The organism is Paracoccus marinaquae (genome assembly GCF_018860165.1).
In the GTDB taxonomy this organism is placed as follows: Bacteria; Pseudomonadota; Alphaproteobacteria; order Rhodobacterales; family Rhodobacteraceae; genus Paracoccus; species Paracoccus marinaquae.
The window spans coordinates 1-101,159 of record NZ_JAHKNG010000012.1 but is presented as its reverse complement, the minus strand read 5'-3'; the positions used below and the strand labels follow the sequence as shown (position 1 = coordinate 101,159).

The following is a 101,159-nucleotide window of genomic DNA, read 5'->3' as shown; positions in this document are numbered from 1 at the left end:
TCCTTCGGGGAGAGGATCGCATCACGAGACCCTGACCGCCAGACCGCCGAAATCCACATCCGCATTGCCCTCATGAACCGCTTCAACGCTCTCGGCCAAGCGGAGATCGAACGCGTCGCCTAAGATCGCGGGGGAAAGGCGCAAGCTCGGCTCAAACCGGCGTTCTGCAACAACGCCGAGCCAATACGGCAACTATGGTGTTCAAAGACGGGAACCATGCTGCATCGCACAATTTCCAGCGCTCCCGACCGCCGCCGCTGGGGTGGGGCGCGGCTTTCCGGTCACAGAATTGTCATCGCCGATCTTGTAGGCTGTGGATAACCCTACCCAAACCCTGCCCGGCTGCCTATAGTGGCTGCGGATCGTAGGGCCGAGGGGACCACTGGATGCGCTGCCCGTTTTGCGGAAATGTCGATACGCAGGTCAAGGATTCACGCCCGGCCGAAGACAATGTCGCCATCCGGCGGCGGCGGTTCTGCCCGGCCTGCAGCGGCCGTTTCACCACCTATGAACGGGTGCAGCTGCGCGATCTGGTGGTGGTGAAATCGAACGGCAAGCGCGAGGATTTCGATCGCGACAAGATGGCCCGCTCGATCCGCATCGCCATGCAGAAGCGCCCGGTCGAGCCGGAACGGATCGAGCAGATGATCTCGGGCATCGTGCGGCGGCTGGAAAGCACCGGCGAGACCGATATTCCCTCGAAGATGATCGGCGAGATCGTGATGGAGGCACTGTCGCGCATCGACAATGTCGCCTATGTGCGTTTCGCAAGTGTTTACAAGAACTTCCAGGACGCCGACGATTTCGACAAATTCGTGTCGGAGCTGCGCCCCGGCGCCGCCGCCGATTGAGCCCTGCCGCCGGAGACGACGCCCGCCACATGGCCCATGCGCTGCGCCTGTCGCGGCGCGGTCTGGGCAATGTCTGGCCCAACCCGGCGGTCGGCTGCGTTCTGGTCCGCGAAGGCCGGGTGGTCGGGCGCGGCTGGACGCAACCCGGCGGCCGCCCCCATGCCGAGCGGGTGGCGCTGGATCAGGCGGGTCCGCTGGCGCGCGGGGCGACGGCCTATGTGACGCTGGAACCCTGCGCCCATCACGGCCGCACGCCGCCCTGCGCCGAGGCGCTGGTCTCGGCCGGCGTGGCGCGCGTGGTCAGCGCCCTGACCGATCCCGATCCGCGGGTGGCCGGGCGCGGCCATGCCATGCTGCGCGCGGCCGGGACCGCGGTGACCGAGCGCATGGGCGAGGCGCAGGCCCGCGCCGTGCAGGCGGGCTTTCTTGCCCGAGTCACCCGCGGGCGGCCCTTCGTGACGCTGAAGCTGGCGTCCAGTTTCGACGGCCGGATCGCCACCGCCTCGGGCGAAAGCCAGTGGATCACGGGCCCGGCGGCGCGGCGCCATGTCCATGCGCTGCGGCTGATCCATGACGCGATCATGGTCGGCGGCGGCACCGCCCGCGCCGACCGCCCGTCGCTGAACGTCCGCGGCTTCGGCCCGGTGCGGCAACCCGCAAGGGTGATCGTGACCACGCAGCCCCTGCCCGATCTGCCCGGGGAGGGCGGCGATTTCGGCCCGCTCTGGCAGGTTTCGGGCGATCTGGATGCGATCATGGCCGATCTGGCGCGGCGCGGCGTCACCCGGCTGTTCTGCGAAGGGGGCGGCGCGCTGGCCGCCGGGCTGCTGCGTGCCGGACTGGTCGATCAGCTTGTGGGCTACACGGCGGGGCTGGTGCTGGGACAGGAGGGGCGGGCCGCGATCGGGCCGCTGGCCCTGACGACGCTTGCCGATGCGCCGCGCTTTCGTCTGGTCGAGACGCGGCGCATGGGGGGCGATCTGTTCCACCGCTGGCTGGCCGGTTAGCGGCGCCAGATCCAGCTGTGACCCGATAGCATTCCCTGCGCCTTGGCCAGCAGGCGCAAGGCGGGCGGCGCGCGCCCCGTCGAGGGATCCGACAGGCGTTCCAGCGCGACCTCGGCCGGGCAGGGCAGGCCGGTACGCGGGTCGCGATAGCGCGGATAGGCGATCAGGCAGGCATGGGCCAATGCCGCCAGCGACGGGCGGGCGGTCCGGCGGCCGGGCACCGGACCCAGATCGCGGGTCAACCCCCAGCCGGCATAGAACGGCGCGCCCAGCGTCGTCACCGGCAGGCCGCGCAGCAGCGCCTCGAAGCCCAGGGTCGAGGTGATCGTCCAGACCTCATCCACCTGCCCGAACAGGGTCACGGCGTCCGCATGCCGCGCGACCTGATCGGCAAGCCGCGCCAGGTCATCTTCGGCGATGAGCCCCGGGCGCAGCCCCGCCTCGACATCCGGGTGCGGCTTGTAGATCAGCCAGGCATCCGGATTGTCGGCCCGGGTCCGCATCAGCAGATCCAGATTGCGCCGCTCGGGCCCCGCGCCCAGGCGGATCGAGGCGTCATCCTCGACCTGTCCGGGCACGAGGATGACCCGCCGCCCGGCGGGCCGCGGCGGCGGATCGCCGGCCCCGCCAAGATTGTATTTGGTCAGCCGCGCGGCCCGGATCGCCTCGATCAGCCGGTCGGCGCGGACCTCGCCGCCCGGCGGTGGCCCGGCCGCGATCAGCCGTTCCAGCCGGCTTTCGCGGCCCGGATCGTAATAGATGCCCAGATCGTCGGCCACCAGTGACAGCGGCGGGGTCAGGGCTGCGCCAAGACCGCGCGAGCGCAGGAAACCATCCTCGACCCGGGTGGCCCGCGGCGTCTCGGCGGCGCGCCCCGCCCAGACCAGCGTCACCGCGTCCGAGGGCTGTGCGGCAAAGCGGACCGGCCGGGCATCGCCGAAGGCGCGGGCGATGAAGGGCCGCTTCCACAGGCGCATCCCATAGGCCAGATGCCCCTTGCGGTCCTGGCGATAGGCCTGCATCTCGGCCTGCAACTGATCGACGGCGCCGTCGAAATCGGTCAGGCGGTCGCGGCAGGGATCGTACCAGACCGGGGCCAGCAGATGGCTGGCGGCGAACAGCGCCTCGCGGCTGGCAGGGCCGCGCCGGCCTGCAGGCATAGGAATTTCGTCGTCGCTGAGCCCCCAGCCGGCATAGAAGGGCTGTCCGAACAGGCGCGGGCGATGCCCGGCCAGCAGGGCTTCATAGCCCAGTTGCGAACTGACCGCATAGACGGCCGCCGCGCCCTCGACCAGCCGCCAGGGAGATATCGGCGCGTCGCAGACAAGTCCGGCTGCGGGCAGATCCTCGGGGTGGAAATGGCCCGGGCGCAGGCCCCGGGCGGTTTCCGGATGGGTGCGGATGACGATCCTCTTGCCCGGATGTTCGGCCCGGGCGCAGGCGAGCATCCGCAGGAACGTCTCGCGCCCGGCCCCCATCAGCGAGGCATCGCCGCAGGTCTGGTCGATGACCAGGATATAGCCGGGATCGGGGGCGGGCTCGTCGGGGTCATGGGCGTTGTATTTCGACAGATCCAGCGCCCGCAGCCGGGTAAGCCCCGCCGTGGCCGGTGCGGACAGCCGGTCGGCCGCGCCCCCAGCCACCAGCCTTTCGATGCGGGACGGGCGGGAGGGATCGAAATGCAGGCCGTCCGGGTCGATCAGCAGCCCGATCGGGCCGCGCCGGGCCAATGGCCCCGGTGCCCGGCCCGGCAGGATCGAGCGCAGGAAGGCGTCTTCGACCGTCACCAGTGATGTGCCGCGCCACGCGGCGATTCGACGTCCGCGCCAGGCGGTCGGGCTGGTGCCCCAGACACCCACGGCATCGTCCCGGCCCGGCAGGCCGGCCGCAAGCTGCCAGCCGGCAAGGCTCAGGATGCGGCGCAGGCGCGGCTTCGACCAGAAGCCGCCATTATAGACGCAAAGCCGCCGGGGAAACTCCCCGGCGGCCGGACTTCCGCGGTCGCGCATGGCGTGGTTCTAGTCGCCGAAGGTGGCTACCGTATCGGCCGAGGTCACGCTGCCGGTGATGGCGGCCAGCGACTTGTTCCAGCTGACATAGGGGGCCTCGGTGACATAGAGCGTGTCGCCATCGCGGATCAGGAAATCGCGGGCGAGGAACAGCCCGTTCGGCCGGGTCAGATCGAGGACATAGACCATGCGCTGGCTGCCATAGACCGGCTTGCCCAGGACCCTGCTGGCGACCGATTCAGGCTCGTCGCGCATCACGAAGACGCCGGTCGGATCGGCCAGTGCCGAACTGAGGCCGCCGACCATGGCGATGGCCTCGGTGGCATTGATGATCTCGTTGCCGAGTGGCACCCGGGTCTGGCCCATCAGCGCGCCAAGCGCGGTAAAGCTGCGCTGATCCTCCTCGACCAGGATGATGTCACCGGGACGCAATGCGATGTCGTTGGACTTGCTGCCATAGAGATCCGTCAGCCAGACCTTGCCCTGCTCGTTTCCGCGCTTGACGGTGATCACGGCGATCTCGGGTTCGATCGAGACGCCGCCGGCACCGGCCAGCATGGCCGAAAGCGTGCGGGTCGGCCGTTCGATCGGATAGACGCCCTGCGACATCACCTTGCCCATCACCGAGACCGTCGCGCCGTTGCCGGCAAGGCGGGTGACGCTGACCTGGGGGTCGGGGGTCTGGGCGCTGAGGCGTTCGGTGATGATCTGGCGCAGCTCGTCGGGGCTGTTGCCGGCGGCCCGGATCCGTCCCGCATAGGGCACGAAGATATAGCCGCCGCTGTCCACCTGGATTTCCTGCAACGAGGTCGAGCTGCTGCCAAGCGAGGTCAACAGCCCGTCATCGACGTTTTCCCAGATCGACAGCCCCAGCACGTCGCCCGGCCGGATTTCGTCGGCGCCGATCTGGCTGGCACCGAGGAAGCTGTTCGAGAAACCGTAGACCGGCGCAAAATTCGCCGTGCGCGTGACGTGGTCATTGACGTAGATGACCTGGGCGTTTCCGCCACGTTCGACCGCCCCGGCGAAGATTTCGGATTTGTTCGGCCCGGTCCGCGACAGGCCGCAGGCCGACAGAACCGTAAGCGCAAGCGCCATTGTCAGCCTCAGGGCTCCGGCTTGAGAATAGAAAACTGTCACCTCTGGCTCCTGCTTATTCTTGGTCCGGCTGCTCGCACGGTTTGGACATAATCTAACTTCTGCAACCCAAGGATGCCACACGTTTTGTGCCTCTTTATGCTTCGCGATCCGATATCTGGTGCCGATGTGCGACATGTCCCTTGGCCAGAGCGCGATAGGGGTCATCGGCTGACAGCATCATGTCGGCCACCAGCCGTAGCGCATGCGAGCGCGAGCGGCGCGAATAGAACCCGCCCGGCACCTGGCTGGTCTGCAGCAGGTAGTCGCGCAGCACGCGATAGGCCTTCGGATCGGGTGGCTGCGGATCGGCGAAGAAGGCCGCAAGTGGCTGGTTCGACACGATTCCGGGCTTGGCATAGATCGCCCGGCCAAGGGTCTTGACCGGAATTCCCCGCCACAGCGCCTGTTGCGCGGCGGTCGAATTGACCGTGACCACCGATCGGGCATGGGCCAGCAGTTCCGCCAGTTTGCCGCCGCGCAGGTAGTGGACGCGGCCCGCGACACCGTGGCGCCGCGCGGCGTCGCGGATCGAGCCCCGGTTTCCCGCGCGCCCGTCCTCCAGCGGATGGGCCTTGAACAGCAGGTGATGGTGGCGCGGCGCCGAGCGGGCGAATTCGGCGATGACCAGGTCGACAAACTGGCTGTTGCGGCGGAAATGCGAGTGGCCGAGGAAGTTCGAATCATGCTCAAGCTGCATCGGCACCAGCGTATAGGGCCAGCCGGACAGCCGGTATCGCCGCCATTGCAGTGCCGATTTGAAGTTATAGGCGGGCGACAGCAGGAAACGGCGCAGGTTCAGCCGGAATTCCTGCGCGACCGAAATCTGGCGATGCCCGCCATAGCGGCGATAGCGGCGATTCGCGGCCAGCACCAGGAAATGATAGAAGGCGCCATAGAACTTGTGGTGGCGCATGTCGCCCCATTGCGCGGGCGGGCGGTGAATTTCGTTGGTGGAATCGCGCAAAGCCGCGCGCATCTGCGACAGCGGAATCTGCAGCAGCGCCGAATGACCGTTCGAGCCGCCGCGCTCGTAGCTGATCCAGTAGGGGCGCAGATAGCCTTCCTCGAAGACGTGGAAATGCAACTCGTCCTCGCTGGCCGCGCTGCGGGCCATGGCGTGGATCGGGCGCACATCGCCGTAAAGGACGATGTCGGTGACGCCCTTCTCGACCAGGATCCGGTCCAGATGCTGGGGCCAGTCCTGCATGCTGCCGGCATGGCGGATGAAATGATCCTTGTCGGACCAGAAGAACTCGTCCCCCGCGTTGAAGCCGCAGCGCCAGACCGTGGCGCCCGCCTGACGCAGCAACTGGCCGAGCCGGTCGAAGAACGGTCCGTGCGGGCCCTGCAGCAGCAGGAAGACCCGATCCTCGGTATTCGGCTGCGGCTCTGCCTCGGGGGCATCATTGGCAAGGGTCTGGTGGAGCATCTTGTCCGGATCGGAAATGGCCAGCTTCGCGTGGGTCGTCCCTTCATGCATCGCATGCAAGGGTTAGCATTTCCATAATAATCCACCATTCCCCTGCGTTCCCGGCGCCCGGCCGGGCGGTGCAGGTGCTTGCGTGGCGCAGGGCGATGGCCTAGGTCAGTTGTAACGGCAAGGGGCACATCATGTTCACGGGGATCATCACCGATATCGGCCTCGTCCGCGCGGTCGAAATGCGCGGCGACATGCGCGCCCGCATCGGCTGCGGCTACGACATGGGCGGCGTCGATCTGGGCGCCTCGATCGCCTGCGACGGGGTCTGCCTGACGGTGGTCGGCAAGGGCGGCGACTGGTTCGATGTCGATATCTCGGCCGAAACCCTGTCCAAGACCAATATCGGTGCGAATGGCTGGGCGGTGGGCAAGCGGCTGAACCTGGAACGCGCCCTGAAGGTCGGGGACGAGCTTGGCGGCCATATCGTCAGCGGCCATGTCGATGGCGTGGCGCGGATCGTGCGGGCGCAGGACGAGGGCGACAGCCTGCGCCTGACCTTCGCGGCGCCGCCGGGGCTGGCCCGGTTCATCGCGCCCAAGGGGTCGGTGGCGCTGAACGGCACCTCGCTGACGGTGAACGAGGTCGAGGGCAACAGCTTTGGCATCAACCTGATCCCGCATACGCGGCAGGTGACCACCTGGGGCGATGTGCAGGAAGGCGACGCCGTCAATCTGGAAATCGACACGCTGGCCCGTTATGTCGCGCGGCTGGCCGAGGCGGGCGCCGCGGGATGAGCGCGGGCATCGGACATAACCGTGGCCCGTCCCTCGCTGGGACGGCCTGGCGCGCGCATTGCTGGCGGCAGGCCCGCGCCGCGCTGCTGCCGGTGCTGCCGGTCGAGGTGGTGCGGCTGCGGGTCCGCCGGGCGCAGGCCCTCGGGCTGGATTACCGGACCTATGCCGGCGTGCGCGCCACCACCGGGCGCGATCTGGTCGCCTTCCTGTTCTCCTCGAATGCGCTTGGCGTATTCCGCGACGGGGCGCCGCTGGCCGCCAATCGCGCGCAGGTCCTGGCCCGGTTGGCCGCTGCCCGCCATCTGGGCGCGGGGCCGGGTCTTGACGCGCAGGCGCTGGCCGGACGGATCGAGGCGACCTCGGCCATGGCCCTGCCGCCTTTCGGGCAGGGCTGGGCCGGCATGCGCGACACCATGAAGACCTGGCTGCGCGATCAGGGCCTGCCCGGCGACGCGGTGCTGATGATCGGCGAGACGGATCACGAACGCGAGGCGATGGCCGCCGGGGGACTGGCGGGATTCATCGACGGGACGCGGTATTTCGAAGGACAACACCATGCAATATGAACAGCCCGGCCCGGTCGAGGCGGATTACTCCGATGTGATCTCCTCGATCGAGGAGATCATCGAGGACGCGCGCAACGGCCGCATGTTCATCCTCGTCGATCACGAGGATCGCGAGAATGAGGGCGATCTGGTCATCCCGGCGCAGATGGCCACGCCCGATGCGATCAACTTCATGGCCACCCATGGCCGCGGGCTGATCTGCCTGTCGCTGACGGGGCAACGGATCGACGCCCTCGGGCTGACGCTGATGAGCCCCAAGAACTCGTCCCGCCACGAGACCGCCTTCACCATGTCGATCGAGGCGCGCGAAGGGGTGACGACCGGCATCAGCGCCCATGACCGCGCCCGCACGGTCAGCGTGGCCATCGACCCGGGCAAGGGCGCGGCCGATATCGCGACGCCGGGCCATGTCTTTCCGCTCCGCGCGCGCGAGGGGGGCGTGCTGGTCCGCGCCGGCCATACCGAGGCGGCGGTGGATATCTCGCGGCTGGCCGGGCTGAACCCCGCGGGCGTGATCTGCGAGATCATGAACGAGGATGGCAGCATGGCGCGGCTGCCCGACCTGATCGCCTTTGCGCAGAAGCACGGGCTGAAGATCGGGACGATCAGCGACCTGATCCGTTACCGCCGCCGCCACGACAACCTGATCGCCGAGCGCAGCCAGCGCCCCGTGCATTCGCTGCATGGCGGCGACTGGATGATGCGCATCTTCGCTGACGAGACGCATGGCGCCGAACATATCGTGCTGACCAAGGGAGATCTGACCGGGCCGGGGCCGGTGCTGGTGCGCATGCACGCGCTGGATCCGTTGCATGACGTGCTGGGCATCGGGCGCGAGGATGCCGGCAGCCTGCCCGCCGCCATGGAAGAGATCGCCCGCGAGGGCAGGGGCGTTGTGGTCCTGATCCGCGATCTGTCGAATGCCGTGCCGCAGCCGGGCGAGGTCGGCCCGCACACGCTGCGCCAATACGGGCTGGGCGCGCAGATCCTGTCGGCACTGGGGCTGTCCGAACTGATGCTGCTGACGAATTCGGCGCCGGTGAAGGTGGTGGGGCTTGACGCCTACGGTCTTTCGATCCATTCCACCCGGCCTATTCCGAAGGATTGAGATCATGGCCTCGCATACCCAGCATCACCAGCTTGACCTGCCGCGTTTCGACGCGCCCGTGCGCCTGCTGGCGGTGATCGCGCCCTATTACAAGGACATCGCCGAGGGGCTGCTGGCCGGCGCCCGCGCCGTGGCCGAGGGGGCCGGGGCCAGCCTCGACGTGGTCGAGGTTCCGGGCGCGCTGGAAATTCCCACCGCTGTCGGCATCGCGGCTCGGAAGGCGAATTACGATGGGTTCGTGGCGCTCGGTTGCGTGATCCGGGGCGAGACGACGCATTACGACACGGTCTGCAACGACAGTTCGCGGGCGCTGACGCTGCTGGGCCTGCAGGGCATCTGCATCGGCAATGGCATCCTGACGGTCGAGAATGCGGGGCAGGCCGAGGTGCGCGCCGACCCGCAGGGCCAGAACAAGGGCGGCGGTGCCGCGGCGGCGGCGCTGCATCTGGTGGCACTGACGCGGAAATGGGCGGGCCGGCGCGGACCGGACAGTCTTGGCGAGAACCATGACCTGATCCGGCTGGCCGGGCAGCTGGAAGGGCAGGACCGGGCATGAGCGGGGGCAAACCGGATCGCCGCGCGCTCAGCGCCGCGGCGCGGCTCTATGCGGTGCAGGCGCTGTTTCAGATGGAGGCGGCGGGCCAGTCGGCCGATCGCGTCCAGCGCGAATTCCAGACCTACCGGATCGGCGCCGAGGACGAGGACGGTCCGGCGCCAGAGGCCGACGAGGCCCTGTTCAGCCGGATCCTCGACGACGCGGTCACCTGGCAGTCGAAGATCGACCAGGCGACGGATCGCGGTCTTGTGGCGAAATGGCCCATCGACCGGATCGACCCGGTGCTGCGGGCGTTGTTCCGTGCCGCCGGCGCCGAACTGGTGACCCCGGCGACGCCGCCGAAAGTGGTCATCACCGAATATGTGCGTCTGGCCCAGGCCTTCTTCCCCGACGGGCGCGAGCCGAAATTCGTCAATGCGGTGCTGGACCATGTGGCGCGCGAGCTGCGCCCGGACGCCTTCGGCGCCGCGACAAGTTGATCGGTGCGCAAGGCACGGGAATCCTGTAGACTGGAACGGTAGTCGCCTTCCGGCGCCGGAGAACCGTCCATGACCAGACTTGTCCGCCTCTATCTCGTCAGCATCCTGATCGGCTTCGCGCTGGCGCTGGCCTTCACCGCGCTGCTTCTGCTGCTGGATGTCGCCGGGCTGCGCAATCTGGTGCTGGGCAGTTCCTCCGGCTGGCTGGGTGCGCTGATGCTGGTCTTCTTCAACACGATCCTGTTCGCGGGCGTGCAGTTCGGCATTGCCGTGATGCGCATGGCCGAACCGGAAGAGCCGCGCGGCGGCAGGCGCGTGCGCCGCCTGCCGATGATCCCGGCGCCGGTCACGGCCCCGGCGCGCGGACGCAGCAGGCCCTGAGGCGCCTCGGCGAGGTGGCGGGAACCGCAGCGACCGCGGCAGCACGAGATTTCCCGAAAGCCTGGAGTACCAGGTGGGCGCCGGATAACGAGACCAGGGTCACGCCAGAGCCAGCCCCCTCGGAGAAATTATAGGCCAGTGGAAAAATGGCCGCTCGCGAGAAGAGCAGAAACCCGCCAGCACCGAGACATAGGGCGCCGCCCGCAGGCTTTCAAGCATCTTGATCCTGCATCGTCGCGCGGCAGGATGCCTTGCGTTAAGTTTCTGGTTTGTTCTATTCTGTCGGCATGGATCAGGCCGCCTCATCCCGCGCCATCATGCCCGGCCAGCGCCTTGCCCGCGGCGTCGCCCGCCTGCTGCACAGCATGGACCATGCGGTCCTGACCGAATTCGTGCCGGTGCGCGGCTTGCGCGTCGATCTGATCAGCCTCGGCCCGAAGGGCGAGATCTGGATCGTCGAATGCAAAAGCTGCCGCGCCGATTTCATCGCCGACCGCAAATGGCAGGGCTATCTGGAATGGTGCGACCGTTATTTCTGGGCCGTGGACGAGGTTTTTCCGCTGGACCTGCTGCCCGACGGGACCGGGCTGATCATGGCCGATCCCTATGGCGCCGAGATCCGGCGCATGGCCCCGGAAACCAGGCTCGCCGGGGCGCGGCGCAGCCGGCTGATGCGCGATGTCGCGCGGGTGGCCTCGCAGCGGCTGCGGATGCTGACCGATCCCGAGGGCGTCAGCGGCGGGGCTTTTTAGGCTTGCCACCGGTGGCGCCGGACTGGCGCGCGGCCTCGGCTGCCGCCATCAGCTCCTCGGCGATCTCGACGGCTTCGTCGGGATCGAAATCCAGCGGCAGGTCGATCCCCTCGGCCTCGACATAGATCCGCACCATGCCCCGGTCGGTCGGCCCGATCTGAAGATTGGCGGCGATATCGCTTTCGCTGTTGATGCTCACGGGTTCATCCTTGTCTTGCTGGCGCTTTCTGTAGCGCGTGGCGGTTTTCGCGGCAAGTCGGGCTTGCAACCGGGGCGTGGCGGCGTTACAGAACGCATCCGTGCCGCCTTAGCTCAGTTGGTTAGAGCGCTGGATTGTGGATCCAGAGGTCCCCCGTTCAAGCCGGGGAGGCGGTACCACTTCCGGTCCGAAAAACACCCCTGTTGCGCCCCGCCCCGAGCCGGGACAATTGCCCCCGGAATGCCGCGGCCAGTGCTGATTTGCCGCAGGAAAACCGCCCGATTTCCATGATCTTGGCTTGAACGGCTGCGAAACTGCAACAATCTTGGAAGGGCGGGCATAACCGCGCGGCCAAGCGGCATATTCGGCGGGATCGCGGAACCATGCCGTCAGCGCCGGGTTGTGCCACAGCCGGCGAACCTACATCGAAAGGACATGAGATGGCAGAGCCCACCGATACCGCCCAGGAGATGAAGCGCGACACCGATGCCGCCCTGCGCAAGACCCGTGACGACCTGAAGGAGGGGGCACGCAAGATCGCCGAGGACGTGCGCGACACCGCAAGCCGGCTGGCCGACAACCCCTCGGTCGAACGCCTGCGCGAGCGTGGCGCGGAATTTGCCGAAAGCGCGCGCGAAAAGGGCGAAGAATATGCCAGCCGCGCGCGGGCCGAGGCCGAACGCCTCTATGCCGACGGGCAGCGTCGCGCCGATGACGTCGCCCATTACGCCGAGGCCCGATATGACGAACTGTCCGATGTGGTGCGCCGCCATCCCGCCCGGGCCCTGGGGGTCGCGGCCGGGATCGGCTTCCTCGTCGGTCTGATCCTCGCCCGCCGCTGAGACCGGCCGGATGTTCGACTATGCCCGCAAGATGCAGCTGGCGCTGGGCGATATCGCCCGGCGCTCGGCGCTGAAGGCCGTGGCCGGGGTGGTTCTGGCGCTTGGTGCGGGGTTTCTGCTGGCGGCGCTGTGGTCATGGCTGGCGAATGGCCTTGGCTGGGGGGCGATGCTGGCCTCGCTGGCCCTGGGGGCGGGATTGGTGGTGATCGGGCTGGTCATCCTCGCCGTCGCCTCGAAGACGCGCCATCCGATGCCCGACACCGACGAGTTGCGCCGCGAGGTCGAGGCGCGGGTCAGCCTGGCCGCGGATGCCGCCGTCGGTCGCGCTAAAACCGAAGCCATGCGCATGGCGTCCCGCGCCGAAACCAGGGTCGAAACCCTGATGGGGGATGCCGCACGCCGGGTCCGCGACACGGCCCGCAAGTCGGGGCTGGGCGACGACACCATCGACGCGGCGCGGCGTGGTGCCGGACAGGCCGCCCGGCGCGTCTCGCGCGCGGCGCGCAGCGATGCCGGGGGGCTGGCCGGGTTGATCGGCGCCTTTGCCCTTGGCGTCGCACTGGCCTCAAGGCTTGCCGGGGGCAGACCGCCCGATCCCGCCCCCGAGGACGAGGAGGACGATCTGTCCTGAAGGCGCCGGCTTTCGCTGAGCGGCTCAGGCGGCGGTCGGACGGCGGCCGAGATCGCTGGCCAGACCGGCCAGATCCTCCCAGGTGAAGGGCGAGGCGAGGCTGAGCCAGCCGCGCTCGGTCACGGCGGCCCGGGGATCCTCGCCCAGACGGACGACGATTTCGGCCCGCATCTGCTGCGCAAGCTGCGTCAAGCCGCTGCTGTCAAGCTGCGCGAGCGACAGTTTTGTCACGATGACGGTCCGTGGCGACCCGGCTTCGGCATCCGTGGTGACAAGCCCCGATGCGCCGTCAAGATCGGTCAGGTGATGGGTATCGCAACCGGGGACGGCGGCTTTCAGCCCCTCGCGCATGTCATGGGCGACGAAACTGTCCTTCTCGATGATAACAAAGCGGAATTTCTGCGACGACATGAAAGGACCCGTAAAATATGCTGCATCAAACACCAGACAGCATTGCACCGCACGGATCATAATACAATCGGGGCGTTCAGTCGCCGCGATCGCGGCGATTTCCTGCCGTCAGCCCGCCATCACGGGCAGGGACGCAGGCGGATCGGCGCCCCGCTGGCCCGGCCCAGTTCCCGGCACCCGCCCGCATCGCAGATCCGCCAGCCCCCACCCGTTGCACCGCTGGCGGCCAGAAGAAGCTCGGGCTGCGGCGGCAGATCGGGCGACCAGGCCCACCAGCCATCCTTCAGGACCGCGCCTTCGCCCGGCTCCATGCCGGCGCCGGAACCCTTGACGGCGGCGCGGCGCAGATGCAGCAGGCCGCCCTCGATCCGCCAGTCCTCGCGCCAGGCGACCCGTTCGACGGAATGGGTCCATTCCAGCCGGAAGCCGTTGCCCGAAAGCGCGATCATCATCGCCCCGGCCAGCAGGCAGCCGCTCACCGGCGGCGCCGCAGCCACAGCAGGGCGACGAAGGCCAGCGCCAGGGCAAAGCCGATCTCGTCGGTCATCGGCAGGGCGGCGATCAGGGTGAAGGCGCCGGTGGCGGCCAGAAGCCGCTCCCAGATCATCAGGCGGTGGTTCAGCCAGCCGATGACGGCCGCGCCCCACAGCCCGATCGCAAGGACGCACTTGACCACGATATAGGCCACGGCGGGCATGTAGCCGATGGATTGCGCCAGCGCGCCGCCATCCTGCAGCATCAGTGCCGGGGTATAGACCGCCATGTAGGGGATGACGAAACCGGCGGCGGCGACCTTCAGCGCCTCGAAGCTGATCTTCAGCCCGTTCTCCTTGGCGATGGGTGCCGCCGCGAAACAGGCCAGCGCCACCGGCGGGGTCAGGTCGGCGAGGATGCCGAAATAGAAGACGAACATGTGGCTGACGATCAGCGGCACGCCCAGTTGCAGCAGCGCGGGCGCGGCGATGGTCGAGGTGATGATGTAGTTCGGGATCGTCGGGATGCCCATGCCCAGCACGATGCAGGTGATCATGGTCAGGATCAGCGACAGCACCAGACTGTCCTCGCCCACCGACACTATATAAAGGCCGAAGGTATTGGCCGCGCCGGTCAGGGTCATGGTGCCGATGATGACGCCGACCAGCGCGCAGGCGACGCCGACGGGCAGGGCGGTCTTGGCGCCCTCGGCCAGACTGTCGATCACCTGCCAGATGGTCTTGCGACCGCCGGCATTGATCACGTTCCAGACCAGCAGCGCGCCGATCCCGGCCCAGAGCGCGTTATTGCCGAAACGCAGGAAACTGGCCGCGACCAGCCCCAGCCCGACCCAGAAGATCAGCCGCAGCACCCCCTCGGGCAGGCCCAGGGCGGCCGATGCGCCAAGGATCAGCATGATCGTCAGCGCCAGCCCGACGGTGCCCGCGAAAAGCGGCGTGTAGCCCGAGAACAGCAGATAGACCAGCACCGCCAGCGGCAGGATCAGATACCAGCCCTTGCGCAGCGCCTTGCGGGCCGAGGGCAGGTCTTCCACTGCCATGCCGCGCAGGTTACGGCGCCCGGCCTCCAAGTGGACCATCCAGAAGGCGCTGGCGAAATACAGGATCGCGGGGATGATGGCGGCGCGCACGACCTCGACATAGGCGACGCCCAGCGTCTCGGCCATGATGAAGGCGACCGCGCCCATCACCGGCGGCATGATCTGCCCGCCCATCGAGGCCGTCGCCTCGACCCCGCCGGCGAAGGCCGGGCGATAGCCGAAGCTTTTCATCAGCGGAATGGTGAACTGTCCGGTGGTCACGACATTGGCCACGCCCGAGCCCGAGATGGTGCCCATCAGCCCGGAACTGACCACCGAAACCTTGGCCGCGCCGCCCATCCTGTGGCCGACCATGCCCAGGCTGACATCGGTGAACAGCCGGATCATCCCGGCCTTTTCAAGGAAGGATCCGAACAGGATGAACAGGAAGATATAGGTCGCGCTGACATAAAGCGGCGTGCCGTAGATGCCTTCGGTGCCAAAGCTCATCTGCTCGATCACCTGGGCGAAGTCATAGCCGCGCGTGACCAGCGGGCCGGGCGCATAGTGCCCGAACAGCGAATAGGCAAGGAACAGCCCCGAGACGATGGGCAGGGCCGGACCCATCACCACCCAGGCGGCGGCGAAGGTGGTGACCAGCGCGATCACCCCGATCACCACATCGGCGCCGTTCAACGAGCCCGAGCGCAGCATCAGCGGCACATATTCCACCCATTGATAACCCGCGACCACCACCCCCAGCCCGGCCATCGCCCAGGAGATTGTCCTGGCCACAGGCCCGCGATGACGCAGGGCGGCCAGCAGCGGAAAGCACAGCAGCATCAGGAAGCCCAGATGGATCGCGCGCTGGATCTGGCTGGACAGGGTCACGATATGGGCGGCGATGGCGATCTGATAGAGCGAGAAGGCGACCGCGATCCAGTAGAGGGCGCGGCCCTCGCGCCCGGCCGGAAAGCTCTCGGCCAGCGGATCGTGCAGGCCAAGATCGGGATCGCCCGCGGGGGCAGGGTGCTGGGCTTCGGTCATGAGATCATCCGGCTGTTGTAAAGCGGGCCGGGGCAGGCCGCCCCGGCCCGCATGGTCCGGACCCTACTCGGCCGCGACGCCCACTTCGTCGTAATATTTCTGCGCGCCCGGATGCACCGGGATCGGCATCCCCTTCAGCGCGTTCTGCACGTCGATGCTGTTGGTCGCGGCATGCGCGGCCTTCAGCACGTCGAGGTTCTCATACATCAGCCTGGTCATCTGATAGGCCAGATCGTCGCTGACATTGCTGCTGGAGACGAGGAAGTTGATGACGGCGACGGTCGCCACATCCTCGGTCTGGCCCTCATAGGTATTGGCCGGGATGGTCTGGGCGATATAGGGCGCGCCCAGCTTGTCCGCCACCTCGGCCGGTACCGCGACGACGCTGATCGGGATCGAGACCGACAGATCCTTCAGCGAGGCCACCCCAAGGCCAGCCGATTGCAGCGTCGCATCAAGCTGGCGGTTCTTCATCAGTTCGACCGATTCCGCGAAGGGCAGGTATTCGACCTTGCCCAGATCCTCATAGCTCATGCCGGCGGCGGCGAGGATCGCGCGGGCGTTCAGTTCGGTCCCCGATTTCGGCGCCCCGACCGACAGCGCCTTGCCCTTCAGATCCTCCAATGTCCTGATGCCCGACTCCTCGCTGGCGACGATCTGGATGAAATTCGGATACATCGCCGTGATCCCGCGCAGGTTTTCCAGCGGGGCGGGGAAGCCGGCATCGGCATCGCCCTCGGCCGCCAGCTTGACGGAATCGCCAAGCGCCAGCCCGATCTCGCCCTTGCCCTGTTGCAGCAGGTTCAGGTTCTCGACGCTGGCCTTGGTCGACTGCACCTGGATCTTCGCGCCGGGAATGCCGTCGGTATAGATCTTCGACAGCGCGCCGCCGACCGGATAATAGACGCCCGAGGTGCCGCCGGTCAGGATATTGATGAATTCCTGCGTCGAGGCAGCCAGCGGCAGGGCCGACAGCGCCGCGCCTGCGGCAAGGCAGGCAAGCTTGCTGCGAATGGTCATGTTTTCCTCCCTGATTTTCTTGTCTTTCGGCAGGTTAGGAGGCTTTCCGGCGCAGGTCAAAGCCCAATCTCCCGCGCCGCTGATCACCTGCACATGACGAAAAGGCGCGGCTCTCCACCGGGGAGGCCGCGCCCGCATTGTGGTCCGTTTCGGTCGGAAGATCAGGCGTTTGCCTCGCGGATCTTCTCTGCCGCTTCCTTGTTGTAGGTCACGGATTTCTGGTCGAACAGCTGGTCCAGTTCGCCCGACAGCGTCATCTCGGTGATGATGTCGCAGCCGCCGACGAATTCGCCCTTCACATAAAGCTGCGGGATGGTCGGCCAGTCCGAGAATTCCTTGATGCCCTGGCGGATGGCGTCATCGGCCAGCACGTTCACGTCGCGATAATCGACGCCCATGTAGTTCAGCACGCCAGCGACGCGGCTGGAAAACCCGCATTGCGGCATTTCCTTGGTGCCCTTCATGAACAGCACCACGTCGCTGGCATCGACGATGCCTTGAATTTCGGTTTTCACATCGCTCATCGCGTCAGTCCTTCTTGGGTCTGAGGCCCGTCACCGGGCCGAAATCCTGGGTCGGGGCCGGGCAAGGCCCGATCAGTCCGGAACCTTGGTCGTCAATGCCAGCGCGTGCAACTCGCCGGCCGGGCCGTCCATCTTGCCCTGCAGGGCGGCATAGACGGCGCGTTGCTGCTGCACGCGGTTCTGGCCGCGGAAGCTCTCGTCGATCACCTCGGCGGCATAGTGGTTTCCGTCGCCGGCCAGATCCGTCACGGTGACCTGCGCGTCGGGAAACGCCGCACGGATGAGGGCCTCGATCTGATGAGCTTCCATCGCCATAGCGTTGTCCTTATTTTCCTTGGTCTCAGATGTAGGGGAACCATGATGGGGCCGCAAGGTCGGACGGTGGGGCGATCTGCCGCGATCGTGCCGATTCCGCCGTGGGATCACTGCCATCGGGGAAGTATGGGGCGCGTGTCGGGATGGCGGAGGAAAGCCGCTGTCGCGGCCCGCCGATCCGCTGCGTCACCGCCTCGGTGCCTGCCCGATCCCCCTCCGCGATCCGGTCGTCGTGGGGGGCGATGCCGCGTGGCCCGATCAGCGATAGGTCTGGTCGGCGGCGGGAAAGCTGCGGTCGCGGACGGCGGCGGCATAGGTGGCGATGGCCTCATCGGCGCGGGGGCCGAGATCGCCGAACTTCTTCACGAAGCGCGGCACCCGGCCCGACAGGCCCAGCATGTCGTCAAGCACCAGGATCTGCCCGTCGCAACGGGCCGAGGCGCCGATGCCGATGGTCGGCACGGCGACGGCCTCGGTGATCCGGTCGGCCAGCGCCTCCATCACGCCTTCGACCACGACGCTGAAGGCGCCGGCTTCGGCCACCGCGCGGGCGTCCTCGATATGCGCGGGCCAGCTGTCCTGATCGCGGCCCTGGGTCTTGAAGCCGCCCATGGTCAGGGTCGCTTGCGGGGTCAGCCCGACATGACCCATCACCGGGATGCCGCGGCTGGTCAGAAAGCGGATGGTCTCGGCCATGCGCGCGCCACCCTCCAGCTTGACGGCGCCGCAGCCGGTCTCGGTCATCACCCTGGCGGCGTTGCGGAAGGCCTGCTCGGGGCTTTCCTCATAGCTGCCGAAGGGCATGTCGATCACCACCATGGCCTGCCGGCTGCCGCGCATGACGGCCTGTCCGTGCAGGATCATCATTTCCAGCGTGACGCCGATGGTCGAGGTGAGGCCGTGGACCACCATGCCGAGGCTGTCGCCGACCAGGATCACCTCGGCATGGGCATCGACCAGCGCGGCCATCGGCGCGGTATAGGCGGTCAGGGCGACGATCGGGACATCGCCCTTGCGCGCGGCAATCTGCGGGACGGTGATACGCTTGACCGGGGCCTGGGCGGACATGGGCTGCTCCTTCAGGGATGGGCGACGCGCTGGTCGATCAGCAGCACGTCGCCAAAGCGGACGGCCAGCAGGATCACCACCGGCCGGGTGATGGCCGAGATGCGCGACAGGTTGGCGGCATCGCGGATGTCGACGGATTGCACCTGAGCCAGTGGCTCGGCGCCAAGGATGCGGCGGATCTCGGCCCGGGTGGCGGCAAGGCCGGCGCCGGCGGCGACCATCGCCTCGGCCCGGTCCAGCGACTGGCTCAGCACCGGCGCGGCGGCGCGATGTTCGGGCGTCAGCCGCTGGTTGCGCGAGGACATGGCCAGCCCGTCGGCCTCGCGCACGGTCGGCACGCCGACGATCCGGACCGGCATGTCCAGATCCGAAACCATCTGCCGGACCAGGGTCAGCTGCTGGTAATCCTTCTCGCCAAAGGCCGCCGCATCGGGCTGGACGATGTTGAACAGCTTGGTCACCACCGTCGCCACGCCGCGGAAATGGCCGGGCCGCAGCCGGCCCATCAGCACCCGCGACAGGCCGGTGACCTCGACGATGGTCTGCGCGCCGGGGCGATAGATATCCTCGACCGTGGGCAGGAAGACCGCATCGCAACCGGCGGCCTGCAGGCGCTTGAGATCGCCCGCCTCGTCGCGGGGATACTTGTCCAGATCCTCGTTCGGGCCGAACTGCGTCGGGTTGACGAAGATCGAGGTGACCAGCCTGCCGCCGCCATGCGCATCCAACCAGTCGCGGGCGCGGGCCACCAGCGTCATATGGCCGTCATGCAGCGCCCCCATGGTGGGCACCAGGGCGATGCGTTCCCCCCCGCTGCGCCACTCGGTCACGCGCTCGCGCATCGCCTGCCTGTCGCGGCAAATCTGCATCCTCGGACCCCTCCGCCCCCGTGGTTGGGGCGCAACCTACCGTCAGAGAACAGATTCGCACAAGTGCTGCGTCGCAGCATGTCGTTTTTCGCCGCCAAAGGTCGGGGCGATGGGACCGGAGGGTGATGGCTCTGGCAGTAACATGGAAGGACAGCAGGCCAGAGGAGACGCCGCGAATGAAGACGCAAGTGAAGGTTCTGGTCGTCGGAGGCGGCGCGGTCGGCTGCGGCATCGCCTATCATCTGGCCAAGGCCGGCTGGGAGACGCTGCTGGTCGAGCGTGACGAGTTGACCGCCGGTTCGACCTGGCATGCGGCGGGGCTGCTGCCGCTGTTCAACATGGGCTATGCGACCAGCCATATCCACGACTATTCGGTCAGGCTCTATGCATGGCTTGAGGCCGAGACCGGGCTGAACGCCGGTTTCACCCGCTGCGGCAACCTGCGCATGGCCCAGACCGACGCGCGGATGGACGAATACATGCTGTATTCCGCCACCGCCGAGACCATCGGGATCGAGCATGAATTCCTGACGCCCGCCCAGATCCGGGAGCGCTGGCCACTGGTCCGCACCGAAGATCTGAAAGGCGCGCTGTTCCACCCGACCGACGGCTATATCAATCCCGCCGACGTGACCCAGGCCTTGGCCAAGGGGGCGCGCATGGCCGGCTGTTCCATCGAGCGCAAGGTGCAGGTCAATGCCTATCGCTGGACCGGCAGCGAATGGGTCGTGACTTGCGAGAAGATGGTCGAGAAGGGCGGCAATCTGGTCCCCTCGGGCGAGGTGTTCGACATCCATGCCGAACATGTGGTGACCGCCACCGGCAACCACGCGCAGCGCACCGCGCGGCTTCTGGGCATCAGGATCCCGGCGATCCCGGTCGAGCATCAGTATATCGTCACCGAACCCGACCCGGCGCTGGCGAAATGGCGCGCCGAGGGCAATCCCGAGCATCCGGTGCTGCGCGATGCCGACGCGAAATGGTATGTGCGCGAGGAACGCGGCGGCTGGATCCTCGGCCCCTATGAACGGAACGCGCCGGCGCGTTTCCTCTATGACGTGCCGGGCAGTTTCCGCGCCGATCTGTTCCCGCTGGATCTGGAGCGGATCGAAGAGGAATACATGTCCATGATCCACCGGCTTCCGTCCTCGGAAGAGGTCGGGCTGAAGGACGACTTCAACGGCCCGATCTGCTATACCCCCGACGGCAACCCGCTGGTCGGCCCGGCGCCCGGGCTGCGCAACATGTGGCTGGCCGAGGGCTTCAGCTTCGGCATCACCGCCGCCGGCGGCACCGGCCATTACCTTGCGCAGATGATGGTCGAGGGCGAGGCCGAGATCGACATGGCGGCGCTGGACCCGCGCCGTTACGGCAGTTGGATGACCACCGAATATGCGGCGCGCAAGAACGAGGAATGCTATGAGCATGTCTTTGTCCTGCACCACCCGGATGAAGAGCGCGAGGCCTGCCGGCCGTTGCGCACCTCGCCCGCCTATGACCGGCAGAAGGCACGGGGCGCGCAGTTCGGGCAGGTCAATGGCTGGGAGCGGCCGAACTATTTCGGCCCCGTGGCGGCGCCGGCAGGTTTCGACCACGAGGCCCGCAGCTTTCGCCGCGGCGGCTGGTGGCAATATGCGAAGGCCGAGGCCGAGGCCATCCGCAACGCCGCCGGGCTGATCGACGCGACGGCCTTCGCCAAGCATATGGTCAGCGGGCCGGGCGCGACAGCCTTTCTCGACTGGTTCACCACCAACCGGCTGCCAAAGGTCGGTCGCATCAATCTGACCTATGCGCTGACCGAGGCGGGCACGACGCGGACCGAATACACCATCGTGCGGCTGGCCGAGAATGAATATTACCTTGTCTCGGCGGGCGCCTGGGCGGCCTATGACGGCGATCATCTGCGGCAGTCGGCCGAGGATTTCATGGCCTCGGGCGGCGCCTTCGTCTCGATCCACGAAGTGACCACGCAATGGGGCGTCTTCGCCATCGCCGGCCCCGCCTCGCGCGACATCCTGGGCCGGTTGATCGGCGATGCCCTGCCCGAGACGGCGCTGTCGAACAAGCGCTTCCCCTGGCTTTCGGCCCGGCGGATCGAGCTGAGCATGGTGCCGGTGAATGCCATCCGCGTGGCCTATACCGGCGAGTTGGGATGGGAGTTGCATCACCCGATCGAGATGCAGAACCACCTGTTCGACCGGCTGATGGAGGCGGGCGAGCCTTCGGGGCTGAAGCTGGTCGGCGCGCGGGCGCAGAACTGGTTGCGGCAGGAAAAAAGCTATCGCGCCTTCGGCACCGAACTGGGCCGTGACGCCACCCCGCTGGAGGCCGGGCTGGACCGTTTTGTCGATCTGGACAAGGAGTTCCGCGGCAAGGCGGCGATGCAGGCCAAGGGCATCCGCAGCCAATGCGTCACGCTGCTGATCGACGGGCCGGCCGATGCCGATCCCTGGGGGCGCGAGGCGCTGTTCCTGAATGGCGAAAAAGTCGGACGTTTGACCTCGGGCGGCTATTCGGTGGGTTTCGGCAAGTCGATCGGCATGGGCTATGTCCGCCCCGATCTGGCCGCGCCGGGAACAAGGCTGAAGCTGCGCATGTTCCGCGAATTGTGGGATGCCGAGGTGGCCGAGGACAGCCCCTATGATCCGCAGAACGCCCGTATCCGCGTGGACGGCTGAGCGGCGGTCACGAAGGGCCGGACGCTTCGCATGACGGCGGTCTGCCCGTCATGCGGGGCGCGCGCGCGAGATGCCCGCCGGCCGGCTCAGCCGGCCTGCGGTCAGCGAGGGAAATGCAAAAGGCCGGACCCGAGGGACCGGCCTTTTTGTATGTTGGAGCGGGCGATGAGATTCGAACTCACGACCCTAACCTTGGCAAGGTTATGCTCTACCCCTGAGCTACGCCCGCATCCTGTTCCCGATGGCGCTCTGCCTTCGGTGAGCGGTGATTTATGGGACTGCGCGGATGGGCGCAAGGGGAAAAGCCGCGCCAGCCGGATTTTTTCCTGATTGACTTGGCAGGTAGATCCGGGATCGTGGCCGCACTTGCGGAGGCGCGATGAGAGCGAACGACCAACTATCCGATTTCGTCCGTGACGGGCTGGCGGCGGGCGCCGACCGGCCGGCCTTGCGCGCGGCGCTGGCTGCCGCGGGCTGGACCGCGCCCGAGATCGACGAGGCGCTGGCCGGTTGGGCCGACACGCCCGGCCTGCCGCCGGTGCCGCGCCCCTCGGCCTATGTCTCGGCGCGCGAGGCGCTGCTTTACGGGCTGCTGTTCATCTCTCTGGGGATGGTTTCGTGGCATGTCGTGGTGCTGGGTTTCGGCATCATCGACAGCCTGATCCCCGATCCCTATGACCCCGGCTATGGCGGATTCGGCATGCGCTGGTCGACCTCGGCGCTGATCGCCTTCCTGCCGCTGTTCCTGTTTCTGAACCGGCGCCTGAACCGCGAGGGTGATGAGTCCGCGCGTCAGCGGTCCCTGGCGCGGCGCTGGGTGGCCTCGGTGACCATGCTGGTCGCGATACTGGTGCTGCTGGGTGATCTGGTGGCGGTGGTCTATGCCTTCCTCAGCGGCGACCTGACGCTGCGCTTTGCCGCCAAGGCCCTGCTGGTCGCGCTGATGGGCGGGCTGGTCTTCGCCTATTACAGGGACGAGATGGATGGCTAGGCGGGCGAAGGGCGGGGCGACGGTCTCGATCGCGGCGATGGGGATCGGCGCGATCCTGGGCGGGGTGCTGATCGGCGGCGGCCCGGGGCAGGGCAGGGCCGAGCGGCGCGACGAGATGCGCCGGTCCGATCTCTGGGCGCTGGAGGCGCAACTGGATTGTCTGGCGCGTAAACGCGGGTCGCTGGATGCGCGGATCGAGACCACCGCCGCCTGCCCGGATCAGCCGCAACTGACCGACCGCGAAACCGGCGAGCCCTACCGGATCGAGCAGATCGACGACGAAAACCTGCGGCTCTGCGCCAGCTTCGAGATCGCGCGGGGCGAGGGTGAAATCATCCGCGCGGGCGAGAATTTCGACGCCGAGGGATGCCGGGTGATGAACCTGCCCGGATCCAGCTATCGCCCCGAGGGCTGACGCCTATCGCGGGCCGATCCTGCCCAGATGCGTCTGCCGGAAACCCACGGGCGATTTCAGCCCATAGCCCAGGGCGCGGTCGATGCCGACATGGGCCAGCCAGATCGCGCCGGCGGCGATCAGATCGGGCCGGCCGGCCAGCAACCCCAGCAGCGCCAGGATCAGGCCGCAGGCATAGAGATGCGCGGCGTTATAGATCGCCGCGCCGATCCGCGGTCCGGCCAGATAGCCCAGCATCGCCAGATCCGGCGCCAACAGCGCCAGCGGCCAGAGCCACAGCGGCCAGCCCGGCTGCATCGCCCCGGTCAGCGCGATGGCGGTGGCGAAGACCAGCCCGCCCTCGATCCGTTGCCACAGGACCGGGCTCATTCGGCGGCCCGCACCCGGGCGGTCTTCAGCATCGGGGCAAGATAGCGGCCGGTATGGCTGGCCTCGATCAGCGCCACATCCTCGGGCGTGCCGGTGGCGATGATCCGGCCGCCGCCATCGCCGCCCTCGGGGCCGATATCGATGATGTGGTCGGCGGTCTTGATGACATCGAGGTTATGCTCGATCACCACCACGGTATTACCCTCTTCGACAAGGTGATGCAGCACCTCCAGAAGCTTGCGCACATCCTCGAAATGCAGGCCGGTCGTCGGCTCGTCGAGGATATAGAGCGTGCGCCCGGTGGACCGGCGCGACAGTTCCTTGCTGAGTTTCACCCGCTGCGCCTCGCCGCCCGACAGCGTCGTGGCCTGCTGGCCGACCTTGATATAGCCAAGCCCGACCTGCATCAGCGCATCCATCTTTTCGCGGATCGCCGGCACGGCGGAAAAGAACTGCTGCGCATCCTCGACCGTCATGTCAAGAACATCGGCTATGCTTTTGCCTTTGAAGTGAATTTCCAGCGTTTCGCGATTGTAGCGCTTGCCCTTGCAGGTCTCGCATTCGACATAGACATCGGGCAGGAAATGCATCTCGATCTTGATGACGCCATCGCCCTGACAGGCCTCGCAGCGGCCGCCCTTGACGTTGAAGCTGAAGCGTCCGGGCTTATAGCCGCGGGCCTTCGCCTCGGGCAGGCCGGCGAACCAGTCGCGGATCGGGGTGAAGGCGCCGGTATAGGTGGCGGGGTTCGACCTCGGCGTGCGGCCGATGGGGCGCTGGTCGATGTCGATGACCTTGTCCAGATGTTCCAGCCCCCTGATCGTCTCGCAGGGGGCGGGGGTCTGGCGCGCGCCGTTCAGTCGCAGGCTGGCGGTCTTGAACAGGGTCTCGATGGTCAGGGTCGATTTGCCGCCGCCCGAGACGCCGGTGACGCAGATGAACCTGCCCAGCGGGAATTCCGCGGTGACTTCCTTCAGGTTGTTGCCGGTCGCGCCGACCACCGTGACCGTCTTGCCATTGCCCTTGCGGCGTCCGTTCGGCACTGCGATCTCGCGCGCGCCGGACAGGTATTGCCCGGTCAGGCTGGCGGGATCGGCGGCAATCTCTTCGGGCCTGCCATGGCTGACCACGGTGCCGCCATGAACGCCCGCGCCCGGCCCCATGTCGAAGACGTAATCGGCATGGCGGATGGCGTCCTCGTCATGTTCGACGACGATCACCGAATTGCCCTGATCGCGCAGGTTCATCAGCGTTTTCAGCAGCCGGTCGTTGTCGCGCTGATGCAGCCCGATGCTGGGCTCGTCCAGCACATACAGCACCCCGGTCAGCCCGCTGCCGATCTGACTGGCCAGGCGGATCCGCTGGCTTTCGCCACCCGACAGGGTGCCGGCGGCGCGCGACAGCGTCAGGTAGTCGAGGCCGACATTCACAAGAAAACCAAGCCTTTCGCGGATTTCCTTCAGAATGGCGGCGGCGATTTCGTTCTTCTGCTTTGACAGGGTGTCGGGGGCGGCCTCGATCCAGGCCAGCGCCTCGCGGATCGACAGTTGCACCACCTCGCCGACATGATTGCCGGCGATCTTCACCGCCAGCGCCTCGGGCTTCAGCCGGTAGCCCCCGCAGGCGCCGCAGGGGCGGTTGTTCTGATAGCGCTCGAACTCCTCGCGCACCCATTGGCTGTCGGATTCGCGCAGCCGGCGTTCCATGTTGGGGATGACGCCCTCGAAGACGCGGCTGATCTCGTAGACCCGGCCGGCATCGTCGAAGCGGAACTTGATCTGTTCCTCGCCCGAGCCATGGAGGAACAGGCGCTGCACCGCCTCGGGCAGGTCCTTCCAGGCGGTTTTCTTGTCGAAGCCGTAATGTTTGGCCAGCGCGTTGATGGTCTGGGTCAGATAGGCCGATTTCGACTTGGCCCATGGCGCGATGGCGCCCTTGGCGATGGACAGCGCGGCATCGGGCACCACCAGCCGTTCATCGAAGAACAGTTCCACCCCCAGCCCGTCGCAGACCGGGCAGGCGCCGAAGGGGGCGTTAAAGGAAAACAGCCGCGGCTCGATCTCGGGGATGGTGAAGCCGCTGACGGGGCAGGCGAAATTCTCGCTGAAGGTGATCCGTTCGGGCTCGCCCTCGGCCGGCGCGGTTTCCAGCACAGCGATGCCATCGGCCAGATCCAGCGCGGTGCGCAGGCTGTCGGCCAGCCGCGTCTCCAGCCCCTCGCGCACGACCAGACGGTCCACCACCACGTCGATATTGTGGCGGAACTTCTTGTCGAGGGTCGGGGGTTCGTCCAGTTCATGGAAGGCGCCGTTCACCTTGACGCGCTGGAAGCCCTGTTTCCTGAGTTCGAGAAATTCCTTCCTATACTCGCCCTTGCGGTCGCGCACGATCGGGGCCAGCAGATAGGCGCGGGTGCCCTCGTCCATGGCCATGATCCGGTCGACCATGTCCTGCACCTGCTGCGCCTCGATCGGCAGGCCGGTGGCAGGCGAATAGGGGGTGCCGGCGCGGGCGAAGAGAAGCCGCAGATAGTCGTAGATCTCGGTCACCGTGCCGACGGTCGAGCGGGGGTTCTTGCTTGTCGTCTTCTGCTCGATGCTGATCGCGGGCGACAGGCCGCTGATATGGTCCACATCGGGCTTGCCCATCATGTCGAGGAACTGCCGCGCATAGGCCGACAGGCTTTCGACATAGCGCCGCTGGCCCTCGGCATAGATGGTGTCGAAGGCGAGCGAGGACTTGCCGCTGCCCGACAGGCCGGTGATCACCACCAGCCGGTCGCGCGGGATGTCCATGTCCACGCCTTTCAGATTATGCTCGCGCGCACCGCGCACTTCGATGAACTTCTGTTCCATGGGCATGCCTCGACCGATCAGGGCACAGATAGTCGCATGAGTGGAAAACGCAACAGGATAATCGGAACATAAAGAGAACGAAATTCCAATTGCGGACTGCCTGCGGGGCTATATGTTTATCAGTACATATCCAATCGGAGAGGCGATCATGCCCCGTTCTGTCACCGCTCTGGCCGCTGCCCTGTCCGTGATGCTGATCGGTCCGGCGCCCGTCGCCGCCCAGGTGATCCGGGCCGAACTGACGGGACCCGATCTTGTATCGGCCGAAATTACCCCGGAAACGCTTGCCGCGCTGCCGAGCCGGGAGGTGGAGACCAGCTTTGAAAGCAGCAAGGGGCCGCAGAGCGGTCGCTATGGCGGTGTGCTGTTGTGGGATATCATTGCCGCCCGGACCGCGCTTGATGACGACCTCAAGGCGGCGCTGCGGCGGGTGGTTCTGGTGACGGCCAGCGACGGGCATCAGGTCGCCTTTTCCATCGGCGAAATCGCGCCGGAATTCGGCAACCGCCCGATCATGGTCGGGCTGACGCTGGATGGCGCGCCGATCAGCGACGGGTTGCGCATGGTGTCGCCGGGCGATGCCCGCGGGGCGCGATATGTCAAGGGCGTGGTCTCCTTCGAGATCCGTTGACAGCACGCGCGCGTGACCTAGCCTTGTTCCCGTTCACGGGAGGGCAACATGGCCAAGCAACATTACACCGGCGGCTGCCAATGCGGCGCCATCACCTTCGAGGTCGAGGCCGATCTGGATCAGACCCTGACCTGCAACTGCTCGCGCTGCCAGCGGATGGGATTCGTGCTGACCTTCGTGCCGCGCGGCGATTTCCGGCTGGTGAAGGACGGGCCGGTGACCGAATTCCGCTTCAACAGGCAGCAGATCGCGCATCTGTTCTGCCCGGTCTGCGGGGTCGAATCCTATGCCTATGGCAGTCATCCGCAGATGGGCGAGGTGGCGGCGGTCAATGTCAATTGTCTGGACGGGGTGAACCCGCGGGCACTGGTGCCTCAGCATGTGGACGGTGCAAGCTTCTGAACCCGCCCCGTCCTGCGTGACGCCGAATCCTGTCGGAAAATCGTCTTCGCCCTTCGCAGTCCTGCTGTCATTTCAGCGATGATCCGGTAAGTTTGCCCGATCGTGGCCGGCGCTTCGGTCTGATTGCTAGCGCTATCGCTTGCGCTGCGGCGCAGCATCGCTAGGATGCCGCGATTCGTGAACGGGGGACGGTCATGTTCAACAAGATTCTGGTTGCCAATCGCGGCGAGATTGCGATCCGGGTAATGCGCGCCGCCAACGAGCTTGGCAAGAAGACGGTCGCGGTCTTCGCCGAAGAGGACAAGCTGGGCCTGCACCGCTTCAAGGCCGACGAGGCCTACCGGATCGGCGAGGGGCTGGGCCCGGTCGCGGCCTATCTATCGGTCCCCGAGATCATCCGGGTGGCCCGCGAAAGCGGCGCCGACGCGATCCATCCGGGCTATGGGCTGCTGTCCGAGAACCCGGATTTCGTCGATGCCTGCGTCGCGGCCGGGATCACCTTCATCGGCCCGAAAGCCGACACCATGCGCGCGCTTGGCGACAAGGCCAGTGCCCGGCGCGTGGCGATCAAGGCGGGCGTGCCGGTGATCCCCGCGACCGAGGTTCTGGGCGATGATTTCGACGCCATCAAGCAGGAGGCCGCCGGGATCGGCTATCCGCTGATGCTGAAGGCGTCTTGGGGCGGCGGCGGGCGCGGGATGCGCCCGATCAACGGCCCCGAGGAACTGGTCGAGAAGGTCCGCGAGGGCCGGCGCGAGGCCGAGGCCGCCTTCGGCAATGGCGAGGGCTATCTGGAAAAGATGATCCTGCGCGCCCGCCATGTCGAGGTGCAACTCTTGGGCGACACGCATGGCGGCCTTTATCACCTTTACGAACGCGACTGCACCGTGCAGCGCCGCAACCAGAAGGTCGTGGAGCGCGCCCCCGCCCCCTATCTGACTGAAGCACAGCGGGCCGAGGTCTGCGGCCTCGCGCTGCGGATCGGGCAGGCGGTCGGTTATCAGAATGCCGGCACGGTCGAGTTCCTGATGGATATGGACAGCAGCCGGTTCTACTTCATCGAGGTGAATCCGCGGGTGCAGGTCGAACATACCGTGACCGAGGAGGTCACCGGCATCGACATCGTGCAGGCCCAGATCCGCATCGCCGAGGGCGCGACCCTGGCCGAGGCGACCGGCGTCGCCGCGCAGGACAGGGTGGAACTGTCCGGCCATGCGCTGCAATGCCGGGTCACGACCGAGGATCCGCAGAACAACTTCATCCCCGATTACGGCCGGATCATGGCCTATCGCTCGGCGACCGGCATGGGCATCCGTCTGGACGGCGGCACCGCCTATTCGGGGGGCGTCATCACCCGCTATTACGATTCGCTGCTGGTCAAGGTCACCGCCTGGGCGCAGACCCCGCAGCAGGCGATCCGGCGGATGGACCGGGCCCTGCGCGAATTCCGCGTGCGCGGCGTCAGCACGAATATCGATTTCGTCATCAACCTGCTGAAACACCCGACCTTTCTGGACGACACCTACACGACCAAGTTCATCGACACGACGCCGGATCTGTTCCAGTTCCGCAAGCGCCGTGACCGGGCCACCAAGATCCTGACCTATCTTGCCGACATCACCGTGAACGGCCACCCCGAGACGGTGGGACGCGCCCTGCCGCCCGCCCAGCCGCGCCCGCCGGTGCCGCCGGCGCCGAAGGCCGACCCGATGCCCGGCACAAGACAGTTGCTGGAGGACAAGGGAGCCCAGGCCGTGGCGGACTGGATGGCGGCCCAGACACAGTTGCTGATCACCGACACGACCATGCGCGACGGGCATCAGTCGCTCTTGGCGACGCGGATGCGGTCGATCGACATGATCCGGGTCGCGCCCTCTTACGCCGCCAACCTGCCGCAGCTGTTCAGCGTCGAATGCTGGGGCGGCGCGACCTTCGACGTGGCCTACCGGTTCCTGCAGGAATGTCCGTGGCAGCGGCTGCGCGACATCCGGCAGGCGATGCCGAACCTGATGACGCAGATGCTGCTCAGGGCCTCGAACGGGGTGGGCTATACCAACTATCCCGACAATGTCGTGCAGGCCTTCGTGCGTCAGGCGGCGGCGACCGGCGTGGACGTGTTCCGCGTCTTCGACAGCCTGAACTGGGTCGAGAACATGCGCATCGCCATGGATGCGGTGATCGAGTCGGGCAAGATCTGCGAGGGCACGGTCTGCTATACTGGCGACATGCTGGACCCGGACCGGTCGAAATACGACCTGCACTATTATGTAAACACGGCGAAGGATCTGAAATCCGCCGGGGCGCATGTGCTGGGGCTGAAGGACATGGCCGGGCTTCTGAAGCCGCGCGCGGCCTCGGTGCTGATCCGGGCGCTGAAGGACGAGGTCGGGCTGCCGGTGCATTTCCACACCCATGACACCAGCGGCATGGGCGGGGCGACGATCCTTGCCGCCGCCGCCGCCGGCGTCGATGCGGTCGATTGCGCCATGGATGCGCTGTCCGGCAATACCAGCCAGCCGACCCTTGGCAGCGTCGTCGAGGCGCTGTCGGGCACGGATCGCGATACCGGCCTCGATATCGGCGCCATCCGCGCGATCAGCAACTACTGGGAACGGGTGCGCGAGAATTACGCCGCCTTCGAATCCGGCCTGCAGGCCCCGGCCTCCGAGGTCTATCTGCACGAGATGCCGGGCGGGCAGTTCACCAATCTCAAGGCGCAGGCCCGCTCGATGGGGCTGGAGGATCGCTGGCACGAGGTGGCGCAGGCCTATGCCGATGTGAACCGGATGTTCGGCGATATCGTCAAGGTCACGCCGTCCTCGAAGGTGGTGGGCGACATGGCGCTGATGATGGTGGCGCAGAACCTGACGCCGGCACAGGTCATGGACCCGGCAGTCGAGGTCAGCTTTCCCGATTCGGTCGTCGACATGATGCACGGCAATCTGGGCCAGCCCCCGGGCGGCTGGCCGGCGGCGCTGCAGGCCAAGGTGCTGAAGGGCGAGGCCCCGATCACCGACCGCCCCGGCGCGCATCTGGCGCCGGTCGATCTGGACGAGACGCGGGCGAAGCTCTCGGCGGATCTCGAGGGCAAGACGGTCGATGACGAGGACCTGAACGGATATCTGATGTATCCCAAGGTATTCCTCGACTATATGGGCCGGCACCGCATCTATGGCCCGGTCCGCACCCTGCCGACGCGCAACTTCTTCTACGGGATGGAGCCGGGGCAGGAGATCACGGCCGAGATCGACCCCGGCAAGATTCTGGAAATCCGCCTGCAGGCCATCGGCGAGACCGACGAGAATGGCGAGGTGAAGGTCTTCTTCGAGCTGAACGGCCAGCCGCGATCCATCCGGGTGCCGAACCGCAAGCTGGCGGGCAGCGCCGTGGTCCGGCCCAAGGCCGATCCGGCGAAGGACGGGCATATCGGCGCTCCGATGCCGGGCGTGGTCGCCTCGGTCGGTGTCTCGGCCGGGCAGAAGGTCAATGAGGGCGACCTGCTGCTGACCATCGAGGCGATGAAGATGGAAACCGGCCTTCATGCCGACCGCGACGGCACCATCACCGCGGTCCATGTCCATGCCGGCCAGCAGATCGACGCCAAGGACCTGCTGGTCGAGATCGAATAGGCATGACGCGCCTGCTGGACGGATTCAGACCTGCTCTGATCCGTCCAGCAGGCGCCGCAAGCGGCGCAGCGCCCGTGCCGAACGGGCCTCGCGCGCCTCTGCGCCGGGGGTCGGGATCAGTCCGATGGCCCGGCGGTTCTGCCGACCATGCTGGTCAACGTGCCGATGAATCAGGCGCTGGCGGCGGTCGGACTGCCGCTGCCGGCGGATGAGGCGGCGCGCGTCTGGAGCGACTATTCGTCGCGCTGGCAGGTCTGGAACATCCTGCGCTGCCTGGCTGCGGGTGGCGCGCTGCTGCTGACCGGCATCGCCCTTGCTGCTGCGGCCGCGACCCGGCCGGTCGCGATGGTCGCCACCTGTTGACGGCCGCCAGACCTGCGACCACCCTGCGAGTGGATGAAAAAGCTGCCCTTTCGCGGCCCCGCCACGGGCCGCCGCCCGTTGACCCGGCTGGCCGTCGCGTCTAAACCGGCCATAGCCAACCCGTCGCGGGGCAGCCAGGTTTCCCGCGGCCCACAAGGGGATCTTGCCCGTGGAAAATCTGTTGCAGGAATATCTGCCCATTCTGGTCTTTGCGGCAATGGCGTCGGCCCTTGCGCTGATCCTGATTCTGGCCGCCGTCGTGATCGCGGTCCGCAATCCGGATCCGGAGAAGGTCAGCGCCTATGAGTGCGGATTCAATGCCTTCGACGATGCGCGGATGAAATTCGACGTGCGCTTCTATCTGGTGTCGATCCTGTTCATCATCTTCGACCTCGAAGTGGCCTTCCTGTTCCCCTGGGCGACCAATTTCGCCGGGTTGTCCGAAGTGGCCTTCTGGTCGATGATGGTCTTCCTGGCCGTGCTGACCGTTGGCTTCGCCTATGAATGGAAGAAGGGGGCGCTGGAATGGGCGTGATGACCGGGGCGAATACCGCCGGACCCGACCGCGAATACGCGACCAAGGCGCTGAACGCCGAGTTGCAGGACAAGGGTTTCCTGCTGACCACGACCGAGGCGATCATCAACTGGGGCCGCAACGGCAGCCTGCACTGGATGACCTTCGGTCTTGCCTGCTGCGCGGTCGAGATGATGCAGGTCTCGATGCCGCGCTATGATCTGGAACGGTTCGGCACCGCGCCGCGGGCCTCGCCGCGCCAGTCCGACCTGATGATCGTCGCCGGCACCCTGACCAACAAGATGGCCCCGGCGCTGCGCAAGGTCTATGACCAGATGCCCGAGCCGCGCTATGTCATCAGCATGGGCTCCTGCGCCAATGGCGGCGGCTACTATCATTACAGCTATTCGGTGGTGCGCGGCTGCGACCGGATCGTGCCGGTCGACATCTATGTTCCCGGCTGCCCGCCGACCGCCGAGGCGCTGCTCTACGGCATCCTGCAACTTCAGCGCCGGATCCGGCGCACCGGCACGCTGGTGAGGTAACGGAATGGCAGCCTATCCCGATCTGGACGCGCTGGAACAACTGGGTGAGCATATCAGGCTGCGCCGCAGCGCCGATGTGCTGGATGCCGCGGTCGAGTTCGACGAGCTGACGGTCACCTCGACCATCAGCGGCATTGTCGATCTGGCCGAGTTCCTGCGCAGCGACAGCGCCTGCCGGTTCACCTCCCTGGTCGATATCACCGCCGTGGACTATCCCGAACGGCAGCAGCGTTTCGACATCGTCTGGCACTTCCTGTCGATGCACAACAACCTGCGGATCCGGGTGAAGGTGGCGATCCGCGAGGACGAGGTGGTGCCCTCGCTGATCCGGATCCATCCCTCCGCCAACTGGTTCGAGCGCGAGATCTTCGACATGTTCGGAATTCTCTTCTCGGGCCATCCCGACCTTCGCCGGCTGCTGACCGATTACGGCTTCCGCGGCCATCCCCTGCGCAAGGACTTCCCGACCACAGGCTATGTCGAGGTCCGCTATGACGAATCCGAGAAGCGCGTGATCTATGAACCGGTCAATCTGGTGCAGGAATACCGCCAGTTCGATTTCCTCTCGCCATGGGAGGGCGCGAAATACGTGCTGCCCGGCGACGAAAAGCAGGGGGCGCAGTGATGGACGGTGATATCCGCAACAATGTCTATGACGACGGCACGGCCGACACGCTGACGGGCGAGCAGCGCATCCGCAACTTCAACATCAACTTCGGCCCGCAACACCCTGCGGCGCATGGCGTTCTGCGCATGGTGCTGGAGCTTGACGGCGAGATTGTCGAACGGGCCGACCCGCATATCGGGCTGCTGCATCGCGGCACCGAGAAGCTGATGGAAAGCCGCACCTACCTGCAGAACCTGCCGTATTTCGATCGCCTCGACTATGTGGCGCCGATGAATCAGGAACATGCCTGGTGCCTCGCCATCGAGAAGCTGACCGGCACCGTGGTGCCGCGCCGCGCCAGCCTGATCCGGGTGCTGTATTCCGAGATCGGCCGGATCCTGAACCACCTGTTGAACATCACCACCGGCGCGCTGGACGTGGGCGCGCTGACCCCGCCGGTCTGGGGCTTCGAGGACCGCGAGAAGCTGATGATCTTCTACGAGCGGGCCTGCGGCGCGCGCCTGCATTCGGCCTATTTCCGGCCCGGCGGCGTGCATCAGGATCTGCCGCCCGATCTGCTGGACGACATCGATACCTGGATCGACGAATTCCCGCAGCATGTCGCCGACCTGCATACCCTGCTGACCGAGAACCGGATCTTCAAGCAACGCCTGGTGGATATCGGCATCGTCTCGGAACAGGAGGTGCTGGACTGGGGCTTTTCCGGGGTCATGGCGCGCGGTTCGGGGCTGGCCTGGGACCTGCGGCGCAGCCAGCCCTATGAATGCTATGACGAGTTCGAGTTCCAGATCCCCGTCGGCAAGAACGGCGACTGCTATGACCGCTATCTGATCCGGATGGAGGAGATGCTGCAATCGGCCGGCATCATGCGGCAGGCGATCGCCAAGCTGCGGGCCGAGCCCGCGGGCGACGTGCTGGCGCGCGGCAAGCTGACCCCGCCGCGCCGCGCCGAGATGAAGCGCGACATGGAAAGCCTGATCCACCACTTCAAGCTTTACACCGAAGGCTTCAAGGTTCCGGCGGGCGAGGTTTACGCCGCGGTCGAGGCGCCGAAGGGTGAATTCGGCGTCTATCTGGTCAGCGACGGCACCAACCGGCCCTATCGCGCCAAGATCCGGGCGCCGGGCTTCCTGCACCTTCAGGCGATGGATCACATGTCCAGGGGGCATATGCTGGCCGATGTCTGCGCCCTGATCGGCACCATGGATATCGTGTTCGGCGAGGTGGACCGATGATCGCGCGCCCCGAACATATGTGCCCCGGGGACCCGAGGTCGTGATGCAGACGCTGCTGACATGGATCGGCTGGATCGTGGCGCTGCTGCTGCTGGCCACCACGCTGCTGCTGGCCTTCAATAAGGAATCGGGGCTGAAGCTGATACAGCACCGGGTCGAGATGCTGCCGCAGGCCATGCTGGTGCGCTATGCCGGGCTGGCGGTGCTGGCGCTGATCGCGTCCTGGTTCGGGGCACCGCGGGTGCTGTTCGGGCTGCTGACCGCCATTGCCGTCATCGGCCTTGGCGATGCCTTCATCTATCGCCGGGCGGGGCATCCGTTCTGGCTTCATCTTGTCGTCGGCGGCGCTGCCGCCATCGCCGCCTTTCTGTCGCTCTTCGCGATGAACTGAGGGTCTCATGCTTCGCCGTCTTAGCCCCGAACAACCCGACAGCTTCGAATTCACCCCCGCCAATCTGGAATGGGCGCGGGCGCAGATGACCAAGTACCCCGAAGGTCGCCAGCAATCGGCGATCATTCCGGTCCTGTGGCGCGCGCAGGAGCAGGAGGGCTGGCTGTCGCGCCCGGCCATCGAATATTGCGCCGAATTTCTGGGCATGCCCTATATCCGGGTGCTGGAAGTCGCCACATTCTACTTCATGTTCCAGCTGCAACCGGTTGGTTCGGTGGCGAATATCCAGATTTGCGGCACCACGACCTGCATGATCTGCGGGGCCGAGGACCTGATCGAGGTCTGCAAGCGCAGGATCGCCGCCACGCCGCATACGGTGTCGGCCGACGGCAAGTTCAGCTGGGAAGAGGTCGAATGCCTCGGTGCCTGCTCAAACGCGCCGATGGCCCAGATCGGCAAGGATTTCTACGAGGATCTGACGCCCGCGCGGCTCGAGGCGCTGATCGACGCCTTTTCGGCCGGCGAGGTGCCGCTGCCGGGGCCGCAGAACGGCCGCTTTGCCTCGGAACCCGCGGGCGGGCTGACCAGCCTGACCGGGGTGACCGGCAATGACCTGAATGCCAGCGTGACCCTGGCCCGCGATATCGGCGAGACGGTCAAGCGCATCGACGGCAGCGAGGTTCCGATCCTGACGAAATGGCTGCGCGATGCGCGGCCGCAGGCGGCGGGCGATGACCGGGGCGGCAAGACCGGCGCGCCCAAGGCAGCAGCGCGCCCGGCCGAGGCGGCTGTCGCCACGGCAGAGGTTGCCGGCCGCCGGCCCGAGGGCCTTGATGCCCCGAGGGGGGGCACGGCCGACGACCTGAAGATGATCAAGGGGGTCGGGCCGAAACTCGAGGCCCTGCTGCACAGTCTGGGATTCTTTCACTTCGATCAGGTTGCCGGCTGGGGCGAGGCAGAGCTTGCCTGGGTCGATGCCAATCTGGAAGGGTTCAAGGGCCGGGCATCGAGGGACGAATGGGTGGCGCAGGCCAGGGTTCTTGCCGCCGGCGGCGAGACCGAGTTTTCGCGCCGCGCCGAGGAGGATGGCCGCTACGACGAGGAATAGGGCAACGCTTGCCTGAAAAGGGGACAGGGACATGCCGAATGCGAACTGTAACAGGAGCTGCTGGATCGCCGCGGCGGGGCTGGGGCTGCTGGTCTGGATCCTGGCCGGAACCGGCCCGCTGGCCTGGTTCGAGGCGCTGTTTCTGGCGCTGATCGCGACCGGCCTGTTCGGCGTCTTCCTGGTCTGGCTGGTCTGCGGCGGCGAGCCGGCGCATGACGCTTCCGCATGGCAGCCGGCGGCGCCCCTGGCGGCGGCGACGCCACGGGCAGAGCCGCAGGACGCGCAGCCCGTCTCGAAGCCGTCATCGCCGCCTCCGGCGGCGCACAAGCCCGAGCCGGCCCCGTCGGCCGCGCCCAAGGGCGATCCGGTCAAGCCGGCCGGGGCCGGGCGCCCCGAAACGCAGGCCGGGGCGGCAGCCGTCCCCGATGCGGCGGATGACCTGAAGAAGATCAAGGGCGTCGGTCCCAAGCTGGAAGAGTTGTTGCAGGCGAACGGAATCCGCCGTTTCGCGCAGATTGCGGCCTGGGACGAGGCCGAGATGGATCGCTTCGCCGAACTGATCGGCCGCATGGGCGGGCGCATCCGCAGCGACGACTGGGTCGGACAGGCGAGGCTTCTTGCCGCAGGTGGCGACACCGAGTTTTCTAAGCGTGTCGATGAAGGTAACGTTTACTGATGGCAGAGAACGGCGGCCAGGAGACGGGACAGATGCGGCTGGCGGCCGTGGTCATTGCCGTGACGATGGTTCTCTGGCTGGCGGTTCAATGGCTTGGCGGCCGTTATGGATGGGCGGCGAAATGGGCCTATCTGGCCGATCTTGCCGCAATCGGTGCTTTTGTCTGGTCGCTGCTGGTGACCTGGCGTATCTGGCGGCGCAGGAATGGCGTGTAACGCCCGGGTGATGAGGATTGATAGTTAGATGCTGAAAGACCAGGATCGCATTTTCACCAACCTCTACGGCATGGGCGACCGCAGTCTTGCCGGCGCGCGGAAGCGCGGCCATTGGGACGGCACCGCTGCCCTCATCCAGCGCGGGCGTGACAAGATCGTCGACGAGGTCAAGGCATCCGGTCTGCGCGGCCGCGGCGGGGCGGGCTTTCCCACCGGGCTGAAATGGTCCTTCATGCCCAAGGAAAGCGATGGTCGCCCGTCCTATCTGGTCATCAATGGCGACGAATCCGAACCGGCGACCTGCAAGGACCGCGAGATCATGCGCCACGATCCGCATACCCTGATCGAGGGCGCGCTGATCGCCAGTTTCGCCATGGGCGCCCATGCCGCCTATCTCTATATCCGGGGTGAGTTCATCCGCGAACGCGAGGCGCTGCAGGCAGCGGTCGACGAATGCTATGACGCGGGCCTTCTGGGCGCCAATGCCGCCGGCTCGGGCTGGGATTTCGATTTCTACATCCATCATGGCGCCGGCGCCTATATCTGCGGCGAGGAAACCGCGCTGCTGGAAAGCCTTGAAGGCAAGAAGGGCATGCCGCGGATGAAGCCGCCGTTTCCGGCGGGCGCGGGTCTCTATGGCTGCCCGACGACGGTGAACAATGTCGAATCCATCGCCGTGGTGCCGACCATCCTGCGTCGCGGCCCGGAATGGTTCGCGGGGTTCGGCCGGCCCAACAACGCGGGCGTCAAGCTGTATGGCCTGACCGGCCATCTGAACAACCCCTGCGTGGTCGAGGAATCCATGTCGATCAGCATGAAAGAGCTGATTGAAAAACATGGCGGCGGTGTGCGCGGCGGCTGGAAGAACCTCAAGGCGGTGATCCCCGGCGGCGCCTCCTGCCCGATCCTGACGGCGGAACAGTGCGAGACCGCGATCATGGATTACGACGGCATGCGCGAGCTGAGATCCAGTTTCGGCACCGCCTGCATGATCGTCATGGACAAGGATACCGATGTCATCAAAGCGGTCTGGCGGCTGTCGAAATTCTTCAAGCATGAAAGCTGCGGGCAGTGCACGCCCTGCCGCGAGGGCACCGGCTGGATGATGCGGGTGATGGAGCGGCTGGTGCGCGGCGACGCCGAGGTCGAGGAAATCGACATGCTGTATGATGTGACCAAACAGGTCGAGGGACACACGATCTGCGCCCTTGGCGACGCGGCGGCCTGGCCGATTCAGGGCCTGATCCGCAATTTCCGCGAAGAGATCGAGGACCGGATCAAGGCCAAGCGGACCGGACGCATGGGTGCAATGGCGGCGGAGTAGGCAGATGACGAATCCGATGTGGACAGCCATGACGAGCGAAGGCAGGGGGCGGGCCCTTGCCCGGTTGCCGGTCGTGCTGGCGGTACTGGGCCTTGCGGCCTGCGGCACTGCCGGCGGTGATCGCGTCCCCTACAGCATCGACGGCAAGACCTATGTGGTCGAGCCTGACCCGACGCGGGCGGGGGATCTGGCGGTGACGGGACCGGCTGGCGCCGCCCTGACCGCCGCCGAGGGGGCCGCGGCCGACCGGGCCGTCGATGCCTTCTGCCGGACGCAGGGCTATGAGGGCGGGACCGCGGGAACCTTCATGTCGGCGCTGACCGGCGGATACTGGTATTACGAGGCTTGCCGCTCATGAGCCTCACGGCCTTCTTACCTGCTGCTGCCGGGGCCATGCCCCGCATCCGTGCTACAGCGAGGCGCAGTAGCAGAACGGAGGCACGCGCCGTGAAGATTTTCCCCAACCGCCGTGGCCGGATCGCGGCCGCCCTTGCCGCGACCATCACCCTGACCGCCATGCCGGCGGCCGCGCTGGAACCGCTCAGCCAGGAAAGATACATCAACGACCGGCTGATCGCGGCGCGCATCGCCGACCGCATCCGGCGTGAATGTCCCTCGATCGACGGGCGTATCGTCTATGCCTACAGCCAGGCCCGCGCGCTGATGAAATATGCCAGAAAGCAGGGCTATACCCAGGCCCAGATCGAGGCGTTTCTCGACAGCAAGCCCGACCGGAAACGCATCTATGCCGTGGCCGACGATTACATGGCCCGCAACGGCGTGAAATCGGGTGATGCCGAAAGCTATTGCCGCCTCGGGCGGGAAGAAATCGCGAAGAAGACGGTCACGGGATCGCTTCTCAGCGCCAGGTAAGGAAAGCAGTGATGGCCGATTTGCGGACAATCAAGATCGATGACAGGCTGGTCGAGGTCGATCCCAACCTGACCCTGATCCAGGCCTGTGAACAGGCCGGGATCGAGATCCCGCGCTTCTGCTATCACGAACGCCTGTCGATTGCGGGCAACTGCCGGATGTGTCTGGTCGAGGTGGTGGGCGGCCCGCCCAAGCCCGCCGCCTCCTGCGCGATGCAGGTCAAGGACCTGCGTCCGGGGCCCGAGGGCGCCCCCTCCGAGATCCGCACGAATTCGCCCATGGTCCGCAAGGCCCGCGAGGGGGTGATGGAGTTCCTGCTGATCAACCATCCGCTGGATTGCCCGATCTGCGATCAGGGCGGCGAATGCGACCTGCAGGATCAGGCGATGGCTTACGGCGTCGATTTCTCGCGCTTCCGCGAACCCAAGCGCGCCAGCGAGGACCTGAATCTCGGCCCGCTGGTCGAGACGCATATGACCCGCTGCATCTCGTGCACCCGCTGCGTGCGCTTTACCACCGAGGTCGCGGGCATCACCCAGATGGGCCAGACCGGGCGCGGCGAGGACAGCGAGATCACCTCTTACCTGAACCAGACGCTCGATTCGAACATGCAGGGCAATATCATCGACCTCTGCCCGGTCGGTGCGCTGGTTTCCAAGCCCTATGCCTTCACTGCCCGGCCGTGGGAACTGACCAAGACCGAGACCATCGACGTGATGGACGCGCTTGGCAGTTCCATCCGCGTCGATACCAAGGGCCGCGAGGTCATGCGGATCCTGCCGCGCAACCATGACGGCGTGAACGAGGAATGGATCTCCGACAAGACCCGTTTCGTCTGGGACGGGCTGCGCCGCCAGCGGCTGGACAAGCCCTATCTCCGCGAGAACGGCAGGCTGCGCCCGGCGACATGGTCCGAGGCGCTGACCGCCGCCGCCCGCGCCATGAGCGGGAAGAAACTTGCCGGGCTGATCGGCGATCTGGCCCCGGTCGAGGCCGCCTTCAGCCTCAAGACGCTGATCGAGGGGCTGGGCGGCCGCGTCGAATGCCGTACCGACGGGGCCAAGCTGCCGATCGGCAACCGCTCGGCCTATGTCGGCACGGCGCGGATCGAGGATATCGACACGGCCGCGATGATCCAGCTGATCGGCACCAATCCGCGCGACGAGGCGCCGGTGCTGAACGCCCGCATCCGCAAGGCCTGGGCGCGTGGCGCGCAGATCGGGCTGGTGGGCGAGCCGGTCGATCTGACCTATGACTATGCCCATATCGGCAATGACCGCGCGGCGCTGGAAAGCCTGTCCTCGCGCGAGATCAGCCAGGAAACCCACGACAAGCCGACCCTGGTGATCGTCGGGCAGGGCGCGATCCGCGAAGCCGATGGCGAGGCCGTGCTGGCCCATGCGATGAAGCTGGCCGAGAATTCGAACTCGAAGCTTCTGATCCTGCACACGGCGGCCGGGCGGGTCGGCGCGATGGATGTGGGCGCGGTGACCGAGGGCGGGCTGACGGCCGCCATCGAGGGCGCCGAGGTGATCTATAACCTGGGCGCCGACGAGGTCGACGTGGCCGACGGCGCCTTCGTCATCTATCAGGGCAGCCATGGCGACCGCGGCGCGCATCGCGCCGACATCATCCTGCCCGCTGCCAGCTACACCGAAGAGAACGGCCTGTTCGTGAATACCGAGGGCCGTCCGCAACTGGCCATGCGCGCCAATTTCGCGCCCGGCGAGGCCAAGGAAAACTGGGCCATCCTGCGCGCGCTGTCGGCGGAACTGGGCCAGCAACTGCCCTGGGACAGCCTAGCGCAGCTGCGCCAGAAGCTGATCGCGGCGGTGCCGCATCTGTCGAGGATCGACAGCGTGCCGGAAAACGTCTGGCAGCCGCTGGAGCTGCGCGATCCGGGGCGCGCCAGCTTTGTCTATCCGGTGAAGGATTTCTATCTGACCAACCCGATCGCGCGCTCGTCGCCGCTGATGGGGGAACTGTCGCGGATGGCGATGGCGCGCCGGGCCTCTCCGGCCGTCGCGGCGGAGTGATCGCGATGCGGCCAGCCTTCCGCAAGCCACCGACCCTCATCGCCGCGCTGGCGGCGGCGGCGCTGCTGGCCGGCTGCGCGGCAGAGCCGAAGGATGGCCGTCCGCCCGCGAAGCCCGATCAGGTGACCGCCCGGATCGCCACGCCGAATCCCGGCAAGGGCGATGCGCCTCTGACGCTGGCCCGGATCTCGACCAAGTCCGGCGAGATCCTGATCCTCGAACCCGATGGCAGCGTGACTACCATGGATCTGGACACCCCCGCCGGTCGCGATGCCTTCGCGGTCAGCGAGGCCGACCTGATGGCGCTGAACACGAATCTCGACCTCGATCTGGGCGGGCTGGTCGCGCCGAACCGACCGTATCGCAAGACCGCGCAGGAAAAGGCGCTGGAGGAATTCGCCAAGCGGACCCAGCCGGCGCTGCCCGAGTGGCAGAAGGGTACCGTGGTCGCCCCCGAGGATTTCATCGGCTCGCGGGTGGTGGTGCTGAACGCCGGCAAGCAGGGCGATCTGGTCGAGGTGACGGCGAACCTGCGCGAGGGGGTGGACGCCGATATCGCCTTCTCGTATGCCACCTGCGCGCTGGCCGGCTGGGCGAAGGCGGAAGGGGCAGGCTATGGCCGCCATATCCGCACACTGCAGGATACGCGCAACGGCAAGCTGTTGATCGGGGCCGCTTTTACGATCTCGGATGACAAACCGCTGGGACTGCGGGTGATGGAAACGAATGAGACCTTGCGCGAATGCAAGGCACGCGGCATTCCCGCGGCGTAGCAAGGAAGAGGGACAGGCATCATGGATGGTTTTTGGGCATCTTCCTGGGGCATGGCGATCATCCTGCTGGCGCAGGGTCTGGCGATCATCGCCTTCGTGATGCTGTCGCTGATCTATCTGGTCTATGGCGACCGCAAGATCTGGGCCGCCGTGCAGCTGCGGCGCGGCCCGAACGTGGTCGGTCCCTGGGGCCTGCTGCAGACCTTCGCGGACGCGCTGAAATATGTCTGCAAGGAAATCGTGGTTCCGGCCGGGGCCGACAAGTTCGTCTTCTTCCTGGCGCCGTTCCTGTCGATGACCCTGGCGCTGCTGGCCTTCGTGGCCATCCCCTTCGCGCCCGGCTGGGTGATGTCCGACATCAACGTCGGCATCCTGTTCGTCATGGCCGTCTCCTCGCTCGAGGTTTACGGCGTGATCATGGGCGGCTGGGCCTCGAACTCGAAATATCCGTTCCTCGGCTCGTTGCGTTCGGCCGCGCAGATGATTTCCTACGAGGTCAGCCTTGGCCTCATCATCATCGGCATCATCATCTCGACCGGCTCGATGAACCTGTCGGCCATCGTCGAGGCGCAGGCCGGGGCGGGGCTGCTGAGCTGGTACTGGCTGCCGCATCTGCCGATGATGGTGCTGTTCTTCATCAGCGCCCTGGCCGAGACGAACCGCCCGCCCTTCGATCTGCCCGAGGCGGAATCCGAACTGGTCGCGGGCTTCATGGTCGAATATTCCTCGACCCCCTATCTGCTGTTCATGGCCGGCGAATACATCGCCATGTGGCTGATGTGCGCGCTGATCTCGGTGCTGTTCTTCGGCGGCTGGCTGTCGCCCATCCCGGGCATTCCGGACGGGGCGATGTGGATGTTCCTGAAGATGGTCTTCTGGTTCTTCATGTTCTCGATGGTGAAGGCGATCGTGCCGCGCTACCGCTATGACCAGCTGATGCGGATCGGCTGGAAGGTGTTCCTGCCGCTGTCGCTGGGCTGGGTGGTGATCGTGGCGTTCCTTGCGAAATACGAGGTCTTCGGGACCTTCTGGGCCCGCTGGGCAGGAGTGTAGCAGATGGCATTCGACGTCGCCCGCGCCACCAAATATTTCCTGATGGTGGACTTCATCAAAGGCTTCGCCCTGGGCATGCGCTATTTCTTCGCGCCCAAGCCGACGCTGAACTATCCGCATGAAAAGGGCGCGCTGTCGCCCCGGTTCCGCGGCGAACACGCCCTGCGCCGCTATCCCAATGGCGAGGAACGCTGTATCGCCTGCAAGCTGTGCGAGGCGATCTGCCCGGCGCAGGCCATCACCATCGATGCCGAGCCGCGCGAGGATGGCAGCAGGCGGACCACGCGCTATGACATCGACATGACCAAGTGCATCTATTGCGGCTTCTGTCAGGAGGCCTGCCCGGTCGATGCCATCGTCGAGGGGCCGAATTTCGAATTCGCCACCGAAACCCGCGAGGAACTGTTCTACGACAAGCAGAAGCTGCTGGATAACGGCGCCCGCTGGGAAGCCGAGATCGCCCGCAACCTCGCCATGGACGCGCCCTACAGATGACCGAAGCCTTCCAGAAGCTGTTCCAGCAGATGCTCCAGTCGGGGCAGGAGATGGCGCGGATGTTCAACCCGGCGCTTGAACAGGTCGATACCCGCGCCTTCGAGAAGCTGATCCCGACCATGTCGGCGGACATGCTGGAGATGTGGTTCGGCAAGACCTTCAACCGCGACGGGCTGGACGCGCGCACGCGGCTGCTGGTGACGATTGCCGCGATGACCGTGCAGGGCGCCCATGCCGAGCCGCAGCTGCGCCTGACCATCCGCCATGCGCTTGAGGCCGGCGCCACCGCGCGCGAGATCGCCGAGGTGATCTATCAGATGGGCATGTTCGGCGGCATCCCGGCGATGCAGAAGGCGCTGGAGATCGCCCAGAACGTCTTCACCGAACAAGAAGGGAAGGGGACGGAATGATCGCTTTTGCATTCTACCTGTTCGCAATTTCTGCCTGCGTCGCGGGCTTCATGGTGGTGCTGGCCAAGAACCCGGTCCATTCGGTGCTGTGGCTGATCCTGGCCTTCCTGTCGGCGGCCGGTCTGTTCGTGCTGCAGGGCGCCGAATTCGTGGCGATGCTGCTGGTCATCGTCTATGTCGGCGCCGTCGCGGTGCTGTTCCTGTTCGTCGTGATGATGCTGGATGTGGACTTCGCGGAACTGAAGGGCGAATTCGCCCGCTACCTGCCGCTTGGCCTGCTGATCGCGCTGGTTCTGCTGGCGCAGCTGGGCATCGGCTTCGGCGTCTGGCAGACGGCGGAACAGGCCGAGGCGCTGCGCATCGTGCCGATCACCGCCGAGGTGCAGAACACCAACGCCATCGGCGCCGTGCTCTATGACCGCTACTTCCTGGCCTTCCAGCTGGCCGGGCTGGTGCTGCTGGTCGCGATGATCGGGGCGATCACCCTGACCATGCGCCACCGCAAGAACGTCAAGCGTCAGGATGTGCTGGAACAGATGTATCGCGATCCGGCCAAGGCGATGGAACTGCGCGACGTGAAGCCGGGCCAGGGCCTCTGACCGACGCCTCCGCCCCGACAAGGGGCGGGCCGCGAACCGAACTGCAACGGGTGGGTAGCCCGGAGGGACAAGAGACGATGATAGGTTTGACACATTTCCTGGCCGTGGGGGCGATCCTGTTCGTCGCCGGGGTCTTCGGCATCTTCGTGAACCGCAAGAACGTCATCGTCATCCTGATGTCGATCGAGTTGATGCTGCTGGCGGTGAACGTCAATTTCGTCGCCTTCTCGGCCCATCTGGGCGATCTGGCGGGTCAGATCTTCACCATGTTCATCCTGACCGTCGCCGCCGCCGAGGCCGCGATCGGGCTGGCGATCCTGGTGGTGTTCTTCCGCAACCGCGGCACCATCGAGGTCGAAGACGTCAACGTGATGAAGGGCTAGGGAAACATGGTGCAGTTCATTCTCTTCGCCCCGCTTCTGGCCGCCATCATCGCCGGCTTCGGCTGGCGCGTGATCGGCGAGACGGCCGCGCAATACCTGACCACCGGCGTGCTGTTCGCGGCCTGCCTGTTCAGCTGGATCATCTTCCTCGGCTTTGACGGCGAGGTGCGGCAGATCCCCGTCCTCGACTGGGTGGTGTCGGGCGATTTCGTCAGCGAATGGGCGATCCGGCTGGACCGGCTGACCGCGATCATGCTGATCGTCGTCACCACCGTCTCGGCGCTGGTTCACCTCTATTCCGTCGGCTACATGGCCCATGACGACAACTGGACCCATGACGAGCATTACAAGGCCCGCTTCTTCGCCTATCTGAGCTTCTTCACCTTCGCCATGCTGGCGCTGGTGACCGCCGACAACCTGCTGCAGCTGTTCTTCGGCTGGGAGGGCGTGGGCGTCGCCTCCTACCTGCTGATCGGCTTCTACTACAAGAAACACTCGGCCAATGCCGCCGCGATCAAGGCCTTCGTGGTCAACCGGGTGGGCGATTTCGGCTTCCTGCTGGGGATTTTCGGGATCTGGTGGATGACCGGCTCGATCCAGTTCGACGCCATATTCGAACAGGTGCCCGATCTGGCCGAAGTGCAGATGCACTTCCTGTGGCGGGCCTGGAATGCCGCCGATCTGCTGGCCTTCCTGCTGTTCGTGGGCGCGATGGGCAAGTCGGCGCAGCTTCTGCTGCACACCTGGCTGCCCGACGCGATGGAGGGGCCGACGCCGGTCTCCGCGCTGATCCACGCCGCGACCATGGTGACGGCGGGCGTGTTCCTGGTCTGCCGGATGTCGCCCCTGTTCGAGTTCGCGCCCGAGGCAAAGCTGGTCGTGACCGTAGTCGGCGCAACCACCGCCTTCTTCGCCGCGACCGTGGGTCTGGTGCAGAACGACATCAAGCGCGTGATCGCCTATTCGACCTGTTCGCAGCTGGGCTACATGTTCGTGGCGGCGGGTGTCGGCGTCTATTCGGTCGCCATGTTCCACCTGATGACCCATGCCTTCTTCAAGGCGATGCTGTTCCTTGGCGCCGGCTCGGTCATCCATGCCATGCATCACGAGCAGGACATGCGCAATTACGGCGGGCTGCGGAAGAAGATCCCGCTGACCTTCTGGGCGATGCTGATCGGCACGCTGGCGATCACCGGTGTCGGCATTCCGCTGACCACCATCGGCTTTGCCGGCTTCCTGTCCAAGGACGCGGTGATCGAAAGCGCCTGGGCGGGCAATTCCTACGCCTTCTGGCTGCTGGTCGTGGCTGCCGCCTTCACCAGCTTCTACAGCTGGCGGCTGATGTTCCTGACCTTCTGGGGCAAGCCGCGCGGCGATCATCACGCGCATGACCATGCCCATGAAAGCCCGCCGGTGATGACTGTGCCGCTGGGCGTGCTGGCGGTCGGCGCGATCTTCTCGGGGATGGTCTGGTACGGCCCGTTCTTCGGCAGCCATGACAGCGTCAACGCGTTCTTCCATATCGGCGGGGCCGGCGAGACTGTCGTGGCCGAGGCGGCCGAAGGCGACCATGGCGCCCCCGAGGCCGCCCCGGCCGAGCCTGCGGCCGAGGGCCATGCCGAGGGGTTGAACACCGATGTTCCGGCACCGGTCGGCGGGGCGATCTACATGCACCCGGACAACCATGTGCTGACCGAGGCGCATGAATCCCCGACCTGGGTCAAGGTCTCGCCCTTCTTCGCCATGCTGGGCGGTCTTCTGCTGGCCTGGGTCTTCTACATCCGCAGCCCCGATACGCCGCGCAAGCTGGCCGAAAGCCAGCCCGCGCTGTATCGCTTCCTGCTGAACAAGTGGTATTTCGACGAGCTTTACGACGCGATTTTCGTGCGTCCCGCCAGATGGATCGGCCGCAAGCTGTGGACGGGCGGCGACGGGGCGGTTATCGACGGCGCCATCAACGGGCTGGCCATGGGAATCATTCCCCGGCTGACCCGCTTCGCCGGGCGACTCCAGTCGGGCTATCTGTTCCATTATGCCTTCGCGATGGTCCTGGGCATCGTGGGCTTGCTGATCTGGGTGATGATGCGGGGCACGTACTGACATGACGAACCTTCTTTCGATCATCACCTTTCTGCCGATCGTCGCGGCGGGCATCCTGGCGCTGTTCCTGCGCGGCGACGACGCCGCCTCGCAGAAGAACGCCAAGTACCTGGCGCTGATCGCGACCACGGCGACCTTCCTGATCTCGCTGTTCCTGCTGGCCGGATTCGACCCGGCCGATACCAACTTCCAGTTCGTCGAGGATCACCCCTGGATCATGGGGCTGCGCTACAAGATGGGCGTGGACGGCATCTCGATCCTGTTCGTGCTGCTGACCACGTTCCTGATGCCGCTGACCATCCTGTCGGCCTGGGACGTCAAGACCCGCGTCAAGGAATACATGATCGCCTTCCTGGTGCTGGAGGGGCTGATGATCGGCGTCTTCACGGCGCTGGACCTGATCCTGTTCTACCTGTTCTTCGAGGCCGGGCTGATCCCGATGTTCCTGATCATCGGCATCTGGGGCGGCAAGGATCGCATCTATGCGGCCTTCAAGTTCTTCCTCTACACCTTCCTCGGCTCGGTGCTGATGCTGGTCGCCATGATCGCCATGGCCTGGACTGCGGGCACCACCGATATCGCCGCGCTGCTGCGTTTCGATTTCCCGTCCGAGACCATGCGGGTCATGGGCCTGACCATCACCGGCGGCATGCAGACGCTGCTGTTCATCGCCTTCTTCGCCAGCTTCGCCGTCAAGCTGCCGATGTGGCCGGTGCATACCTGGCTGCCCGATGCCCACGTTCAGGCTCCGACCGCGGGTTCGGTCGTGCTGGCGGCGATCCTGCTGAAGATGGGCGGCTATGGCTTCCTGCGTTTCAGCCTGCCGATGTTCCCGGTCGCCTCGCAATATCTGCAGCCGTTCCTGTTCTGGCTGGGCGCGATCGCCATCGTCTATACCTCGCTGGTGGCGCTGGCCCAGACCGACATGAAGAAGCTGATCGCCTATTCCTCGGTCGCGCATATGGGCTATGTCACCCTGGGCGCCTTCGCCGCCAACCAGCAGGGGCTGGACGGGGCGATCTTCCAGATGCTGTCGCACGGCTTCATCTCGGGCGCGCTGTTCTTGTGCGTGGGCGTCATCTACGACCGCATGCACACGCGCGAGATCGATGCCTATGGCGGGCTGGTGAACCGGATGCCGGTCTATGCGCTGGTCTTCATGTTCTTCACCCTCGCCAATGTCGGCCTGCCCGGCACCTCGGGTTTTGTGGGTGAATTCCTGACACTGCTGGGCACGTTCAAGGTCAATACCTGGGTCGCGGTCATCGCCACGACCGGGGTGATCCTGTCGGCCTCCTATGCGCTCTGGCTCTATCGCCGGGTCACGCTGGGGCAGCTGATCAAGGAAAGCCTGAAGACCATCTCGGACATGAACGCGCGCGAGAAGTGGATCTTCGCGCCGCTGATCGCCATGACGCTGCTGCTGGGGGTCTATCCGCGACTGGCCACCGACATCACCGGCCCCGCCGTCGAGGCGCTGCTGGTGCGCCATCACAACGCGCTGCCGCAAGAGGCGCGGGACGGGCTTGCCGTCACCGCCGCCGCGGAAGCCGCCGAAGCCAGCCATTGAGGAACGCCAGATGACCGCGCTCGATTTCTCGACCATCCTGCCCGAGCTGCTGCTGGCCATCTACGCCATGGCGGCGCTGCTGGCCGGGGCCTGGTTCGGCAAGGACGCCATCGCCAAGCCGATCCTCTGGGCCTCCGTCGCGGCGCTGCTGCTGGCCGGTCTCTATACCGGCTTTGCCGACCGGCCCGAGCAGGCGGCGTTCTTCGGCATGTTCTATGACGATGCCTTCGCCCGCTTCGCCAAGGTGGTGGTGCTGATCTCGGCCGCCGCGGTCCTGGCGATGAGCGCCGATTACATGGGCCGCCACGGGCTGATGCGCTTTGAATATCCGATCCTGATCACGCTGGCCGCCGTCGGCATGATGATGATGGTTTCGGCCGGCGACCTGCTGTCGCTCTATATGGGGCTGGAACTGCAGTCGCTGTCGCTTTACGTCGTCGCCGCCATGCGCCGGGAAAGCGTCAAGTCCTCGGAAGCCGGCCTGAAATACTTCGTCCTCGGGGCGCTGAGCTCGGGGCTGCTGCTCTATGGTGCCTCGCTGGTCTACGGCTTCTCGGGCACCACGGATTTCGCCGGCATCTTCACGGCCGTCTCGGGCGGGCGGATGTCGCTGGGGCTGCTGTTCGGTCTGGTCTTCCTGCTGGTCGGTCTCGCGTTCAAGGTCTCGGCCGTGCCCTTCCACATGTGGACGCCCGATGTCTATGAGGGGGCGCCGACGCCAGTCACCGCCTTCTTCGCCACCGCGCCCAAGGTCGCGGCCATGGCGCTGATCGCGCGGCTGATGTTCGAAGCCTTCGGCAACGTGCCGGGCGACTGGGGCCAGATCATCGCGGCCCTGTCGGTCATGTCGATGTTCCTCGGCTCGATCGCCGGCATCGGGCAGCGCAACATCAAGCGGCTGATGGCCTATTCCTCGATCGCCCATATGGGCTTCGCCCTGGTCGGCCTGGCCGCCGGCACCGCCTATGGCGTGCAGGCGATGCTGCTTTACATGGCGATCTACACGGTGATGAACGTGGGCACCTTCGCCTTCATCCTGTCGATGGAGCGTGACGGCCAGCCGGTCACCGATCTCGACAGCCTGAACCGCTTTGCCACGGCGCAGCCGCTGAAGGCCTTCGCGGTGCTGTTCCTGATGTTCAGCCTTGCCGGCGTGCCGCCCTTCCTTGGCTTCTTCGCCAAGTTCGGGGTGCTGGCGGCGGCAGTGAATGCCGACATGGCATGGCTGGCGGTGCTGGGTGTGATCGCCTCGGTGATCGGCGCCTTCTACTACCTGCGGATCGTCTATTACATGTTCTTCGGGGCCGAGACCGACGGGGTCGAGAGCCATATGGGGCTGGTCCAGTCTCTGGCGCTTCTGGTGCCGGCGGCACTGCTGCTGCTGGGCGCCATCACCATGTTCGGGGTCGATGATGCGGCCGCGGTCGCCGCGCAATCGCTGGTCGGCACCGAGGCTGTGGCAACCGATGCCGCCGCCTCGGGGCAGGCCCCGACCGAGACCCCGGGTGAGTGAGGCCGGCGCAACCGGCTGGCCCGAGGGTGTGGCCCGCCACGTCCTCGAACGGGTGGACAGCACCAATGCCGAGGCGCTGCGGCTGGCCCCCCAGCTGAGCGGGCCGGCCTGGGTCATGGCGCGGCGGCAGGAGGCCGGGCGCGGCCGTCGCGGTCGGGCCTGGATCGATCCGCCGGGGAATTTCGCCGCCACGCTGGTCATGCGCCCCGAGGGTGGCCCCGCCGATGCCGCCCGGATGTCATTCGTGGCCGCGCTGGCCGTGCATGATGCGTTGCGCGATCTCTGCGGCGCCAGTCTGAATGTTGCACTGAAATGGCCCAATGACGTGTTGCTGAATGGCGGCAAGCTGTCGGGCATCTTGCTGGAAAGTGCCGGCTCGGGCAGCCATGTGACCGGGCTCGCCATCGGCATAGGCGTCAATCTGGCCGCCGCACCCGGAGCGGACGAGATCGAACCGGGGCCGGCGCGTCCGGTCAGCCTGAAGGGCGAGACCGGGCTGGTCGTCACCCCGGACGAGATGCTGGACGCGATCGCGCGATCCTTCGACCACTGGTCCCGGCAGATGCGCGATTACGGCTTCGGCCCGATCCGTGCCGCCTGGCTGGCGCGCGCGGCGCGGCTGGGCGAGACGATCACCGCCCGGACCGGCAGCGCCGAGATGACCGGCCGCTTTGACGGCATCGACGAGACCGGCGCGCTGCTGCTGACGACCGCGCAGGGCCGCGAGGTGGTGCCGGCGGCCGATATCTATTTCGGCAGTGGCTGACGGCCCATGCTGCTCTGCATCGACACCGGCAACACCAATACCGTGTTCTCGATCTGGGACGGCGCGAAGTTTCTGGCGCATTGGCGTATCTCGACCGATCACCGCCGCACCGCCGACGAATATTTCGTCTGGCTGTCGACGCTGATCGCGGTGCGCAAGTTCGAACTGCAGATCGACGCCTGCATCATCAGTGCCACGGCGCCGCGCGTGGTGTTCAACCTGCGCGTTCTCTGCAGCCGCTATTTCGATGTCCGGCCGCTGGTGGTCGGCAAGCCCGAATGCCTGCTGCCGGTGCCGCCGCGCGTCGATCCGGGGACCAAGGTCGGCCCCGACCGCCTTGCCAATGCCGTCGGCGCCTTTGACCGGCATGGCGGGCATACGGTGGTCGTGGATTTCGGCACCGCCACCAATTTCGACGTGGTGGACGAGGACGGCGCCTATGTCGGCGGGGTGATCGCGCCCGGCGTCAACCTGTCGCTCGAGGCGCTGCACATGGCCGCGGCGGCGCTGCCGCATGTCGATGTGACCATGCCCGACAGGGTGATCGGCACCAATACCGTCGCCTGCATCCAGTCGGGCATCTACTGGGGCTATCTCGGGCTGATCGAGGGCATCGTCCAGCGGATGCGGCAGGAACGGCATCACCCGGTGAGGGTAATCGCCACGGGGGGGCTTGCGCCGCTCTTCGATCAGGGGTTTGACCTCTTCGACGCGATCGAAGACGATCTGACGGTTCACGGGCTGCGGCTGATACACGATCACAACAAGGAGATGGGCAATGGCTGAACGCCTGATCTATCTGCCGCTGGGCGGCGCGGGCGAAATCGGCATGAATGCCTATGTCTATGGCTATGGCGCGCCGGGAAAAGAGCGGCTGATCCTCGTCGATCTGGGCGTGTCCTTCGGCGATATGGAAACCAGCCCGGGGATCGACCTGATCATGCCCGATATCACCTGGCTGGAACAGAACCGGGACCGGCTGGAGGGGATCTTCATCACCCATGGGCACGAGGATCATCTGGGCGCGCTTGGCCAGCTGTGGCCGCGCCTCGGGGTGCCGATCCACGCCCGTCAGTTCACCGGCGCGCTGTGCCGGCTGAAGCTTGAGGAACAGGGCCTTCCGGCCGATGTGGTGAAGATCACCGGCCCGCGCCCCGAGGTGACGCAGCTGGGCCCCTTCACCGTGCAGTTCGTGCCGATCAGCCACTCGATCCCCGAAAGTGCGGCGCTGATCATCGACACGCCGGCCGGCCGGATCGTCCATACGGGCGATTTCAAGCTGGACGGCACCCCGGTCGTGGGCGATCCGTTCGACCCGATCCTGTGGCACGACATTGCCGGCGAGGGCAGGGGCATCAAGGTGCTGACCTGCGATTCCACCAATATCTTCTCGACCCATCCGGGCCGGTCCGAGGCGCTGCTGGCCAATTCCATCCTCGAATGGGTGATGGCGCAGAAGAACATGGTGGTGGCGACGACCTTCGCCAGCAACATCGCCCGGCTGAAGACGCTGGCTGACGCCGCCGTGGCAGCGGACCGCAAGGTCTGCCTTCTGGGTCGCGCGATGCGCCGCATGGTCGGCGTCGGGCTGGAGACCGGCGTTCTGCCCGACTTTCCCGACACGATCGGGCCGGACGAGGCCGCCGGAATGCCGCGCAACAAGGTCATGCTGCTGGCCACCGGCAGCCAGGGCGAACGCCGCGCCGCCAGTGCCCAGCTTGCGCGCGGGCGCTATCTGGGGCTGGCCCTGAAGGAGGGCGACAGTTTCCTCTTCAGCTCGAAAACCATCCCCGGCAATGAGCGCGGCGTCATCCGCATCATGAACGCGCTGAGCGAACTGGGGGTCGATGTCTATGACGCCGATGACGGGCTCTATCATGTCTCGGGCCATGCCAACCGCCCCGATATCGAGGCCCTGCACGACCTGCTGAAGCCCGGCATCGTCATCCCCATGCATGGCGAACACCGGCACCTGCGCGAACATGTGATGCTGGCGCGGGACAAGGGCATGACCGCAGAGATCGCCACCAACGGAACCATGCTGGATCTGACCGGCGAGGCCCCCAAGGTGGTCGATCAGGTCGAGACCGGCCGGCTTTACCTGGACGGCAATGTCCTGATCGGCTCGATGGACGGGATCGCGCGCGACCGCATCCGCATGGCGCTGAACGGGCATGCGCTGGTCAGCGTGATCGTCGATGAAGAGGATAACGCGCTGCCCGATGCCTGGGTCGAACTGATGGGCCTCGCCGGGCGCACCCGCGGCGGCGACGATCTGGCCCGGCATATCGAGGGCGAACTGGCCGAGTTCCTGGAAAGCGCGGATGACCGCACGGTGCGCGACGACGCCAAGATGGACGAGGCGATCCGCCGGATCGCCCGTCAGGTCACCATGGAGGAGATCGGCAAGAAGCCCGAGGTGACGGTGATCATCAGCCGTCTGATGGCCGATTGAGCCGCGCGCCCGCGATCGCCCGAGGCATCGGGCGATCTGTTGGGCAGGGTCGGCCTCAGGTAGAGCGGAGTAGCTCGGCCGCCGGCAGGATCAGCGCCATGTAGTCGCGCGCGATGGCGACGAAATCCTCGCGATCGCCGCTGACCCATTCGGTCGTCGCGGCATTGGTGGCAGCGACGATCGCCGCCGCCAGAATTTCGATCATGCGGTTGTCGGTCCGGGGCATCCGGCGGTGCAGGAGTTCGCGCATCTGGACGCGGCGGGCGAGGATCGAGCTGCTGTAGAGGGCGCCCACCTTCGGGTCGGTCGAGGCCAGGCGGTGGATCTGCCCGAACATCTCGCGATCCGCCAGGAATCGGGACAGATGCGCCTCGATCAGTTGTTCGAGATCCCGGGCCAGGGTTCCCTTGCCGGCGACGAAACGCTCGGACGCGTCGGCCGGATAGTCCGGCGGCGGCCCCATGATCGCCGCTTCCTTGTAGGGATAGTAGTTGAAGAAGGTTCGCGTGCTGATCCCGGCCTCGCGGGCGATTTCCTCGGTGGTGACATTCGCAAGGCCATGCCGCGCCGCCAGGGCAACGGCCGTGGCCTGAATCTTGAGGGCGGTGCGAAAGCGTCGGGTATTAAGAGCGTTCATCAGTCAAATGCGTCCCGTCTGCGTCGGTTCTGGACCGAGATACAGCGTTCAGGAATGCGTCCCCCGGGTCAAGGGTTTGTGGCCGAACCGGTGAAGGCGACTATTGGGACCGATTGACGCATCCCGAACGCAGCCGACCCCAGCCGCGCAGGACAGGGCGGATGGGGCCGTATCGGGCAGAACGGGCGACAAGGGGCGGTCAGGCACCCCAGGAACGAACGGGTCCGCAATCCATGTGGACAAAGTTCGAGCGGGAATACTTGCCGACACCGCCCGCCTTGCAGGCCAGCGCGGCCTTGTACATCTGGCTGACCGAGCGCGATTTCAGCCGCAGATCGGCCGCCTTGCCGACCATGTGCAGCGAGTTCTTGGCCACCCCGCGAGAGCTGCGCCGCAGCATCGCGTTGGTCTGGGGCGAGCGATAGCCCGACAGCATCATGTAGGGTTCGTTCGTCTGCAGCAGGCGGTGCGAAGCCGCCGCGACATCGACCGCCCGCGGGTCGATGCCGATCGCCGTGCCGGTCCGCCAGTCGCGCATGAAGATGTTGATTTCGTTCAGCGCCTCGCGGACATATTTGCCGTCAACCCAGTAGACGGTATCGATGCTTTCGCCGGTGCGCCCGGAATACATGCGGATGCGGCGGATGTCGCCGGCGCCCCGCAGAAAGCCGAAGGCGTTGGCCATCACGGGTGCGGCGGCCACGCCGGTTGCCGCAAACACACCAAGGATGCCGCGGCGCGAGATAAGGTCGAGTGTCATGTTTGATCGCCTGTCCTGCTTCGTTCTGCTCGCCGCGTTCTTCGCGGCTTCGTCGAGGTTTACCCCCGACCTGCTAACAATATGTCAAAACTCTGTGCCTCCAGAAACAGATTCCTGACGGTCTATGCGTAATATTGCCACCATAGGCAGAATTTCGCCTATTTTGACAACCTCGGCGGATTGACCCGGATCTGTGACACGGATGCTGCAGCCGGATGAACGGATCGTGACGTTTTTCTGCGTCTGCTGGCGTGAATCGCCGGGTAATGGCACAATTGGCGCGTATATGTGAGGTTTCCATGTCTGGTATCGGTATTCTGTTTGTGATAGGCGCGCTGGCCGTTCTGGGGTTTCCGCAATCGTCCGGCGCCCAGACCATGACCGCGCCAGGGCGCGCGGCGGCGGTCGCAATGGCGCCACGGCTGACCTTTTCCGCGGATGAGATGGCCCTGGCCGAGGCGGTCGCGGGCGCGCCGCAGCTGGCGGCATTCTACGGCAGCAACGGTCTGAAGCCGATCTTTCAGGGGGAACAGGGAGAGGCGCGGCGCAAGGCCCTGCTTGAGGTGATCGCGCTGGCGCCGCGCCACGGCCTGCCGGCGGCGCGCTACCGGCCTGCGGAACTGGCGGCTGCGGGGCAGGGGCTGGCGGCCGAACGGCTGCATGCCCGGGTTCTTCTGCGGTATATCCGCGACATGACCGGGGGCGTGATCCGGCCTTCGGATGCCGATCAGCAGATTCATCGGCAGGTCCGCCGCCCGCCCGCGGATGATCTGATCCGCGACTTCGTGCGATCCGCCGATCCCGCCGGCTTTCTGGCCGGCCTTGCGCCGCGCCATCCGGCCTATCTTGCCCTGCAACGGGCGCTGGCAGGCAGCGAGGATCTGATGCCTCCACCCGACCTGCCACCCGTGCCCGAGGCGGTGTGGCGCATCGGGCAGCGGGGCGATGGGGTATTGCCGCTGCGCAGGCGGCTGGACAGCATCGGCTTTTCGGCGCCGACCGTCACCCCCCGTCTTTACGATGCCGCCCTGGCCGAGGCCGTCGCGCGGTACCAGTCGGCGGTGGGTCTGCCGTCGGATGGCATCGCCGGGCCGAAAACGATCCGCATGCTGAATGGCGACGGGGCCGGCGGGTCGGACCGGCGCCAGCGGATGATCGCGGTGGCATTGGAACGCATGCGCTGGATGGGCGGGGAAGACCTGCAGGCGCGTCACATCTGGGTGAACATCCCCGAATTCACCGCCCGGATCGTCGAGGACGGGCAGGAGGTGTTTCAGACCCGCGTCGTCGTCGGCAAGACGGACAGCGATCTGCGCACGCCGGAATTCTCGGACCAGATGGAATATCTGGTGGTCAACCCGCGCTGGAATGTGCCGCGCTCGATCACCGTCAAGGAATATCTGCCGCGGCTGAAACAGAATCGCTACGCGGTGTCGCATCTGGATGTGGTGGACAGCCGCGGGCGGATCGTTCCGCGCGACCGGATCGATTTCTCGCGCTACACGGCGGCAAGCTTTCCCTATCGGATGCAGCAGAAGCCAAGCGACGACAATGCCCTGGGGCTGGTCAAGTTCATCTTCCCCAATCCCTGGAACATCTATCTGCATGACACCCTGACCAAGCATCTGTTCCGCAACAATATCCGCGCCTATTCGCATGGCTGCATCCGGATCGGCGATCCGTTCGACCTGGCCTATCAGCTGCTGTCGCGCCAGACCGACGATCCGCGCGGGATGTTCCAGCGCGCGCTCTCGGGCGGGAAAGAGCGGTGGTTGCCGCTGACGCCGAACGTGCCGGTTCACCTGGTCTATTTCACGGCCTTCCCGGACGAGACCGGCAGGATGCGCTATTTCGACGATATCTACGGGCGCGATGCCGCCATCTGGGCACGTCTCGAAGCCGTCGGACTGGATTTAGACAGCGAAAGGGATTAAGTCGCGCCCAGAAAAGAGGGTGCTGATGAAATCTGTGACTGTCGGTGAACTGGCGCACTCGCTTGAGGCGCGCGGCTGGGGCGATCTGTCGCTGCGGGTGACCGGTGCGGCCGAGCCCGCTGCAACCGGCCCGGTCGGGCCCGAGGGCGGCGTGATGGCGCTGGCCATGGCGCCGAAATATGCCGAGACCCTGAAACCCGGCAGCATGGCGATTCTGGCCGAGGGCATGGACCCCGAAGCCTACGGGTTGAAGGCGGCGATTTTCGCGCCCCGCCCGCGGCTGCTCATGGCCGGGCTGACCCGCAGCTTTGATCCCGGCCCCGACATTCCCGAGGGGGTCCATCCGACGGCGGTCATCGATCCCACCGCGCAGATCGGCGAGGGTGCGGCGATCGCCCCGTTCGCCGTCATCGGCGCGGGCGTCCGGATCGGCGCCCAGGCGCGGATCGGGGCGCATGTCTCGATCGGGCGCGGAACGGTTCTGGGCGAGGGCGCGGTGCTGCATGCCGGGGCGCGGATCGCCCATGGGGTCCGGGCGGGCGACCGGCTGATCCTTCAGCAGGGCGCCTCGATCGGCGGCGACGGCTTTTCCTTCGTCACCCCCGAGGAATCCGGCATCGAGGAGATCCGCCGCACCCTGGGAACGCGCGCAGATATCAAGGCCCAGCACTGGACCCGCATCCATTCACTGGGCGGGGTCGAGATCGGCGACGATGTCGAGGTCGGATCCAATGCCACCATCGACCGCGGCACCATCCGGGCGACGCGGATCGGCTCGGGCACCAAGATCGATAATCTGGTCATGATCGGCCACAATGTCGTGATCGGCGAGGACTGCCTGCTGTGCTCGCAGGTGGGCGTTGCCGGTTCGGCGAAGATCGGCAACCGCGTGGTGCTGGCCGGAAAGGTCGGGGTCAACGACAATATCGAGGTCGGCGACGATGTGATTGCCGGCGGTGCGGCGAAACTGTTTACCCGCGTGCCTGCCGGCCGCGTGGTTCTGGGAAATCCCGCCGTCAAGATGGAGACGCAGCTGGAAATCCAGAAGGCGATACGACGCCTGCCGCGTTTCGCACAACAACTGGCAAAGCTTCAAGAAACCGTTACACGCCTGTTGGAAAAGGGCTGAGCAGGAGGCCACATGACCGACACCATCACCATCAAATCCCGCATCAGGGCCATCATCGCCGAGCAGGCAATGCTCGAGCCGGACCAGATCGCCGATGAGGCAACCCCCGAGGATCTGGGGATCGACAGTCTTGGACTGGTCGAATCGATCTTCGCGCTGGAGGAAGAGTTCGACATCTCGATCCCCTTCAACGCCAACGAGCCCGAGAAGTCGGATTTCGACATCTCGAACATGGGGACGATCATTGCGGCCGTCGAACGTCTGGTCGCGTTGAAGGCTGCATGAGCCCGAAGAAATCCGGCAGGAAAGCCGCCCGCGATTCCGAATCCGACGACCTGGCGGTCCCGGCCGTCGCCTCGGCGGCGAAGGCTACGCGTCCCGATGGCTCGCGCCGCGTGGTCATCACCGGCGCCGGCACGATCAATGCCCTCGGGCATGACGTCACCTCGACCCTCGAGGCCTTCCGCGAGGGGCGCTGCGGGATCACGCAGCTGAACTTTCGCGATGTCGACCGGCTGTCGATCCAGATCGGCGCGCAGATCCATGACTGGAAGCCCGAGGATCATTTCAACCGTCAGCAGATCCTGCTCTATGACAAATTCACCCAGTTCACGCTGCTGTCGGCCAAGCAGGCGGTGGCCCAGTCGGGGCTGAATTTCGCCGGCAAGCTGGGGCTGCGATCCGGTGTCATCCTGGGCACCGCCGGGGGCGGGCTGAATACCTGGGACGACAATTACCGCGCCGTCTATGAAGAGGGCAAGAACCGCGTCCATCCCTTCGTGGTGCCCAAGCTGATGAACAACGCCGCCGCCAGCCATGTCAGCATGGAATATGGCCTGCGCGGACCGTCCTTCACCGTCGCGACCGCCTGCGCCAGTTCCAACCACGCGATGGGGCTGGCCTTCCAGATGGTCCGCTCGGGTGCGGCGCAGGTGATGCTGACCGGCGGTTCCGAGGCGATGCTGTGCTTTGGCGGCGTCAAGGCATGGGAGGGGCTGCGGGTCATGTCCAAGGACGCCTGCCGCCCGTTCTCGGCCAACCGCAACGGCATGGTGCAGGGCGAGGGGGCCGGCGTCTTCGTCTTCGAGGATTACGACAGCGCCCGCAGCCGCGGCGCCGAGATCCTGGCCGAGGTGGTGGGATTCGCCATGTCCTCGGACGCGCAGGATATCGTCATGCCCTCGGCCCAGGGGGCCGAACGCGCGATCACCGGTGCCCTGCACGATGCCGGGCTGAACCCGGATCAGGTCGGCTATATCAACGCCCATGGCACCGGCACCGCCGCCAATGACAAGACCGAATGCGCCGCCGTCGCCCATGCCTTCGGCCATCATGCCGACCGGCTGATGATCTCCTCCACCAAGTCGATGCATGGCCATCTGATCGGCGGCACCGGCGCGGTCGAGCTGCTGGCCTGTGTCATGGCCCTGCGCGAGGGCGTGATTGCGCCGACCATCGGCTATCAGGAACCCGATCCCGAATGCGCGCTGGACGTGGTGCCGAACGAGGCGCGCGAGGCGCAGGTCGATGCGGCCCTGTCGAATGCCTTCGCCTTCGGTGGGCTGAACGCGGTGATCGCCCTGCGCCGGATCTGACCGCGGCCCGGCAGAACGAAAGAACCGCGCCCGATCAGAATTGGGCGCGGTTCCTGTTCAGGCAGTGTTTGGCGCGGGCCTATTCGCCGGCCGGGGCCTCGGCGGCAGCCGGCGCGGCGGCGGCGGCATAGGCCGTCAACTCGTCATAGGCCGCGGTAAAGCCGGCCAGCGACAGCGTCAGTTTCACCGGGTCCTTCGGATCCGCGCCGAAGGGCAGCAGGCTCACGGTCACCTTGCCGCCGTTCTTCAGGGCGCCGATCTCGGCCGCGGTAAAGCCCATCCGCGAGATGCAGCCGATGGGGGCGCAGAAGCTGAACGGATAGCCGCTGGCCTTGCCACTGTCGATCGCAAGGCTCAGGCCCTCGACCAGATCGGTTTCAAGCGGCGCGATCAGCGTGGCGCCGGCGGCAACCTGGCCGCTGTTCAGCGGGATCAGCGTCATTTCGGCCACGGAATTTCCGTTCGCATCCTTCATCAGCTGATACAGTTCACAGGGATCCTTGCCTTCGCCGGCCTTGATGCAGCGCAGGGTCCAGTCCTTCTGGGTCGACTTGATGTAATAGCTGCCGACTTGCGGTTCGTCGGAGGCGGGCGCCTCGGCGGCAGTGGCAGGCTCCCCGGCTGCGGGTGCGGTCTCGGCCGCTTGCGCCTCTGCTTCGGTCGCGGTGGCCTCGGCGGAAGGAGCCTCGGTCGTCGCGGCATCGGTGGCCTCTGCCGCGGGGGCTTCCGCCTCTGCGGATGGCGCGCTGTCCTGGGCAAAGGCCGGGACAGCGACAAGGGCCAGCGCCGCCAGCAGCGCCCGCGAGGATGTGATCGGCATGTATGTCTTCCCTTTTGCTCGATGCTTTGCCGCCGCCTAGCATGTCTGAAAGCTTTTGTCAGGCAGCAACCGCGCACGCGGCTTCACCAAGGCTTGACCCCTCGGGTCCGGGGGCGGTGGGGAATTCCGGACTTGCCGGACTGGCCCGCGCTGCCGATCCTTGACTGGCCCGTCGCGGGCGCAGGGTTGCGACGAATGTCGGGCTGGTCCCGGCTCCGGGCGGGTGAAACAATAGGGGCCGCAGCTTCCGCTACGACCCCGAACGCCTGAGGCGTTGTCTCCCTGCCGGACTGGCCGGTCATCATTGGCCGCACGCTAGTCGCGCTGTCGTGATCCGTCAACAGTTCAATCAACTGTGTTCGATCACAAAAAAAGCCGCGCCCGAGGGCGCGGCAGTCCAACAGGGAGGAAGATCCGGACCCACGGCAATGACCCCGGATGATTCGAATACTGGCAGAAACCGGTTAAGTTTGTATTGTCGCAGCGCGCGCAAGGCGATGCAGGCAACGGAAACAACGCGATCAGGGGCGGTGAACATGGCGAAAGTGCTGGATGACGGGGCGGGCACCATCTTCGTGGGAGGCGGCGGCAGCGACCGCGCCGAGCCGCAGTCCCTGCTGCTGAAGTACGCCAACCGGCACGGGATGATCGCCGGGGCGACCGGGACCGGCAAGACGGTGACGCTGCAGACCCTTGCCGAAAGCCTGTCGCTGGCGGGGGTGCCGGTGGTCCTGTCGGATGTGAAGGGCGACTTGGCCGGCTTGTCGCGCGGCGGATCGCCCGAGGCCAAGCTGCACGCTCCCTTCCAGAAACGCGCCGAGCAGATCGGGATCGACCTGGACTATCAGCCCTTCCCGGTCACCTTCTGGGATGTCTGGGGCGAACAGGGCCACCCGGTCCGCACCACCCCGGCCGAGATGGGGCCGCTGCTGCTGTCGCGCCTGCTGGACCTGACCGACGCACAGGAGGGGGTGATGAACATCGCCTTCCGCGTCGCCGACGAGCAGGGGCTGGCATTGCTGGATCTGAAGGATCTGCAGGCGCTGCTGGTCTGGGTCGGCCAGAATGCCACCGATCTGCCGCTGCAATACGGCAATGTCAGCACCGCCAGCGTCGGCGCGATCCAGCGCGCGTTGCTGGTGCTGGAAAATCAGGGCGGCGATCACCTGTTCGGCGAGCCCGCGCTGGAACTGTCGGACATGATGCGGCAGGACGTATCGGGCAAGGGCATGGTGAACATTCTGGCCGCCGACCGGCTGATGAACTCGCCCCGGCTTTACGCCACCTTCCTGCTGTGGCTCTTGTCCGAGCTGTTCGAGCAGCTGCCCGAGGTGGGCGATCCCGACCGGCCGCGCATCGCCTTCTTCTTCGACGAATCGCATCTGCTGTTCGACGACGCCCCCAAGGCGCTGATCGACAAGGTGGAACAGGTGGCACGGCTGATCCGCTCGAAAGGGGTCAGCGTCTGGTTCATCAGCCAGAACCCGGCCGATATTCCCGAGGATATTCTTGGCCAGCTTGGCAACCGGGTTCAGCACGCGCTGCGCGCCTTCACCGCCAAGGACCAGAAGGCGCTGCGGCTGGCGGCCGAGAATTATCGCCCGAACCCGGATTTCGACATCGCCGAGGCGATCCAGGGCGTCGGCACCGGCGAGGCGGTCACCTCGCTGCTCGAGGCCAAGGGTGTGCCCGGAATCGCGCAGCGCACGCTGATCCGGCCGCCCCTCAGCCGCCTTGGCCCGGTCAGCCCGGCCGAGCGCAGCGAGACCATGAATGCCTCGCCGATGGCGGCGAAATACAACACCCGGCTGGAACGGGAATCGGCGCATGAGCTTCTTGCGCGCCGCGCGGAAGAAGCGGCCCGTGCCAGCGCCGAAGCCGAAAAGCAGGCCGATGCCGACGAGGCGCTGTTCGACATGAGCCGCGATGAATACCGCCAGGCGCGGCGCTATCAGCCGCGGGCCGAGGCGGCACCCCGCAGCAGGTCGGGGGGCCGGTCGTCGCGCAGCGACAGCGTTGTCGAAACCTTCGGCAAGAGCCTCGCCCGGCAGCTGGGCACGAAGTCGGGGCAGGCGCTGGTCAGGGGTGTGCTGGGATCGCTGTTCCGGGGGCGCTGATCCGCGCGCTTGAAGCCCGACCCGGGCGGGTGGCCGCCGGCTGCGGTGCCATCGCCACCGCCGCGCGCATCTCGGCCAGGATCGCGATCATCAGCAGGACATGGCGGCGAATGTCGTAATCGGCTGCGCGCTCGATCCGGGCCTCGTTCACGATCGCCTCTTCGGCGCGCAGGCGCGGCAGCACGACCCCCGGCGCCGGGCAGCGCTCGGCGCGCAGCAGCCGCGGCAGGTCGCGCTCGCGTCTCCAGCCGGCCTGCCCCTCGCGGGCGGCGCGGATCAGCGCGCCCGGGCGGCGCAGGCCGGTCCGCGGCGGGCGAGAGCGGAAGACGATCACATTGGGTATCGCGGTCATGGCAGTCGGTCCTCTTGGCTGTCGATGCTGGCAGCTTCACACAACCTTAACGGGTGTTGCCGATGGCCCGATTGCAGCGCGCGGAGAGACAGGGATTCTTTAGGGTTTGTTAGCGAATGTTGTCCCTATGTGCAGAAATTGCCCTGTTATCCACAGGGCGAAAACCAACCCAGGGTAGTTTTCTGCCGGACTGCCCGAGGACGACAAGGGACCTGACATGACCATATTGACCGGTGATTTCGCTATCGGGGCGGACGGCGCGGACCACCGATCAGGGAGTCCTGTGCCGACGGTCGCAAGGGCGGACCTGCCGGAAGACGCCCGGCTGTATCTTCGCCATGTCGAGGACGGAGAGACCATTCGTGCCTTGGCCCGCGAGGCCGGCTGCCATGCCTCGACGATCCTGCGCCGCATCCGGCGTTTCGAGGCGCGGCGCGACGATCCGCTGGTGGATGGCGCGCTGTCGGGCAGTGCGGATGCCGGCCCCGGCATCGACGACCGCGCGGCTGCGCGCATCCTGCGGCGGCTGGCCGAACCGGGCGCGGTGATGGCCTCGGCCGAGGGCATGGACAAGGCCATCGTCACCCGTGACGACATCCGCACCGCCATTCTCGACCGGACATTGGCCGAGACGATGGCGCTTCGGGGCTGGGTGGTCCAGATCGGTCGGGGCGGGCGGATCCAGCGTTATGGGATCGCGCCGGCCGGGCGCGAGGCCCTGCGCGGTCTGATGGGGGCGCAGCGGCGGCGGGCCGGGGTGCCACGGCCGGGCGATTTCAGCGATGCCCGTCCCGTCGCGGTCGCCGCAGCCGGTGGCATGGCCGAGGCGCCCGCCGCATTTGATCACGCCGACCGGCACCGGATCTGGCGGTTCAGGGTGATCGAGGATCCCGAGGATGGAAAGCGCCGTTCGGCCCGCGTGAACATCGCCGAAAGCCCGCTTCTGATGCTGGCGCGGCGGCGCGACGGGAACGGTCAGCCCTTCCTGACGCCCGGCATGGTGGCCGCGGGCGAAAGGCTGCGCGAGGATTTCGAACTGGCCCAGATAGGGCCAAGGACGACCCAGAACTGGGATCGGTTCATGACCGCGGGCGTCGATATTTCGCGTGGCGGTGGCGGCCATCGCGGCGGCTCGGAATCCGCCCGCGACCGGGTTGGCACCGCCCTGCGCGAACTGGGCCCCGGCATGGGCGATCTGGTCCTGCGGGTCTGCTGCTTCCTCGAGGGGATCGAGATGACCGAGCGTCGGCTGGGCTGGTCGGCGCGCTCGGGCAAGATCGTCCTGCGTCTGGCCCTGATGCGGCTTGAGCGTCACTATCTGGAAACCTACGGCGGCGGTTCTCCGCTGATCGGATAGACGGGCCGTCCACCATGCAGCGCCTGCCGCGACCCGGTGCTGCGGCAGGCGTTTCCATGCCCGGCAGTCGTCCTTCGCATTGATCTCGGGGCTTCGGCGGCGATAATGGCCTATCCGGATGTTTCGTGGTTTCGATCAGGCGCCCTTATGAATATCTCGCTGCGCCAGTTGCGCTATTTTCTTGCCCTTGCCGAGCAGGGACATTTCACGCGCGCGGCCGAAACCATCCATGTGACCCAGCCGGCCCTGTCGATGCAGATCCGCGCCCTGGAAGAGGAAGCCGGCGCCCGCCTGGTCGAACGCACGCCCGCGGGCATCGTGCTGACCCCGCGCGGCCGGGCCCTGGCCGAGCAGGCGCGTCAGGTCATGGCGGCGATGGCCGGGCTGGAACAGGGGCTGCGCCAGCCGGGGCAGGGCGGGCGGCTGATGCTGGGCATGATCCCGACCGTCGCCCCCTACCTGCTGCCCGAAGTGCTGCCGGTCCTGCGCGCGCGCGATATCGGCCGCGACATGCATCTGCGCGAGGCGCAGACCGACCGGCTGCTGGAGGAACTGGAGGGCGGCCGTCTTGATGCCGCGGTGGTGGCCACGCCGCCCGATGACGCGCGCATGGTGGCGGTGCCGCTGTTCACCGATCAGTTCCTCTTGGCTGGCAGCGAGGGGCGCATTGCCCAGTTTGCCGGTCGCGCCGAGACGCTGCGGCCGCAGGCGCTGGATCCGGCGCAGCTGCTGCTGCTGGACGAGGGGCATTGCCTGGGCGATCAGGCTCTGGAGGTCTGCGGGCTCAGCCGCCGTGGCAGCCGGCTGGATCTGGGGGCGGCCTCGCTGACGACGCTGTGCCGGCTGGCGGCACAGGGCATGGGGCTGACCTTCCTGCCCGAGATCGCCCGCGCCCAGGAGACGGCGGCGGCGCCGGGGCTGGCGGCGATGCGCTTTCCCGATCCTCAGCCGGCGCGGCAGGTCCTGCTGATGCGCCGCGCCTCGACGGCGGCCGATGGCTGGTTCGAGGAACTGGCCGAAACGCTGCGCGAGGCCGGGCGGCGGCTGACCGCCACCTGATCGGCCGGAACGACAAGGGCCGCCCGAGGGCGGCCCGTTCATTCGTATCGGCTCGGCTCGGGTTCAGGCCGGTTCGGCGATCCGGGCGTTCTGAAGCCAGTTCAGCACGGCTTCGGGCGAGGTCTCGCCATAGGGATCCTCGGGGCAGTTGTCGCAGCGCCCCGGTTCCTCGAACCAGGCCTCGACCACGCCGTCATTGACCACTGCGGCATAGCGCCAACTGCGCGCGCCAAAGCCCAGATTGTCCTTGCGCACCAGCATCCCGGCCTTGGCGGTGAATTCGCCCGAACCGTCCGGAATCACCCGCACGTTCGTCAGCTGCTGGGCCTTGGCCCACTGGTTCATGACGAAGCTGTCATTGACCGACATGCAATAGATCGCATCGATGCCCAGTTCGCGCATGCGCGCAAAGGCGTTTTCGAAACCGGGCAGTTGATAGGTCGAACAGGTCGGGGTGAAGGCGCCGGGCAGCGAGAACAGCACCACGCGCTTGCCCTTGAAATAATCGTCGCTGGTCACCGCCTGCCAGCGGAAGGGGTTCGATCCGCCGATCGCCTCATCGCGCACACGGGTCTGGAAGGTCACCTGGGGAATATTGTCGCCGATCTTCATCTTGCTCGTCCTTTCATCTGCGGTTTTCCTCCCCGTCGTCCTGGCCCTCGCTGCGGTGCAGCAGGGGGCATGTGCATGCAGCATGTTACGCAGCGTTGATCAAGGCCCGCTTTCGGATTAATTAGGGACAAACCCATCGATGGATCGGACATGACCGAGATGACACCTCCGCAGCCACCGCGCCTGCGCCACCCGGAAAAGGCCCACCGGGCCGATCAGGCGCAGCCAAGGAAGCCCGACTGGATTCGCGTCAAGGCGCCGACATCGGAGGGATACAAGCAGACGCGCGACATCCTGCGCGAGAACCGGCTGTCCACGGTCTGCGAAGAGGCCGGCTGCCCCAATGTCGGCGAATGCTGGAGCCAGGGCCACGCCACCATGATGATCATGGGCGAGATCTGCACCCGCGGCTGTTCCTTCTGCAATGTCATCACCGGCAAGCCCAATGCGCTGGACGTGTTCGAGCCGGGCCGCGTCGCCCATGCCGTCCAGAAGCTGGGGCTGAACCATGTCGTCATCACCAGCGTCGACCGCGACGATCTGGACGATGGCGGGGCCGAGCATTTCGCCCAGACGATTCGCGCGATCCGCCACCGCTCGCCGCAATCCACGATCGAGGTGCTGACGCCGGATTTCTTGAAGTCGAAACCGGGCGCGCTGGAATGCGTGGTCGAGGCCCGGCCCGACGTGTTCAACCACAATCTGGAAACCGTGCCCGGCCTCTATCCGTCGGTCCGTCCGGGCGCGCGCTATTTCCACTCGCTGCGGCTCTTGCAGCGGGTGAAGGAACTGGACCCGGCGATGTTCACCAAATCCGGCATCATGGTCGGGCTGGGCGAGGATCGTCAGGGCGTGCTGCAGGTCATGGATGACATGCGCGCCGCCGATATCGACTTCATGACCATCGGCCAGTACCTGCAGCCGACGCCCAAGCATCACCGGGTCGACCGCTTCGTGACGCCCGAGGAATTCGCCAGCTACGAGAAGGCGGCCTTCGGCAAGGGCTTCCTGATGGTCTCGGCGACGCCGCTGACCCGGTCCTCCTATCATGCGGGCGACGATTTCGCGCGGCTGCGCGCGGCACGGCTGGAGAAGCTGGGGCGAGCCTGACCGGCCCTCCTCGGCGCCCCCTTGCAAATCGACGCCGGGCGGCTTACCCGATGCTGTGAGGCCCGAGTGGCGGAATGGTAGACGCAGCGGATTCAAAATCCGCCGCCGCAAGGCATGTCGGTTCGAGTCCGACCTCGGGTACCAGCCTCGCATTCACGAGATTGCAGACGGTTCTGCGGCCAGATTCAGGTCTGGCCGGCGAAAGGATTTCGGCCATTGACCGGCCGCACAACCGGGGCAGGCGGCATCAGGCTGCCTCGGTTTGCCTCGCGCGGGTGATCTCTTCCTCGGTCAGCGGGCCGGGGAAATGGCAGGCGGTCAGGTGATCCTCGCCCATCAGCGCCGGCACCTGCTCGGCGCAGGCGGGTTGCGCGCGCGGGCAGCGGGTGCGGAACACGCAGCCGGAGGGCGGCGCCAGCGGTGAAGGCAGGTCGCCGGCCAGCGGCACCACGCTTTCCGCCACGTCGAAATCGGGATCGGGCACCGGCACCGCCGACAGCAGCGCCTGCGTATAGGGGTGCTGGGGCGCGGCATAAAGATCGTCCGAGGATGCGATCTCCATCACCTTGCCCAGATACAGCACCATCACCCGGTCGCTGATATGCTTCACCACCGACAGATCATGCGCGATGAAGACCAGCGCCAGACCCAGTTCGCGCTGCAACCGGATCAGCAGGTTGATGACCTGCGCCTGGATCGAGACATCCAGCGCCGAAACGGGTTCGTCGCAGATGATCAGCTTCGGCTCGACGATCAGGGCGCGGGCGATGCCGATGCGCTGACACTGGCCGCCGCTGAATTCATGCGGATAGCGGTTGATCTGGTTCGGCAGCAGCCCGACCTTCTGCATCATCGCCTTGACGCGATCCTTCACCTCGGCGCGGCCAAGGCCCGGATGATGCGTGGTCAGCGGCTCGGCGATGATCTGGCCGACGGTCATGCGCGGGTTCAGGCTGGCCAGCGGGTCCTGAAACACCATCTGGATATCGGCGCGGTATTTCATCATCTGCCGCGGGGTCAGGGCCAGCAGGTCGCGGCCGTCGATCCATTCGGCCTGGCCAGTCGCCGGAACAAGGCCGATCAGCGCGCGCGCCAGCGTCGATTTCCCGCAGCCGGATTCGCCCACCACCCCCAGCGTCTCGCCGGGGTTGAGGGTGAAATCGACGCCGCCAACCGCATGCAGCTGTCGCGGCGGGGTCCAGGGCAGGTCGCCCTCGCGCCGGATTTGGAAGGTCACGCGCAGGTCGCGCACATCAAGCAGGGGCTTCGTCGTCATGGCTTGTCCACCGTGCTGGGGGTTCCGGCCACGCCCGCGCCGGCAATGGCGGCGGCGGGGATGGCCTCGTCCTGTTCATCGGGGCTGGCGATGGCGGCCTCGTCCTCGGCCAGATGCACGGTTTCGCGATGCGCCAGCACGTCCTGCAGCGGCGCGAAACAGGCCCGCGCCCGGCCCTCGTCAAAGCCGTCCAGCGCCGGTTCGCGGGTCGCGCACTCGGCGCGGCGATAGGGGCAGCGCGGCTCGAAGGCGCAGCCGGCCGGCGGGCGGGTCATGTTCGGTGGCGAGCCGGGGATCGCCGCCAGTTCGTCGCCCTGATGATCGACGCGCGGGATCGCGGCCAGAAGGCCCTGCGTATAGGGATGGGCCGGTGCGGAAAACAGCGGGCCGACCGGGGCGCGTTCGCGGATGCGGCCGCCATACATGACCACGACCCGCTCGCACGAGCCGGCGACGACGCCCATGTCATGGGTGATCAGGATCATCGCCATGCCGAATTCCCGTTGCAGATCGGCCAGAAGCTGCATGATCTGCGCCTGCACCGTCACATCCAGCGCCGTCGTCGGTTCGTCCGCGATCAAAAGCCGCGGCTTGCACAGCAGCGCCATGGCGATCATCACCCGCTGCCGCATCCCGCCGGAAAATTCGTGCGGATAAAGCCGCACCCGGCCCTGCGCATCGGGGATCTTGACCGCGTCCAGCATGCGCACCGCCTCGGCCACCGCCTCGCGCTTGGTCATGCCCTTGTGCAGGGTCAGGACCTCGGCCATCTGGTCGGCGACCCGCATATAGGGGTTGAGCGAGGTCATCGGGTCCTGAAAGATCATCGCGATCTTTTCGGCCCGGATGCGGTTCATCAGCTTCGGCGGCGCGTTCAGGATTTCCTGCCCGTCGAAGCGGACGCTGCCGCTGGCCCGGCCGTTCCGCGCCAGAAGCCCCATCAGCGCGAAGGACAGCTGCGACTTGCCGCTGCCGGATTCGCCGACCACGCCCAGCGTCTCGCCCGGATCGACGGTCAGGTTCACGTCGTTGACCGCCCGCACCTCGCCGTCATTGGTCTGGAAGCGGACGGACAGATCGTTGATCTCAAGCAATGCCATCTCAGCGATCCTTCGGGTCGAGGGCGTCACGCAGACCGTCGCCGACGAAGAAAAAGCCGAACAGCGTGATGCAGAAGAAGAACAGCGGGAAGGCCAGTTGCCACAGCGTGCCATAGGACATGGTGCGCGCCCCTTCCGAGATCAGCGCCCCCCACGAGGTCAGGGGCTCCTGCACGCCGAGGCCCAGAAAGCTGATGAAGCTTTCGGTCAGGATCATCAGCGGCACCAGCAGCGTCGCATAGACCGCGACCACGCCCAGAAGGTTCGGCACGATATGGCGCAGGATGATGCGCCATGCCGGCACCCCGGTCGCCCGCGCCGCCTCGATGAATTCGCGGTTCTTCAGGCTCAGGGTCTGACCGCGCACGATGCGGCTCATGTCCAGCCACGAGATCAGGCCGATGCCCAGAAACAGCATCGCGATCGAGCGGCCGAACATCACCAGCAGCAGGATCAGCACGAACATGTAGGGGATCGCCATCAGGATATCGACGGCGCGCATCATCAGCTGGTCGGTGCGCCCGCCGACATAGCCCGCCGTCGCGCCGTAAAGCGTGCCCGCGATCACCGCGATGGCGGCGCCGACGATGCCGACCATCAAGGATATCTGCGTGCCCTGCACGGTGCGGGCGAACAGGTCGCGGCCCAGATCGTCGGTGCCGAAATAATGCCCGTTCTCGACCGAGGGCATGCCCATGGTCGCGACCTGTCCCATGACGTTGAAATCCAGATCCTCGTTCGACCAGGCGGCAAAGCGGTTGCCGAACAGCGCGAACAGCGCCACGAGGATCAGGATCACCAGCCCCGCCATGGCCGCCCTGTTGCGCAGGAAACGCTTGCGCGCATCGGCCCAAGGACTGCGGCCCTTGACCTCGTCCTCGGCCATGCGGGCGGCCAGCGATTGCATCTTGTCCTGCTGGATGACCATGGCTCAGTACCTGATCTTGGGGTCGATCCACGCATAGAGGATATCGACGATGAGGTTGAACAGGATGGTCAGCGCGCCGACGAGGATGGTCACCCCCATCATCACCGCGTAATCGCGGTTCAGCGCCGAATCGACGAAGGCCTTGCCGATCCCGCCGGTCGAGAAATAGATGTCGATCACCACCGAGCCGGTGATCATCGACACGAAGACCGGGCCCAGATAGCTGATCACCGGCAGCATGGCGGGCTTCAGCGCGTGGCGGATGATGACGCGATGTTCGGGCATGCCCTTGGCGCGGGCGGTGCGGATATGGTTCGAGCCCAGCACCTCCAGCATCGAGGAGCGGGTGATCCGCGCGATCGAGGCCATGTAGCTGGTCGCCAGCGCGATCACCGGCATGATCCAGAAGGTGGGGTCGGTAAAGCTCCAACCGCCGCCGGGCAGCAGCCGGTACCACAGCGTGAAGACCAGAACGAGGATCGGCGCCATGACGAAATTCGGCAGCACCTGGGCGCCGATGGAAATGCCGACCGCCAGATAGTCCAGCCAGCTGTTATGCCAGATCGCCGCGATCACCCCCAGCGAGACACCGGCCAGAATGGCGACGATGAAACTCAGCGTGCCATAGGTCAGCGTCACCGGAAAACCGCTGGCGATCAGTTCGTTCACCGTGCGGTCGGGATAGACGAAGCTGGGGCCGAAATCGAAATGCAGCACGATCCCGGTCAGATAGTTCCAGATCTGTTTCCACAGCGGATCGTTCAGCCCGTATTTTTCATTCAGATTGGCCAGCACCTGTGCCGGCAACTCGCGCTCCTGCGAAAACGGCCCGCCCGGCGCCAGATGCATCAGGATGAACGAGAAGATTATCAGCAGCAGCAGCGTCGGTATCGCTACTGCCAGGCGTCGCATGACAAATGCGAACATCGGCACAGCCTCCCTGCGGGACGGATCCGGTCCGTCTTGAGGAACCCGGAAGGGGACGGATGCCCCCTTCCGTCATCACAAAGCAAAGCGCCGCGTCACTCGGCGACGCGATACATGTCCTTGGCGTACCAGGTGCTCATCACGTTCTCGAGCGGCACGCCGCGCAGATCGGCATTGATCATCTGGGCCTGCGCATAGTGATAGGCCGGGGCCAGCGCCATGTCGCCGACGAGGATCTGCTCGGCCTGCTTGTAGAGATCGGCCGGGTTCTCGGCGGTCGCGGCATCGGCCAAGAGCTTGTCATAGTCGGCGTTGGAATACTTGCCCTGATTGTAGCCGCCCGAGCGGAAGTAATCGAGGAAGGTCGAGGCTTCGTTGTAATCGCCGCACCAGGCATAGCGGGCGACCTCGAAATCCTGATTGTTCAGCCGGTCGATATGCACCTTCCATTCGTAGTTGTTCAGCGTCACGTTGACGCCGATCGCCTTCCAGAACTGCTGGACCGCGATGGCCAGCTTCTTGTGGTCCTCGGAGGTGTTGTACTGGATCGTCAGGGTCAGCGGATTGTCGGGGCCGTAACCCGCCTCGGCCAGCAGGGCCTTGGCCTTTTCCATCCGCTCGGCCTGGCTCCAGCCGGCCATCTCGATCTCGGGCGCCTCGAAGCCCTCGATGGCCCAATGGGTCCAGTAATAGGCCGGCTTCTGGCCGCCCTGCAGGATCTTGTCGACGATGATGTCGCGGTCGATGGCATAGGACAGCGCCTGCCGCACGCGCAGATCCTTCAGCGCCTCGGGGCCCTTGTCCGACAGGTTGAACAGGTAGGAATAGGAACAGGCCCAGGGGGTCGAGACCGCCTGATCGGGATATTCCCCCTGCAGGCGCGGGAACTGGCCGGCGGGCAGGGTGTTCATCCAGTCGATCTCGCCCGCCAGATAGCGGGTCAGGGCGATGTTCTGGTCGTTGACGGTGACGAAGGTCACCTTGTCCATGACAGTATTGGCGGCGTCCCAGTAATTCTCGTTCTTCACCGCCGTCGCCTGCACGCCCAGCTCGTGGCTTTCCAGCACATAGGCGCCATTGCCGACCATCTTGCCGGGCTGGGTCCAGGCGTCGCCCTCGGCCTCGATCACCTTCTGCGGGGTGGGGTAGGTGGTGGCGTGGGACAGGGTTTTCAGGAAATAGGGCGTGGGCTTGATCAGCGTCACTTCCAGCGTCTTGTCGTCGAGGGCCTTGGCGCCCAGTTCTTCGGGCGCCTTCTCGCCGGCCACGATCTCGGCCGCGTTGACGATGTTCATCAGCTCGATGAACCAGGCATATTCCGAGGCCGTCGCCGGATTGGCCGCGCGCTGCCAGGCATAGACGAAATCGCCCGCGGTGACCGGATCGCCGTTCGACCATTTGGCGTCGCGCAGATGGAACGTATAGGTCAGCCCGTCCTCGCTGACCTCCCAGCTTTCGGCCGCGCCGGGGATCATCGCGCCCTTCGCGTCCTCGTTCAGCAGTCCCTCGAACAGCTGGCGGATCATGTCGGAATCCGTGCGCGACGAGGTGATCTGCGGATCCAGCGACTTGATGGCGTCGAGGATCCAGAAACTAAGTTCCTGATTTTCCGCCAGGTTATCGCCTTCGGCAGGCGTCGCCCCATGGCTTGGCAATGCAAGCACGATGGCCAGTGCCGTGGCGGTGGCAAGTCTGGTCATGGATATCCCTCCAGGTTGGATGGCCGGCGTCTCTGCGCCGCAATAGCACAAGCTTATTCCAACCGGCGCCATCGGCAAGGCCGTTTGCCGCTTTTCACCGCAAGGCTCATGTGAGACAGATGCGCGCCATGACGGAAGGCAGACATATCACGCTGGTCACCGGCGGCGCCCGATCGGGCAAATCGGCGCTGGCCGAGCGGCTGGTGGGGCGCCATGGGCAGCCGCGCCTCTACATCGCCACGGCACGGGCCGGGGACGACGAAATGTCGCAGAGAATTGCGGAACATCAGCGCCGTCGCGGCGATGGCTGGGTCACGCTGGAAGAGCCGGTGGCCCTGGAACAGGCCCTGCGCGAGACCGACGGGCAGGGGGTGCGGCTGGTCGATTGCCTGACCCTGTGGCTGGCCAATTGCCTGCAATCGGCGGATATCCGCTCACTGACCAAGGTCCTGCTTCACCAGCGCTCGCCGGTCGTTCTGGTCACCAATGAACTGGGGCAGGGAATCGTTCCGGGCAATGCGCTGGCGCGCGAATTCCGCGACCGGCACGGCTGGATGAACCAGGCCGTGGCAGAGGTCGCGGACGAGGTCTGGATGGCGGTCAGTGGCCAGCCCCTGCGCCTGAAACCTTCACGGGAAACGCCCGATGACATGCTTTGACGAAACCGCCGCGCAGGCGGCGCGCGCGCGGCAGGACAGCCTGACCAAGCCGCCCGGATCCCTCGGGCGGCTGGAGGAACTGGCGGTGTTTCTGGCCGGCTGGCAGGGCGGCGCGCCGCGGCTGGATCGCGCCCAGGCACTGGTCTTTGCCGGCAATCACGGCGTCGTCGCGCAGGGGGTGAACCCGTTCCCGGCCGAGGTGACGGCGCTGATGGTGCGGAATTTCCGCGCGGGCGGCGCGGCGATCAACCAGCTTTGCCGCGTGGCAGACGCCGATCTTTCGGTCGTGGCGCTGGATCTTGATCGGTCGACCGCCGATTTCACCCAAGGCCCGGCCATGGACGCGGCCGAGGTTGAGGCGGCAATGGCTGCAGGCGCCGAGGCGGTCGACGCCTCGGCAGATGTATTGATCCTGGGCGAGATGGGCATCGGCAATTCGACCGTGGCCGCGGTTCAGGCGGCATCGGTCCTTGGCGGCGGGGCCGAGGATTGGGTCGGACCCGGCACCGGGGCGACGGGCGGCATTCTGGCCAGAAAGCTGGGCGCCGTCGCGGCCGGGCTTGCCCGCCACGCCCCCCGAACCGCGCGGGACACGCTGGCCGCCTTTGGCGGGCGCGAACAGGCGGCGATCTGCGGCGCGGTGCTGCGGGCGCGGGACCTGCGGCTGCCGGTGATCCTCGACGGCTTCATCTGCTCGGCTGCGGCTGCGGTGCTGACGCGCGACGACCCGGGCGCGCTGGCCCATTGCCTGATCGGCCATGAAAGCGCCGAGCCGGGACATCGCCGGCTGATCGCCGCGCTGGAAATGAAGCCGGTCCTGTCGCTGGACATGCGCCTGGGCGAGGGATCGGGCGCGGCGGTGGCGCTGATGGTGCTGCGCGGCGCGGTCGCCTGTCACAATGGCATGGCCACCTTTGCCGAGGCCGGGATTGGCTAGGGCGAGGGAAAGGTGGCATCAGCTTCTGCTGGCGCTGGTCTTTCTGACCCGCCTGCCGCTGGGGCATCTGCTGCCGGCGCGGGTGCTGCCGCTGGCCGGCAGCACCTGGGCCTTTCCGCTGGCGGGGGCATTGGTCGGTGCCATGGCCGCGCTGCCGCTGCTGCTGCCCGGCCCGCCGCTGCTGCCGGCGGTGCTGTCGGTCGCGGTGGCGGTCTGGTTCACCGGCGCGCTGCACGAGGACGGTCTGGCCGATTTTGCCGATGCGGCCGGAGGCCGGAACCCCGAGGAGCGGTTGCGGATCATGCGCGATTCGCGGATCGGCAGCTTCGGGGCCATGGCGCTGATCCTGACCACGGCGCTGCGCATCGCGGCGCTGACGGTCGCCGGCCCCGCCGCACTGATCGCGGCCGCCGCCTGCGGGCGCGCGGGCAGCGTGCTGGCGATGGTGGCGCTGGTGCCGGCGCGCCCGGACGGGCTGGGCCGGGCGGCCGGGCGGCCATCGGGCGCGGCGTTGGGTGCCGCGCTGCTGATTGCGGCGCTGGTCTGCCTTCCGGCGGGACCGGCTGCCCTGCCGGCGGCACTGGCCGGGCTGGTCGCGGCACTTCTGCTGATGCACCGGGCACGGCGCCGGCTGGGCGGGCATAACGGCGATGTTCTGGGGGCCGTCTCGCTGGGCGTCGAGACCGCGATGCTGACCGCCTTTGCCCTGCTGATGTAACGTCAGCTCCGGCGAAATCCTTGACCGGTTCCGGGGCATCGCGCATACCCGGAAGCGCATGATAATCGGCCGGGGAAACCGGCCTTCCCGCCGTGGCGGGAATCGAGGGAGGACATTTCATGGGCGGCCTGCTGGCCCTGTCTCGCGGTATCGACCGCGCAAATTCCATCATCGGGCGCAGCGCATCGTGGCTGATCCTGCTGGCGATCTTCGTCAGTGCGATCAATGCGATCATCCGCAAGGTCTTCAGCATCTCGTCCAATGCCTGGCTCGAGCTGCAATGGTATCTCTTCGGCGGCGCCTTCCTGCTGGCCGCCGCCTATACCCTGCTGGAAAACGAGCATATCCGCATTGACATCATCTATGGCAACTGGTCGCGGCGGGTGCAGCACTGGATCGACCTGTTCGGCCATGTGTTCTTCCTGATGCCGATGGTGACATTGACGCTGTGGCTGGTCTGGCCCTGGCTCGGCCGCAGCATCCGCTCGGGCGAGATGTCGATGAATGCCGGCGGGCTGATGCTTTGGCCGGCCAAGGCGCTGCTGTTCGCGGGCTTCGTTCTGCTGTTCCTGCAGGGCCTGTCCGAGATCATCAAGAAGATCGCCGTGATGCGCGGCCTGATCCCCGATCCGCATCCCAGTAGCGGCCACCACGCCCCGCCCGAGGTTGATGAAAACCTGCGGGCGATGACCGGCTTTTCCCATGAGGACGAGACCGGCCACGACCGGGGAGACGGCCGCAAATGATGGAACTCATTGCGCAGAACATGGCGCCGATCATGTTCGTCTCGCTGATCGTCTTTCTGCTGCTGGGCTATCCGGTGGCCTTCGCGCTGGCCGCCAACGGGTTGCTGTTCTTCGTGGTCGGCGTGGAACTGGCGCCGCTGTCGAACGGCTCGATCAATCTCAGCTGGCCATTGCTCAGGGCCATCCCCGACCGGTTCTTCGGCGGGGTGATCGCCAACGAGACATTATTGGCGGTGCCATTCTTCACCTTCATGGGCATCGTGCTGGAGAAATCCGGCATGGCCGAGGATCTTCTGGACACGATCGGCCAGCTGTTCGGGCCGGTGCGCGGCGGTCTGGCCTATGCGGTCATCATCGTCGGCGCCCTGCTGGCCGCGACCACCGGCGTCGTCGCCGCCTCGGTCATCGCCATGGGGCTGATCTCGCTGCCGATCATGCTGCGCTATGGCTATGACCGGCGGATCGCCTCGGGCGCGATCGCGGCCTCGGGGACGCTGGCGCAGATCATCCCGCCCAGCCTCGTGCTGATCGTGCTGGCCGACCAGCTGGGCCGGTCGGTCGGCGACATGTACAAGGGCGCGCTGATCCCCGGGCTGGTGCTGACCGGCATCTATCTCGGCTATATCTTCGTGATGTCGATCATCCGCCCGCATGCCCTGCCGGCCCTGCCGAAAGAGGCGCGGACGCTGGGATCGGGGATCACCTCGCTGCTGGTGGCGCTGGCCGCCGGCGTCGCGATCTTCTGGCTCAGCTGGAAATGGCTGCATCCGACCCATGGCACCAATGCCGACGTGCTGGCGGCGGCGCTGGCGGTGATCGTCGTCTATGTCGCCGCGGTTCTGGACAAGACGCTGAAACTTGGCGTCATGTCGCGGCTGGCGCAGCAGGTCATCATCGTGCTGATCCCGCCGCTGGCGCTGATCTTCCTGGTCCTGGGAACGATCTTCCTGGGCATCGCGACCCCGACCGAGGGTGGCGCCATGGGCGCGGTCGGCGCGCTGATCCTGGCGGCGGCAAAGCGGCGGCTGAACTATCAGGTGGTCAGCCAGGCGCTGGCGGCGACGACGCGGCTGTCGGCCTTCGTGATGTTCATCCTGATCGGCGCGCGGGTCTTCTCGCTGACCTTCTATGGCGTCAACGGGCATCTGTGGGTCGAACACCTGCTGACCTCGCTGCCGGGCGGCGAATACGGCTTCCTGATCGCCGTGTCGGTGATGGTGTTCCTGCTGGCCTTCTTCCTCGACTTCTTCGAACTGGCCTTCATCATCGTGCCGCTGCTGGCGCCCGCCGCCGAGAGCCTCGGCATCGACCTGATCTGGTTCGGCGTCATCCTTGGCGTGAACATGCAGACCAGCTTCATGCACCCGCCCTTCGGCTTCGCGCTGTTCTACCTGCGTTCGGTGGCCCCGAAGGAGGCCTATACCGACCGCGTGACCGGCAAGACCATGGCGCCGGTCAAGACCAGCCAGATCTATTGGGGCGCGGTGCCCTTCGTGTTCATCCAGGTCGTGATGATCGCCGTGGTCATCAGCTTTCCGCAGATGGTCATGCACTACAAGGGCCCGCCGGTGGATACCTCGAATGTCAGGATCGAGATCCCGAGCGGCGGTTCGGGCGGCTTCGGCAGCCTCGGGGGCTTGGGCGGCTCGCCCTTCGGGCAACCCGCCTCGCCCGAGGGCGGCAATGGCACCGGCTCGGGGCTGGGCGGCCTCGGTGGACTTGGGGCACCGAATTTCGGCGCCCCGGCCGGAGAGGGCGAGCCCGCCCCCGCCGAACCGGGTACCGCACCGGCCGGGGACGGTGCCGGCCTGCCGGCGCCGGGCGGTCTGGGCCTTGGCGGCCCGCCGCCGGGGCTTGGCGGCAACTGATCGGGTCGCTGTGACCGAGGATCGAAAAGGGGGCCGGGAAACCGGCCCCTTCTGCGTTCTGGCGACTGTGGCGGGACCGGCCGTCCCGTGGAACCGGAAAGAAAAGGCCGCCGCGGGCGGGACCCGCGGCGGCCTTCGGCTTTCGTTCTCCTCCGCCTCAGCCGGCGGTCGGGGCCAGCTTGCCGTTGCGCTGCTGGATCATCATGAAGGTGTCGAAGGTATATTCCGCAGTCTGGGCATAGAGATACCAGTTGTCGCGGTAGGTCAGCAGCGCCTCGTACTGCTTCTTGAACCACTCGTTCTCGGTGGCCAGTTCCCCGTAAACCTCGTTCGCGGCGTTGAAGGCGCCGGTCAGGACCTCTTCGCTGAACGAACGCAGCTGGGCGCCCGAGGCGACCAGTTCCTTCAGGGCGACCGGGTTCTTCATGTCGTATTTCGCCAGCATGTTCTGGTCGACCGCCTGGCAGCAGCTGCGCAGCAGCGACTGATAGCTGGCCGGCAGTTCGCCGAACTTGCCCTTGTTGAAGAAGAAGCTGACCGTCGGCCCGCCTTCCCAGAAGCCCGGATAATAGTAATAGGGCGCGACCTTCTGGAAGCCCAGCTTGCTGTCGTCATAGGGGCCGACCCATTCGGCGGCGTCGATCGTGCCCTTTTCCAGCGACGGATAGATGTCGCCGCCGGCGATCTGCTGCGGCACCACGCCCAGCTTTTCCATGACCCGGCCGGCAAGGCCCGAGATGCGCATCTTCAGCCCCTGCATATCGGCAAGGCTGTTGATCTCCTTGCGATACCAGCCGCCCATCTGGACGCCGGTATTGCCGCCGGGGAAGCTGACGAGACTGTATTGGTCGAGGAATTCGTTATAGATCTCGATGCCGCCGCCCTGATAGTTATAGGCGGTCCGGGCGCGGGCCGAGAAGGTGAAGGGCAGATCGGCGCCGCAGGCGAAGGCCGGGTTCTTGCCCCAGTTGTAATAGCCGACGGAATGGGCCGACTCGACCGTGCCGTCGGTCGCCGCGTTGATCGCGTCGAGGCCCGGGACGATCTCGCCGGCGGCAAAGACCTGAATGCTGAACTTGCCGTCGGTCGCCTCTTTCAGCCGCGTCGACAGTTCCTCGGCGCCGCCATAGATCGTATCCAGCGATTTCGGAAAGGACGAGGCCAACCGCCAGTTGATCGTCGGCGCTTCCTGCGCGATGGCCGGGGCGGCCAGCACCGATCCGGCGGCGGCGGCAGCACCCCCGACCGAGGCGCGGGTCAGAAAGGAACGACGGCCCAGAGATTTGGAATCTTTCATATATTCTCCTCCAATACGGGCAGTCAGGCCAACCGGCCAACTCGGATCCTGCCCGGAATGGGCCGCAGTTTAGTTGCTGATCCCCGTCTGTCGAGGGGTATTGGCGCGCGGGTTCGGGGAAAGCGGACTTGCCCTTGCGTCAACCTGCGCGCCCTCCGAGGGATGCCGCTGCTCAGCCCGCGGTCGGTGCCAGCTTGCCCTTGCGCTGCTGGATCATCATGAAGGTGTCGAAGGTATATTCGGCCGTCTGGGCATAGAGATACCAGTCCTCGCGATAGGGCTGGACGGCGTCCCACTGGCGCTTGAACCAGGGGTTGCTCTCGGACAGTTCGGCATAGATCTGGATCGCCGCGTCATAGGCGGCGGCAAGGATCTCTTCGCTGAAGCTGCGCAGTTGCGCGCCATTGGCGATCACCTCCTTCAGCGCCGGCGGGTTCAGGTAATCGTATTTGGCCGCCATCGCCATGTCGGTCGCCTGCGTGCAGTTGCGCAGCAGCGCCTTGTACTGGTCGGGCAGGCTTTCCCATTTCGCCTTGTTGATGAACAGCCCGACGGTCGGGCCGCCTTCCCAGAAACCGGGATAGTAGTAATAGGGCGCGACCTTCTGGAAGCCCAGCTTCCGGTCATCATAGGGGCCGATCCACTCGGCCGCGTCGATCGTGCCCTTTTCCAGCGAGGCGTAGATGTCGCCCGCCGGGATCTGCTGGGGCACCACACCCAGCCGCTCGAACACCATGCCGGCCAGCCCCGAGATGCGCAGTTTCAGCCCCCTGAGATCGGCAGGCGTGTTGATCTCGCGCCGGAACCAGCCGCCCATCTGGGCACCGGAATTCCCGCCCGGGAACGAGACGAGGCCATACTGGTCCAGAAATTCGTTATAAAGCTCGATCCCGCCGCCGTAATAGTTATAGGCGGCCTTGGCCCGCGCGCTCAGCAGGAAGGGCAGGTCGGCCCCCGGCGCGAAGGCCGGATCCTTGCCCCAGTTGTAATAGCCGACCGAATGGGCGCATTCCACGGTGCCGTCGATGGCCGAATTGATCGCATCCAGCGGCGGCACGATCTCACCGGCCGCGAAGACCTGGATGGTGAACCTGCCGTCGCTGGTCTCCTGCAGCCGCCGGGCGATCTCCTCGCCGCCGCCATAGATCGTGTCCAGCGATTTCGGAAAGGACGAGGTCATGCGCCAGTGGATCACCGGCGCTTCCTGCGCGATGGCCGGCGCCGCCAGCGCCGCGCCCGCCGCCGCGGCCACGCCGCCGACCGAGCCTTGCTTGAGGAAACGGCGACGGTTCAGCCTGTCCGAAATGTTCATCCGATCTTCTCCCATTCAACCGGGGCCGGGGCATCGTGCCGGGGCCGCGGATTGCCAATGGGACAAGCCTATCCCTGCGGTGATGGCTGTCGATGCCCGACCGGGCCGGAATCGCGGATGGGAGGATATGCCGTTGCGTCACTTGTCCGGGCGACGGCGGCTCCTGCCCGGCAAGGGATGCCGGGCAGGAGGCTGCGGATCAGCGCAGGATGCTGCGCCCGGCGTATTCCGCCGTCTCGCCCAGCATTTCCTCGATCCGGATCAGCTGGTTGTATTTCGCCAGCCGGTCCGAACGGGCAAGGCTGCCGGTCTTGATCTGGCCGCAATTGGTGGCCACGGCCAGATCGGCGATGGTCGCATCCTCGGTCTCGCCCGAGCGGTGCGACATCACCGAGGTATAGCCCGCGCGATCCGCCATGCGCACCGCGTCCAGCGTTTCCGACAGCGTGCCGATCTGGTTCACCTTGACCAGCAGCGAATTGCCGCAGCCCTTCTCGATCCCCTCGGCCAGACGCTCGGGATTGGTCACGAAGAGGTCGTCCCCGACCAGTTGCACGCGGCCGCCCAGGCGGTCGGTCAACAGCTTCCAGCCCTCCCAGTCATCCTCGGCGCAGCCATCCTCGATCGACAGGATCGGATAATCGCCACAGAGCGCCGCCAGATAATCGACATTCTCGGCCGGGCTGAGGGATTTTCCTTCGCCGGCCAGCTCGTATCTGCCGGCCTTGAAATATTCGGTTGAGGCGCAGTCCAGCGCCAGCATGATGTCGTCGCCGGGCCTGTAGCCGGCCTTCTCGACCGCCCGCAGGATGAAATCCAGCGCGTCGCGGGTGCTGCTGAGATTCGGGGCGAAACCGCCCTCATCGCCGACGCCGGTGGCGAGCCCGGCCGAGGACAGTTCCTTCTTCAGCGTGTGGAACACCTCGGATCCCATGCGGACGGCCTCGCGGATATTGCCGGCGCTGACCGGCATGATCATGAATTCCTGGATGTCGATCGGGTTGTCGGCATGTTCGCCGCCATTGATGATGTTCATCATCGGCACCGGCAGGATCCGCGCCGAGGTGCCGCCGACATAACGGTAAAGCGGCTGCATGCAATCCTCGGCCGCGGCCTTGGCGACGGCCAGCGAAACGCCGAGGATCGCGTTCGCCCCCAGCCGGCCCTTGTTCGGCGTGCCGTCCAGATCGCACATCAGCGCGTCGATGGCGCGCTGCTCGGTCGCATCCTCGCCGATCAGGTTCTCGGCGATCTCGCCATTGACGGCGGCCACGGCCTCCAGCACGCCCTTGCCCAGATAACGCGCCTTGTCGCCATCGCGCTTTTCCACCGCCTCATGCGCGCCGGTCGAGGCCCCCGAGGGCACCGCCGCGCGGCCCATGGTGCCGTCTTCCAGCGTCACATCGACCTCGACGGTCGGATTGCCGCGGCTGTCCAGAATTTCACGCGCGAAAATGTCGATGATGGCAGACATGAAGCCCTCCGTGATTGCGTTGGCGCCTACATACTTGCCGATGCGGCAGGCCGAAAGGCGCAATCTTCAGGGCAGACGGATTTCGGCCCAGATCGGCAGGTGGTCCGAGGCCTCGCGCGCATTGGCGCCGTGAAACACCCCGGATTCGATCAGTTCCAGATGATGCGACATGGCGATCCGGTCCAGCCGGAACCGGGGCAGGGGGGCGGGATAGGACGGCCCCGGCGCGATCACCCTGAATCCGGCCAGCGATTCCAGCCCGATCTCGTGGCGCCATTCGTTGAAATCGCCCATGATGACGATATTGTCCCCGGCGATGCGCGCGGCCTGGCCGCTGATCCGCGCCAGCTGCGCCCGGCGCGAGGATCGCGCCAGCCCCAGATGCAGCCCGATCACCGTCAGCCCCGGCAGGCGGATCGCCACCGCGCCGCGCGGCTCCAGCCCCGGCAGGGGCAGGCGGCGGACCACCGCCGCACTGGCCAGATCGGGGCGCATCAGGATCGTCTGCCCGTGCCAGCCCAGCGAGTTCTCGCCCGAGCGGCCGTTGATCTCGGCCGGCACCAGCCCGGTCTCGCGCTCGATCAGCGCCCGCGGCAGCGCCTCGGGACGGGCGCCAAAGCGGAAATCGACCTCCTGCAGGGCGATGATGTCGGGCTTCAGATCGCGGATGACCGCAAGATTGCGCCCCGGCGCATGCGGGCCGGTCAGCCCGCGGCATTTGTGCAGATTGTAACTGGCCAGTCTCAGCACACGGCTTCCTTCCCCTCGCCCTCTTAACAAATACCTTGGGGGGAGGCCTCTGCAAGAGGCCGGGGGGCAAAGCCCCCCTTGCCGGCGAAAAAAACTTTCGTGCTGCTCAGGTGCCGCAGAAGGTCCGCGTGACCACTTCGTCCGGTGCGGGCGGGACTGCCAGATCGTCCCATGCCGGGCGCGCCTCGCGCGGATGGGTGACGGCGGCCAGCAGGTGCTCGAAAGGGCCAGTGTCTCCGGCCACGGCGGCGGCAATGGCCGCCTCCACGCGGTGGTTGCGGGGGATCCGCCGCGGGTTGGCATGGGCCATGAGGGCCTGATCCGGGCCATGCGCCTGCCAGTCCCGCGCCCAGAGATCAAAGGCCGTTGGATCGGTGAACTCGTCCCGCGCATGGCCGTCGGCCAGCCCCGCGAAGACCCGGGTGAAATCGGCCCGCTGCCGCGCCATCAGCGTCAGAAGCCCCTCGGCCAGCGCCTGCACCGGCGCCCTGCCGGTCAGCCCCAGCTTCTCGCCGAAGCGCCTCAGCCATGCCGCCTGATAGAGCGGCGCGAAGGTATGGACGGATTTCGTCGCCGCCTCGATCGCCGCCTCGCGCTCGCCCATCAGCGGGATCAGGCAGGTGGCCAGCTGCGCGAGGTTCCAGACCGCGATCTGCGGCTGCTGCGCCCAGGCATAGCGGCCGGTCTGGTCGATCGAGGAAAACACCGTGTCGGGGTGATAGCCATCCATGAAGGCGCAGGGGCCGTAATCGATGGTCTCGCCCGAGACCGCCATGTTGTCGGTGTTCATCACCCCGTGGATGAAGCCGAGCGCCATCCATTGCGCGATGGTCTCGGCCTGGCGCGCGACGACATGATCCAAAAGCGACAGCGGCCCGTTGGCGGCCGGATAGTGGCGCGCGATGACATGGTCGGTCAGCGCGGCCAGTGCGTCCTCGCGCCCGCGCACGGCGAAATACTGGAAGGTGCCGACCCGGATATGGCTGGCCGCGACCCGGGTCAGCACCGCGCCGGGCAGGCCCCGCTCGCGCCAGACCGTCTCGCCCGTGGCCACGGCGGCCAGCGCCCGCGTCGTCGGCACACCCATCGCCGCCATGAACTCGCTGACCAGATATTCGCGCAGGACCGGACCCAGCCAAGCCCGCCCGTCGCCGCGCCGCGAGAAGGGGGTCTTGCCGCTGCCCTTCAGCTGGATGTCGAAGCGCGCGCCGTCCGGCGCCACCACCTCGCCCAGCAGCAGGGCGCGGCCATCGCCCAGTTGCGGCACGAAGCCGCCGAACTGATGGCCCGCATAGGCCTGGGCGATCGGATCGGCCCCCTCGGGCAGGGCATTGCCGGCCAGCATCGCGATGCCCTCGGGGCCGCGGAGCCAGTCCACATCCAGCCCCAGCCGCCCGACCAGCCCCTCGTTCAGCGCCAAGAGGCGCGGCTCGGTCACCGGGGTCGGATCGACTCGCGCAAAAAAGCCACCAGGCAGGCGGGCATAGCTGTTGTCAAAGCGGATCATGGCGGCCTCCTGTGCCCTTGATCTAGGCACAGGAGCTTGGCGCGAAAAGAGCCCGGGCCGCGCCCGGGCCGAAAAAAGGCCTGTTCAGCCTTGGGACACCGCATGGGGCGAGCGGGTGATGCCCGCGCCATGCAGTGCCCCGGCGACCAGCCCGCCGGCCAGAGGCGCGAGGATGAACAGCCACAGCTGCCCAAGCGCCTGCGCGCCGGCAAAGACCGCCGGCCCGATCGAGCGGGCCGGATTGACCGAGACGCCGGTGATGTTGATCCCGACGAGGTGAATCCCGGCCAGGGTCAGCCCGATGGCCAGCCCGGCAAACCCCGCGGGCGCATCGCTCTGGGTCGCTCCCAGGATGACACTCACGAAAAGGAAGGTCGCGACGAACTCGAAGGTCAGCGCCGACATCATGCTGTATTCGCCGTTATAACCCGGACCATAGCCGTTCTGGCCGAGGCCGTTCGCGGCGATCGTATAGTCGGCCTTGCCCGACGCGATCATGTAGATCACCGCGGCGGCCGCGACGGCGCCGAGGATCTGGGCGATGCAATAGACCAGGAAATCCTGGGCCGGCATGCGTCCCGACACCAGGAAGCCAAGCGAAACCGCCGGGTTCAGATGCGCGCCCGATATCGCGCCGAAGCCATAGGCCGCCGCGACGATGGACAGCCCGAACGCGATGGCGATGCCGTGAAAACCGATCAGATCCCCCATGAGAACGGCGGAACCGCAACCGAAGAATACAAGGATAAAGGTGCCGATCAATTCGGCAACCGCCTTACTGGACATATAAAATACTCCTGACGAATCGGGGCTGCTTGTGTCCCCGCAGGCGGACTCTCCAGCGAAAACATGGCCGGAACAAGACGGCGATCCTGCCCGTCTGCCCCTTGCACCGGATGGGCGGGGCGCGTATCGCCTGCCCGAAAGGAGCCCTGCAGATGAAATTCCTCGATCTCGCCAAGGTCCATATCCGCTCGGGCGGCGGCGGCGCGGGCTGCGTGTCCTTCCGGCGCGAGAAGTTCATCGAATATGGCGGCCCCGATGGCGGCGATGGCGGCAAGGGCGGCGATGTCTGGGCCGAGGCTATGGACGGGCTGAACACGCTGATCGACTTCCGCTATCAGCAACATTTCTTCGCGAAGTCCGGCCAGCACGGCATGGGCAGCCAGATGACCGGCAAGTCGGGCGAGGACATCGTGCTGAAGGTTCCCGTCGGCACCGAGATCCTCGACGAGGACGAAGAGACGGTGATCGCCGACCTGACCGAGGCGGGCCAGCGGATCCTGCTGGCGCGGGGCGGCAATGGCGGCTGGGGCAACCTGCATTTCAAGACCTCGACCAACCGCGCGCCGCGCAATGCCAATCCCGGCCAGCCGGGGGTGGAACGCGTCATCTGGCTGCGGCTGAAGCTGATTGCCGATGCCGGGCTGGTCGGGCTGCCCAATGCCGGCAAGTCGACCTTTCTGGCAGCGGTGTCCAACGCCCGGCCCAAGATCGCCGACTATCCCTTCACCACGCTGCATCCCAATCTCGGCGTGGTCGGCGTCGATGGCCGCGAATTCGTCATGGCCGACATCCCCGGCCTGATCGAGGGCGCCAGCGAGGGCAGGGGCATCGGCGACCGCTTTCTCGGCCATGTCGAACGCTGCGCGGTCCTGCTGCATCTCGTCGACGGCACCTCCGAGACGGTGGCCGAGGATGCGCGCACCGTGCTGGCCGAGCTGGCGGCCTATTCGCCGCTGCTGATGGACAAGCCCCGGATCACCGCGCTGAACAAGATCGATGCGCTGGACGAGGACCTGATCGCCGAACGCCGCGCCGCGCTCGAGGCCGGGATCGGAGGCCCGGTGCAGCTGATGTCCGGCGTGGCAAAACAGGGTGTGCCGCAGGTGCTGCGCGCGCTCTGGTCCGAAATCGCCCCGACCCGCAGGGTGGTCGCCGACGACGCCGACGACGCGCCATGGCAGCCCTAGCCCCCTCGCTGACCGGCGCGCGCCGGCTGGTGGTCAAGATCGGCTCGGCGCTGCTGGTCGATGAGAACGGGTTGCGCGCCGACTGGCTGCGCGCGCTCTGCGACGACGTGGCCGACTGGCGCCGCCGCGGCTGCGACGTGGTGCTGGTCTCCTCGGGCTCGATCGCGCTCGGTCGCCGGGTGCTGGACCTGCCGGCGGGCGCCCTGCCGCTGGAACAGGCCCAGGCCGCCGCCGCCACCGGCCAGATCCGCCTCGCCCGCGCCTATGAAGAGGCGCTGGCCCCGCATGGGGTCAAGACCGCGCAGGTGCTGCTGACGCTCGAGGACAGCGCCGACCGCCGCCGCTATCTGAACAGCCGGGCGACCATGCAGACGCTTCTCGGCCTGGGCGTGGTGCCGATCGTCAACGAGAACGACACCGTGGCCACCGACGAGATTCGCTTCGGCGACAACGACCGGCTGGCTGCCCAGATCGCGGTCACCTGCGGCGCCGACCAGTTGCTGCTGCTCTCTGATGTGGACGGGCTCTATACCGCCAATCCGAAGACCGATCCCTCGGCCCGGCATCTGCCCGTGATCGAAAGGCTGACGCCCGAGATCGAGGCGATGGGCGGCGATCCGGTCTCGGGCCTGTCCCGCGGCGGCATGAAGACCAAGCTGATGGCGGCCCGCACCGCCATCGCCGGCGGCTGCGCCATGGCCATCGCCGAGGGCTCGGTCATGCGCCCGCTCTCGGCGGTGGCAAAGGGCGCGCGGACCAGCTGGTTCCTGCCCGAGGGCGATCCCCAGGCCGCCCGCAAACGCTGGATCGCCGCGATGAAACCGAAAGGCGCCCTGACCGTCGACCAGGGCGCCGCCGCGGCGCTGCGCCAGGGAAAATCGCTGCTGCCCGCCGGCATCCGCGCGGTCGAGGGCGATTTCGGCCGCGGCGATCCGGTCGCCATTACCGGCCCCTCGGGCGAGACCCTCGGAACCGGCCTGACCCGCTATACCGCCGCCGAGGCCCGCCGCATCGCCGGCCACCGCTCGGCCGAGATCGAGGCGCTGCTGGGCTATCCCGGCCGCGCCGCCCTGATCCATCGCGACGACATGGCCCTCTGATTGGGTCGCCCCTCGCGCTCTTTCCAAATACCTCGGGGGTCCGGGGGCAGCGCCCCCGGCGGTCGCGGGCGCGGGTGACGGCCGCGGGCTCAGGCGATGCGCTTCGGCCCTCGCGCCAGCCGGGCGCGGCCCTGCAGCTGCGTCAGCCGCGGCGCCTCCGGACCCGGCGCCGGCAGCGAGATCGCCGCCTCGCGCAGGGCGATGATCGCCTCCTCGCTGCTGCGCGGCAGGCTGGCCGGGTCGATGGGCCGGCCGATGGTGATGCGATAGGGCTGGCCGGCCTTGTTCAGCACCTCGTTGAACAGGGTCACGTCGCGCAGGGTCGGGTGGATCGCGTCCAGCAGGTAGAACAGCGCGGAATTGCGCGCCCGGATGTTCAGCGGGATCACCGGAACCTCGAACTTGCGCGCGATCATCGCCGCGCTGGCCATCCAGGGCCGTTCGTGCAGCCGCAAGCCGCGCCGCTTGGCCAGCCGCCCCGAGGGAAAGATCAGCCCGATCCGGCCGGCCTCAAGCGCCCGGCGGGTATAGTCCATCGTCGCCCTGGTCTTGGCATGGCTGCGTTTTTCCAGCCGCCATTCGACCGGCGCGATCAGATCCTCGGTCTGCGGCAGCACCCGGATCATGTCGTGATTGGCATAGATGAACAGATCGTCGCGCAGGGGCGCCAGGACCGCATGCAGGACGATGCCGTCAGCGATCCCGGTCGGATGATTCGAGACGATCAGCGCCGGGCCGGTGGCCGGGAGATGCTCCATCCCCTCGACGCGCACGTCACGCACGATCAGCGCCGTCATCCGGCGCAGGATCTCGGGCGTGGGCAGGTCGCGGAACTCGGCCCCCAGCTCGATCGTGCGGGGATAGCGCAGCAGCCCCATCATCAGCCGGCGCGCGATCCGGTGGTGCGGCCGGTCCGAATAGAGCCAGGGCGCCCGCTCGGCGATCAGCGGGTCGAGGCGGGCCTGCATCTCGGCCCTCGCATCGGCGTATCGGTCACTCATCGCGGCGCATCCTGCCCCGCGGCCGGGGCGATCACAAGCCGGCTCATTCGCCTGCGGCGATCATCCGCGTGACCATCTCGCGCAGGTTGCGGCTGATCCCCGCCATCGCCGCGATCCGGCCAAGCGCGCCCCGCGCCCTGTCGCGCCGGGTGGCGTCATAGCGCGGCCAGGTCTCGAAGGCGGTGGACATGCGCGCGGCGATCTGCGGGTTCGCCTTGTCCATCTTCATCAGCCAGTCGGCGGTGAAGTCGTAGCCGGCGCCGTCGGCGGCATGGAAACCGGCATGGTTCGCCGCCAGCCCGCCCAGCAGCGCGCGGAAGCGGTTGGGGTTCTTCCAGTCGAAATCGCCGCGCCGCGCCAGCCGATGCGCCACCGCCGCCGCCTCGGCCGGCGGGGCGGCCATCACCTGGACCGAGAACCACTTGTCCATCACCAGCCGGTTGTCGCCGAACCGGTCGTGCATCGCCTGAAGCGCCGCCTGGCCGCGTCCGCGCCGAAGCAGGCAGGACAGCGCCGCCATCCGCTCGGTCATGTTGCCGGCGGTGCCGAACAGTACCTCGGCCCGGTCGCCGCCATCGATGCGATTGAGCAGACCCAGAGCCGCGATCCGCAGCGCCCGCCGCGCCGCCGGTTCGGCATCGGGCGCATAGGGACCGGCGACCGCCATCCGCTCGAAGAGGCCGGCCAGCAGATCGGCATGGGCTTCGGCCAGACGCCGGGCGAGGCCGTCGCGGGCCTCGTGGATGGCGTCGGGATCCGGGGTCGTGCCCTGTTCGGACAGGCGGGTGGCGATCTCTTCCTCGCCGGGGAGAGTCAGGCACAGGGCGCGGAAGGCCGGATCGGCCCCGTCATCCGCCGCCAGCCGGCCGATCGCGTCGACGTAATCCGCGCCGGCCTCGCGCCCCTGCGACAGGACGACCAGCGCCGAGAGGGCAAGATCGCGCCCGGCCTCCCACCGCGCGAAGGGATCGGTGTCATGGGCCAGCAGGAAGGCGCGGGTCGCGTCGTCCAAAAGCCGCTCCAGCATCACCGGCGCCGAAAACCCGCGCAGCGCCGAGACGACGGGGCGCGCGCCGAGGCTGTCGAAGCCAAAGCTCTGCCGCGCCTCGGTCATTTCCAGCACCTGCGTCGGCAGGACCTCGTCGCCATTGGGAGAGATCAGGCCGATGGCGATGGGGATCACGCGCGGCGGCTTGTCATCCTGCCCGGGCGTCGGTGCGGTGGCCTGGGTGAAATCAAGCCGCAGCCGGCCCGCCTCCGCGTCCCAGTCCTCGGCCATGGTCAGGCGCGGCGTGCCCGCATCCGTGTACCAGCGCTTGAACTGCGCCAGATCGCGCCCGGTGGCATCCTCGAAGACCTTCAGCCAGTCCTCGATGGTCGCCGCCTCGCCATCGTGGCGGTCGAAATAGAGGTCCAGCGCCCTGGCATAGCCGTCATCGCCGACCAGACGCTTCAGCATCCCGATCACCTCGGCGCCCTTTTCATAGACGGTCGCGGTGTAGAAATTGTTGATTTCCTCGTAGCGGTCGGGGCGCGGCGGATGGGCCAGCGGACCCTGATCCTCGCGGAACTGGCGGGCGCGCAGGGTGCGCACATCCTCGATCCGCTTGACCGGCGCGCTGCGCATGTCGCTGGTGAACTGCTGGTCGCGGAAGACCGTCAGCCCTTCCTTCAGGCAAAGCTGGAACCAGTCGCGGCAGGTGATGCGGTTGCCGGTCCAGTTGTGGAAATATTCATGCGCGATCACCGCCTCGATGCGTTCGTAATCCGCATCGGTCGCGGTTTCGGGCGAGGCCAGGACCAGCTTCGAGTTGAAGATGTTCAGCCCCTTGTTCTCCATCGCGCCCATGTTGAAGTCATCGACGGCGACGATGTTGAACACGTCCAGATCGTATTCGCGGCCATAGACATCCTCATCCCACCGCATCGACTTGATCAGCGATTCCATCGCGAATCCTGCCCGGTCCTGATCGCCCGGGCGCACCCAGACGTTCAGATCGACCTCGCGGCCTGATCGGGTGGCGAATCGGTCGCTGATCGCCACCAGATCGCCCGCGACCAGCGCAAAAAGGTAGGAGGGTTTCGGCCAGGGGTCGTGCCATTCGGCAAATCCTTCGCGCTGCGCGACCGGGTTGCCGTTCGACAGCAGGACCGGCTTGTCGGAATGGATGCTGACCCGGAACGGGGCCATCACGTCGGGGCGGTCGGGGTAGAAGGTGATATGGCGGAACCCCTCGGCCTCGCATTGGGTGCAGAACATCCCGCCGGACATATACAGCCCCTCGAAGGCGGTATTGGCCGAAGGGTCGATCTCGACCTCGGTTCTCAGGGTGAAGGGGGCGTCGGGCAGGGCGGCGGCGGCGATGGTCAGCACCTCGTCGTCGCGGCTGACATGCGCCGGATCGGGCGCGGCGCCGTCGATGGCGAGGCTGATGAGCCTGAGCCCCTTGCCGCCGTCCAGCACCAGATCCTCCAGCCCGGCGCGGGGCCGCAGCGCCAGTTCGGCGCGGACCCGCGTGGCCGAAGGTGCAAGCTGAAACTCCAGCCTGGTTTCGTTCAGGACGAAGGGATAGGGGCGATAATCGGCAAGATGTCGCGCAATCGGGGCTTGTGTCTGGGACATGACGCTCTCCGGCAGAAAAAGCTGGGGTTCTCAGGGAACCTGATCCTTTCCGCTGTGTTAGTCGCGTGGAAGCCGGGTCGCAAGCCGGCCGTTCCTTTCTGGTCGGCCGGCTGCCGGGCAATTGACAGGGGCGCCGGTCTGGATCACAGGGATACGACGTAACCCGGTGTTTCGTAAGTTTAAATGGAGGCCCGCGATGACCTATGACCCGAACGACCCCAAACGCACCAATCCGGTGGACAGCGACCCGGCCGCGCCGAAGGAAACCTATGTCGAGCCGGTCGAGCGCCGCTCGTCGCCGCTGCCGCTGATCATCGGCGTGCTGCTGGCCCTGGCGCTGGCCTATTTCGTGCTGCAACGCTTCATGACCGATGACACGGTCGCGGTCGAAGGCGACAGCACCACCGTCACCACGACCGAGGAGGCCCCGGCCGAGGAAGCCGCGGCCGAAACCGCCGTGGAAGAGGCCGTGACCGAGGGCGAAGCGGCGGTCGAAGAAGCCGCCTCCGACGCCGAGGCCGCAGCCGAGGGTGCCGCCGCCGAAGCCGAGGCCGCGGCCGACAGCGCGGCTGCTGAAGCCGAAGCCGCCGCGGACAGCGCCGCCGCCGAAGCCGAGGCCGCCGCCGATTCTGCCGCCGGCGCGGTCGAAGACGCCGCTGCCGACGCGGCGACTGCCGCCGAAGGGGCCGCTGACAGCGCTGCTTCCGCCGCCGAGGAAACGGTGAACGATGCCACCGGCGCCGCCGAGACGGCCGCCGAGAATGCCGAAGCCGCGGCGACGGATGCCGCCGATGCGGTCGGCGAGGCGATGGACAGCGCCACCGAAGCCGCCCAGGAGGCCGCGACGGATGCCATGGATCAGGCCGGCCAGGCAATCGAGGACGCCGCCGATGCGCTGGACGACGCGATCTCGGTTGAGGAACCCGCCACCGGCAACTGATGCCCGGGACGCAACGTCATGACCACAACGGGCCGCGCAGCATGTCTGCGCGGCCTTTTCTTCAGGGCGCTTGCGCGGGATGGCCGATCATCGGCGGGTTGCCGCGATTTCACCAGCTGAAATCCCGTCGCGCCCGCGACATGTCGTTCTTTCGTGCCCTTGTGAAACTTTATTGCGCGATGCTATGGAGGCGCGATTGCGAACTCAGGACACGGGGGCTTGGACGCCATGAAGATTGGCGCTTTGAAGGAGAGTTTCGAGGGCGAGGCACGGGTGGCGATCACCCCGTCTTCGGCCGCGCATCTCCAGAAGCTGGGGCATGAGGCTTTTGTCGAAAGCGGCGCGGGGATCCGCGCGGGCTTTTCGGATGACGACTATCGCAAGGCCGGCGTCACCGTCGAGGCCAGTGCCGCCGACCTGATCAAGACGGTCGACGTGGTCGCCAAGGTACGCCAGCCGGATGACGCCGAAATCAGGCAGATGCGCGCGGGGCAGACGCTGATTTCCTTCTTCTATCCGGGGCAGAGCGGCGAATTGCTGGAAGTGGCGAAGGGGCAGGGAATCACCGCCATCGCCATGGACATGGTGCCGCGCATCAGCCGGGCGCAGAAGATGGATGCGCTGTCATCCATGGCCAATATCGCCGGCTATCGCTCGGTCATCGAGGCGGCGAACAATTTCGGCCGCTTCTTCACCGGCCAGGTGACGGCGGCGGGCAAGGTGCCGCCGGCCAAGGTTCTGGTCGTCGGCGCCGGCGTCGCGGGGCTTGCCGCCATCGGCACCTCGGTCAGCCTCGGGGCGCAGGTCTATGCCTTCGACGTGCGCCCGGAAGTGGCCGAGCAGATCGAATCGATGGGCGCCGAGTTCGTCTTCCTCGATTTCAAGGAGGCGCAGACCGACGGTGCAGCCACCGGCGGCTATGCCGCGCCCTCCAGCCCGGAATTCCGCGAAAAGCAGCTTGAGAAGTTCCGCGAACTGGCGCCGCAGATGGACGTGGTCATCACCACGGCGCTGATTCCCGGCCGCGATGCGCCGGTGCTGTGGACCAAGGACATGGTCGAGGCGATGAAGCCCGGCAGCGTCATCGTGGATCTGGCCGCCGAGAAGGGCGGCAACTGCGAACTGACCGTGCCGGAACAGCGCATCGTCACCGACAACGGCGTCGTCATCATCGGCTATACCGATTTCCCCAGCCGCATGGGCGCCCAGGCGTCCGAGCTTTACGGCAACAACATCCGTCACTTCATGGCCGACCTGACGCCCAAGAAGGACGGCGTCGTCGATCACAACATGGAAGACGATGTGATCCGCGGCGCAACCGTGGCCCATGGCGGCGAGATCACCTTCCCGCCGCCGCCGCCCAAGGTTGCGGCGATCGCGGCGCAGAAGCCGAAGGAAAAGCCCAAGGAACTGACCCCGGCCGAGCGTCGGGCACAGGAAGTGGCGGCCTTCAAGGCCGAGACCAGAAGCCAGGTCATGCTGCTGGGCGGCGGCGGCATCCTGCTGCTGCTGGTCGGGCTGCTGGCGCCGGCCAGCTTCATGTCGCATTTCATCGTCTTCGTGCTGGCCTGCTTCGTCGGCTTCCGGGTCATCTGGAACGTCGCCCATTCGCTGCATACGCCGCTGATGGCGGTGACCAACGCGATCAGTTCGATCATCATTCTCGGCGCGCTGATGCAGATCAGCTCGGGCTCGTGGCTGGTGGTGATTCTCGCGGCGCTGGCCGTGTTCATGGCGGGAATCAACATCTTCGGTGGCTTCATGGTCACCCGCCGCATGCTTGCCATGTTCCAGAAATCGTAAGGAGGGGATGATGCAAATCGGTTTCACCACCGCCGCCTATGTCGTCGCGGCCGTCCTGTTCATCCTCTCGCTGGGGGGCCTGTCGGGCCAGGAAAGCGCCAAGCGCGCCATCTGGTACGGCATCGTCGGCATGGGGCTGGCCGTGCTGGCCACCCTGTTCGGGCCGGGCGCCGGCAACTGGCTTCTGTCGGCCGTCATGATCGCCGGTGGCGGCGCCATCGGCTGGGTCATCGCCAAGCGCGTGCAGATGACCGAAATGCCGCAGCTGGTCGCCGCCATGCACAGCCTCGTGGGTCTTGCCGCCGTCTTCGTCGGCTTCAACGCCCAGCTTGAACTGGGCCGGGTCACGGCGGCCATGGCCGAGGGCGCGACCGAGGGCTTCCGCGGTTTCGCCGAGGTGCTGACCCACAAGACCGCGGCCGAACTGAACATGCTGCAGATCGAGGTCTTTCTGGGCGTCTTCATCGGTGCCGTGACCTTCACCGGCTCGGTCGTGGCCTTCGGCAAGCTGGCCGGGCGCATCGACGGCAAGCCGAAAAAGCTGCCCGGCGGGCATATGCTGAATGCTGCGGCCGCCGCAGGCTCGCTGATCCTCGGCCTGCTCTACTGCGCCGATATCGGGCCGTCGGTGTTCTGGCTGGTGCTGATCACGCTGCTGGCCTTCTTCATCGGCTGGCACCTGATCATGGGCATCGGCGGCGCCGACATGCCGGTGGTGGTGTCGATGCTGAACAGCTATTCGGGCTGGGCCGCGGCGGCCATCGGCTTCACGCTGTCGAACGACCTCCTGATCGTGACCGGCGCGCTGGTCGGCTCGTCGGGTGCGATCCTCAGCTATATCATGTGCAAGGCGATGAACCGCAATTTCGTCAGCGTGATCCTGGGCGGCTTTGGCGGCACCACCGGACCCGCGGCCGAGATCGAGGGCGAACAGATCGCCATCGACGCAGACGGCGTGGCCTCGGCGCTGAACGATGCCGACAGCGTCGTCATCGTGCCGGGCTACGGCATGGCGGTGGCGCAGGCGCAGGGCGCGGTCAGCGAACTGACCACCAAGCTGCGCGCGGCGGGCAAGGAGGTGCGTTTCGCCATCCACCCGGTCGCCGGGCGTCTGCCGGGCCACATGAACGTGCTGCTGGCCGAGGCGCGGGTGCCCTATGACATCGTGCTGGAGATGGACGAGATCAACGATGATTTCCCCTCGACCGACGTGGCCATCGTCATCGGCTCGAACGACATCGTGAACCCGGCCGCGCAGGAAGATCCGAACAGCCCGATCGCCGGCATGCCGGTCCTCGAGGTCTGGAAGGCCAAGCAGGTGTTCGTCAGCAAGCGCGGGCAGGGCACCGGCTATTCCGGCATCGAGAACCCGCTGTTCTTCAAGGAGAACACGCGCATGTTCTATGGTGACGCGCGCGAGTCGGTGAACAAGCTGCTGCCGCTTCTGGACTGAGGCAGGCGCTGCCACGACACCGGACCCGGGGGTGTGCCATCGCGCGCGCGCCCCCGGGTTTTTTCATTGCCCGGATTCCGGCAGATGTGACCGGCTTGGCACAGCATCGCCCGTTCCACAGACAATGCCAAATATCTCAAGTTAAAATTCTTGCTTTATCAGAATGTTCCTGGACTTCATGTGACTGTCATCAATCCGCAAGAGGACAGATCATGACAGATCTCGACGATATCCATGTCGGCAGCGGCGACCCGTCGCTCTACAATGACGACCTCGCCCCGATCCCGCATGGGAAACGGACCTGGGGCGCCTTCGAAATCTTCAACGTCTGGAACAACGATATCCAGAGCCTGTTCGGCTATACGCTGGCTGCCTCGCTGTTTCTCAGCTACGGGCTGAACGGCTGGCTGACCTTCGCGGCGATCGTCGTGGCCGGACTTCTGGTGATGTGGCTGGTGAACCTCTCGGGGCGGCCGTCGGTGCGCTACGGCATCCCCTATGCGGTGATGGCGCGGGCCGCGATGGGGGTGAAGGGGGCGCGCTTCCCGGCCCTGGTGCGCGGGATCGTGGCGATCTTCTGGTACGGGGTGCAGACCTACTTCGCCTCGACCGCGGTGGCGCTGGCGATCTATGCGCTGATGGGGATCGATCGCGGGGCAGGGGGGTTCCTCGGCCTCAGCGGCGTGGACTGGGTCGCCTATATCATCGTCGCGGGTTTCCAGATCGGGCTGTTCCTGATGGGCATCGAATGGGTCGGCAAGTTCCTGAACTGGGCCGGCCCCTTCGTCTATGTCGTGATGATCGCACTGGCGCTGATGATCTGGTGGAAGGCCGGCAACGGCATCTTCGCCGAGATCGGCGCGATCTTTCAGGGTGGCGAAAGCGACCGGGGCACGCTGGCGGGCTTCATTGCCGTGGTCGGCACGATGGTGGCCTATTTCGCCGCAGTGGTGATCAATTTCGGCGACTTCTCGCGCTTCGTGAAGACCGAGGCGCAGATGCGCACCGGCAATTTCTGGGGCCTGCCGGTGTCGATGGCCTTCTTTTCCTTCATCGCGCTGTTCATCACCGCCGGCGCCGTGGTCCTGTTCGGCGAGCGTCTGACCGACCCGACCGAGATCGTTGCCCGCGTCGACAGCCTGGCGCTGACCCTGATCGCGGCCGTCACCTTCTTCGCCGCCACGGTCGGCATCAACCTGGTCGCCAACTTCATCCCGGCGGCCTATGACATCTGCAACCTGTCTCCGGCGACGATCAGCGCCAAACAGGGCGGCCTGATCACCGCGGCCGTCGCCTTCGTCATCGGGGCGCTGTGGGTGTCGCTGATCTCGACCATCGGCATCGCCGGCTTCGTCGATACGCTGGGGGCGATCCTGGCGCCGCTCTACGGGATCCTGATCGCGGATTACTATGTGGTGCAGAAGCGACAGTTGCAGGTCGATCAGCTTTTCTCGGCAGACCCGGCCGGTCCCTACTATTATGATGGCGGCTGGAACAAACGCGCGATCATGGCGGTCGGGCTGGCGGCGCTGTTCTCGATCGGGACGGTCTGGCTGCCGGCCCTGCAGGCGCTGTCGGGCTTTGGCTGGCTGATCGGGGCGGTTCTGGGCGGGGTGCTGTATATCCTGCTCAGCGGCCGCAGGTAGGGAAAGGAAGACAGGCTTGGGTCCGGCAACCGAACATCCCTTGCGCTATGCGCTGGTGAACGAACTTCACGCCCGGCCCTCGCCGCGTCTCAGGGCGCCCGCGACCTGCGTCTTCGTGGCCTTCAAGGAGCCGCGCGACGCGGCCAGCCGCGACCGCGCCCGCGACATGGCGCATCTGACCGAACTGACCAGCCGTCATGGCGGCCCGCGCCCCGACCCCGAGGAAAGCCACTATCAGGGTCAGCTGGGCCGCCATGATCTGAAATGGGAAAGCCATACCGAATTCGTGACCTACATGGCCACCACGCCCGGCCTGCCGATCCGGCCCTTCGATCCCAGTGCCGCCTCGATCTTCCCCGAGGAATGGCAACGGGGGGCGCCGGGCAAGCGGATCGCGGCGGTGATCGTCCAGATCGACGTGCTGCCCGAGGAGCCCGAACAGGCGCTGAGGCAGATCGGCGACTGGTTTGCCCGCGACAGCCTTGCCGCCGTCTGGGTTCTGGACGAGGCCGCGATGATCGCCGGCGACTTCCGCATCGATGCCGACGGCTGGATGCGCTTTGCCCTCTTTGCCCGCCCCGGCGTCAGCGAGGGGCGGATCGGCCGCATCGTTCACCGTCTGGTCGAACTGGAAACCTATCGCGCCATGTCGATGCTGGGTCTGGGCCGTGCGCGCGGCCTCAGCCGGCGCCTGAACCAGTTGGAGCCGCGCCTTTCAGCCATCGTCGACGGCATGACCGATGACAGCCGCCCGGCCGATGCGGTCCTGCAGGAACTGCTGTCGGTATCGGCGGAACTGGAATCGCAGGCGGTCCAGCATTCCTTCCGCTTCGGCGCCACCAAGGCCTATGAGGCCATCGTCATGGACCGGATCACCGCGCTGCGCGAAACCCGCTTTCTCGGCCGGCAGATGCTGACCGAGTTCATGCGGCGGCGCTATCAGCCGGCGATGCGCACGGTGATCTCGAACGAGACCCGGATGGAGGCCATGCTGGAACGCGCGGCGCGGGCGGGCGAACTGCTGCGCACGCGGGTCGATGTCGAACGCTCGGCCCAGAATCAGGCGCTGCTGGAGCGGATGGACCGCCGCGCCGACCTGCAATTGCGGCTTCAGCATACCGTCGAGGGGCTGTCGGTCGTCGCCATCAGCTATTACGCGGTGGGTCTGCTGTCCTACATGCTTTATCCGGTCGCCTCGGCGCTGCAGATCGACAAGGCCTATCTGGTCGCCGGGCTGACCCCGCTGGCGGTGCTGCTGGTGTGGTGGGGCATGCGGCAGGTCCGCCAGAGCCTGCATCATCGCGGCGAGGGCGGCGATTTGTGATTTGCCGCGCCGGGCCGGCTGCGTTAACCGGCCGGCCATGACAGAGGAGACCTCCACGATGCGCCTGTTTCTTGCCCTTGCCGCGCTGCTGAGCCTGTCGGCCTGCGGCGTGCCCTTCGTTCCCTTCATCTGATCCAGCCGGAGAATCGCCTTGCCGAGGACGCTGACCCTCTATGGGCTTGCCCATTGCTCGACCTGCCAGAAGGCCCAGACCGCGCTGGAAGACCATGGCTGGAGCGTGAGCTTCCGCGATGTTCAGAAACAGCCGCTGTCCGAAGACGAGCGCGCCTGGCTGAGCGCCGAATTCGGCGAGAAGATCATCAACCGCGCCAGCCTGACATGGCGCGCCATGAGCGAGGATGAGCGCGGTGCCGCGCCCGTGGCGATGATGGGGGCGAAACCCTCGGTGATGAAGCGACCGGCCATCGTCGCCGGGGATCTGCGGCTCTTGGGCTGGACGGCGAACGTGAAACGCGCCCTGGGCGTGCCGGCCTGAGATCGTGTCCCGGCCGGCAGCCGGACCGGAGTTCAGCCCCTGCGGCTTGCCAGCGAGGCGATCAGCGGCCTCACCGGCGTCAGATCGTAGCCGGCCCCTGCCGCCACCTCCAGGATCTCGGGCTCGGGGCGCTTTCCGGCCTGGCTCAGCGCCCACAAGACCGTGCAGCGATGGCCCGAGCGGCAATAGGCGATGACCGGGCCGCGCCCGGTGGTTGCGGCGATGAAATCGGTGATCAGCTGCGGCGTGACCTGACCCGGATGGAAGGGCAGGTAGTGATAGCCCATGCCGGCGCTGGCCGCGGCCTGCGCCATCACCTCGTGATCGATCTCGGCCCCGATCTCCTCGTCCGGGCGGTTGTTCACCAGAACCTTGAAACCCGCCGCCGCAAGGGCGGGCACCTCGTCGGGCAGGATTTGCGGTGAGACGGCAAGGGTGGGGCTGAGTTGGCGCAGATCCATGGCATGCCTTTCGCTGGCGGACGCCCCCGATTGGCGCGAAGCGGCGGTCCTTGTCAAGCGGGCCGCCGCCTGCCCGGTCAGGCCATCGCCTCGTCCTCGACCAGTCGCGGCAGGATCGAGAAGTCGTCGAAGGCCGCGCGATGCGGCAGTTGCTCCAGCGGTTTCAAGCGGTAACCGCGGCTGTAGATCAGAAACGGCACCGGCACGGCGGCGGCGCAGGCGGCGTCGAATTCGCTGTCACCAACATAAAGCGCCTTCGGCGTATCCGGATCCGCGCCCAGGCCCTGCAGGGCCGCGCGCAGCGGCGCCGGATCCGGCTTCTTCTGCGGCAGCGAGTCGCCGGCGATGACGATGCCGAACAGTTGCCGGATGCCGAAGTGATCCAGCACCGCGACGGTCGGGCCCAGCGGCTTGTTCGTGCAGATCCCCAAGGGATGGCCGCGATCGGCCAGCACGCCCAGGGCCTCGAATGCTCCGGGGAAAAGCCGGGTCAGCCGGGTCGCATCGTGATAGCGCGCCATGAAGGCCGCGATCAGGTCGCGCTGCAGCCCCGGTTCGATCCCGGTGGCGGCAACGATCTTGGTCCACAGGACCTCGACCCCGCCACCGACGAAACTGCGTATCCGGTCGAGGCTCAGCGGGGCCACGTCCTGCTGCAGCAGCACCGCATTGACGCTGGCATGGATGTCCGGGGCGCTGTCGATCAGCGTGCCGTCAAGGTCGAAAACGATCGGGCAGGGTGCCATGCAGACAGTCATGCGGCCTTCCATTTGATCGAGCATCCCATCGAAGGGGTCTGAATTTCAGGGCCTTTTCCGGTTTCTGCGATCTGCAGCATGGCCTCGAGCAACTCGCGCCGCGTATCCGTCGGGCCGGCCATGCGGGCCGAAGCGTCGAAGCGGCCGCGATACTGCAACCGGCCATCGGCATTGTAGCCAAAGAAATCCGGCGTGCATTCGGCGCCATAGGCGCGCGCAACCGCCTGAGTTTCGTCGTAAAGATAGGGAAAGCTGAAACCGTGCCGGTCCGCCTCGGCCTTCATCTGCTCGGGGCCGTCCTGCGGATAATCCGCCACATCATTGGCCGAGATCGCCACGACGCCGATCCCTGCGGCCTGCATCTGACGGGTATCGCGCACGATGCGGTCGATGATCGAGCGGACATAGGGGCAATGGTTGCAGATGAACATGACCAGCGTCGCGCGCCGGCCCTTCACATCGCTGAGACTGTGGCGCCGGCCATCGGTGCCCGGCAGGGTGAAGTCATGCCAGGGCGCGCCGAAATCGCAGACGGGCGGAGAAACTGCCATCCTGTTTTCCTTTCGCGTTCGGCCCGATCTTCGGCAAAGTCCGGGGGCGGGACAAGCCGGGAAATGGTGGCAGAACCGGGGCACCAGCCTTGCCCGCGCGCCGGGGCGGGTTCCGACGCGCAGGCCGGCCCCCGGTCTTGGCACAGCTGCGTGCTGGCCCGGTTTGCCCGCTGCCCGAGGGCAAGCACCCCATCTGCACCCGCTGTGATGCCAGATCCGCCTGCCCGAGAAAGCACTTTACTTGGCCGGTTTTCTATAGCTGGCTCGACGGACAGGCACTTGTCCGGAGGTATATCCATGGAATTTCACGTCTGGCTCGCATTCGCGTCGGCTTCAATCGCCCTTCTTCTGATCCCGGGTCCGACCGTGCTCTTGATCCTGAGCTATGCCATCAGCCAGGGGCGGCGGGTGGCCCTGGCGACGGTTGCGGGTGTCGCCCTGGGCGATCTGATCGCCATGTCGCATCAGATCCTGAGATCCTGGTCATGCGCGCGGGCGAAGTGGTCGAACAGGGACCGGCCGCCCGGATATTCGAGGCACCGCAACACGACTACACCCAACGGCTGCTGACGGCGGCACTCAACCCGGGCGGGTAGCCCTGTGCGGCGCTCCGGGTTAGCCCCCGGAGCGTTCTTCCGATATCAATTCCGCAACGAACGAGCCGTAGTATCGTGCGGGGTCTGGTTAGGTCAGATGCGATTGCCTGTCGGGGAAATCATGGGCTGTTGATTTTCCATGTATCGGATACAAACCACCGGCTTTCAGCCGGTCCGCTTCAGCGTTTTTGTCGATGATCTCCTCTCCCGGATTTGAAGCCGCCAGAGGCGGTATGGCTTCAAATCCGGGAGAGGA

General features: G+C 66.5%; 98 protein-coding genes, 3 tRNA genes, 1 other RNA gene and 3 pseudogenes. 68 read left to right on the top strand and 37 right to left on the bottom strand.

What is annotated here, in order from left to right; translation table 11 throughout:
• The 3 genes and pseudogenes from KNW02_RS09235 to ribD form a co-directional block, all read left to right on the top strand.
• Positions 1-123: pseudogene (locus tag KNW02_RS09235) on the top strand (IS5/IS1182 family transposase); the annotation flags it as partial.
• A 263-nt stretch (positions 124-386) separates the two neighbouring features.
• Positions 387-851, top strand: a complete 465-nt coding sequence (gene nrdR / locus KNW02_RS09230) for a transcriptional regulator NrdR (RefSeq protein WP_216032975.1) — start codon at positions 387-389, stop codon at positions 849-851.
• A 29-nt stretch (positions 852-880) separates the two neighbouring features.
• Positions 881-1,858, top strand: coding sequence for a bifunctional diaminohydroxyphosphoribosylaminopyrimidine deaminase/5-amino-6-(5-phosphoribosylamino)uracil reductase RibD (ribD, locus tag KNW02_RS09225; RefSeq protein ID WP_216032974.1), 978 nt, complete (start codon positions 881-883; stop codon positions 1,856-1,858).
• Here the strand turns inward: ribD and KNW02_RS09220 are convergent.
• From KNW02_RS09220 to KNW02_RS09210, 3 genes are all read right to left on the bottom strand, one after another.
• Complete coding sequence (locus tag KNW02_RS09220) at positions 1,855-3,867, bottom strand: capsule polysaccharide biogenesis protein (RefSeq protein ID WP_216032973.1); 2,013 nt, start codon at positions 3,865-3,867, stop codon at positions 1,855-1,857. The two genes, ribD and KNW02_RS09220, sit on opposite strands and share 4 nt — an antisense overlap.
• Before the next feature lie 9 nt (positions 3,868-3,876).
• Positions 3,877-4,965, bottom strand: a complete 1,089-nt coding sequence (locus tag KNW02_RS09215; RefSeq protein WP_216032972.1) for a polysaccharide biosynthesis/export family protein — start codon at positions 4,963-4,965, stop codon at positions 3,877-3,879.
• A gap of 136 nt (positions 4,966-5,101) precedes the next feature.
• A complete protein-coding gene (locus KNW02_RS09210) occupies positions 5,102-6,436 on the bottom strand; it encodes a capsule polysaccharide biogenesis protein (RefSeq protein WP_216032971.1) in 1,335 nt (444 codons plus the stop codon).
• Positions 6,437-6,618: 182 nt separating this feature from the next.
• Here KNW02_RS09210 and KNW02_RS09205 point away from each other — a divergent pair, with 182 nt between their 5' ends.
• From KNW02_RS09205 to KNW02_RS09180, 6 genes are all read left to right on the top strand, one after another.
• Positions 6,619-7,221: a riboflavin synthase gene (locus tag KNW02_RS09205; RefSeq protein ID WP_216032970.1), complete on the top strand. Its 603-nt coding sequence runs from the start codon at positions 6,619-6,621 to the stop codon at positions 7,219-7,221.
• Positions 7,218-7,787, top strand: a complete 570-nt coding sequence (locus KNW02_RS09200) for a hypothetical protein (protein WP_216032969.1) — start codon at positions 7,218-7,220, stop codon at positions 7,785-7,787. Before KNW02_RS09205 ends, KNW02_RS09200 begins: the two co-directional genes overlap by 4 nt.
• Positions 7,777-8,895, top strand: a complete 1,119-nt coding sequence (ribB, locus tag KNW02_RS09195) for a 3,4-dihydroxy-2-butanone-4-phosphate synthase (RefSeq protein ID WP_216032968.1) — start codon at positions 7,777-7,779, stop codon at positions 8,893-8,895. The genes KNW02_RS09200 and ribB overlap by 11 nt, the downstream gene beginning before the upstream one ends.
• Positions 8,896-8,899: 4 nt before the next feature.
• Positions 8,900-9,451, top strand: a complete 552-nt coding sequence (locus tag KNW02_RS09190) for a 6,7-dimethyl-8-ribityllumazine synthase (RefSeq protein WP_216032967.1) — start codon at positions 8,900-8,902, stop codon at positions 9,449-9,451.
• Complete coding sequence (gene nusB, locus KNW02_RS09185) at positions 9,448-9,930, top strand: transcription antitermination factor NusB (RefSeq protein WP_216032966.1); 483 nt, start codon at positions 9,448-9,450, stop codon at positions 9,928-9,930. Before KNW02_RS09190 ends, nusB begins: the two co-directional genes overlap by 4 nt.
• A gap of 69 nt (positions 9,931-9,999) precedes the next feature.
• Positions 10,000-10,311: a hypothetical protein gene (locus KNW02_RS09180; RefSeq protein WP_216032965.1), complete on the top strand. Its 312-nt coding sequence runs from the start codon at positions 10,000-10,002 to the stop codon at positions 10,309-10,311.
• A 17-nt stretch (positions 10,312-10,328) separates the two neighbouring features.
• On the opposite strand, the gene ssrS is transcribed toward KNW02_RS09180, so the two are convergent.
• Positions 10,329-10,486: non-coding RNA, 6S RNA (gene ssrS / locus KNW02_RS21290), on the bottom strand.
• A 142-nt stretch (positions 10,487-10,628) separates the two neighbouring features.
• On the opposite strand from ssrS, the gene KNW02_RS09175 reads away from it, so the two are divergent.
• Positions 10,629-11,063 carry an MmcB family DNA repair protein gene (locus KNW02_RS09175; RefSeq protein ID WP_431356751.1) on the top strand — a complete coding sequence of 145 codons (435 nt, stop codon included), beginning with the start codon at positions 10,629-10,631 and terminating at the stop codon, positions 11,061-11,063.
• On the opposite strand, the gene KNW02_RS09170 is transcribed toward KNW02_RS09175, so the two are convergent.
• Entirely contained in the window at positions 11,044-11,262 is a 219-nt protein-coding gene (locus KNW02_RS09170; RefSeq protein WP_216032964.1) for a DUF6324 family protein, read from the bottom strand. The two genes, KNW02_RS09175 and KNW02_RS09170, sit on opposite strands and share 20 nt — an antisense overlap.
• A 102-nt stretch (positions 11,263-11,364) precedes the next feature.
• Here KNW02_RS09170 and KNW02_RS09165 point away from each other — a divergent pair.
• From KNW02_RS09165 to KNW02_RS09155, 3 genes are all read left to right on the top strand, one after another.
• Positions 11,365-11,441: transfer RNA gene (locus KNW02_RS09165), tRNA-His, on the top strand.
• A 261-nt stretch (positions 11,442-11,702) separates the two neighbouring features.
• Complete coding sequence (locus KNW02_RS09160; RefSeq protein ID WP_216032963.1) at positions 11,703-12,104, top strand: ElaB/YgaM/YqjD family protein; 402 nt, start codon at positions 11,703-11,705, stop codon at positions 12,102-12,104.
• Positions 12,105-12,114: 10 nt separating this feature from the next.
• On the top strand, positions 12,115-12,735 hold the full coding sequence (locus KNW02_RS09155; protein ID WP_216032962.1) for a GumC domain-containing protein: 621 nt from the start codon (positions 12,115-12,117) through the stop codon (positions 12,733-12,735).
• Between the two features lie 24 nt (positions 12,736-12,759).
• Here KNW02_RS09155 and KNW02_RS09150 read toward each other — a convergent pair whose 3' ends face one another.
• From KNW02_RS09150 to panC, 8 genes are all read right to left on the bottom strand, one after another.
• A complete protein-coding gene (locus tag KNW02_RS09150) occupies positions 12,760-13,146 on the bottom strand; it encodes a hypothetical protein (protein ID WP_216032961.1) in 387 nt (128 codons plus the stop codon).
• A 119-nt stretch (positions 13,147-13,265) separates the two neighbouring features.
• Entirely contained in the window at positions 13,266-13,625 is a 360-nt protein-coding gene (locus tag KNW02_RS09145) for a DUF1850 domain-containing protein (protein WP_216032960.1), read from the bottom strand.
• Positions 13,622-15,706 (bottom strand): TRAP transporter permease, encoded by a 2,085-nt coding sequence (locus tag KNW02_RS09140; RefSeq protein ID WP_216032959.1) that lies wholly within the window; start codon positions 15,704-15,706, stop codon positions 13,622-13,624. The genes KNW02_RS09145 and KNW02_RS09140 overlap by 4 nt, the downstream gene beginning before the upstream one ends.
• Positions 15,707-15,769: 63 nt before the next feature.
• The gene (locus KNW02_RS09135; RefSeq protein WP_216032958.1) at positions 15,770-16,726 is read right to left on the bottom strand and encodes a TAXI family TRAP transporter solute-binding subunit; all 957 of its coding nucleotides are present in this window, start codon (positions 16,724-16,726) and stop codon (positions 15,770-15,772) included.
• A gap of 161 nt (positions 16,727-16,887) precedes the next feature.
• On the bottom strand, positions 16,888-17,250 hold the full coding sequence (grxD, locus tag KNW02_RS09130) for a Grx4 family monothiol glutaredoxin (protein ID WP_216032957.1): 363 nt from the start codon (positions 17,248-17,250) through the stop codon (positions 16,888-16,890).
• 72 nt (positions 17,251-17,322) lie between these two features.
• Positions 17,323-17,565 (bottom strand): BolA/IbaG family iron-sulfur metabolism protein, encoded by a 243-nt coding sequence (locus KNW02_RS09125; protein ID WP_216032956.1) that lies wholly within the window; start codon positions 17,563-17,565, stop codon positions 17,323-17,325.
• A gap of 258 nt (positions 17,566-17,823) precedes the next feature.
• Positions 17,824-18,633 (bottom strand): 3-methyl-2-oxobutanoate hydroxymethyltransferase, encoded by an 810-nt coding sequence (gene panB / locus KNW02_RS09120; protein WP_216032955.1) that lies wholly within the window; start codon positions 18,631-18,633, stop codon positions 17,824-17,826.
• A gap of 11 nt (positions 18,634-18,644) precedes the next feature.
• A complete protein-coding gene (panC, locus tag KNW02_RS09115) occupies positions 18,645-19,502 on the bottom strand; it encodes a pantoate--beta-alanine ligase (RefSeq protein WP_216032954.1) in 858 nt (285 codons plus the stop codon).
• Between the two features lie 176 nt (positions 19,503-19,678).
• Between panC and KNW02_RS09110 the strand changes: the two genes are divergently transcribed.
• A complete protein-coding gene (locus KNW02_RS09110; RefSeq protein WP_216032953.1) occupies positions 19,679-22,180 on the top strand; it encodes a GcvT family protein in 2,502 nt (833 codons plus the stop codon).
• A 154-nt stretch (positions 22,181-22,334) separates the two neighbouring features.
• Here the strand turns inward: KNW02_RS09110 and KNW02_RS09105 are convergent.
• Positions 22,335-22,409: transfer RNA gene (locus KNW02_RS09105), tRNA-Gly, on the bottom strand.
• Positions 22,410-22,559: 150 nt separating this feature from the next.
• Here KNW02_RS09105 and KNW02_RS09100 point away from each other — a divergent pair.
• Positions 22,560-23,171, top strand: a complete 612-nt coding sequence (locus KNW02_RS09100) for a DUF5671 domain-containing protein (protein WP_216032952.1) — start codon at positions 22,560-22,562, stop codon at positions 23,169-23,171.
• Positions 23,164-23,586, top strand: coding sequence for a hypothetical protein (locus KNW02_RS09095; protein WP_216032951.1), 423 nt, complete (start codon positions 23,164-23,166; stop codon positions 23,584-23,586). Before KNW02_RS09100 ends, KNW02_RS09095 begins: the two co-directional genes overlap by 8 nt.
• 3 nt (positions 23,587-23,589) lie before the next feature.
• On the opposite strand, the gene KNW02_RS09090 is transcribed toward KNW02_RS09095, so the two are convergent.
• Together KNW02_RS09090 and uvrA are read right to left on the bottom strand one after the other, a co-directional pair.
• Complete coding sequence (locus KNW02_RS09090) at positions 23,590-23,955, bottom strand: DUF4260 family protein (RefSeq protein WP_216032950.1); 366 nt, start codon at positions 23,953-23,955, stop codon at positions 23,590-23,592.
• Positions 23,952-26,810, bottom strand: a complete 2,859-nt coding sequence (uvrA, locus tag KNW02_RS09085) for an excinuclease ABC subunit UvrA (protein WP_216032949.1) — start codon at positions 26,808-26,810, stop codon at positions 23,952-23,954. The genes KNW02_RS09090 and uvrA overlap by 4 nt, the downstream gene beginning before the upstream one ends.
• Positions 26,811-26,958: 148 nt before the next feature.
• Between uvrA and KNW02_RS09080 the strand changes: the two genes are divergently transcribed.
• From KNW02_RS09080 to KNW02_RS08945, 28 genes are all read left to right on the top strand, one after another.
• On the top strand, positions 26,959-27,441 hold the full coding sequence (locus tag KNW02_RS09080) for a hypothetical protein (RefSeq protein ID WP_216032948.1): 483 nt from the start codon (positions 26,959-26,961) through the stop codon (positions 27,439-27,441).
• 48 nt (positions 27,442-27,489) lie between these two features.
• Positions 27,490-27,843, top strand: coding sequence for a GFA family protein (locus tag KNW02_RS09075; RefSeq protein ID WP_216032947.1), 354 nt, complete (start codon positions 27,490-27,492; stop codon positions 27,841-27,843).
• A gap of 194 nt (positions 27,844-28,037) precedes the next feature.
• A complete protein-coding gene (locus KNW02_RS09070; RefSeq protein WP_216032946.1) occupies positions 28,038-31,472 on the top strand; it encodes a pyruvate carboxylase in 3,435 nt (1,144 codons plus the stop codon).
• A gap of 138 nt (positions 31,473-31,610) precedes the next feature.
• Positions 31,611-31,835 (top strand): anthrone oxygenase family protein, encoded by a 225-nt coding sequence (locus KNW02_RS09065; RefSeq protein ID WP_489146122.1) that lies wholly within the window; start codon positions 31,611-31,613, stop codon positions 31,833-31,835.
• A 169-nt stretch (positions 31,836-32,004) separates the two neighbouring features.
• Positions 32,005-32,370, top strand: a complete 366-nt coding sequence (locus tag KNW02_RS09060; protein ID WP_216032944.1) for an NADH-quinone oxidoreductase subunit A — start codon at positions 32,005-32,007, stop codon at positions 32,368-32,370.
• A complete protein-coding gene (locus tag KNW02_RS09055) occupies positions 32,370-32,894 on the top strand; it encodes a NuoB/complex I 20 kDa subunit family protein (protein ID WP_216032982.1) in 525 nt (174 codons plus the stop codon). The genes KNW02_RS09060 and KNW02_RS09055 overlap by 1 nt, the downstream gene beginning before the upstream one ends.
• Before the next feature lie 4 nt (positions 32,895-32,898).
• A complete protein-coding gene (locus KNW02_RS09050; protein ID WP_216032943.1) occupies positions 32,899-33,519 on the top strand; it encodes an NADH-quinone oxidoreductase subunit C in 621 nt (206 codons plus the stop codon).
• Entirely contained in the window at positions 33,519-34,757 is a 1,239-nt protein-coding gene (locus tag KNW02_RS09045) for an NADH-quinone oxidoreductase subunit D (RefSeq protein ID WP_216032942.1), read from the top strand. Before KNW02_RS09050 ends, KNW02_RS09045 begins: the two co-directional genes overlap by 1 nt.
• Positions 34,758-34,800: 43 nt before the next feature.
• Positions 34,801-35,148: a hypothetical protein gene (locus KNW02_RS09040; protein WP_216032941.1), complete on the top strand. Its 348-nt coding sequence runs from the start codon at positions 34,801-34,803 to the stop codon at positions 35,146-35,148.
• A 7-nt stretch (positions 35,149-35,155) separates the two neighbouring features.
• Positions 35,156-36,256, top strand: a complete 1,101-nt coding sequence (gene nuoE, locus KNW02_RS09035) for an NADH-quinone oxidoreductase subunit NuoE (RefSeq protein WP_216032940.1) — start codon at positions 35,156-35,158, stop codon at positions 36,254-36,256.
• A gap of 31 nt (positions 36,257-36,287) precedes the next feature.
• Positions 36,288-36,932 carry a hypothetical protein gene (locus KNW02_RS09030; protein WP_216032939.1) on the top strand — a complete coding sequence of 215 codons (645 nt, stop codon included), beginning with the start codon at positions 36,288-36,290 and terminating at the stop codon, positions 36,930-36,932.
• Positions 36,932-37,147, top strand: coding sequence for a DUF5337 domain-containing protein (locus tag KNW02_RS09025; protein WP_216032938.1), 216 nt, complete (start codon positions 36,932-36,934; stop codon positions 37,145-37,147). Before KNW02_RS09030 ends, KNW02_RS09025 begins: the two co-directional genes overlap by 1 nt.
• A 28-nt stretch (positions 37,148-37,175) precedes the next feature.
• Positions 37,176-38,471: an NADH-quinone oxidoreductase subunit NuoF gene (nuoF, locus tag KNW02_RS09020; RefSeq protein WP_216032937.1), complete on the top strand. Its 1,296-nt coding sequence runs from the start codon at positions 37,176-37,178 to the stop codon at positions 38,469-38,471.
• Positions 38,472-38,487: 16 nt separating this feature from the next.
• Entirely contained in the window at positions 38,488-38,829 is a 342-nt protein-coding gene (locus KNW02_RS09015; RefSeq protein ID WP_216032936.1) for a hypothetical protein, read from the top strand.
• An 89-nt stretch (positions 38,830-38,918) separates the two neighbouring features.
• Entirely contained in the window at positions 38,919-39,344 is a 426-nt protein-coding gene (locus KNW02_RS09010; RefSeq protein WP_348524702.1) for a DUF5333 domain-containing protein, read from the top strand.
• Positions 39,345-39,355: 11 nt separating this feature from the next.
• Positions 39,356-41,380 carry an NADH-quinone oxidoreductase subunit NuoG gene (nuoG, locus tag KNW02_RS09005; RefSeq protein ID WP_216032934.1) on the top strand — a complete coding sequence of 675 codons (2,025 nt, stop codon included), beginning with the start codon at positions 39,356-39,358 and terminating at the stop codon, positions 41,378-41,380.
• A gap of 5 nt (positions 41,381-41,385) precedes the next feature.
• Complete coding sequence (locus tag KNW02_RS09000) at positions 41,386-42,153, top strand: hypothetical protein (protein WP_216032933.1); 768 nt, start codon at positions 41,386-41,388, stop codon at positions 42,151-42,153.
• 21 nt (positions 42,154-42,174) lie between these two features.
• Positions 42,175-43,206, top strand: coding sequence for an NADH-quinone oxidoreductase subunit NuoH (nuoH, locus tag KNW02_RS08995; protein ID WP_216032932.1), 1,032 nt, complete (start codon positions 42,175-42,177; stop codon positions 43,204-43,206).
• Positions 43,207-43,209: 3 nt separating this feature from the next.
• Positions 43,210-43,701, top strand: a complete 492-nt coding sequence (nuoI, locus tag KNW02_RS08990) for an NADH-quinone oxidoreductase subunit NuoI (protein WP_216032931.1) — start codon at positions 43,210-43,212, stop codon at positions 43,699-43,701.
• On the top strand, positions 43,698-44,111 hold the full coding sequence (locus KNW02_RS08985) for a carboxymuconolactone decarboxylase family protein (protein WP_216032930.1): 414 nt from the start codon (positions 43,698-43,700) through the stop codon (positions 44,109-44,111). Before nuoI ends, KNW02_RS08985 begins: the two co-directional genes overlap by 4 nt.
• The gene (locus KNW02_RS08980) at positions 44,108-44,710 is read left to right on the top strand and encodes an NADH-quinone oxidoreductase subunit J (RefSeq protein ID WP_216032929.1); all 603 of its coding nucleotides are present in this window, start codon (positions 44,108-44,110) and stop codon (positions 44,708-44,710) included. Before KNW02_RS08985 ends, KNW02_RS08980 begins: the two co-directional genes overlap by 4 nt.
• Positions 44,711-44,787: 77 nt before the next feature.
• Complete coding sequence (gene nuoK / locus KNW02_RS08975) at positions 44,788-45,093, top strand: NADH-quinone oxidoreductase subunit NuoK (protein WP_216032928.1); 306 nt, start codon at positions 44,788-44,790, stop codon at positions 45,091-45,093.
• Between the two features lie 6 nt (positions 45,094-45,099).
• A complete protein-coding gene (gene nuoL, locus KNW02_RS08970) occupies positions 45,100-47,193 on the top strand; it encodes an NADH-quinone oxidoreductase subunit L (RefSeq protein WP_216032927.1) in 2,094 nt (697 codons plus the stop codon).
• Position 47,194: 1 nt separating this feature from the next.
• Complete coding sequence (locus KNW02_RS08965; RefSeq protein WP_216032926.1) at positions 47,195-48,763, top strand: NADH-quinone oxidoreductase subunit M; 1,569 nt, start codon at positions 47,195-47,197, stop codon at positions 48,761-48,763.
• 10 nt (positions 48,764-48,773) lie between these two features.
• Positions 48,774-50,276 carry an NADH-quinone oxidoreductase subunit NuoN gene (gene nuoN, locus KNW02_RS08960; protein WP_216032925.1) on the top strand — a complete coding sequence of 501 codons (1,503 nt, stop codon included), beginning with the start codon at positions 48,774-48,776 and terminating at the stop codon, positions 50,274-50,276.
• The gene (locus KNW02_RS08955; RefSeq protein WP_348524701.1) at positions 50,269-51,042 is read left to right on the top strand and encodes a biotin--[acetyl-CoA-carboxylase] ligase; all 774 of its coding nucleotides are present in this window, start codon (positions 50,269-50,271) and stop codon (positions 51,040-51,042) included. Before nuoN ends, KNW02_RS08955 begins: the two co-directional genes overlap by 8 nt.
• A gap of 6 nt (positions 51,043-51,048) precedes the next feature.
• Positions 51,049-51,828: a type III pantothenate kinase gene (locus KNW02_RS08950; RefSeq protein WP_216032923.1), complete on the top strand. Its 780-nt coding sequence runs from the start codon at positions 51,049-51,051 to the stop codon at positions 51,826-51,828.
• Entirely contained in the window at positions 51,821-53,497 is a 1,677-nt protein-coding gene (locus KNW02_RS08945) for a ribonuclease J (protein ID WP_216032922.1), read from the top strand. Before KNW02_RS08950 ends, KNW02_RS08945 begins: the two co-directional genes overlap by 8 nt.
• 55 nt (positions 53,498-53,552) lie before the next feature.
• Here the strand turns inward: KNW02_RS08945 and KNW02_RS08940 are convergent, their stop codons facing one another.
• On the bottom strand, positions 53,553-54,134 hold the full coding sequence (locus KNW02_RS08940; RefSeq protein ID WP_216032921.1) for a TetR/AcrR family transcriptional regulator: 582 nt from the start codon (positions 54,132-54,134) through the stop codon (positions 53,553-53,555).
• A 199-nt stretch (positions 54,135-54,333) separates the two neighbouring features.
• Positions 54,334-54,894: a peptidoglycan L,D-endopeptidase MepK gene (gene mepK / locus KNW02_RS08935; protein ID WP_216032920.1), complete on the bottom strand. Its 561-nt coding sequence runs from the start codon at positions 54,892-54,894 to the stop codon at positions 54,334-54,336.
• Between the two features lie 299 nt (positions 54,895-55,193).
• Between mepK and KNW02_RS08930 the strand changes: the two genes are divergently transcribed.
• Genes KNW02_RS08930 through KNW02_RS08915 form a run of 4 tightly spaced genes read left to right on the top strand, consistent with a single transcriptional unit; the run spans position 55,194 to position 59,552 of the window.
• Positions 55,194-56,828, top strand: a complete 1,635-nt coding sequence (locus tag KNW02_RS08930) for a L,D-transpeptidase family protein (protein WP_252733609.1) — start codon at positions 55,194-55,196, stop codon at positions 56,826-56,828.
• Positions 56,829-56,853: 25 nt separating this feature from the next.
• Positions 56,854-57,957, top strand: a complete 1,104-nt coding sequence (gene lpxD / locus KNW02_RS08925) for a UDP-3-O-(3-hydroxymyristoyl)glucosamine N-acyltransferase (protein WP_216032919.1) — start codon at positions 56,854-56,856, stop codon at positions 57,955-57,957.
• A gap of 12 nt (positions 57,958-57,969) precedes the next feature.
• Positions 57,970-58,242 carry an acyl carrier protein gene (locus KNW02_RS08920; protein ID WP_252733607.1) on the top strand — a complete coding sequence of 91 codons (273 nt, stop codon included), beginning with the start codon at positions 57,970-57,972 and terminating at the stop codon, positions 58,240-58,242.
• Entirely contained in the window at positions 58,239-59,552 is a 1,314-nt protein-coding gene (locus KNW02_RS08915) for a beta-ketoacyl-[acyl-carrier-protein] synthase family protein (protein WP_216032918.1), read from the top strand. Before KNW02_RS08920 ends, KNW02_RS08915 begins: the two co-directional genes overlap by 4 nt.
• 79 nt (positions 59,553-59,631) lie before the next feature.
• Here KNW02_RS08915 and KNW02_RS08910 read toward each other — a convergent pair whose 3' ends face one another.
• Positions 59,632-60,372 (bottom strand): invasion associated locus B family protein, encoded by a 741-nt coding sequence (locus KNW02_RS08910; protein ID WP_216032917.1) that lies wholly within the window; start codon positions 60,370-60,372, stop codon positions 59,632-59,634.
• Between the two features lie 536 nt (positions 60,373-60,908).
• Between KNW02_RS08910 and KNW02_RS08905 the strand changes: the two genes are divergently transcribed.
• The gene (locus KNW02_RS08905; RefSeq protein WP_216032916.1) at positions 60,909-62,489 is read left to right on the top strand and encodes a helicase HerA-like domain-containing protein; all 1,581 of its coding nucleotides are present in this window, start codon (positions 60,909-60,911) and stop codon (positions 62,487-62,489) included.
• Here the strand turns inward: KNW02_RS08905 and KNW02_RS08900 are convergent.
• Positions 62,452-62,841, bottom strand: coding sequence for a DUF6477 family protein (locus KNW02_RS08900; RefSeq protein ID WP_216032915.1), 390 nt, complete (start codon positions 62,839-62,841; stop codon positions 62,452-62,454). The genes KNW02_RS08905 and KNW02_RS08900 overlap by 38 nt on opposite strands.
• 217 nt (positions 62,842-63,058) lie before the next feature.
• On the opposite strand from KNW02_RS08900, the gene KNW02_RS08895 reads away from it, so the two are divergent.
• On the top strand, positions 63,059-64,198 hold the full coding sequence (locus tag KNW02_RS08895) for a DUF6456 domain-containing protein (protein WP_216032914.1): 1,140 nt from the start codon (positions 63,059-63,061) through the stop codon (positions 64,196-64,198).
• Positions 64,199-64,345: 147 nt separating this feature from the next.
• Positions 64,346-65,257 carry a hydrogen peroxide-inducible genes activator gene (locus KNW02_RS08890; RefSeq protein WP_216032913.1) on the top strand — a complete coding sequence of 304 codons (912 nt, stop codon included), beginning with the start codon at positions 64,346-64,348 and terminating at the stop codon, positions 65,255-65,257.
• A gap of 63 nt (positions 65,258-65,320) precedes the next feature.
• Here KNW02_RS08890 and KNW02_RS08885 read toward each other — a convergent pair whose 3' ends face one another.
• Positions 65,321-65,869, bottom strand: a complete 549-nt coding sequence (locus tag KNW02_RS08885) for a peroxiredoxin (RefSeq protein WP_216032912.1) — start codon at positions 65,867-65,869, stop codon at positions 65,321-65,323.
• Positions 65,870-66,019: 150 nt separating this feature from the next.
• Here KNW02_RS08885 and lipA point away from each other — a divergent pair, with 150 nt between their 5' ends.
• Together lipA and KNW02_RS08875 are read left to right on the top strand one after the other, a co-directional pair.
• A complete protein-coding gene (gene lipA, locus KNW02_RS08880; protein WP_216032911.1) occupies positions 66,020-66,979 on the top strand; it encodes a lipoyl synthase in 960 nt (319 codons plus the stop codon).
• Positions 66,980-67,039: 60 nt separating this feature from the next.
• Positions 67,040-67,123 (top strand) — tRNA-Leu (locus KNW02_RS08875).
• A 103-nt stretch (positions 67,124-67,226) separates the two neighbouring features.
• On the opposite strand, the gene KNW02_RS08870 is transcribed toward KNW02_RS08875, so the two are convergent.
• The 5 genes from KNW02_RS08870 to KNW02_RS08850 all read right to left on the bottom strand — a co-directional run bounded on the left by KNW02_RS08870 (position 67,227) and on the right by KNW02_RS08850 (position 72,910).
• Entirely contained in the window at positions 67,227-68,255 is a 1,029-nt protein-coding gene (locus KNW02_RS08870; RefSeq protein ID WP_216032910.1) for an oligopeptide/dipeptide ABC transporter ATP-binding protein, read from the bottom strand.
• On the bottom strand, positions 68,252-69,355 hold the full coding sequence (locus KNW02_RS08865) for an oligopeptide/dipeptide ABC transporter ATP-binding protein (protein WP_216032909.1): 1,104 nt from the start codon (positions 69,353-69,355) through the stop codon (positions 68,252-68,254). The genes KNW02_RS08870 and KNW02_RS08865 overlap by 4 nt, the downstream gene beginning before the upstream one ends.
• A gap of 1 nt (position 69,356) precedes the next feature.
• Positions 69,357-70,283 (bottom strand): ABC transporter permease subunit, encoded by a 927-nt coding sequence (locus KNW02_RS08860; protein ID WP_216032908.1) that lies wholly within the window; start codon positions 70,281-70,283, stop codon positions 69,357-69,359.
• Positions 70,284-70,286: 3 nt separating this feature from the next.
• On the bottom strand, positions 70,287-71,210 hold the full coding sequence (oppB, locus tag KNW02_RS08855; RefSeq protein ID WP_216032907.1) for an oligopeptide ABC transporter permease OppB: 924 nt from the start codon (positions 71,208-71,210) through the stop codon (positions 70,287-70,289).
• Positions 71,211-71,305: 95 nt separating this feature from the next.
• Positions 71,306-72,910 carry a peptide ABC transporter substrate-binding protein gene (locus tag KNW02_RS08850; RefSeq protein ID WP_216032906.1) on the bottom strand — a complete coding sequence of 535 codons (1,605 nt, stop codon included), beginning with the start codon at positions 72,908-72,910 and terminating at the stop codon, positions 71,306-71,308.
• A gap of 128 nt (positions 72,911-73,038) precedes the next feature.
• Here KNW02_RS08850 and cobU point away from each other — a divergent pair, with 128 nt between their 5' ends.
• The 5 genes from cobU to KNW02_RS08825 all read left to right on the top strand — a co-directional run bounded on the left by cobU (position 73,039) and on the right by KNW02_RS08825 (position 77,838).
• Positions 73,039-73,569 (top strand): bifunctional adenosylcobinamide kinase/adenosylcobinamide-phosphate guanylyltransferase, encoded by a 531-nt coding sequence (gene cobU, locus KNW02_RS08845; protein ID WP_216032905.1) that lies wholly within the window; start codon positions 73,039-73,041, stop codon positions 73,567-73,569.
• Positions 73,556-74,506, top strand: a complete 951-nt coding sequence (gene cobT, locus KNW02_RS08840; protein WP_216032904.1) for a nicotinate-nucleotide--dimethylbenzimidazole phosphoribosyltransferase — start codon at positions 73,556-73,558, stop codon at positions 74,504-74,506. Before cobU ends, cobT begins: the two co-directional genes overlap by 14 nt.
• Positions 74,499-75,224: an adenosylcobinamide-GDP ribazoletransferase gene (cobS, locus tag KNW02_RS08835; protein ID WP_252733605.1), complete on the top strand. Its 726-nt coding sequence runs from the start codon at positions 74,499-74,501 to the stop codon at positions 75,222-75,224. The genes cobT and cobS overlap by 8 nt, the downstream gene beginning before the upstream one ends.
• Positions 75,225-75,343: 119 nt before the next feature.
• The gene (locus tag KNW02_RS08830) at positions 75,344-75,970 is read left to right on the top strand and encodes a TRAP transporter small permease subunit (protein WP_216032902.1); all 627 of its coding nucleotides are present in this window, start codon (positions 75,344-75,346) and stop codon (positions 75,968-75,970) included.
• Positions 75,967-77,838 (top strand): TRAP transporter large permease, encoded by a 1,872-nt coding sequence (locus KNW02_RS08825; protein ID WP_216032901.1) that lies wholly within the window; start codon positions 75,967-75,969, stop codon positions 77,836-77,838. Before KNW02_RS08830 ends, KNW02_RS08825 begins: the two co-directional genes overlap by 4 nt.
• 157 nt (positions 77,839-77,995) lie before the next feature.
• Here the strand turns inward: KNW02_RS08825 and KNW02_RS08820 are convergent, their stop codons facing one another.
• The 6 genes from KNW02_RS08820 to aqpZ all read right to left on the bottom strand — a co-directional run bounded on the left by KNW02_RS08820 (position 77,996) and on the right by aqpZ (position 84,964).
• Complete coding sequence (locus tag KNW02_RS08820; protein WP_216032979.1) at positions 77,996-79,117, bottom strand: TRAP transporter substrate-binding protein; 1,122 nt, start codon at positions 79,115-79,117, stop codon at positions 77,996-77,998.
• A gap of 190 nt (positions 79,118-79,307) precedes the next feature.
• Positions 79,308-80,429, bottom strand: coding sequence for a TRAP transporter substrate-binding protein (locus tag KNW02_RS08815; RefSeq protein WP_216032978.1), 1,122 nt, complete (start codon positions 80,427-80,429; stop codon positions 79,308-79,310).
• 217 nt (positions 80,430-80,646) lie between these two features.
• Positions 80,647-81,921, bottom strand: a complete 1,275-nt coding sequence (gene eno, locus KNW02_RS08810; protein WP_216032900.1) for a phosphopyruvate hydratase — start codon at positions 81,919-81,921, stop codon at positions 80,647-80,649.
• 66 nt (positions 81,922-81,987) lie between these two features.
• Positions 81,988-82,671 carry an endonuclease/exonuclease/phosphatase family protein gene (locus KNW02_RS08805; protein WP_216032899.1) on the bottom strand — a complete coding sequence of 228 codons (684 nt, stop codon included), beginning with the start codon at positions 82,669-82,671 and terminating at the stop codon, positions 81,988-81,990.
• Between the two features lie 106 nt (positions 82,672-82,777).
• Positions 82,778-84,178, bottom strand: a complete 1,401-nt coding sequence (locus tag KNW02_RS08800) for a protein adenylyltransferase SelO (protein WP_216032898.1) — start codon at positions 84,176-84,178, stop codon at positions 82,778-82,780.
• Between the two features lie 84 nt (positions 84,179-84,262).
• Entirely contained in the window at positions 84,263-84,964 is a 702-nt protein-coding gene (aqpZ, locus tag KNW02_RS08795; RefSeq protein ID WP_216032897.1) for an aquaporin Z, read from the bottom strand.
• Between the two features lie 152 nt (positions 84,965-85,116).
• On the opposite strand from aqpZ, the gene obgE reads away from it, so the two are divergent.
• Together obgE and proB are read left to right on the top strand one after the other, a co-directional pair.
• On the top strand, positions 85,117-86,151 hold the full coding sequence (gene obgE, locus KNW02_RS08790) for a GTPase ObgE (protein WP_216032896.1): 1,035 nt from the start codon (positions 85,117-85,119) through the stop codon (positions 86,149-86,151).
• Complete coding sequence (proB, locus tag KNW02_RS08785; protein WP_216032895.1) at positions 86,139-87,251, top strand: glutamate 5-kinase; 1,113 nt, start codon at positions 86,139-86,141, stop codon at positions 87,249-87,251. The genes obgE and proB overlap by 13 nt, the downstream gene beginning before the upstream one ends.
• A gap of 89 nt (positions 87,252-87,340) precedes the next feature.
• On the opposite strand, the gene KNW02_RS08780 is transcribed toward proB, so the two are convergent.
• Entirely contained in the window at positions 87,341-88,252 is a 912-nt protein-coding gene (locus KNW02_RS08780; protein WP_252733603.1) for a 1-acyl-sn-glycerol-3-phosphate acyltransferase, read from the bottom strand.
• 43 nt (positions 88,253-88,295) lie between these two features.
• Complete coding sequence (gene pepN, locus KNW02_RS08775; protein WP_216032894.1) at positions 88,296-90,875, bottom strand: aminopeptidase N; 2,580 nt, start codon at positions 90,873-90,875, stop codon at positions 88,296-88,298.
• A 196-nt stretch (positions 90,876-91,071) separates the two neighbouring features.
• Between pepN and KNW02_RS08770 the strand changes: the two genes are divergently transcribed.
• From KNW02_RS08770 to KNW02_RS08745, 6 genes are all read left to right on the top strand, one after another.
• A complete protein-coding gene (locus KNW02_RS08770; protein ID WP_216032893.1) occupies positions 91,072-91,815 on the top strand; it encodes a hypothetical protein in 744 nt (247 codons plus the stop codon).
• Between the two features lie 228 nt (positions 91,816-92,043).
• Positions 92,044-93,618 (top strand): Re/Si-specific NAD(P)(+) transhydrogenase subunit alpha, encoded by a 1,575-nt coding sequence (locus KNW02_RS08765; RefSeq protein WP_216032892.1) that lies wholly within the window; start codon positions 92,044-92,046, stop codon positions 93,616-93,618.
• Positions 93,619-93,628: 10 nt separating this feature from the next.
• A complete protein-coding gene (locus KNW02_RS08760) occupies positions 93,629-95,071 on the top strand; it encodes an NAD(P)(+) transhydrogenase (Re/Si-specific) subunit beta (RefSeq protein WP_216032976.1) in 1,443 nt (480 codons plus the stop codon).
• 212 nt (positions 95,072-95,283) lie between these two features.
• Positions 95,284-96,717, top strand: coding sequence for an NCS1 family nucleobase:cation symporter-1 (locus KNW02_RS08755; protein ID WP_216032891.1), 1,434 nt, complete (start codon positions 95,284-95,286; stop codon positions 96,715-96,717).
• 16 nt (positions 96,718-96,733) lie between these two features.
• Positions 96,734-98,041, top strand: a complete 1,308-nt coding sequence (locus KNW02_RS08750; protein WP_216032890.1) for a DUF3422 family protein — start codon at positions 96,734-96,736, stop codon at positions 98,039-98,041.
• Between the two features lie 151 nt (positions 98,042-98,192).
• Positions 98,193-98,537 (top strand): arsenate reductase family protein, encoded by a 345-nt coding sequence (locus tag KNW02_RS08745; protein WP_216032889.1) that lies wholly within the window; start codon positions 98,193-98,195, stop codon positions 98,535-98,537.
• A 32-nt stretch (positions 98,538-98,569) separates the two neighbouring features.
• Here the strand turns inward: KNW02_RS08745 and KNW02_RS08740 are convergent, their stop codons facing one another.
• The 3 genes from KNW02_RS08740 to KNW02_RS08730 all read right to left on the bottom strand — a co-directional run bounded on the left by KNW02_RS08740 (position 98,570) and on the right by KNW02_RS08730 (position 100,307).
• Positions 98,570-98,998 (bottom strand): protein tyrosine phosphatase family protein, encoded by a 429-nt coding sequence (locus KNW02_RS08740; protein WP_216032888.1) that lies wholly within the window; start codon positions 98,996-98,998, stop codon positions 98,570-98,572.
• 77 nt (positions 98,999-99,075) lie between these two features.
• Positions 99,076-99,756, bottom strand: a complete 681-nt coding sequence (gene gph / locus KNW02_RS08735; protein WP_216032887.1) for a phosphoglycolate phosphatase — start codon at positions 99,754-99,756, stop codon at positions 99,076-99,078.
• Complete coding sequence (locus KNW02_RS08730; RefSeq protein WP_216032886.1) at positions 99,753-100,307, bottom strand: thioredoxin family protein; 555 nt, start codon at positions 100,305-100,307, stop codon at positions 99,753-99,755. The genes gph and KNW02_RS08730 overlap by 4 nt, the downstream gene beginning before the upstream one ends.
• A 297-nt stretch (positions 100,308-100,604) precedes the next feature.
• Between KNW02_RS08730 and KNW02_RS20855 the strand changes: the two are divergent.
• Positions 100,605-100,769: pseudogene (locus KNW02_RS20855) on the top strand (LysE family translocator); the annotation flags it as partial.
• Positions 100,770-100,783: 14 nt separating this feature from the next.
• Positions 100,784-100,903, top strand: a pseudogene (locus KNW02_RS21285) (polar amino acid ABC transporter ATP-binding protein); the annotation flags it as partial.
• Between the last annotated feature and the right edge of the window lie 256 nt (positions 100,904-101,159).

Coding starts and splice junctions, on each gene's coding strand:
- KNW02_RS08870 (WP_216032910.1), bottom strand. CDS start 68,255: ATGACGACGAAGCCCCTGCTTGATGTGCGCGACCTGCGCGTGACCTTC.
- KNW02_RS08930 (WP_252733609.1), top strand. CDS start 55,194: ATGTCTGGTATCGGTATTCTGTTTGTGATAGGCGCGCTGGCCGTTCTG.
- cobT (WP_216032904.1), top strand. CDS start 73,556: ATGACATGCTTTGACGAAACCGCCGCGCAGGCGGCGCGCGCGCGGCAG.
- KNW02_RS08765 (WP_216032892.1), top strand. CDS start 92,044: ATGAAGATTGGCGCTTTGAAGGAGAGTTTCGAGGGCGAGGCACGGGTG.
- KNW02_RS09070 (WP_216032946.1), top strand. CDS start 28,038: ATGTTCAACAAGATTCTGGTTGCCAATCGCGGCGAGATTGCGATCCGG.
- KNW02_RS09215 (WP_216032972.1), bottom strand. CDS start 4,965: ATGGCGCTTGCGCTTACGGTTCTGTCGGCCTGCGGCCTGTCGCGGACC.
- KNW02_RS09040 (WP_216032941.1), top strand. CDS start 34,801: ATGCAGACGCTGCTGACATGGATCGGCTGGATCGTGGCGCTGCTGCTG.
- aqpZ (WP_216032897.1), bottom strand. CDS start 84,964: ATGTCCAGTAAGGCGGTTGCCGAATTGATCGGCACCTTTATCCTTGTA.
- KNW02_RS08780 (WP_252733603.1), bottom strand. CDS start 88,252: ATGAGTGACCGATACGCCGATGCGAGGGCCGAGATGCAGGCCCGCCTC.
- KNW02_RS08800 (WP_216032898.1), bottom strand. CDS start 84,178: ATGATCCGCTTTGACAACAGCTATGCCCGCCTGCCTGGTGGCTTTTTT.
- nuoF (WP_216032937.1), top strand. CDS start 37,176: ATGCTGAAAGACCAGGATCGCATTTTCACCAACCTCTACGGCATGGGC.
- nuoH (WP_216032932.1), top strand. CDS start 42,175: ATGGATGGTTTTTGGGCATCTTCCTGGGGCATGGCGATCATCCTGCTG.
- pepN (WP_216032894.1), bottom strand. CDS start 90,875: ATGTCCCAGACACAAGCCCCGATTGCGCGACATCTTGCCGATTATCGC.
- KNW02_RS08830 (WP_216032902.1), top strand. CDS start 75,344: ATGGGCGGCCTGCTGGCCCTGTCTCGCGGTATCGACCGCGCAAATTCC.
- nuoG (WP_216032934.1), top strand. CDS start 39,356: ATGGCCGATTTGCGGACAATCAAGATCGATGACAGGCTGGTCGAGGTC.
- KNW02_RS09155 (WP_216032962.1), top strand. CDS start 12,115: ATGTTCGACTATGCCCGCAAGATGCAGCTGGCGCTGGGCGATATCGCC.
- KNW02_RS08850 (WP_216032906.1), bottom strand. CDS start 72,910: ATGACCAGACTTGCCACCGCCACGGCACTGGCCATCGTGCTTGCATTG.
- KNW02_RS09100 (WP_216032952.1), top strand. CDS start 22,560: ATGAGAGCGAACGACCAACTATCCGATTTCGTCCGTGACGGGCTGGCG.
- KNW02_RS09110 (WP_216032953.1), top strand. CDS start 19,679: ATGAAGACGCAAGTGAAGGTTCTGGTCGTCGGAGGCGGCGCGGTCGGC.
- cobU (WP_216032905.1), top strand. CDS start 73,039: ATGACGGAAGGCAGACATATCACGCTGGTCACCGGCGGCGCCCGATCG.
- KNW02_RS09045 (WP_216032942.1), top strand. CDS start 33,519: ATGGACGGTGATATCCGCAACAATGTCTATGACGACGGCACGGCCGAC.
- panB (WP_216032955.1), bottom strand. CDS start 18,633: ATGTCCGCCCAGGCCCCGGTCAAGCGTATCACCGTCCCGCAGATTGCC.
- KNW02_RS08915 (WP_216032918.1), top strand. CDS start 58,239: ATGAGCCCGAAGAAATCCGGCAGGAAAGCCGCCCGCGATTCCGAATCC.
- KNW02_RS09150 (WP_216032961.1), bottom strand. CDS start 13,146: ATGTCGTCGCAGAAATTCCGCTTTGTTATCATCGAGAAGGACAGTTTC.
- KNW02_RS08740 (WP_216032888.1), bottom strand. CDS start 98,998: ATGGATCTGCGCCAACTCAGCCCCACCCTTGCCGTCTCACCGCAAATC.
- KNW02_RS09075 (WP_216032947.1), top strand. CDS start 27,490: ATGGCCAAGCAACATTACACCGGCGGCTGCCAATGCGGCGCCATCACC.
- KNW02_RS09160 (WP_216032963.1), top strand. CDS start 11,703: ATGGCAGAGCCCACCGATACCGCCCAGGAGATGAAGCGCGACACCGAT.
- lpxD (WP_216032919.1), top strand. CDS start 56,854: ATGAAATCTGTGACTGTCGGTGAACTGGCGCACTCGCTTGAGGCGCGC.
- uvrA (WP_216032949.1), bottom strand. CDS start 26,810: ATGGAACAGAAGTTCATCGAAGTGCGCGGTGCGCGCGAGCATAATCTG.
- KNW02_RS09200 (WP_216032969.1), top strand. CDS start 7,218: ATGAGCGCGGGCATCGGACATAACCGTGGCCCGTCCCTCGCTGGGACG.
- KNW02_RS09030 (WP_216032939.1), top strand. CDS start 36,288: ATGCCGAATGCGAACTGTAACAGGAGCTGCTGGATCGCCGCGGCGGGG.
- KNW02_RS09205 (WP_216032970.1), top strand. CDS start 6,619: ATGTTCACGGGGATCATCACCGATATCGGCCTCGTCCGCGCGGTCGAA.
- KNW02_RS09175 (WP_431356751.1), top strand. CDS start 10,629: ATGCCCGGCCAGCGCCTTGCCCGCGGCGTCGCCCGCCTGCTGCACAGC.
- KNW02_RS08910 (WP_216032917.1), bottom strand. CDS start 60,372: ATGCCGATCACATCCTCGCGGGCGCTGCTGGCGGCGCTGGCCCTTGTC.
- nuoN (WP_216032925.1), top strand. CDS start 48,774: ATGACCGCGCTCGATTTCTCGACCATCCTGCCCGAGCTGCTGCTGGCC.
- proB (WP_216032895.1), top strand. CDS start 86,139: ATGGCAGCCCTAGCCCCCTCGCTGACCGGCGCGCGCCGGCTGGTGGTC.
- KNW02_RS09080 (WP_216032948.1), top strand. CDS start 26,959: ATGCCCCGTTCTGTCACCGCTCTGGCCGCTGCCCTGTCCGTGATGCTG.
- eno (WP_216032900.1), bottom strand. CDS start 81,921: ATGTCTGCCATCATCGACATTTTCGCGCGTGAAATTCTGGACAGCCGC.
- KNW02_RS08950 (WP_216032923.1), top strand. CDS start 51,049: ATGCTGCTCTGCATCGACACCGGCAACACCAATACCGTGTTCTCGATC.
- nuoL (WP_216032927.1), top strand. CDS start 45,100: ATGGTGCAGTTCATTCTCTTCGCCCCGCTTCTGGCCGCCATCATCGCC.
- KNW02_RS09140 (WP_216032959.1), bottom strand. CDS start 15,706: ATGACCGAAGCCCAGCACCCTGCCCCCGCGGGCGATCCCGATCTTGGC.
- KNW02_RS08730 (WP_216032886.1), bottom strand. CDS start 100,307: ATGGCAGTTTCTCCGCCCGTCTGCGATTTCGGCGCGCCCTGGCATGAC.
- KNW02_RS08940 (WP_216032921.1), bottom strand. CDS start 54,134: ATGAACGCTCTTAATACCCGACGCTTTCGCACCGCCCTCAAGATTCAG.
- KNW02_RS09055 (WP_216032982.1), top strand. CDS start 32,370: ATGACCGGGGCGAATACCGCCGGACCCGACCGCGAATACGCGACCAAG.
- KNW02_RS08895 (WP_216032914.1), top strand. CDS start 63,059: ATGACCATATTGACCGGTGATTTCGCTATCGGGGCGGACGGCGCGGAC.
- KNW02_RS08945 (WP_216032922.1), top strand. CDS start 51,821: ATGGCTGAACGCCTGATCTATCTGCCGCTGGGCGGCGCGGGCGAAATC.
- KNW02_RS08760 (WP_216032976.1), top strand. CDS start 93,629: ATGCAAATCGGTTTCACCACCGCCGCCTATGTCGTCGCGGCCGTCCTG.
- KNW02_RS09025 (WP_216032938.1), top strand. CDS start 36,932: ATGGCAGAGAACGGCGGCCAGGAGACGGGACAGATGCGGCTGGCGGCC.
- KNW02_RS09095 (WP_216032951.1), top strand. CDS start 23,164: ATGGCTAGGCGGGCGAAGGGCGGGGCGACGGTCTCGATCGCGGCGATG.
- KNW02_RS08980 (WP_216032929.1), top strand. CDS start 44,108: ATGATCGCTTTTGCATTCTACCTGTTCGCAATTTCTGCCTGCGTCGCG.
- KNW02_RS08885 (WP_216032912.1), bottom strand. CDS start 65,869: ATGAAGATCGGCGACAATATTCCCCAGGTGACCTTCCAGACCCGTGTG.
- KNW02_RS08890 (WP_216032913.1), top strand. CDS start 64,346: ATGAATATCTCGCTGCGCCAGTTGCGCTATTTTCTTGCCCTTGCCGAG.
- KNW02_RS09125 (WP_216032956.1), bottom strand. CDS start 17,565: ATGGCGATGGAAGCTCATCAGATCGAGGCCCTCATCCGTGCGGCGTTT.
- oppB (WP_216032907.1), bottom strand. CDS start 71,210: ATGTTCGCATTTGTCATGCGACGCCTGGCAGTAGCGATACCGACGCTG.
- ribB (WP_216032968.1), top strand. CDS start 7,777: ATGCAATATGAACAGCCCGGCCCGGTCGAGGCGGATTACTCCGATGTG.
- KNW02_RS09180 (WP_216032965.1), top strand. CDS start 10,000: ATGACCAGACTTGTCCGCCTCTATCTCGTCAGCATCCTGATCGGCTTC.
- KNW02_RS08770 (WP_216032893.1), top strand. CDS start 91,072: ATGACCTATGACCCGAACGACCCCAAACGCACCAATCCGGTGGACAGC.
- nrdR (WP_216032975.1), top strand. CDS start 387: ATGCGCTGCCCGTTTTGCGGAAATGTCGATACGCAGGTCAAGGATTCA.
- obgE (WP_216032896.1), top strand. CDS start 85,117: ATGAAATTCCTCGATCTCGCCAAGGTCCATATCCGCTCGGGCGGCGGC.
- gph (WP_216032887.1), bottom strand. CDS start 99,756: ATGACTGTCTGCATGGCACCCTGCCCGATCGTTTTCGACCTTGACGGC.
- KNW02_RS08825 (WP_216032901.1), top strand. CDS start 75,967: ATGATGGAACTCATTGCGCAGAACATGGCGCCGATCATGTTCGTCTCG.
- KNW02_RS08920 (WP_252733607.1), top strand. CDS start 57,970: ATGACCGACACCATCACCATCAAATCCCGCATCAGGGCCATCATCGCC.
- lipA (WP_216032911.1), top strand. CDS start 66,020: ATGACCGAGATGACACCTCCGCAGCCACCGCGCCTGCGCCACCCGGAA.
- KNW02_RS09135 (WP_216032958.1), bottom strand. CDS start 16,726: ATGACCATTCGCAGCAAGCTTGCCTGCCTTGCCGCAGGCGCGGCGCTG.
- mepK (WP_216032920.1), bottom strand. CDS start 54,894: ATGACACTCGACCTTATCTCGCGCCGCGGCATCCTTGGTGTGTTTGCG.
- nusB (WP_216032966.1), top strand. CDS start 9,448: ATGAGCGGGGGCAAACCGGATCGCCGCGCGCTCAGCGCCGCGGCGCGG.
- KNW02_RS09190 (WP_216032967.1), top strand. CDS start 8,900: ATGGCCTCGCATACCCAGCATCACCAGCTTGACCTGCCGCGTTTCGAC.
- KNW02_RS09090 (WP_216032950.1), bottom strand. CDS start 23,955: ATGAGCCCGGTCCTGTGGCAACGGATCGAGGGCGGGCTGGTCTTCGCC.
- KNW02_RS08860 (WP_216032908.1), bottom strand. CDS start 70,283: ATGGTCATCCAGCAGGACAAGATGCAATCGCTGGCCGCCCGCATGGCC.
- KNW02_RS09220 (WP_216032973.1), bottom strand. CDS start 3,867: ATGCGCGACCGCGGAAGTCCGGCCGCCGGGGAGTTTCCCCGGCGGCTT.
- KNW02_RS08900 (WP_216032915.1), bottom strand. CDS start 62,841: ATGACCGCGATACCCAATGTGATCGTCTTCCGCTCTCGCCCGCCGCGG.
- KNW02_RS09015 (WP_216032936.1), top strand. CDS start 38,488: ATGTGGACAGCCATGACGAGCGAAGGCAGGGGGCGGGCCCTTGCCCGG.
- KNW02_RS09000 (WP_216032933.1), top strand. CDS start 41,386: ATGCGGCCAGCCTTCCGCAAGCCACCGACCCTCATCGCCGCGCTGGCG.
- panC (WP_216032954.1), bottom strand. CDS start 19,502: ATGCAGATTTGCCGCGACAGGCAGGCGATGCGCGAGCGCGTGACCGAG.
- nuoK (WP_216032928.1), top strand. CDS start 44,788: ATGATAGGTTTGACACATTTCCTGGCCGTGGGGGCGATCCTGTTCGTC.
- KNW02_RS08755 (WP_216032891.1), top strand. CDS start 95,284: ATGACAGATCTCGACGATATCCATGTCGGCAGCGGCGACCCGTCGCTC.
- KNW02_RS09050 (WP_216032943.1), top strand. CDS start 32,899: ATGGCAGCCTATCCCGATCTGGACGCGCTGGAACAACTGGGTGAGCAT.
- nuoE (WP_216032940.1), top strand. CDS start 35,156: ATGCTTCGCCGTCTTAGCCCCGAACAACCCGACAGCTTCGAATTCACC.
- KNW02_RS08865 (WP_216032909.1), bottom strand. CDS start 69,355: ATGGCATTGCTTGAGATCAACGATCTGTCCGTCCGCTTCCAGACCAAT.
- nuoI (WP_216032931.1), top strand. CDS start 43,210: ATGGCATTCGACGTCGCCCGCGCCACCAAATATTTCCTGATGGTGGAC.
- KNW02_RS08985 (WP_216032930.1), top strand. CDS start 43,698: ATGACCGAAGCCTTCCAGAAGCTGTTCCAGCAGATGCTCCAGTCGGGG.
- KNW02_RS09210 (WP_216032971.1), bottom strand. CDS start 6,436: ATGCTCCACCAGACCCTTGCCAATGATGCCCCCGAGGCAGAGCCGCAG.
- ribD (WP_216032974.1), top strand. CDS start 881: ATGGCCCATGCGCTGCGCCTGTCGCGGCGCGGTCTGGGCAATGTCTGG.
- grxD (WP_216032957.1), bottom strand. CDS start 17,250: ATGAGCGATGTGAAAACCGAAATTCAAGGCATCGTCGATGCCAGCGAC.
- KNW02_RS08965 (WP_216032926.1), top strand. CDS start 47,195: ATGACGAACCTTCTTTCGATCATCACCTTTCTGCCGATCGTCGCGGCG.
- KNW02_RS08905 (WP_216032916.1), top strand. CDS start 60,909: ATGGCGAAAGTGCTGGATGACGGGGCGGGCACCATCTTCGTGGGAGGC.